Below are 83,580 nucleotides of genomic sequence, written 5' to 3'. Positions count from 1 at the left end.
GGTCATTGACCACTATCCCGGCATTCACCGGGTCGGCAAAATGATCCTTCGGACCTTCACCTTCCATTCATGGAAGGCATCCGATCACCTGCTCACCGCCATCGAGCTCCTGCAGACGCTTTACGCCTCTGGCCAGCGCAAGCTCCCGGCTGGCGTCCCGACCGCTTTCATGACACCTGCTTGGCGAAAGCTCATTGGGAAAGGCGCCTCTGTCGACCGGCGGGCCTGGGAGATCGGCGTCATCGTCGCCCTTCGAGATCGGCTGCGGGCAGGAGATATCTGGGTGGAGGGAAGCCGGTCCTACCGGGCGTTCGACGACTTCCTCCTGCCTTCAGCGGCATTCGCCATCCGTCGTCAGAGTAGTGAACTCGGTCTTGCTGTTCCTGACAGCTTCCAGGCTTGGCGTGAGGAGCGCTGTGCCACACTGGATCGGCGGCTTCGCGAGGTTGGAGTGCAGGCTGAAGCCGGCGAGCTTTCCGAGGCAGTTATCTCATCGGCAGGGCTTTCGATCAGCCCGATCCGCCAGAACGATACCGGCATTGATGATATCGCCCGGCGGCTATACAGCATGCTTCCCCGTCTGCGGATCACCGATCTTCTCGCCGAGGTCCACAGCTGGACGAACTTTGCGGATCGATTCAGCCATCTCCGATCCGGGGCACCTCCAGAGAACCCAGTCGCTCTCAAAACGGCCATTCTGGCGGACGCAACCAATCTGGGGCTGGCACGAATGGCGCGGAGCTCTGGCCTCTTCAGCCATTCTCACCTGCTCTGGACGGCGGAGTGGCACATTCGCGATGAGACTTATCAGGCTGGGCTGGCTGCCCTGGTCGATGCCATCCATGCTCAGCCCTTCACCGTCGTCTGGGGTGATGGCGCCACTTCATCCTCGGATGGTCAGTTCTTCCGAGCGGGTGGGCATGGGCAAGGCCGCGCCGATCACAACGCCCGCTACGGCTCAGAGCCAGGAGCGAAGTTCTACACGTTCATCTCCGATCGGTTTGCACCATTCCACACTCAGGTGATTGCCGCCAACGCCAGCGAAGCGCTCCATGTTCTGGATGGCTTGCTGCACCACGAAAGCACGCTCGCGATCCGGGAGCATTATACCGACACTGGAGGTGTCACCGAGCACGTGTTCGGCCTGTGCCATCTCCTCGGCTTCCGGTTTGCCCCACGGATTCGGGATCTTGCCGATCGCCGCCTTTATGTCACCGGCGACCGGGCTGATTACGGCAGCCTCGGCGTGATGATTGGAGGTTCAATCAACCTCCACTGCATCAAGGAGAACTGGGACGAAGTCCTGCGGATGGCAGGTTCAATCCGGGCTGGCACGGTTGCACCCTCGGTGCTGATGCGTCGGCTCTCGGCTTATCCGCGCCAGAATGCTCTCGCCAAGGCTCTTCGAGAAATCGGTCGTTTGGAACGCACGCTGTTCACGCTCGACTGGATCTCGGACCCGGCTCTGCGCCGGCGCACCAATGCTGGGCTCAACAAGGGCGAGGCTCGCAATGCTCTGGCCCGAGCCCTATTCTTCCACCGCCATGGCGAACTCCGGGACCGGACCTTTGAGAACCAGCGCTACCGCGCCTCCGGCCTCAACCTGACGATCGCCGCCATCATCCTCTGGAACACGGTCTATCTCAGCCGAGCCGTTGAGGAGCTCCGCTCCGGTGGCGGGCACCTGCCGGATGAGCTCCTGGCCCATATCGCACCGCTGGGCTGGGAGCACATCAGCTTCAATGGGGATTATGTTTGGCCGACCAAGCCCCTCATCGGGCACTTCCGTCCCCTCCGAAGTCCACGCTCGCCCTTCCTCGAAGCGGCTTAGCGTAGGATTCCGGGAAGATTCTGCGATGACCCCGGCCAGCGATCGCAGCCAAGCTCCCGCGTTGAATGGTGACTTGCCGTAGGCCTCCCCGGTGCAGTAACTGACCTCCCATGTGAGGGCTCCGCGGTGGACTGGGACAAGATCAGGCTGTTCTACGAGGTGACGGAGGCTGGCAACTTCACTCGGGCCGGCGACAAGCTGGGCGTCAATCAGTCATCCATCAGCCGCCAGATCAGTGCGCTTGAGCAGGACCTCAAGGTTCCGCTGTTTCACCGCCATGCCCGTGGTCTCATTCTGACGGAGCATGGTGAGGTGCTCTTCAAGGCGGCCCAGGACATGCGCCTGCGCCTCGAGCGAACGCGCCAGCGGCTCACCGAGACCAGTGAGCGGCCTGCCGGAGAGCTTAAGGTCACCGCTACCGTGGGGATTGGTGGCATCTGGCTGGCCCAGCGCGTCACGGAGTTTCTCGATCTCTATCCCGAGATCCGCATCCAGCTGATCCTCACCCAGGACGAGTTGGACCTGTCGATGCGGGAGGCTGACATTGCCATTCGGCTGCGGCGGCCGGCTCAGCCGGAAATGATCCAGCGGCGCCTGTTCACCATTCACTACCATGCTTATGCCGCCCATAGTTACATTGAGAAGTTCGGCGACCCTCAGGCGGTGGCGGATCTCGACGGCCACCGCCTCATCAGTCTGGGCGGCGAGCAGCCGCCGTTCGTTCTTGAACTTCATCAGCTGGCGACCTGGGGACGCCCTGCGAAGGATCCGCGCCTGAGCCGATTGATTGTGAATGACAGTCTTGCACTACGGCGGGCGATCGAGACGGGCGCCGGGGTTGGGATGGCGCCGGACTATGCGATGAGCAACAACCGGCATGTGAAACAGGTGCTGTGCGATATCGAGATGCCGACCCTCGACTCCTATCTGGTATTTCCCGAGGAGGTGCGCTCTGTTGCCCGGCTTCAGGTGTTCCGGGACTTTCTGGTGACCAAAGCGCAAAGCTGGGCCTATTAGGGTCCAAGGCACCTGGGCCCTGCTCGTGTCACAGCAATGTATGGGCTGGTCACAGCGCCTATTCGGTGCGGCGCAGCGGCTTGATCTCGGGATCGCCCAGCCAGGCGCACGCCTCTTCAAGTGTCCTGAACGTGTGCTCGACCTGAGTAAATGGCAGCGGCCACTGCCTTGGGCTAGGATCGTTCAGAAGTTCTGCAGTCCACGTGACCTGATCGGTGCGCGCGCCACTCCGCACGATGCTCCCAATGATCTCACCGTCCAGCAGAAGATCGTAGCTGCCGGGAGCCAGTTGGATAAGACGATAGGGCATCTGCTTGCAGTCTCGTTGTCGGGGCTGAACCCGGGCCGGTTATCGTGGTGAGTAGGCACCTTATGGGGCAAAGCACAGATGGACAGTGATCGCAACAGCCCCTGAAAGAACTCAGCTGTGAGCACACCCGGCCAGCTGCCTTGATCACATCTGCTGAGCGGATACAGTACCACTGATGCGAGAGGCTGCACTGCCTGATGTGAAGGTGGCCAAGAGATTAGGTGGGCGCCCTCATGATCCTGCACAACAGAGGGAAGAGTTTCGTGGCGACAGGGACGGTGAAGTGGTTCAACGAGCAGAAGGGTTATGGCTTCATTCAGCCGGACAGCGGCGGCAAGGACGTGTTCGTGCACATTAGTGCGGTCGAGCGTGCTGGCCTGCGTGGCCTGGCGGAAGGCCAGAAGATCACCTATGAGGTCGAGGCCGACCGCCGCTCCGGCAAAGAGTCAGCCGTCAATCTGAAGACAGCCTGATCAGAGCCGCAGACGCTCAATCAGGCTGCTCCGCAGAGGCTGGCTGGCCCGTAGCGGAGTTGAGCGCTCGTCGGGCCGGTCAGCGTCGGCGAGGGCTCAAGGACCGGGCGAGATCGCGGACGACGCTGTCCTCGATGTTGAGATCATCCTGATCGTGCTCATCTTCAGCCTCAGCCGACACAGAGGGTGCAACCGGCTGGGGAGCAGGCGCTTGCGGCTGGTGGGATCCCACGCGGCCGTCCAGGGTATCGAGCAGGCTGTGGAGCGCCGCGTCTGTAATCTCCACCTCAGGTGCTGCGGGCAGCCCGGCCAGAGCCATGGCGCGGCTTTGATAGGCAGAATCTTCCGTGACCTCCGGACCAAACCAGGCCAGCGGCTGAAACTTGCGGGCCTGCTGGCTCTGCTCGAACGTGAGCGTGATCAGATCCAGCGGTCCGGGTGTAAGGAAGCGGCAGATCATGATCGTTTGGGTGCCGATGGCCAGGTTGACACTCAGGTATTCCACCTGTCCGGCCGTCAGCTCCAGCAGAGCCTCGGCCTGAGAGCGGGGAATATCCGCGGCCTCCTCAACAGGGCCACTTGGGTGATTGGAGACCAGGATGAGCTGACCCGTCTCGCCCTCCACCTGCACATGAGTGCTCCGGCCTGGCCGCTCCGGGAAGTAGCCCTGCCGGATGTGTTGGCCTCCCCTCTCCTTCTCAATCAGGCGCGCCAGGGAGGAGGCAAGCAGAAAGACGCGGGCGGTGCTCATCATATATCAGCCTTCCACAAAGGGTGCCGCTGGTCACCCAGCTGCTGTCAGGTTACGGTGTGACGATGGGCAGGAAAAGCGCGTTCGTCACCGTCTTCGGCAGGCGAAGAGGTAACAGAGTGCTCCGGTCCGGATCCATGACAGCTGCCAGACGAGGTGGTGACAGCCACCGGTAGGTTGTCGTACCTGGCTGTGCGATCATTGCACATAAGCTGGTGCCCACATGACGCACCTCTGCTGCGCCTTAATGAGAGGAGGCTGACATGCCCCTCAAAGACCTGCTGCTCGTGATCGGCAAAGAGACGGGAGCTGGCGGGCTCTATGCTCTGGAGCTTGCCCGGCGCAGTGGCGCGGCACTGACGGTTACGTCGTCCGGGGCAGTTCCCAGCCTGCCTGCGTCCTATGGGCTGGACGGGAGGCCGAGGGGCCTCCGTCCTTTCGTCACTCAGCTATCGCGCCTGTGATCATACCCAGAGAATCCGTCGCCGCACCGATCCGCCAGTCTCATGTCTTCTTCAGGCGGACCTCTGCGGCGTAGATCTCTTCGTCCCGGCGTGGTTTCCAGTCGATCCGGTTGGCAACGCCGTAGAAATCCGGCTGGGAATAGAGCAGAAGCCACGGAGGATCCTTATAGAAGATCTCGAGCATCTCGTTGACGAGCGTCTGCTGCTCTCTGGAATTGCGTGCCGACGAGAGACGATGCCACCGCTTCTCCCACTCAGGGTTCATCCACTCGGCATAGTTTGCGCCAGCCGTTCTCGACGAGAATAGGCTCATGTCGTAGATCTGGCTCCACGTGGCCCCGCCCGACCCGAGCATGAAGAGCGGGCCGGCATCATGGGTACGCGTCAGGGGTTGGAAGCCGGACACAAAGTCAAGAAGCTCCACTTTCGTCTCAACTCCGATATCCGTAAGGTACTGGCCAACAGCCATTGCAACATTGCCATCGGATAGGTAGCGACCGTTCGGGGCTTGGAACGTGAGCCTGAAGCGGACGCCATCTGGTCCCCTTCGATAACCAGCCTCGTCCAGCAGCGCCTCCGCCTTCTCGGGATCATAGGGATACGGCTTCAGGTCCGGATGGCCGACATTGGCCGGTCCGGTTGCACGCTGGCACTCCGCCCCGAGCAACGTTCTGCAGATCGACGGTACGTCGACTGCATATTGGAGGGCTCGACGCACCTCCGGCTTCTGGATCGCGGAACCGCCCGGAGATTGTTTCGCGAAGGACTCCTTCTGATTGAAGCCGATGTAGATCCGGCGGGTTCCAATGACCGCCTTCACCTCAGCCCGCCCGCTTGCGTTGATCGCTTGCTGCTGGTCGGGAAGGAAGTTAGCCACGATGTCTACATTCCCGGCGATCAACTCGGCCGCACGCGTGCTTGCGGCCGGGATGACTCGCCACACGAGCGTCTTGAAGGAGCTGTCCCGAAGCGTAAATTCCGGACGCTTCTCCAGGACAACCCGATCGTCCTTAATCCATCGGACGAGGCGGTAGGGTCCCGAAGAGACAGGCCGTCGCGCAGCATCGCTCGGGCTCATCTTCTCATACGAGTCCTTGCAATGGATGAAGACACGGCTGATGAGACCCGGAGCGATAGGCTGAAAGCTCTTCGTCTTGATGACGGCCACGTCTGACGAAGCCGCATAGGCCCCGTCGAAGCCGAGCGAGTTGAAGACGAAGCCGGGCGTATTCCCGTTGAACTTGAGCTGCGGATCAGCAGCTCGGTTGAAAGTATATGCCACGTCTTCCGCGGTCAGAGGTTCTCCGTCTTCGCAGACAAGTCCACTGCGAATCTTGAAGGAGATCTCCGTTCCGGCCTCGTTGTAGCTGTAGCTCTCGGCAATGAACGGGACGATGTCGCCGGAATCCTCCGTTCGCAGGAGAGTACCCCACAGATGCATCGCGATGTTCGTTCCGTTGGTCGACCTGATCTCCGCCGGCTCGAGAGTCTCAAGGTCGACGCTCTGGGCAATGACGAGAGTGTCCGCGGAGGGTGCCTGTGCGTGCACCGAGCCAACGAAAGACAGGAGGATTCCTAGCCCGATAAGACCTGTTCGCATGCTGCTTTCCCACTAGAATTGACTTCAACCTGAGATCTCGGTTCCGCCTTTAATGGCGCGGCCGTTTTACGGTTCCGTCTCCAATGAATTGCTTGGTTTCGGGGATGTTTTATGATCGCGGCTTTCCTCCTTGAATGCGGGGCCGGGCTCCATCACCGCCTCAGACAGGCGGCGAAATGTCCGGGCCTCTTCTCCTCCAGCACTGGAACGGTCTCGGCGCATGCCTTCGTGGCCAGCGGGCAACGTGTGCGGAACACGCAGCCAGAGGGAGGATTAATTGGGCTCGGAATGTCGCCCTCCAGCACCTTCCGTTCGTAGGTCGCTTCCGGATCCGGGATCGGGATGGCGGACAGAAGGGCCTCTGTATAGGGGTGGATCGGGTTTCGGTAGAGCGACTCGCTGGGTGCGTTCTCGACAATCCGGCCAAGGTACATGACGATGACGCGGTCACTGATGAACTCCACGACTGAGAGGTCGTGCGCAATGAAGAGAATGGTGAGGCCGAACTGCTCCTTCAGGTCCTGAAGCAGATTGATGACCTGGGCCTGAATCGATACATCGAGCGCCGAGACGGGCTCGTCTGCAAGGATGAAGCGCGGATTGACCGCAAGGGCCCGGGCGATGCCGATGCGCTGACGCTGCCCGCCCGAGAATTCGTGCGGATAACGGTCGAGGTGGTGGCGCGACAATCCAACCGCCGCCAGGAGTTCCACGATACGATCGCGCCGCTCGGTCGGATCCCACAGGCCGTGGATACGATAAGCCTGCATGATCGTATCTTCGACGGTCAGCCTCGGATTGAGGCTCGCATAGGGATCCTGGAAGACGATTTGCATCTCCTTCCTGTAATCGCGCATCCGCTTCGCGGAAACTTTCGCAATGTCGACCCCATCGAACATGATCTCGCCGGATGTCGGCTCGGTCAGGCGAAGCAGCGCCCGTCCCGTCGTCGTTTTCCCAGAGCCCGACTCGCCGACGAGCCCGACGACCTCGCCAGCCTTGACGGTAAATGAGACGTCCTCGACCGCCTTCACGTTCGCGACGACGCGCGGAATGAGCCCCCCCATGATCGGGAAGTATTTGCGAAGGTTACGGACGTCGAGCAGTGCTGAGGACGGCGCAGCGACATTGTGCTCGGCATCGGTCAGGAGACTTGTCATGTGATCAACTCCTGCTTGAGTGAGAGGTCGGGCCAGCGCAGGCAGCGCACCATATGGCGGTTGCCGGAATCCTCAAGCGGCGGCAGCGTCTCACGGCATGTCTCGCGGACGTGCTTGCATCGGTTGCTGAAGGTGCAACCGGGCGGCAGGTGCAGCGGGTTCGGGACGTTCCCGGGTATCGCCGCAAGACGCGTCCGACGCGGCCCATCGCGATTGACGCGCGGGATCGACCCCATGAGCCCAGCCGTGTAAGGCATTTTGGGGTCGGCGAAGATCGCTTTGACGTGTCCTTCCTCGACGGCCCGGCCGCCATACATCACGACGACGCGGTCAGCCATCTCGGCCACGACACCGAGGTCGTGAGTGATGAAGAGGATTGCCATGCCGAGCTCGCGCTGGAGCCGCCTCATGAGTTCGAGTATCTGCGCCTGGATCGTCACGTCGAGCGCCGTGGTCGGCTCATCCGCGATAAGAAGCTCTGGGTTGCAGGAAAGGGCCATGGCGATCATGACGCGCTGGCGCATGCCGCCCGACATCTGGTGCGGAAAGTTGTCGATGCGCTTGCCCGGCTCCGGAATGCCGACAAGTTCCAGCATGTCAATCGCCCTGCGGCGCGCTTGGTGAGCCGAGAGGCGCTGGTGGAGCCTGATCACCTCCACGATCTGGTGTCCGACGGTCTTCACCGGATTGAGGCTCGTCATCGGCTCCTGAAAGATCATAGCGATCTCGTTGCCGCGGATGCGCCTCATCTCCGATTTCGATTTCTGGAGGAGGTCCTGCCCCTTGAAGAGGATCCGCCCCCCGGCGAAGCGGCCGGGCGGCTGAGGGATCAGTCGCATGACCGACAAGCTCGTCACCGATTTACCGGAGCCGGACTCCCCAACGACCGCCAAGGTTTCCCCCTTGTCGATGTGGAAGCTAACGCCGTCGACTGCCTTCACCGTTCCGGCGTCGCTGTCGAAATAGGTCTTGAGGTCACGGACCTCGAGGAGGTGCGACGTCCCGGATGATGACGGGAGCGGCGGAGTCGCCGTGAAGCTCACGGGCGAATTGGGCGTCATGCGGCCTCCTTCAAGCTGGTGGAGAGCCCGAGTTCTCGGCCGAGCTCGTTGAGATCCTCGAACACCTCACGGTCCAGGGGTACGCCGGTTGCGAGCTTCTCGCGGGCGCGCCTATCCTCGATCTCGCCTGGCACCAGAACCTCGGAGTAGCCGGGGCGCAGCCGGCTCGCCTTGATCATGTCGATGAAGCGGCCCATGCGCGACCGGTACTCGGCGACAGGCAGGAACCATGCGATGTCGAAGGCGAGGAAGAGGTGAGAGACGTCCTGCCGGGCGAGATCGGAATAGGGCTGCGTTCCGAATGCGCCTCCCGAAAGCACTCCCGTCATCGCGTCGGTCATGAAGGACAGGCCGTAACCCTTGTACTGACCGATGCCGAGAAGCGCGCCCGTCATCGCAGCCGCAGGGTCGTCAGTCTCTTCGCCCTCCGGCGTGAGCGCCCAGTCCAGGGGCATCTTGCGCCCTTCCCGTGCGTACCACCTCATCATACCCTTGCCGGCTGTGGTCAAGGCTATGTCGAGCGACACCGGAAAACCGCGATCCGTGGGAGCAGCAATAGACCAGGGATTCGTGCCGACCACCGCTGTCGCCCCGCCCCATGGCGCCATCTCGGGACCAGCATTCGTCATTGCGAGGCCGATGCAATCGGCCTCCACCGCCTCGGCCGTGTGGACGGCCGACGAGCCGTAATGCGTGCCGCCGCGCACCAGCACCGATCCGATGCCGCACTCCTTGGCTTTCGCGACAGCCAAGCGCATGGCCCTAACGCCGGTGACGCTGCCCAGTCCATTGCAGGCATCCACAAGCGCAAGGGCGGGGCTTTCCTTCACGATTGTGAAAGGACCTGCCGGATCGATCAGCCGTTGCGCGATGCGGTCGCGGTAGGCGCGCAAGCGGCGAACTCCCTGTCCCTGTCCAGGATGGAAGCGCAACTCGCTATACATCAGGGCATGGGCCGAGATCGCCGCCTGCTCGCTATCGAGCCCCATTGTCTGGAAGGCATCAAGCGCGAACCGCCTGAGCCGCTCCGGGTCGACACAGATCATCGTGACCGTCACCGCTCAAGCCTCCAAGTCTAGCAGCGTTGCAATGTTCACGTCTCTCTGAACCACAGGCTCGATGAGGCCTTTCGAGTCCGTCATCAGCAGTGTCATGCCCGGGCCGTAGCCGGCGCGTGGGCCATCGGTCTGGCCGATGACCGCAACTCCGATTGCGCCCCTGAGATATCCGTGCTGGTACCGGCTGTCATAATCCTCAAGGGCCACGATATCGCCCAACTTGAGCCGGTCGAGACCCGCCGCCCTGATCGCATCTCGGTCGGTCGTCTGGATATGGAGACTTCCGCCCTCGCTCGTGAGTCCCGCGCCCGCTCCAAGCAGGTGGGCCGGGATCGTCGCCACAACCGGCACCCGCAGCTTGCCGCCGGCATTCGTCGGCGCGAGTGCCCTGAACAGGCGCGGCGAGAGGCTCTTCAATCGCATCGACGGGAAGCCTGCCACCTCCATTCCGACTCCAGTGGCACGGATAACGATCTTGTCGCCGACCGCGAGGCTTCGCCTCACATCTTTGGCGAAATGGACGATGACGTTCTCCGAGAAGCGACCTGACTTGCCCGTCACGACCCCCCGCGCCCCTCTGCCTTCTCCGCTCATCACCATGGCGTCGTTGCCAACGCAAGCGAAGACGTTGAGGCCGCGGTTGCCGAGGTCGGAGCCGTGGTGAATGCTCACGCCCGGGTGCACACAGTCCGCCATCCAACCGAAGGCGCTGTCGCCGACGGAGATGTTGTAGACGATCCCGCCGAACGTCGGCAGCAGGAACGGCGTCCCGTCGGCTGCGAGGCGATAGGGCTCCGCTGGCAGGCCCGGAAAGCTCGGGTGGACGATGGAACCGGACACGGAGACGACGACGAGACGATCCTCGTTGGTTTGAACAGACATGGGATCCCTTCGGACTTTCAGTTCGTAGTCAGGCCGAGATAGCGGCCGAGATTGGCGGTTTCGTCGATTACCCATTGGATGTTCGGTGTCGCACAGGTCATCAGGGTCAGAATTCCCGGTCCATGCCCTGTCATGACGGAATCGCCATGGATGCAAAGACCTATGCTCACGGCATCTTTCCGATAGCTCCGGCCGAAATGGTGATCCACGTGATTGATGACGACGAGGTCTCCAAGCTTCATTCTGTCGATTCCCAGGTCGGCCATCAGCGCCCTATCACCTGACATCAGGTCCTGGTCCACATATTCACTGTTGAGCTCCGCCCCCGATCCCATAATCCGGGCCGGCAATTCCATGGCGACCGGGACCCGGATCGTTCTCTCATTGACGGCCTCGATGCGCATCGCTTCCAGAAGGTGAGGACTCATCTTCTTCAATTCGATATGAGGATAATCGAGGAGCGCGAGCCCCCGACCCAAGGCCTCGATCTGGATCGTATCCCCGACGGCCAGCGCCTCGTAGGTTTCGTCACTGAAATCGATGAGCATGCGCGCATGCTCGCCGGTGACGATGCCCTTCTGCCCCTTGGCGAGCCCGCTCGTGACCGTCGCCTTGTTTCCGATGCATGTAAGATAATGTAGTGCGAAATCCTGTTTCTCGTCGCCATTAGCGATCGAGACGCCCGGCTCCACGTGATCGGCGGCCCACCCGAAGGCGGGATCACCGGTGCGGACATTGTAGACAATGCCGGCCATACCGGACAGGACGACGGCGAGACCGTCATTGTCTGGAATGTAGCCGGGCGCCCGAAGGGTTGGCTGGCTGACCGACCCGGCGACGGCCATGGCAACCAGTTGGTCTGCGTTCGTACGCAACACGTGAGCCCCCTATCCCTTTGTTGAAAAAAACCTTTTACGGCCGCCCGGCTGAAGCTCGGCTGCAGTCAAGATCGCGACTTGACAGCACCTTGCCGAGCGACTGTATTGTATAATAATCATACAGACCACAGGTTAGGCAAGTCGACAGTTCAATCTGTTTCTCCAGGTCTGGGCAGGCCGCCGTTCAGCGCGGTGCCTCCGGACAGATACACACGACAGTCATGCGCGTCCGGTCCGGAGGCGCATGGAGCAGAAACCACCTAGCAGTGGAATAAGAACGAGTATGACCAGAGCGACGAAGGCCATGATCAGAACTCTTCAGAGGGAAAAGAGAGCTATGAAGACCACTAAACTGACTCTGCTCGCCGGGGTAGTTATTGCCGCCGCGCCCGCGCTTGCGGCCGATCCCACGGTCCTGACGCTGTCCCAGGGCGTCGACGCGAGTACGCTCGATCCTGCCCAGGTGAGCTCGCGCAACGAATCGAATATGCTCGATAACTTGTTCGGAACGCTCTACAAAATCGGCGGGGATGGCCAGATCACTCCTTACTTCGCCAAGTCGTACAAGGTCTCCGATGACGGTACGAAGTGGGTGTTCACGCTCAACGAGGGTCTGAAGTGTCAGGACGGTGAAGCGCTGACCGCAGAGGATGTTGCCTATTCCTTCAACCGCGCCGCCGATCCGGCGTTGAAATTCACCGGAAACACGCCAGGCTTCGTTTACAGTTCGATCCAGTTCAAGAAAGCAACTGCCCTCAGCGACCTCGATGTCGAAATCGAGATTGGGCGCTACAATCCCATCGCACTCGGCATGATTTCCGAGGTCTATGTCCATTGCAAGGACTCTTACGCCAAGATGAGTCCGAACGATGCCGCGCGCAAACCCGTCGGCTCAGGTCCCTACAAGTTCGTCGAGTGGATCAAGGACGACCGAATCACATTCGAGAAAAACCCTGACTTCAAGCTCGCCCCTGCGAAGTTCGCGAAAGTCATATGGCGCGTCATTCCCGAGGGTTCGACCCGGGTTGCAGAACTGCTCGCCGGCAATGTCGACATCATCACCAACGTCTCGCCCGACCAGAAGGAAACGGTAGACAGAAGCGATGCTGCGAAAGTGGTCCCGATTGCGGGAACCCGGCGAATCTATGTTGGGTTCAATCAGAAGGAAAAGTTCCGGAACACCAAGGGCGGGCAAGCCATCGCCAAGCCGGAAGTGCGCCGTGCCCTGCAGTATGCCGTCGACGTTCCTACGATCTGCGCGACCCTGCTGAGCTTCGAGTGCGAACGCGCCACGAGTCCGGTCAACCCTCCGAACAACAACACTGCGCTCAAGCCCTTCCCCTACGATCCGAAGATGGCCGAGAAGCTTCTTGACGAGGCCGGATATCTGAAGGACGCGAGTGGAACGCGCTTCGAGCTGACGCTCCAGAGTCCAAATGGGCGCTACTTCGGCGATGCGAATGTGGCTCTCGCGATCGGGCAGTACTTCTCCGACATCGGCGTTAAGACGAACGTCACCCCGCATGAGTGGGCCGCGGTGTATGTGCCGCTCATTCGCGCCCATGATGCTGGACCGCTCTTCTTCCTCGGTACTGGGGGCGACACATGGAACGCGGCCTACGATCTGGCGGACTTCTCGGCTCCGACCGCAGGGACGAACTACACCGAGTGGAACGATCCTGTATTCTTCGGAATGTGGAATGAGCTCTATGCCACCCGGGATCCTGCCAAGCAGAAGGAGATCACCGACAAGATGAGCGCCCGCTTCGCCGAACAGTCGCCCTGGCTGATGCTGTACTTCCAGCCAAACTTCTACGGCATCAGCAAGCGCACGAAGTGGGAGCCACGCCGTGACGAGCGTATCGACCTCGCTGACGTCTCGCTCAACTAGAGCCGCGACGGCGCAATCCTCGTGGAACACGACATCCGGCCTGCTTGTCGGCGGGCCGGATGTCGGCAGAACAGCCCGGCCGGGCGAACGTCTTGGCCGGGCCGGTGAACCTTAACCCATTGCCGGATCAGAACCTCCCGTGTGGACATTCATTGCCCGTCGCCTGCTCCAAAGCCTCGTCGTCGTTTTCGGGGTGACGCTCATCAGCTTCGTTGCCCTTCACATGGGCGGCGACCCCACGTACCTCTATGTCAGCGAGCGCGCGAGCCAGGAGGAGATCCAGGAAACACGGGCCAAGCTCGGTTTCGACAAGCCCCTGCATATCCAGTACGCGACCTATATCGAGCGGCTCGCCCAAGGTGATTTCGGAACTTCCCTGACGTATCGGACGCCGGCGATTGATGTTGTCCTCGAGCGGTTCCCGGCGACGATCGAGCTCACGCTGTTTGCCATGAGCATCGCCATTTTCGCGGCAATTCCGATCGGGGTGATTTCGGCTCTCTATCGTGGGACTGCAATCGACGGAACCGCAATGACCATGGCGATGATCGGGCAGTCCCTCCCGAGCTTCTGGCTCGGAATCATGCTCATCCTCTATGTGGGCCTTGGTCTGCGGTGGCTTCCGATCTCAGGGCATTCGCCGCTGCTCGACCCCCTGATCCGAGGCGAGTTCGCCACGGCTTTTGCGAATTTTCCGTCCGCCGTCGAGCATCTGATCCTCCCGGGCGTCACGATTGCGTTCTTCTCTCTCGCCCGGAATGCGCGTCTTGTCCGCTCATCCATGCTCGAGGTGCTGAACCAGGACTACGTGCGCACTGCACGAGCCAAGGGACTGAGCGAATATACGGTAGTTGTGGCACATGCGCTCCGCAATGCTTGGCTGCCCGTGGTGACCATGTTCGGCCTGGAGTTCGGATTTCTCCTGTCCGGCGTCGTTGTCGTCGAGACGATCTTCGCTTGGCCCGGCGTCGGCCGTCTTGTCTTCAACGCCATCAACCAGCGCGACATTCCGCTCGTCCAGGCGGCGGTCGTGGTCTTCGCACTCCTCTTCGTCCTTCTGAATCTCGTAACGGACATTCTCTACGCCAAGCTCGATCCCCGAATCCGTCTGGGCTGAGGTACGATCATGTCGGAAACACAAGTCCAAAGCCCACCCCACATCGCCGCCGCCGCTCTGGCGCCCGCCGAAGTGCCGCGATCCCGGCGCCGAGAAGGGCTGCGCCGGGCGGTCAAAAGCCTCCTGAGGGCCCGTTGGCCTGTCCTTGCGCTCGTCGTGCTCGCCTGCGTGACCTTCGCGGCGGTCCTCGGGCCGTCCGTGTCACCCATGGATCCCAACCGTCAGAACATCATCCAGCGGCTGCAGGAACCCATGAAGGTCGACCGGCAGGGACGCACGCCCCACCTCCTCGGGACGGACGCCCTCGGCCGGGACGTTTTCTCCCGTCTCATCTATGGTGCGCGCGTCTCGCTCCTCGTCGGATTCATCGCGGTTTGCATTGGCGGAACGCTCGGCACCATGCTTGGCCTGATCGCAGGTTATTTCGGCGGCCGCATCGACGACTTCATCATGAGGCTTGCAGACATCCAGCTTGCCTTCCCGTTCATCCTTCTCGCGATCATGTTCCTCGTTGTCCTCGGGCCCGGCCTTACGAACTTAGTCCTTGTCCTTGGCATCGGTCAGTGGGTGACCTACGCCCGGATCGCGAGAGCCCAGACGATCGGCCAGCGCGAGAAGGAATATGTCGAGGCCGCCTTCGCCCTCGGCGCCACGAAGGGCAGCATCATGTTCCGCACGATCCTGCCGAACATCCTCGCGCCGCTCACTGTCATCGCTTCATTCAACGTCGCCAGTGTGATCCTATCGGAGGCATCCCTGTCGTTTCTTGGTCTTGGCGTTCCTCCGACGACGCCCACCTGGGGCGGCATGCTCAACGAGAGCCGGGACCAGCTGATCGCTGGCCGCTGGTGGCTGGCCGTGTTTCCGGGCGTGGCGATCGCCCTGACGGTCCTGTCCTTCAATATTCTCGGCGACTGGCTGAGAGACTTCCTCGATCCCCGTTTGAAATCGATCGGCTAAACGTGCCGACCGTATCCGTTTCCAGGAGACCAGAATGAGAGTTGCAGTCATCGGAGCGAGTTTCGCCAAGGCGGCCTATCTCCCGGCGCTCGCCCACACGCCCGGCGCGGAGATCGTAGCGCTTGCGAGCGCCCGGCTTGCGAGCGCCCGGACCACGGCCGAGGCCTTTAATGTGCCCCATGCCTATGACGACTGGAAGGCGATGCTTCAGGAGCACCAGGTCGACCTCGTCTGCATCGCGACCCCTACCGTCACGCATGCTCCGATGGCGCTGGCCGCTCTTGAGGCAGGAGCCAACGTTCTGTGCGAGAAGCCGACGGCCATGAATGCGGGCGAGGCGAAGACCATGCTCGACCGCGCCGTCGCGCTCGAGCGCGTCCACATGATTGATCACGAGCTCCGCTTCAATCCGAACCGCCGCAAGATTAAATCGCTGATCGAGAGTGGCTATATCGGCCGAGTCAGGCACGCCCATATCACCAATATCGGGCCGTCCTGGGCGACGCCGGATACCCGCCCGAAAGGCGACTGGTGGTCGATGAAGGATCAGGGGGGCGGCCGCCTTGGCGCGAATGGTTCGCATCAGACCGACCTTCTGCGCTGGTGGTTCGGGGAGCCGCGGTCGGTCGTCGGCCAAGCCCTCACGATGGTTCCCGAGCGGGTCGACAAGGCAACCGGGGAGCCTTGGATCGCAACGGCGGACGATACGACCCATTTTACCGTCGAGATGGAGTCGGGCGCCGTCGTGAGCGTCTTTCTGAGCGGCGTCGCCCGGCATGCAATGGACAATGTCACCCAGATCTATGGCAGCGAGGGCACGATCCTGCTCAACAACTCCGACGAAAAGCTCATGGTCGCCCGAGCCGGGGAACCCTTCCAGGACATGACCGAGACGGATCCTAACGCGGCGCTCCCGGGTTTGAACAAGGGCATCTGGAACGTGTCCGTCGTGGGTGTCATGCGGGAACTGGCCGCTGCCATCGCCGAGGGGCGCCAGCCACGGGAGGGCGCGACCTTCTACGACGGGTGGCGCAATCAGCTCGTCCTCGACGCCGTTCTCGAGTCGCATCGCGACCGTCGCTGGATCGACATTTCCGCATGAGCCCGAAGCCGCTGAACCTCCAACGGGTGATGATAACCGGGGCGGCGAACGGTCTCGGCGAGGCCATCGCGCGTCATCTCCATGACCGTGGGGCGCGGCTCGTTCTGCTGGACCGTGACGCCGACGGCCTAGCGCGTCTTGCGGACCGCCTCGGGCCAAACGTCCAGACAGTCCCCGCGGACCTCGCGGACGCCTCGGCCACGATCAAGGCTGTTCGAGCGTCGAGCGTGGAAGCCGACCCGGTTGACACGCTCATTCACAACGCAGCGGTCCTTGTCCCGACGCCGTTCGGCGCCATGACGTTCGAGCTCTGGAACCAGACGGTGAACGTGGGGTTGCAGGCCGCCTTTCTGCTCACCAGAGCGGTCTGGCCCGGCATGCAGAAGGCCGGGGGCGCGATCGTCCTGGTCTCGTCCCGCTCCGGCATCGAGGGCTTTCACGACGAGACGGCCTATTGCGCGGCCAAGCACGGCCTCGAGGGTTTCATGAAGTGCCTCGCCCTGGAGGGAGCCCCATTCGGCATCCAGGTGAATACGGTGACGCCCGGAATGTTCATGCGCACGCCCATGTCGGAGCGCAACTACACGGAGGATCTCAAGACCAAGTGGGTGGATCCGATGGAGCTCGCACCTACCTTCGCGGCGCTCGCCGAGCGCCGAAATCACGAACATTGCGGGCAGCGGCTCAATGCCTGGGAAATGAGCCGGGCGCTGAAGGAACAGGGATGATGAGCGACACGCTTCAGGACATTTACGACTATATCGACCGGAATGCCGACGAGGCCATCGCCGATCTCCAGGAACTGGTCAGGCAGCCCAGCATCTCGGCCCAGAATGTCGGGCTGCGCGACTGCGCGGAACTCGTCCAGCGGCAGATGCTCCGTGACGGCCTCGATGCCCAACTGCACGAGCTCGACGGAGGACCGCCCGTCATCTTCGGTCACATGACGACCGACACCTCGGCCAAGACCATGCTGTGCTACTCGCATTACGACGTCCAGCCGCCGGAGCCCATCGAGGCCTGGAGCCATGGGGGTCCATGGTCGGGCGCCGTCGTCGACAACGTTCTCTACGGACGAGGCGCGACGGACAACAAGAGCGGCGTGCTTGCCTTCAACAAGGCTGCCAAAGCCTTCCTAATCGTCCGCGGCCGGCTTCCGGTGAACCTCAAGTTCATTATCGAAGGCGAGGAAGAGATCGGCAGCATCCACCTCGGTCCCTGGGTCGAGTGCAACAAGGCGCTCCTGGAAGCCGACGGCATGCATTGTCTGGACGGGTCCGTCGATACGGCGACACTCCTGCCGGACGTCGATCTCGGGCTGAAATCGGTTCTCTTCGTCGAGCTCGTCGCCCGGGGCGCCAAATCAGATGTGCATTCCCTGAACTTCCCGCTCCTACCCAGCCCTGCCTGGGACCTCGTGAGGGCTCTCGGAACGATCATGGACGATCAGCGCAGGATCCTCATCGAGGACTGGTATGAAGGCCTCTACGAACTCGAGGACGAGGACGAGGAGCAGCTCCGGGCCAAAGCCGCCCGCGTCGATCTCGACGCCTTGCGGCGGGAATGGGGGATCGACCGCTTCGCCCTTGGGCGTGACGGCATCGACGCCATTCGGGCACGGACCTATGAGCCGACAGCCAATATCCAGGGCCTCGTGGCAGGCTATACGGGGCCCGGCATGAAGACCATTGTGCCCAATGAGGCGCGGGCGAAGCTGGATTTCCGGCTCATTCCGAACATAGACCCGGCGAAGGCCGTGGAGCGCCTCAGACGGCATCTGTCGAAGCACGGCTTCGGGCATATCGAGGTGATCGCGCGGGAGAGCGCCGAACCGCCCTACAAGATCTCCGTGAAGGAGGACATGTCCCAGGCTGTCATCGCCGCCGCCCATCGCGTCTGGGGCGAAGCTCCGATCGTCAACGGGGTCTCTGCCGAAGGAACAATCCTCCGGCACGTCTGGATCCCTTGTGTCCTGACAGGCTTCGCCAATCCGGGCGCAAACCTGCACGCTCCCGACGAGAACATTCGGATCGACAACTACATCAGGGGGATCAAGTATGCGGCCGCCATCATGGAAGAGTTTGGCCGGCGTTGAAAATCCGGGCCGAAGGACGAATTCCGGCCCCACGCCGGTCCCAATGCGGCGTCGAGGGGCAGGACGCCCACCCGGGTCTTGCCGAACCGTCCAGATTTTCCGGTCGAAGAGCGAGGCTTCTCAGGGAGCCTAACTCAGTGTATTACAATCTGAACTATATGTAACACGATAACGATCCGGCACTCGGCAGTTGGCGCAAGATGTCTCGACGCCTGACCCGCTGCCGGATCAATCGATTTTAACGGGACATCAGCCGTGGCACACAAGGACCCTATTCTTCCGACGGGCGACGCCTTTCCGCAGCCGAAGCGGCTTCTTTTGACCGACTCGATTGCCGATTCCATTGCAGAGGCCATTTCGACACGGCATCTCCTCCCCGGCGACCGAGTAGTCGAGACCACTCTTGCTGAGCGGCTCGGCGTGAGCCGCGTTCCCATCCGGGAGGCGCTTCGGGTCCTTCACGCACAGGGAATCCTCACCGGCGGGAGCCACAAGGGCTATCGCGTGGCCGATTTCGGACCTGAGACAACACAGCAGGTGTTCGAGGTTCGCCTAGCGCTGGAGACGTTTCTTCTGCGCGACGCGATCAGGAACTGGCGCGACGGTCTGGAGGACATCAATGCCCTTGAGGTTGCCATTGAGATGATGAAGCGGGCCGCCAAGATCGGCGACGTGAGAGCTTCGCTGGTGGCCGACCTGGAGTTTCACCGGACGATCTCCATCGCGTCGCGCAACCCGATCACGTCTGCGCTGTGGGAAGCGATCGCTCGCCACGTGCTCATCATTTTCAACTTCGAGCGCTATCGCGACAAGAACCTCATGGCAGTCGCGGAGCAGCATCGGGATTTCATGAAGTTCCTTCAGCGTCAGATCAAGACCCCAGGTCCGGAGAACGTGCTTCACAATGCTCTTGAGAATCATATGCTGCTCATCGAGCGCAGCCGCCGTCGCAGCAACGCCTGACCTCAGGCTGGACATCCGAGGCACTGAACGGCACCTGTTCCTGAGATGTATATTTTTATGATTGTAATACAATCGTGCCTGATCTATAACGGGCCGTAGCGGGCTTGCGGCAACGGCGGCAAGCTGCGGACAATCTTCGATATGCCATGCTTGATCAACCCATTCAAACAGAACGCCTAGCCGACGTGACCTCTCGCGCGCAGCCGGTTATCCATTCCCATGTTGGAGCCAGCGCAGACGAATTCGCTCCCTTCGGTCTCATCCTGGCCGGGCCGAGTCTCGCCGGCCATCGGGCCGATTTTTCTGCTGTTCTTCTGACGGCGGATTCCAGCTTCCGGCCGCGGCTCCATGTCAACTGCGTCGAGGCATCGACGCTTCCTCTGAAGGTCTCCTTCGTGGAGCGTCATCCCAACTGCTGGCAGACCTTCGTGCCGCTCGACGTGTCGCGCTTCGTCGTGTGCGTCATGGGATCGAAGCCCGACGGAACGCCCGATCTGGAAGCGGTCCACGTCTGGATCCTGGATGGCAATGTGGGAGTCGCGATTTCTCCAGGCGTCTGGCACATTGGCGCGACGGTGCTCGACCGAAAAGGAAACTTCGTCGTGGTTTGGCCGCGGGCCGACAATGAAGGAGACACGGAATTCTTCACCTTCGACGAAGCGGTTCAGGTTGCCTAGCACATCGTCGAACGAGTGCAGGATACGAACGCTGCAGTTCCAGGCAGCGAGAACAAACGGACCGCAACAGTGCTCCGACCCGGTCAGGGAAGGCGACGCCACAGACGGAAGGACCAGATGGGCAACATCGACAACGTGCTCGCTCACATCGACAGGAACCTAGATCAATCAGTTCACGATCTTCAGACGCTTCTCCGCCAGCCGTCCATATCGGCCCAGAGCGTCGGACTTGAGCCCTGCGCCGAACTCCTGCGCAACCAGATGATCGAAGCTGGCATCGCGAATGCGCAGATCCTCCCGACCGACGGCGGCCCGCCCGTCGTCATCGGCCATCTCCACAATCCGGCGGCCGACCGGACGCTTCTGTGCTACGGCCACTACGACGTGCAACCTCCGGAACCACTTGAGCTCTGGCATTCCGATCCCTTCGGGGCCGAGATCCGCGACGGGGTGATCTATGCCCGCGGGGCCACCGACAACAAGGGCGGGGTCATTGCTTTCATCAAGGCGGCTGAAGCCTTCCTCAAGGTCTGTGGCGCCCCGCCGGTCAACCTCGTCTTCCTGTTCGAGGGTGAAGAGGAGATCGGTAGTCCCCATCTCGAGGATTTCGTCGAGAAGCACAAAGATCTCCTTCAGTGCGACGCCTCCATCGGCCTCGACGGTGGCGTGAACCGCACGAGCCTGAAGCCGGAGATCCACCTCGGAATCAAAGCGATCCTCTATGTCGAGTTGCGGATCCGCGGCCTCAAGAGCGACATTTGGTCGGGCCGGGCGCAGACGGTGAAAAGCCCTGTCTGGCGTCTTGTTCATGCCCTGGCGTCGATCTTCGATCCGGATACGGGCCGCGTTCTCATCGACGGATGGTATGACGACTGGCTCCCACCCGATTCCGACGACGAACGCTTCCTGCGGGAGGAACTGGCCTTCTTCGACCGCGCGGAATACGTGCGGCAACTCGGCGCCACCCATCTGAGTACGAACGACGACCTGGACCTGCTCCGGCGAACTCATTTCGGGGCAAGTGCCAATATCTGCGGCCTCCTTGCCGGGTATACCGGCGAGGGCGGAAAGACAATCGTGCCCGCCGAGGCCATGGCGAAGCTCGATTTCCGGTGTCCTCCGAAGCTGGAGCCGGAGCGGCAGCTCGAGAAGCTGAATGCGCATCTCCTCAAGCACGGCTACGACGACATCGAGGTGGTGGTCCATACGGCCCGGAAGAATCCCTATAAGACGGCGGCCCGGGAGGCGATTAGCCAAGCGACGATCACTGCCGCCGAGAAGGTTTTCGGAACACAGCCTCTCGTTCAGGGCGTCTCGATCCAGGGCATCATTATGCTCTCGATCCCGCACCCGGCGGTCCTGTCCGGTTTCGGAGCCCCCGACAACAACCTTCACGCGCCCAATGAAAACATGCCGGTCAACCGCTTCCACCAGGGAATCGCCTACGCCGCGCGGATCATGGACGAATATGCACAGCAACCGACGAAATAACAGGAACGTGAGATGGTGATGTCCCTTTCCTCCCGGACCGCTGAACTGATCGGCCGTGATGTACCGCCAAGTGCGGCTGCAGGCGCGCACCGGATGGTGCAGGCGGCGATCGATGCGGTGAACGACGCATTGGACCGCGGTGAAACCCATTATACCGACCGGCCTGGTATCCTCCCGTTGCGGCAGAAAGTGTCGGCCCTCCTCAACGAACGGTTCCGGCTCGCGAGCAGACCGTCAGACCTGACGATCACCTGCGGTCTCACCGAGGCTCGGTTCGTCTGCCTGCAGCAGCTCGTGGAGCCCGGCGGCACGGTTCATGCGCTCGCACATCCGGAAGCGGTGGCAGGCGCAGCGACGATCCGCGGTGCGGTCCTGTCGCAGGCCGCGGCCGAGGCCGACCTGGTGTTCGTTCCCGCCTCTGCGGGCGAGGAGGCGATTCGGGCCTGCCTTTCCTTGATCAAACCCCAATGCATGGTCGTATACGAAGTCGATTCGGAGCAGGAGACGTTCCACCCTGCGGCACTGCCCGGATTGGCCGAACAGGTGGTCACGATCGGCGACCTCGGTCTCGACAAAGGGCTTGCCACGGCGCGCCTTGGCTATCTGGCGGCTCCGCACCAAAGCGCGCCCGGGCTTCGTGACTTCAAACAGGCCCTGACGATCTGCAGCACCAACCTGTCCCAATGGGCGGCGCTCAACGCCGTGGAGGCCCTATGATGACATTCGCCGACATCAAGAAGCTCGATGGCGCTAAGCTCCGCTACGCCCTGATGGATCTGGCCAAGGAGATTCCGGACGCGATCGCCCTGGGCCGCGGTGATCCGGACCTCCCGACGCCCGAATTCATCGTGGAGGCCGCGAGGTCGGCTGCACGAGAGCCCATGACGGTCGCGCCCGTCGCCGGCATGGGCGAACTCCGCGAGGCGATTGCCCGCAACGCCGTGCGCGATCATGGCGTCGAGGTCACGGCAGACAACGTCCTCGTCACGACCGGCGGACAGGAGGGCCTCTTCCTCGTGATGAGCGCGCTCCTGAACCCAGGCGACGAGATTTTGGTGCCTGATCCCCGCTACTCCTCGTACGACCAAGCCATCGCCCACACGGGCGCGTCGTTCATCAGCGTTCCGACCTACGCAGAGGACGGCTTCGACGTTCGTCCCGAAGAGATTGAGAAGCGGATCACGCCGCGGACGAAAGCTCTTCTGCTGGTAACGCCGTCGAATCCGACCGGCGGCATCGTTCGTCCGGAGACCGGCGAAAAGATCGCCGCGCTCGCAAGGAAGCACAACTTCGTCGTCGTCTCGGACGAGATCTACGGAAAATTCGTCTGGGAGCCTTACAGCCATTTCAGCATGGCGTCCCTGCCGGGCATGGCCGAGCGCGTCATCACCTTGTCGGGATTCTCCAAAGCTTACGCAATGACCGGCTGGCGCGTCGGCTATGTCATCGCGCCGGAGCACGCAATCAGGGCCATGGCGGCCATCAAGAGCCATACCACCGGTCCGGTCGCGACCCTGAGTCAGGTCGCCGCTCTGGCGGCTGCGCGCAGCGACGACAGCTGCGTGCGCGAATTCCGAGCCACCTACGATGAACGTCGCCGCATCCTCGGGGACGGCTTGAAGGCGATGGGTCTGGAATTCGGCGAACCCCGCGGCGGTTTTTTCTTCTGGGCGGATGCGTCGAGCACGGGAATGCGGGCTCTTGAACTTTCCTATCTGCTCTTGAAGGAGGCGCATGTCCTGATCTTCCCTGGAACGGCATTCGGCGAAACGTGGAGCAATCACCTGCGCATCACGACGCTTCAGCCCACCGAGGTCCTGGTCGAGGCGGCTGCTCGCATGACCTCGGCCATCGCGACTCTGCGCCGGTCCGGCGCGGCATGACCGGCGCGGCGTGAGGAGTCATCCGTTGGGAACCCCATCTCCCCTCGACGAGTCGTTCTACCGCGGCGTCGTCTCACGCTTGAAGGACAGCCTTCAGGCTAAGGATGTCGATGCGCTCCTCATCCTTGACCCGCATAACGTGATTTACGCCTGCGGGTTCTTCCACAGCATCAACGAGCGGCCCATCGGGCTGCTCATCCCTGCCGAGGGGTCCCCCAGGATCTTCGCTCCGCTCTTGGAAAAAGAAAATGCTGAGGCCAACTGGATCGGCGACGTCGAGACATACGAGGAGTTCCCCGGCGAGGAGCACTCGGTGGCCTGGATGATCCGGAAGAGCGGGTTTACGCGCATCGCCGTTGATGCGCTCAGCGCCGATCTTTACGAGCGCCTTCAAGCGGTCACGACCCGGCTGGTCCTGACCGATATCGTCGAGCGCCTGCGCTACCTCAAGACAGACGCGGAGCTCACTCTTGTGCGGACCGCCGCCCGGTTTGCCGACATGGTGCTCGACACCATCCTTATCGAGGCGGCGGCCATCATCCGGCGCGGTGGGACGGAGCTCGACATCTTGAATGCAGGCCTCGCCTACGCGCGAACGGCCATGAAACGCGAGTTGCCCGAGTCCTTTGAGGCAACGAACTGCGGCATCGTCGGAACGGTTCACACAGGACCCCGAGCCGCTCTGCCGCACGGGAAGACCCTTCCGCGTCGACCGCAGGCCCGGGAGACGCTGATCGCCGGAATCGGCGCCAGCGTAGGTGGATACCATGCGGAGAGTGGCGCGACCTTCATGATCGGATCGCCTGACCCGGATCAGCTCGCCTGCCTGCGTGCTACCGATGCGGCGGATCGCGAAGCCCGTGCAGCCCTGCGGGTCGGCTCCTCCTGCACGTCTGTCAACGCCGTCGCGCTGAGCGCCATCAAGGAGGCGGGCTACGGCGAGTACATCCGTCACCGCATTGGCCATGGAATGGGCGTCCAGGGGCATGAGGCCCCGTGGCTCGCCCCAGGCGACGACACATCCGTGGCAGCCGGTATGGTCTTCTCGAGCGAACCGGGTATCTATCGCCCCGGCCGCGACGGCTACCGGACCATCAACACGATGATCGTCACCGGTGCCGAGCCTGAGATTCCGAGCCGTTTTCAAGCCGGGACTCCGATCGAGCAGCGCATCATTTCCATTTGAGCATTGATCCTCATGACACCGTCTTCCTACGACATGATCCTCAGAGGGGGTGACGTTCTCCTCCCGGGCGGCATCTCATCCTGCGACATCGCGATCAGCGGCGGGCGCATCGCCGGAATCCTTGAGCGCAATGCCGAGGTTTCAGCCGGAACGGTCCACGACATCCGTGGACAAACCGTCCTTCCCGGTATCGTCGATGTGCACTTCCATGTGCGGGCGCCCTCATACCCGGAGCGCGGGACGGTCGGCTCCGAGACCCGGGCTGCGGCCGCGGGCGGGGTGACGACGATCCTCGAGATGCCGATCTCAAAGCCATGCTGCAACAGCGTGGCGGTCTTCGACGCCCGCCGTGACCATTTCGAAGGCGAAGCGCAGGTGAATTTCGGCCTCTATGCAGCGCCCGGGATCGCCTCCGTGGACGACTTGCAGGCGATGGCACGCAGAGGCGCCGTCGCGTTCAAGGTCTTCACCACGGCGGCGCCCCCCAGGCGGGACGACGAATTTGCCGGGCTCGCGCTGCCAGAGGAAGTCGACCAGTATGAAACGCTCAGGCGCGTCGCCGCGACCGGAATGCTGCTGGTGGTCCATGCGGAAAGCGAACCGCTCATGCATCATTACATGGGCGCGCAGCAGGCCTCCGGCAGGACGGACGCGATCGCGCACGAGGCGTCTCGCCCCGACATCGTCGAAGCTGTTGCCGTCGCAAAGATTCTGACCATGGCCCGCAAGACCGGCGTGCGCATCCACGTGGCCCATGTGACAAGCCGCGCCGCCCTGGACGTCATCCGGGCGTTCAAGGCCATTGGCACGGACGTTAGCGCTGAGACCTGCCCGCACTATCTCATCTTCACGAACGACGATGTCGCCCGCGTAGGACCCGATGCGAAGATCAATCCGCCGATCCGGTCGGCCGACGACCGGGCGGCCCTGTGGGAGGGAGTCGCGGACGGTACGATCTCGATCGTCACCACCGACCACGCGCCGTTCTCACGCAGGGAGAAGGAGGCCGCCAAGGGCAACATGCTCACCGCGCCGCCGGGCTCCCCCGGCGTGGAGTTTCTGCTCCCGGCCATGCTCGATGCCGCGAGCAGAGGCGTACTGCCGCTCGAGAAAGCGATCGGGCTGATCGCAGCAAACGGCGCAAAACGGTTCGGCCTCTATCCTCGCAAAGGTGAGATTGCAATCGGGGCGGACGCAGATCTCGCCATCGTGGACCTTTCGGCTCAAACCGTTGTCGTCCCGGCTGCGCTACAGACCGCAGCCCGGGATTGTTCCGGTCTCTATGCCGGCCGGCGCTTCGCCGGTGCCGTGACGACGACCGTCGTCGGGGGCCGTGTGGTATATACGGGCGGCCAGGTCATCGAGGGCGCAAATGCCGGACGCTTTGTTCCAGGGCAGCGGTGGGAGCAGTCGTGAGCGGAGCGAGGCCTGAGATGCGACTCCTGCTCGTCGGACTGGGGAACCGCGGAACCATGTGGGCCGACGTCGTGGCGATGGTCGGCGGGGCAGGTCTTTCGGGCGCCATGGATGTTGATCCGGCGCGGCTGGCCGCCTTTCACGAGAGGTATCCCGCAGTCCCGCTCCATGACGATCTCGACCGTGCCATCGCAGCAGGCGGCCACGACGCGGTGCTGCTGGTAACGCCGCCGGGCGGCCATCTCGACCAGCTCCGGCGCATCTTCGCTGCCGGCCTTCCAGTCATCGCGGAAAAGCCGCTTACTGTCGACCTTGCCGACGCAAAGGCGGCCGTCGCATTGAGCGAGCAGGCACGACTTTCCTTGAGCGTCTGCTTGAACTTCCGCTACCTGCCCGTCAGCCAGCGGATGCGTGAGATCATCTTGTCGGGGGAGCTGGGCGCGGTCGGGATGGGACAGTTCGTCTACCAGCGCAGCCGGGACGGGATGCGGCCCGGCCTCAATCGCTATCCCCTGACCATGCGCCACCCGATGATGCTGGAGCAGAGCATCCATCACTTCGACCTCATCCGCCATTGCTACGGGCGGGAAGTAGAGGCGATCTCCTGCCGCACCTGGAACCCTTCCTGGAGCATGTATGCGCATGACAGCAGCGTGCAGTGCCTTTTGACGCTCGAAGGCGGGATTGAGGTCAGCTACATTGGAACCTGGACCTCAGGTTGGAACGAACCGATGTTCCTGTGGCGCACGGACTGCGCGGGCGGAGTCGTTCTCCAGCGCGAGGTTTTTTCCGACCTCGCGGTGGCACGCCGGACGGATCCTGCTCCAATCCCGGTCGCCCTACCCGACGTTCGCGCCTATTACGACGATACGGCGGAACTCCTGCGCGCCTTCATCGCATCGCGGCAGACAGGCGCTCCGCCTCCTTGCAGCGGGAGAGACCATCTCAAGACCCTCGCCCTGTGCTTCGCCGCGATCGAGAGCAGCCAGAACGGCACTGTCGTCGACATGGGCGACTTCTACGCCAGAAACGGCCTCACCACCTTCGCCTGATCCTCACGACCCACGCACGGAAAAATTCCATGGCTCCTCCAAAGATCGCGTTCGATGCCTACCATGATTACGAAACGCTAACCTTCCATCTCAAGACATTGGCCGAGGCTTACCCCAAGCTCGCGACGTTGACGTCGCTCGGCAAGACCTTTCAGGGGCGCGACATCTGGGCGATGACTATCACCAATCCTCAGACGGGATCGGCCTCGGAAAAGCCCGGCTATTACATCGACGCGCAAATCCATGCCGAGGAACATGCGACCAGCGCCGTTGCCCTGTACGTGATCTGGCACCTCCTCACGCAGTACGGCTCGGACGAGGAGGTGACCCGCCTATTGGACCAGCAGGTCTTCTACGTGCTGCCGCGGATCAATCCGGATGGGGCGGAACTCTCATTGAGGCCTCCGTACTACCATTGGTGCGGCAACGGGCGCTTCATGCCTGGTCTTGATCGGATCGAGGGACTGAAACCGCAGGATATCGACGGTGACGGCTTCATCACGCTCATGCGCGTACCGGATCCGAAGGGCGAGTGGAAAAAGAGCGAGAACGATCCGCGCCTCATGGTTCAGCGGGAGCCGGGCGAGGAAGGCGGAGAGTATTTCCGCCTCTATCCTGAGGGCCTGATCGAAAACTACGACGGGGTGCACGTCAAAATCGAGCGGCCGTTCGACGGCAATCTCAATCGGAACTTCCCGGTCAATTGGTCGCCGCGCGAATATGGTGCGGGCGAGAGCGCCCTCTCCGAGCCGGAATCGCGCGCGATGGCGCGGTTCATCCTCGATCATCCCAACATTGCCGGGCTGACTGCCTATCATACCCATGGTGGCATCATCCTGCGGCCAAGCATGACGAAGCCCGACAGCGCCATGAGCCCTCGCGACCTTGCACTCTACAAGGACTTGGGTGCCGTCGGCGAGCGGTTGACCGGCTATCCGACAATCAGCACCTATGAGGAGTTCACGCCCGACAAGTCCAAGCCGCGCTACGGCAGCCTCAAGGACTGGACCTATGAGGAACTCGGCATCGTCAGCTTCTCCACCGAGCTGTGGGATCTCGAAACCGAGGCGGGCGTCGAGAAGGTTGCCTACTACAACCTCCGTCCTCGAACGGAGAAGATTCAGGCCCAGGTCTTCGAATGGGTCCTCAAGAATGTCGGAGAGCAGGGATATCGGGACTGGCGTCCGTTCGAGCACCCTCAACTCGGTTCGATTGAAACCGGCGGCATGGTCTATATCTGGACCTACCGGAACCCGCCTCCCAACATGCTCGAGGATATCTGCCGGCGCAATGCTGCCTTCAATCTGCGCCACGCGGCCGCCGCACCACGCATTCTCTTGGACCAGGTCATCAGCGAAAAGCTCGCAGATAATCTGTACAGGGTGCGCGCGGTCGTCAGCAACCACGGCTATCTCCCGACAAATCTGACGGACGTTGCCATCGAGAACGGTGTCGCCAAGCCCGTCGAGCTGTCTATCACGGGCGACTCTGTCGATATCCTGATCAACCCCGCGAGAGTGGAGATCGGGCACTTGGCAGGACGGAACGAGAGAAAGTACACGTGGTCGCCCTGGGGCCAGCAATGGTCCCCTGTCTCGAAGCCGTATGAGTGGCTTGTCAGGACGTCCGGCGGGACCTCGGAAGTCGTCGTAACGGCGAAATCCGAGAAGGCAGGAACCCACCGCGTCCGTCTCCGGTTCTAGCCCATACCGATCCAAGAGCGGGCCGGCGTCAGCAGGAACAGGCCGGCCCACGGAGGTCTTCCCCAGTCCCGCTGATCGACGGGCCGCACGGGGGCCCTACTGGCTGAGCCTGGTCTGCTCGATGGTTCTCCTGATCCGGGGGGCATCAGGCCCCTCGTGGAGCGCGAGCACCCGCTCGCTGGCGACGACGTCCGCCCGCGTCAAGCGGTGGTTCTGCCGGATGTGGTCGAGCCATGTCGGGCTTTGGTAGCGTTCGATCCAAATCTTCGCATCGGACAGGTCCCGCAGGAGCGTCCAGCGCCGGGCCCCGTCGCGGCGGCGGATCCGACGAACCTCGCTCATGGCAGCCAGGAAGTCGGCCTCATCCGCCTCACGGATCAAGTATTCAACCGTCACGATGATCGGCCCGGAATGAGGCCGGATGCTCAGCGAGATGTCCGGCTCTTCGCGACGATCCGCCGGGTCGAGATCAAGGGACAAGGAATCGGGGAGTCCAAAGCGTATTCCAAGTGCGGCTCCCAGAACCAGGCAAGCCGCAGACGCCATGAGAGCGCTGGTGACACTGAGATGTTCGGCGACGTTGCCCCAGATCCAGCTGCCGAGCGCCATCCCGCCGAACGTGGCCATCTGATACACCGCGAGGGCCCGCCCGACGACCCAGCGTGGCGTCGAAAGCTGAACGGTCGCATTGAGGCTCGACAGCACTAGAACGAAGCTTGCTCCGCCCACCAAGGCTCCGGACGCCGTCAGGGCCACGGCTGAACTCAGGCCGGCGATCGCCGTCGCGTAGGCGAATCCCAGGAAGGCAAGGCGAACGGTACCTTCAAGGGAAAGAGACCTGCGCAGTCGCGTGATGACGAAGGCGCCGCAGATGGCGCCGATGCCGAAGGAGCCGAGCAGCAAACCGAATGTCAGCGGGCCCCCACCAACGCTGTCCCGTGCAATGAGCGGCAGGAGGCTCTGAAAGGAGCTCGCAGCGACACCGAAAGCTGCGCCGCGCAACAGAACTGCGAGGATCCCCGGGGACTGGGACACGAAGCAGATTCCGGCAATGATCGCGCTTCTTAGGTTCTCAGGCGGCAACGGGTGGCGCCGCTCAGGCGGCCGCCACAACGACAGGACTACAATAAGCGGGATATAGCTCAAGGCGTTCGTCACGAAGCCCGCGAAGGGTCCGGCCGCGGCTAGGATCATTCCGCCGATGGCCGGACCGACGGTCCGGGCGATATTGAACCCCACCGCATTGATGGCTATGGCGGAGGGAATCTCCCGGCGCGGTACGATCTCGCCGACGAGCGATTGCCAAGCCGGACCGCTGATCGCAGCGCCCGAGCTGATCAGGAATGTGAAGGCGAGCAGGAGCCACGGGGTCACGAAACCCAGATAGATGCAGACAGCGAGCCCGCTCGCCGCCGCACAGTTGAAAATCTGCGAGACGAGCATCAGCCTGCGCCGGTCGAAATTGTCTGCAACGGCGCCCGCGACCAAGGCGAAGAGCATGATCGGCAACGTGATCGAGGCTTGGACCAGAGCGACCACGTCCGCGGATGCTCCAATGGATGCCATCATCCAGGAGATCCCGACCGATTGGATCATCCACCCGAGATTCGACAGGAGCATCGCTGTCCAGAGTGCACAGAAGATGCGGTACCGGAAGGGCGAGAGCGCACCGGGCCGCCCGCCGCGCGAGCTTTCGGATACAGCCGCCGCAGTCGCGCCGCGCCTGGACGACGGATCAGTGGGGGCGGTCAGGGGCTCACCGGCGGTGCTGGGGACCACCCCATCGACGTCGCGGGTTTCCCCGCGCCGGTCGTCGGCGGGTCTGGCCGGTTCGGCTCCTGTGCGCACCTTACGCCGCTCACGCTGCGCCGCGAAGGCCGTTGGCCCCCGCACCGGCCTCCAGGGCGATCCAGTGGCCGGGCTCGATCTCGACCATGCGGTGAATGGCGGGCTCCTGCCCCACCGGGCGAACGGGACTCGGGATCTCGCCCTCGATGCGCATCCGGGTCCGCTCCTGCTGCGGATCGGCAATCGGCACCGCCGAGAGCAGCTTGCGGGTATAGGAATGCTGCGGGTTCTCGAAAACCGCACGGCGCGTGCCGAGCTCCACGATCTGGCCAAGATACATCACCGCCACGCGGTGGCTGATCTTCTCCACCACGGCCATGTCGTGGGTGATGAACAGATAGGACAGCCGTCGCTTCTCCTGCAGCTCCATAAGCAGGTTGACGATCTGCGCCTGGATCGACACGTCGAGCGCGGAGACGGATTCGTCGGCGATGATCAGCTTGGGATTGCTGGCCAGCGCACGCGCGATGCACACGCGCTGGCGCTGGCCGCCGGAGAACTCGTGCGGGTAGCGCCGCGCATGCTGCGGCGGCAACCCAACCTGCTCCAGAAGCTCGTGCACGCGCCGCTCGACGGCCTTGCGGTCCCTGATCAGGCCGTGGACGATGATGGGTTCGGCGATGCTGTAGCCCACCGTGTGGCGCGGATCGAGGGAGGCGAAGGGATCCTGGAAGATGTACTGGATCTCCTGCCGCAGACGGCGTCGCTCGTTCTGACTCATGGCCGCCATGTCACGCCCGTCGAAGCGGACCGTGCCGCCGGTGGGCTCGACGAGCTGCTGCAGCGTGCGACCGATCGTGGACTTGCCGCTGCCGGATTCGCCCACCAGCGCCAGCGTCTCGCCGGGATAGAGATCGAAGCTCACCTCTTCCACCGCATGGACCCGGTGCGTCACGCGGCCGAAAAATGTTTTTCCCACATCGAAGCGCGTGGTGAGCTTCTCCACCTGGAGAAGCGGCTTGGTGTAGTCGGCCGTGTCCTGCTCGTGCGTGCCGCCGACCGGCTTGGCAACGCCGCCGTCCATCACCATGACGGGGGTGCGCTTCGGCAGCGGCTGGCCCGTGAAGGCACCTAAGCGCGGTACGGCGGAGAGAAGCGCGCGGGTGTAAGGGTGCTGCGGCGAGGCGAAGATGTCGCGCACCGGCGCCTGCTCCACCTTCTCGCCTTTCCACATCACCACGACATCGTCGGCCATCTCGGCCACCACGCCCATGTCATGCGTGATGAAGATGACGGCAGTGCCCATCTCCTGTTGCAGGTCGCGGATGATGTTGAGGATCTGCGCCTGGATCGTCACATCGAGTGCTGTCGTGGGCTCGTCGGCGATGAGCAGCTTGGGATTGCAGGCGAGCGCCATGGCGATCATCACCCGCTGGCGCATGCCGCCCGAGAGCTGGTGCGGGTAGCGATCGAGGAGCCTGTCCGCGTCCGGCAGGCGCACCTTCTGCAAAAGGTCTTTCGCCCGCAACCGCGCCTCGCGCCCGTTCAGGCCCTGGTGCAGGATCAGCGTTTCCGCGATCTGGTTGCCGATGGTGAAGACCGGATTGAGCGAGGTCATCGGCTCCTGGAAGATCATCGCGATGTCATTGCCGCGGATCGCGCGCAGGCTAGCGTCGGAGGCTTTCACCAAGTCGAGGGCTGCTCCCGTCGAGGGACGGAGCAGCACCTCGCCGCCCACGATGCGCCCGCCGGAGTAATCGGTCAGGCGCATGATGGCGAGGGAGGTGACGGACTTGCCCGAGCCCGACTCGCCCACGATCGCCAGCGTCCGGCCGGCCTCCACCTCGAAGCTGACCTCCTTGACCGCCTGAAACGCCTCGGCTCCCGCCCCAAACGAAACGGATAGAGACCGCACCGACAAGAGTGGCTCCCGCGCCGATGCGGACGCTCCAGAAAGAGCGTTGTCCGTCCCTCCGACGGCATCCCTCCACTTCAAGTCCCCCATGATGTCCTCTTTCTCAGGCGATCGCCCGCGCGACGGGGCCCGCCCCTCGCCGCAGCCGCCAGCCGTCCGGTTCAACTGGGTACGCGGGCTCACCCGCATTGTTCGAGATGACCAAGTTCGCTGCCCTGAGGCCGGCGTCCCTTGGCCGGAGCGCGGCTCGTCCCAGGGTGGAACGATCACTCGATCGCCTAGCGGACGGAGGCCGTGAGTGCATCGATGCGTTCGTCCCGGCGCGGCTCCCAGGCAATGCGGTTGCTCACGCCGTAGAAGTCGGGCTGGAAGTACATCATGATCCAAGGCGGATCGCGATAGAAGATCTCCAGCATCTCGTTGACGACCGTCCGCTCCTGGTCCGGATCTCGGATGCCAGCCAGGCTGTCCCAGCGCCTCTGCCATTCCGGGTTGTGCCACATGCCATTGTTCACGGGCGCCTCCCGGGACGGAAAGAGCGCCATATCGTAAACGGCGCTCCAGGTGACGCCGCCTTGACCGATGAAGTAGAGCGGACCCGCGCGGTGCTCCCGTGCGGCGGGCGAGAAGGTCGAAATGAAGTCCTGGATCTCGACCTTCGTCCGGACGCCGATATCGTCAAGGTATTGGCCCACCGCCTGCTGCACGGCCACATCATTGAGGTAGCGGCCGCGCGGCCCCTGAAGAGTCAGTTCGAAGCGCACGCCGTCCGGCCCTTTCGGGTACCCGACCTCGTCGAGCATTTTCTCGGCTCGTGCAGGATCGAAGGGATACGGTTTGAGCGCCGGGTTGGCCAGGTTTGCCGGTCCCGTCGTGCGCTGGCACTCGAAGGCGAGAAGCTGTCGGCAGATGGTCGGCACATCCACCGCCATGTTCAGGGCCTGTCGCACCTCAGGCTTCTGGATCGCCGCGCCGCCTTTCGTGGCTTTGAAGGGCTCGTTGAAGTTGAAGCCAACGAAGATCCGGCGCGTACCGCTGACGGTCTTCACGACCGCTCGGCCGCTCTGCGCGACCGATGCCTGCTGGTCCGGGAGGATGTTGGTGACGAGGTCGGCGTTCCCGGCGATCAGCTCCGCCAGGCGGGTGCTCGCCTCCGGAACGACCCGCCAGTTGAGGGTCTTGAACGGCACCTCCCGCAGCTTGAAGCTGTCGTTCCGTTCCAAGGTGACGCGATCGTCCTTCTTCCACTCCTTGAGACGGTACGGTCCCGATGCAAAGGGCTTCGTCGCCGCCTCCGCGTAGCTCATGCCCTCATAGGCCTTCCGGCAGACGATATAGGCCTGGGCGAGCATGCCCGGCACGATCGACTGGTATTTCTTGACCACCACGGTCGCCGTGTAGTCTCCGTCGGCGCGGGCATCGACAAATCCAATGGTCGGGTAGACGAAGCTCGCGATGTTGCCGTTGAGCTTCTTGTCCGCCGCGCGCTTGAGCGAGAATGCGACGTCCTCCGCCGTAATCGGTGTTCCGTCCTCGCACGTGTGACCCGGCTTGATCTGGAAGGTCAGCTCTGTCCCGGCCTCGTTCCACCGATAGCTCTCCGCCAGGTAGGGCTGAACCTCGCCACTCGCCGTGACCTGCAGCAGCGTGACCCAGAGATGGTTCGCCACGTTGATCGAACCGGATGCGTTGAGAGCGTGGGGCTCAAGCGACTCCACGTCGACGCTCTGCGCAATCGTCAGGGTGTTCCTGCTATCCTGCGCGAAGGCTGGTGAATGGCCGGCACTGAGCGCGCCTGCCATCGCCATTGTGATAAAAAATTTCATGGGTGGTGTTTCCCTCTCGTGACTGTGCCGCAGCCTTGCTTCGTTCCCGCCATCGTCCTCCCTGGCATGACCTCCGGCGGTGGGGCCGAGCACCCGGAGGGTCAAGTGCCAAGGCAGAAACCACTGCTGGCTGCAGGACGAGCCGGCAGAAAGAGGAAATTAGAAGCGCTGCCCGATCCGTTCGCCTCACGCGGCGTGCTCGATGTCAAAGTGTATAACAATTATATAATACCGCAATCCCTCAGCCAAGCTGATGCTTGCGGATTCGTCACGCGGCCACGGGACGAGGAAGGAGGCTGTCGAGTTCCTCGCTGCGCCAGCATGCTGCCAGCGAGCCGCCATGTGCGCCTGGCGCAAGCGGCGGTTCCTCCCTCGAGCAGCGTTCGAGCGCGATCGGGCAGCGGGTTACGAAACGGCAACCCTTCGGCGGGTTAAGCGGACTCGGCAACTCGCCGTTCAGCACGATCCGGCGTCGCGCCCTCTCCAGCTTCGGGTTGGGAATCGGAACGGCGCTGAGCAGGGAACGGGTATAGGGATGCCTGGGATTGCCGTAGACATCGCGGCGCTCTCCGATCTCGGCGATGCGCCCAAGATACATAACGGCAACCCGGTCGGAGATGTGCTGAATCACGCTGAGGCCATGCGCGATGAACAGATACGTCAATCCGAGCTTCTCCTGCAGGTCCTGCAGGAGATTCACGACCTGCGCCTGGATCGAGACATCGAGGGCGGAGACAGGCTCGTCGCAGACGATCAGTTCAGGCTCGCATGCGAGGGCCCGTGCGATCCCGATCCGCTGCCGCTGGCCGCCGGAGAATTCGTGCGGATATCGCGAGGCGTAGGACGGTGCGAGCCCGACAAGCACGAGCAGTTCGTGGACCCTCTCGCGGATCGCAGCCTCGCCCTGCCGCAGCCCGTGGAGACGGATCGGCTCGGCAATGGCGCGGCCGACGCTCATGCGAGGGTTCAGGCTCGCATAGGGATCCTGAAAAATCAGCTGAACCCGTCTGCGTGCGCGCCGGGCGTCCGGTTCGGCCGCGGACGAGAGGTCCTTGCCGTCGAACGTAATGCTTCCCTCCGTGATCCGGTTGAGTTGCAGGATCGCGCGGCCGATCGTGGTCTTTCCGCATCCGCTTTCGCCGACGAGGCCGAGGGTCTCGCCACGACGGATATCGAAGCTCACACCATCGACCGCCTGGACCACGCCTTCGGGCTTGCCGAAGAGCATCCGGCTGCGCATGGGGAAATGGATCTTCAGGTCTCGGATCGACACGAGCGGTGGGCGGGAGACGATCGGATTCACTGAGCGGCCTCCTCTTGGGTGTGCAGCAGTTCCGGAACTCTTTCGGCAAAGTGACAGGCTGCCCGCTGCCCTTCAGCACCCGCCGCTTCCAGCTGTGGGGCCTCGCGCGTGCAGACGGGTTCAACGAGGTCGCAGCGCGGAGCGAAGCGGCAGAACCGCGCCTCACCCCGCGGCGCAACCGGAAGGCCGCGGATCGGCCGGAGCCGCCGCTCCTCGGGCCGGTCGAGCCTTGGCGTGGATCTGAGAAGACCGACCGTATAAGGCATGCGCGGATCCTCGAAGACCGGATCCGTAGGACCCTCCTCGACGATGCGCCCGCCGTACATGACGGCGATGCGGTCCGCCATCCCGGCGACGATGCCGAGATCATGCGTGATGAGAATGAGAGCCATACCGATTTCTTTCTGAAGGCTCTTCAGGATGTCGAGAATCTGGGCCTGAATGGTGACGTCGAGGGCCGTGGTCGGCTCGTCCGCGATGAGCAGCTTGGGACGGCATGCCACCGCGATCGCAATCATGACGCGCTGCCGCATGCCGCCTGAGAAGTGATGCGGGTAATCACCAAGGCGGCGCTCCGGCGACGGAATTCCGACGAGCGCCAGCAGTTCAACCGCACGGGTACGAGCCTGACCAGGGGTGAGCCCCCCCTGCACCTCCAGGATTTCCGTGAGTTGCCGCCCAATCGTGAGCACCGGATTGAGCGATGTCATCGGATCCTGGAAGATCATCGAGATCTCACGCCCGCGGACGGAGCGGATCTCCTTCTCGTCCATGGCCAGGAGGTCTCTGCCGTCAAAGAGGATCGAGCCGCCTATCACGCGCCCGGGCTTCGAGATCAGCCGCAGCAAGGACAGCCCAGTCACGGATTTGCCCGAACCGGACTCCCCGACGATACCTAGCGTCTCTCCGCGCTCCAACGCGAAAGAAACATCGTCGACCGCGCGCACGCCATTCTCAGCACTGCCGAACTGCACCTTGAGGTCCGAAACCGAGAGGATTGGCGTCATGCGCTCGCTTTCCCTTGTCGGATCATGTTTGCGATTCCGTCTTCGATGGAACGAGGCCGGAACCCGGTCTCCGTCGCCAAGCGGTCGATGGAAAAGACAGGCCGCGCATCACGCTCGGCAACCTGGATATCGGCAGCCTCATCGTCGGACGCCCAGGCGATGGGCCGCCCGGCGGCCTGGAAGGCCTGAATGATCTTGCGCCAGCCGGTCGGCTCCCCGCCGCCGATATGGTAGAGACTCCATTGCAGGGGCCTGTCTTCCAACAGAGCGCTGACCGCCCATGCGACGTCGTCCGCATGGACCCAGTCGCGAACAACGTCGGCCGCCGAGACGGCGATCGGTTGCTGCGCTGCGGCGAGACGGTGCACAAGGCTGGTCCGGTGGCGCGCTGCTGTGGCGCGCTCCATCTCGCCATAGACAGATGCCAACCGGACGCTGGCCGTCGAAACGCCGCGCAGCTCCCCGAGCCTTGCGGTGATGCCCTCGCTGGCGAGCTTCGATAGGCCGTAGAGATTGTCCGGTCGCGGGGGTTCATTCTCGTCGACGAGCCCAGTGAAGCTCTGGCCTTGTCCGTAGACCGCGCCGCTCGATACGGTCACGACCCGCCGGAGTCCGGATAGGCGCGTGGCCGCGTCAACGACCGCGAAGGTTCCGCCGATATTGACGTCGACGATGCGATCCGGTGCCTCTCTCTCTTGCTCCAAGGTCGGCGTGAGCGCTGCCGCATGGACCACATGGGTCGGATGAACGTCGTCCATGATGGACTGCACCACGCGGCGGTCGGCTACGTCGAGAATCGCGGTCGTGATCCGGCTGCCGGCGCTCGTCCAGTAGGCGGCGATCGCCGGCGGAGGCGACATGCGGTCGGACGCGATGATCCTGGCTTGAGGGAATGTTTCGGTGAGCCCGCGCACGAGATGTGTTCCGACGAACCCAAAGGCACCAGTCACGAGAATTCTCACGACATCCTCCTGATCCCATGCCGCCGGGTGAACTCCCGGACATCGACCCGCTGCCCGGTTTCGGAGGACTCGATGGCCGCGAGGCAAAGGGCGAGCGATTGAAGATGGTCGCGCCCGGTGCAGGGTAGCGGCCCCTCCCCCCGCAGGCCTTCTACGAATGCGTCCAGCAACATTCGCGTGTCGTCGACGAAGGGGGTGCACGGCGGCAGCCTCACGGGCGTGAGTGCGTCGTCCTCGGTCCTAGCCGTGGCGAGATCGGAGAAGAGTTCCTGCTGGACGATGACGCCTCGCTCGCAATCGGTGCGCCACTGGAACTTCAGCTCGTTCCAGCCCCCGGTCCATGTTCCGAGATAGTTCACCTCCAGCCCGCCCTCCAGCGTCAGCAGGCATGACACGTTGGCATCGTGGGCGTAGACGCTCCAGGACGGATTCCAGGTCCTGCAGGAGACCGCCTCCACCTCCCGTCCGTAGCAGTAGCGAATGAGGTCGAGATGGTGGATGCTCTGCTCCAGCATCATCGGGTAGCGCATGGTCAGCGGGTACTTGTTCATTCCCGGCCGCCACCAGTCCCGGTTGCGGTGGTAGTTGAACGTCCCAAAGCCAGGCGCTCCGAACTCCTGATCGGCCACGAGGCGCCGGATCTCTTGGCTTACGGGAAGGAACCGGAAATTCAGACACACGCTCAACCGACAGCCTGTCGCCTCGGCCAGGTCCACGATCCGCCGCGCTTCGTCCATGTCAAGGGCCAGGGGCTTTTCGGCCAGAACCGGCAGCCCCGCCGCGAAGGCGCAACGGGCCTGATCCAGATGGCCGTTGGGCGGCGTGACCAGGAGGACGGCGTCAGCCTCCACAGCCTTGAGCGCGGAGCCGAGATCGGAGAAGGAGGGGATGTCGCCAAACGCCTGCGTGAAGGCCGAGACCCGGGCTGGGTCCGGATCGACGATGCCGGCAAAGGCCACGCGAGGATGATGCGCGATGATGCGCCCCCACATGGTTCCACGGTTCCCGAGCCCGACCTGGAGGATGCGCAGGGTCATGGCTCAGCCCCTGAAGAGGCGCCTACGGGCCTCCATGATCCTGCCGAGCGCCTCCTCGATCCGCGCCTTGGGCTGCAGGAGACTCATGCGCACATACCGGTCGTCCGGGTCGGCAAAGAGCATGCCGGGCGAAACGAGAACCCGCGCCTCCCGGAGAAGATCATTGCAGAACTGGGTGGCGGGAACGCCGCTCGCCTCGATGTTCACGTAGACGTAGAAGGCGCCCGCCGGCCTGCCGTATGTAAAGCCGAGCTCGTCGAGCCCCTTCAGGAGCACGTCGCGCCGCGATTCATAGATGTCCAGCATATCCTTGACTACGCTTTGCGGGCCGGTCGCGGCAGCGAGCGCCGCCCATTGCGATGGTGTGGCGGCGTTGATGCTCAGGGTATGGCGGGGTTCCACCATCCGCTGGATGAAGGGCTGCGGCGCTGCGAGATAGCCGATGCGCCATCCGGTCATCGCGTGCGACTTCGAGAACCCATTCATCGTGATGGTACGCTCGCGCATACCCGGAAGGGTTCCGATGGACAGATGCTCAGCGTCGTCGAACAGTAGTTTCGCGTAAATCTCGTCCGAAACCACGATGATGTCGTGCCGCTTGGCGATCTCGGCAATCTCGCGGATCGCGTTGGGCGGCGTCACCGCCCCGGTCGGATTGTTGGGCGTGATGAGCACGAGCATCTTCGTCCGCGGCGTGATCCGGGCCTCGATCTCGGACGGCAGGAGCGCGAACTCGTCCTTCTGATAGGTCGGTACCGAGACGACCTTGCCGCCGCAGAGCTCGACCGCCGTGTCGTAGGATGTGAAGCGGGGCGATGGCAGCAGGACCTCGTCGCCGGGATCGACCAGGGCCAGCATGAGCAGCATCACGCCTTCCTGCGTGCCCGCGGTGACGATGGTTTCCTCGGCGCTGTAGTGGAGTCCGTACTCCTGGCGGAGCAGGTCGGCGATGGCTTGGCGCAGCTTCGGCATACCGGCCGGATGGGTGTAGCGGGTCTCCCCGCGGGCGATGGCATCCCGGGCCGCCTCGACCACGTGCGGTGGCGTCGGCAGATCCGGATCGCCGAGGCCCATCGCGATCACATCCTCGAGCTTGGCGGCCTGTTCGATCAGCTTGGTGCGATAGAGCGTATCCGTTGCCGGCACACGTTCGGCGAGCGACCGCATCAATCTAGGCGTTCTGGCGTCCATGATCATACCATTCTCTTACCTTCGAGGAAGGTCATTCGAACCGACTCGATGGCGTCGAGATCCTCGAGGGGGTTACCGGCCACAACGATGACATCGGCCAGCTTGCCGGCTTCCAGCGTACCGATTTTCTTGTCGAGCTTGCTCACCCGAGCCGCCACGATGGTGGCGCTGCGGATCGCGTCATAGGCATCCTTCTTGACGCCGATTTCGACCATGAAGGCGAGCTCAGGCGCTATCACGTTGTGTGCCACCGCCGGGCTGCCGCAATCGGTGCCGAAGGCAATCACGACGCCGGCCTCGGCGGCGTCGACCAGGCCCTGGTAGCGGCTCCGGTCGGAGACCTGGCGCTTGCGCTCCTCGATCTTCCAATCGGGGATGTTGTATTTACGGGCGATCTCAGGCTGGCTCTGGACCACCACAGGCGCGAAGGTGGTGACGATCGGCACCCTCCTTTCGACCAGGAGTGCAATCGTCTCGGCACTCATGCTGCCGCCATGTTCGATCACGTCCACACCGAACTCGACACAGCGCCGGATGCAGGCGTCGAAGGTGGCATGAGCCGTCACGGTCAGACCGTTGCGGTGCGTCTCGTCGACGACCGCTGCAAGCTCCTCGTCCGTGAACTCGAGAGTATCATGACATGCCATGATCTTGATGAGATCGGCACCGCCGCGCACCTGTTCGCGAACAGCCCGACGCATCTCGTCGGCGCCGCTCGCCTCGCGGCAGCACCAGTACGTGTGACCGCCGGTCTGGATGATGGCCTCGCCGCACACCAGGAGGCGCGGTCCGGGGAAGATGCCCTGTGCCACAGCCTGCTTGGCGAACAGGTTCGTCTTGTTCATCCCGAGGTCGCGAAAGGTGGTCACGCCCGCGCGCAGGTTGATCAGCATATTGCCGGCGCATTTATAGGCGCTGATCTCGGGCGCGTCGTTCATGGCCTGCGCCGCGAGATCGTGGATCCCGTCCCACGCCAGGTGTCCATGGCTCTGGATCAGTCCTGGGAGGATCGTTCCGTCCGTATCGAGCGCATCCGAGGCGCGACTGCCGAACCCCGAAGCAGGCCCGACCGCCTTGATCGTCGAGCCCTCGATCTCGACGATTCCGTCCTCGATGACCTCGTCGCCGACGCAGGTGAGGACCCGACCGCGAAGAAGGTGGTGGCCCGGCTCATGGTCGAATATGGGCCGGATGATCTTTTGGAAACGCCAGGGAGCCTGTTCGGGCATCGTTCGCTCGTCTGATGGATGGAAGAAAGATTATTGGGCGGCCACGGCCGCGCGCGGCTGCTTGAGACCAAGCTCCTCCAGCGCGCGGGCTCCGCCATCGAGGTTGGACAGATTCATGCCGGCATAGTTGGGCGAGTAGACGATCCCCTCGCCGCCGGCGCGGTAGGTTGCGAGGACGCTGCGGTAGACCGTGTCCGGCGTGCAGACCGCCTGGTCCTCCCGGACCCGCGGCGCGTCCACGCCGATCCCCATATAGACGGCGGCCTTGCCTTTGCAGCCGCGCACCGCGTCGGCGCACTGGCCATAGACGTAGGTGTCGGGGTCCATGCCGGTCTGGATGACCTGGTCGATCGGCGCCTCGTCGAGCCCGAGGATGCGGTACATGGCCGGGACAAATTCCTGCTTCGTGTAGTCGCGCAGGATGGTGCTGGCGAAGAATCCCATTTCCTTGTCGAACACCTCGCCAGCCTGGTGCTGATACGTGATCGGCTTCACCCAGTCGGCATAGTCGGTCTGCTCCTCCCAAGACCACTGTGCCTTGCGGATGGGGTTGAAGTGATTGCGGTTCCACACGTTCAGTCCGAACGTGACCGACGGATTGCACCACTTGACGATGCCATAGAGTTCCCTGTCGAGATCCTTCGACCGCTCGAGCCACATACGCTCCCAGAGCAGCACCTCTGGATTGGCCAGAAGAACGCGCAGGAGCTCCATGAAGGTGCCGTCGACGAAGCTCTCGCCGCTTTTGGCGCGACGGAAGAAGTCCCAGACCTTCGTGAAGGCGATCTTTACCCGTTCGGCATCAATACCGCGCTCCGCAGCCTCGCGGCGGCAATGAGGGCAAAAACATCCGGGTGCCTGCCCTTGCATCATCCGGTCAAGGGGCGAATTACGCTCGTTGCACCACATGATGCCTTCGATATCGTAGTTGCGCACATGCTCCTCGACGATCCCGTGCCACCAGCGCCGGTAGTCTGGGTTTGACGTGCAGGGCTCACCCGCATATCGGCCGAGAAGGTCAATCTCAAGGCATTGCGGCATGTTCGGGATCTTCACGGCGGCCGCCGATCCGTGACCGGCATACTTGAAGAGTGGCTCCATGAATTCGGGGATGATCTTCATCCCGCGGGCCTTCGCCTTCGGAATTACGAGGTCCAGGATATCCCGCCCGCCCATCTCCGGATCACGTGAGGCGAAATCGCGGATGAAGGTGTGAGAGTAGTATTCCGGCCGGACCTTGATGTAGGACCCGCCTTCCATCGAGTAGGGCGCCTGCACGCCGTGGTCGGGCCACCCTTCCAGAGCGTGGCTGATCCGGCGTCCGACCTTCAGGCCGAGCCAGGAGATCGTCCCGATCAAGAGGGCATTGATGCCGACCCGCTCCTGCAGCGTGTCGAGGACATGATCCACTCCCTCGTCGATGAAACTGATCGGGCTAATCTGGATACCAATGAAGGGGTCTTTCTTGGCTGACGTCACGATCATTTCTCCATCCGCATGCGCGGGTCGAGCGCGGACCTGAGTCCGTCGCCCACGAGGTTGCAGGCCACCACCACGCTTAGGATGGCGAGCCCGGGAAAGGTTGAGATCCACCACGCGCGGTTGAGCACCTCGCGGCCTTCGGCCGACATCAGGCCCCATTCAGGCGTCGGCGGCTGAGCGCCAAGCCCCAGGAAGCTCAGCCCCGACCCGATCAGGATCGCGTTGCCGACTTGAAGGGTGCTCAGCACGAGAACCGGCGCATAGGCGTTTACGAGAACGTGGAAGATCATGATGCGCCAAGTCGGATTGCCGACGACACGGGCCGCCTCTACATAGGGCAGCTCTTTGATGGTCAGGACCGAGCTTCTCACGAGGCGCGCGTAGAGCGGCATCGTCGCGATTCCTACGGAAATCATCACGTTGCGGATGCTCGGCCCGAGCGCCGCGATGACGACGAGCGCCAACAGAATGCTAGGCAGCGCAAGAAGCGCATCGATGACGCGCGACAGGAGCGTATCGATCTTGCCGCCCGCATAGCCGGCGATGAGACCAATGACGATGCCTGGAACGCCGCCCAGAACGACGCTGATCAGGCCGAGCTGCAGCGAGATCTGCGACCCGACCAGGATCCGGCTGAACACGTCCCGCCCGAGAAGGTCGGTCCCGAGCCAGAAATCCGCCGAGGGTGGGCGCCGGGGGCGAGACAGCATCTCCATCGGATCATATGGCGCAATGCTTGGCCCCAGAATGGCAACGATGCCCCACAAGAGGAGAAGGATCGCGCCGAGGACGGCCCCCTTGTTGCGCATGTAGAGCTTCAGCCATTGCAGGCGGGCGGGCCGCAGGGCTGTCTCTTCGTAGGTGATCGGCGCCGTGGCGGCGGGGGCGATGCTTCCCATCCGCATGCTCAGCCTCCGTAACGGATGCGCGGATCAAGCCACGCATAGGCGAGATCCACGAACAGGTTGACGAGCAGGTAGACTGTGGCCAGGAAGACGATGCAGCCCTGGACCAGGGGGTAATCCTTCTGCAGGATCGCCGCGACGACCAGGCGCCCGATGCCGGGACGGCTGAAAACCGTCTCGATCACCACCGCGCCCGCCAGCATAGCGCCGAACTGCAGGCCGAGCATTGTGATGACGGGGATCAGTGCATTCTTCAGACCGTGCCGCCACAGGATGGTGCGCTGGTTGAGGCCTTTGGCGCGCGCCGCGCGGATGTAATCTTCGGACAACACCTCCACCATGCTGGACCGGATCAGGCGGCTAATGACGCCGGCCGACACGAGGCCGAGGGTCAGAGCCGGAAGGATCAGCGAGCGCCATCCGTCGGCACCCGCAGGCGGAAACCATCCGAGATTGAAGGAGAAGAGCAGGATCAGGACGAGGCCGACCCAGTAGACAGGCATCGACGCTCCCACATAGGCGAACCCCATGGCGAGCGTATCGGCCCAGGAGTTCTGCCGGACTGCGGCCAGCATCCCAAGCGGCAGACCGATCACCAGAGAAAGGGCGAGGCCGGCGACTGCCAGCGCGATTGTCGAGCCGAACCGGTCCAGGATCAGGTCGGTGACAGGAGCACGGAAGCGGATCGACTCCCCGAGATCGCCCGTGACAGCGCCGGCAACAAAGCGCAGATACTGAACCGCGAGAGGATCGTTGAGCCCCATCTGCTCCTTGAGCTCCGCTAGGCGCTCGGGCGTGATTGCCCCGCCCTCGGCCCCGGCCAGCATCAGCTCCGCCGGATCGCCCGGGAGAAGATGCATGATCGCGAAGACGACGAGCGAGATGATGAGCAGCACTGGCAGGAGCTGCATGATGCGGCTGAGGAGATATCGGCTCATGGCACTCACATGATGCTGGGGCCGGAGTGCTCCGGCCCCAGCGCCGAGGGTTATTGCGAAACCGTGGTGTTGTTAACGAAGAACCAGTTGCCTTCCGAGCCCATCTGGAAGCCCTTCACTCGATCGGTGGGATATGCGACGAAGACCGGGTCGCTCAGCGTCGGCAGCATGAGCGCATTTTCCATGATAATCTTCTGAGCCTCCTTGGCCGCATCGCAGCGGGCTGCGATATCCGGCAGGGACCGCAGCTTCGTGACGGTTTCATCGAGGCGGGCATCTTTGAACCCCGTCCAGGCCCAGCCGCCGGGTTGATCCCATTTCGAGTTCCAGATCTGGTCGAGGATCGCCGGGTCAGGGGAGCGCTGGCGCTCGTACATAAGTTCGAAGTCGCGGTTGCGAACGCGCTCGATCTGGACCGGTCCGGGGACGACCTCGACGACGAGGTCAATGCCGGCCTTTCTCATCTGCTGCTGCAGGACCTCGCCGATCTCCTTGTGATGAAGGACATTATAGCGAATGCGCAGGGGCGTTCCGTCCGATACGCCGTTGACACCCGACGCTTCGCGGATGGCCTTGCCGGACGGCAGCTTCCATCCGGCCGCGTCCAAGAGCTCGCCCGCCTTCTTCAGGTCGGTCTTGTATATCCCGCTCGCCCCGCTCCAGAAGCACGGGTGATTGTTGTTGAGCGGCCCCTCCGATTTGGCGTAGTAGCCGTCGAAGAGGATGTCGTTGACCGCGTTTTGATCGGCCGAGTACAGGATCGCCTGGCGCACGCGTATATCGCTGAGGGGCGGCTTGCGGGTGTTCATCACCATGGACAGGCCGGTCCCGGACTGGTCCTTCGACAGGAAGGTGTAGGTCTTGTCGCCCTTGTAGTCGTCAATCACGCTGGCCGGCAGGGCGAAGGCAATGTCGGCATCACCGGTCTTAACGATGTTTCCTAGGACTGAGGCCTCACCGATGAAGCGGATCGTCAACGTGTCGAGGGCAACAGGCCCCTTCTTCGCCTGGATCGGGTTCCAACCGCCATAGCCGTCCCAGCGCGAGAACACGAGCCGGTCGTTCTGCTTCCATTCGCTGAGCTTGAAGGGACCGGTCCCGACGAGATTGCGTTGGAACTCCGCGATGCTATACTTCTGAGCTGCTGTCGGGGACCAGAGCGGCGTGCGGCGGAGTGCGTCGAGCAGCGTCACCCACGGCGTGTCATACGTGATCCGGACCGTCAGTGGATCTAGAACTTCGACCTTCGAGAACGGCCCGATATCGCTTTTGAGCTGGGCCGACGCCGTCTTCGGATCGGCAATCCGCTCGAGGTTGAACTTCACGGCGTCAGCGCCGAATTTTGTCCCGTCCTGGAACGTGACCCCTTCCCGGAGCTTGAAGGTCCAAACCTTGCCGTCAGGCGAAGCCTCCCAGCTTGTCGCGAGCGCCGGCACGTATTTTCCATCCGGATTGAGGACGATGAGCGGATCGGACACGAAGGAGTTGAACAGCCACGTGGATTGGTAGGGATCGACATGGCCGTCCAACGAAGCGGGCTCCTGGTTGGCCGGAAACGCGATACGCAGGTTGCCGCCTGCCGCGATGGCGCCGGCTGGAAGGGCGCTCGATGCCGCGAGAAAGGTCAGTAGGCTTAAGGTTTCGAGTTTGCCGCGCCAGTGTCGCATGGCTCATTCCTCATTGCTGATCGTCTGGTCGATCGATGTCCGCGCAAAGCCCAGGCGGAACGTTCCCATTGCGTCGGTGTGCCGACTTTCTAATTGTCTAACAACATACATCGCATGCTGGCTCTGTCAACGCCGGCTTGCGATGGACTAACATGCGCCCCGCCACCATAGGTTTCCCATGAGAATGGGTGAGCGGTCTCCGCCTCTCCGCTCTACCGGTTCGGCGGAAAAGTCTCGATCCAGTGGCGGGCGATGTCCGCACGGCGGCAGATCCAGGCATCCTCCGTTGCCTGGACGTAATCCATGAACCGCGCAAGACCGCCGATACGGGCCGGATGCCCGAGAAGGCGGGGATGAATGCCGACTGACATCATCTTGGGAGAGGTTCGCCCTTCGGCTCGCAGGACATCAAAGGCATCTCGCAGGATCGTGAAGAAGTCCTGGCTAGTGAGACCGCCCGACAGGATCTTCACGTCGTTGGTGACAAGGGAGTACGGCACGACCAAATGAGCGTGGCCGCCCACGTTGACCCAGAATGGAAGATCGTCCGCATAGGAGTCGCTGTCATAGAGGAAGCCACCCTCCTCGATCAGGATTCGGCGGGTCCACTCGCTTGGAGCGTAACGGCAGTACCAACCGAGGGGACGTTCGCCGGTGGTACGGACGAGCGAAGTCACGGCTTCCCTGATCATGCCGCGTTCGGTCTGCTCGTCGAGGAGATAATGCTCGATCCAGCGCAGGCCATGGCAGCATACATCCCACCCATTGTCCCGCACGAGCTGAGTGACAAGGGGATTGCGTTCGAATGCAACAGCGCACCCGAAGGCCGTCGCCGGCAGTCCGCGCTCTGTGAACTGGCGGGCCACCCGCCATATCCCTGCGCGGCTGCCATACTCGTACATGCTCTCGGCCGACAGGTCGCGGTTTCCAACGGGAACCCGCGCGGCTGAAACCTCCGTCAATGCCCCTTCCGAGCGGCCGTCCCCATCGCCAATGGAGTATTCCGATCCTTCCTCGTAATTGATGACGAAATTCACGGCCACGCGGGCCCCGCCCGGCCATGCAGCATCCGGTGGTGTGGGACCATAGCCGACGAAGTCGCGCTGCAGATTTTCTATCATGTCGCCTCCCTTGGGAGAGGGCGGCGTTACCGCCGCCATCACTATCAGACGCGCGGCCCCTCGACCTTGTTGAAGAAGCAGCACCAATCGCCCGTGGTGACGTTCGGAAGCGCACGGAGACCGAAGATCATGCCGTCCGCGGGCGCATGAAGCGTCGTAAGTTCGTCGCCGAACAGATTGACGATCGTGCCAATCTTGTCGCCCTTCTTCATGGGAGTGAGAAACTTGATGTCCGGTTCGGGCAGGAAGAGCCCGGATTCTGGTGCCAGAAGCGCTTCCTGCACACCCTTGGTGCGATTTTCATCGTACTTCGCCTCGCCCGGAATCATCCGATAGTGGCGCATCACGTTAAGGATGGCGTCCGCTAGAACCCGGCCCACCTTGGCGAAAAGATCAGGCGACGTGTGCGATCGGCCGCCATACTCGACGGTGATCCCGACCTTGCCAGCTTCAGCCATCGCGGCCATTGGACTGCCCTTCGGATTGAAGGACGACATCATGCAGCCCCATCCGGGCCCCATCGCGGTTCCGAGTTCGACCGATTCCGGACGTTCGTCCGTGAACATGGCCGGTGCCAGGAACGAGTGGGCTCCGCCGGAGTGAATGGAGATCTCCATGTCGGCGACCCTCGTCATCCACTCGAAATGCGCATAGGCCACGCGCTCCGACAGATAGCCGTTCGGCCGTCCCGGATAGATCCGGTTCATATCGTAGCTGAAGGTGTCAAGCGGGTTGCCGCGCGAAGCCGCCTCATAGGCGGGGACGTTGACCACAGGAATGAGCACGAGCGTCCCCGACAACTCTTCCGGCCTGACCTCGCGCATGAGGTGCTGACAGCAGAGGGGGCCCTCCGGCTCATCGCCGTGAATTGCACCGTTCACCCACAGGACAGGTCCGGGCCGCGTGCCATTGATGACCACGACCGGGATTTCGAGGGCTCCCCCGCCGGCGAGCGTGGTGACCGGAATGGACCCGCGGACCGTCCGGCCGGGTTCCGCCCTGGCGCTACCCACTTCGACGGTTTTCAGGTCATGCGTCGTATTCATGTTAAATTCCCTTTACAGCATTGTACTTCGCGAGTTCTTCAGGCGTGTAGACCTGCATGAACTCGATCTCGATTCCACCGGCGTCGTTGTCGAGAAAGGCCACATAGCCTTCCGGATGGGGATGGCTCCCAAACACTTTGCAGGCTTTGCACTCGCGCAGGTTCGCTCCGTTCTTCTGCGCGTGGTCGAGCGCTTTTTCAATGTCGTCCACCTCGTAGCAGATGTGGTGGAGGCCCTCGCCGCCCCTCTCCCTGATCCAGCTTGCGAAGCGGCCGTCCGGATCCATCGATTGACAGAGCTGGTACTCGACTCCGCCGAGATTGAAGAGCGCCACGCGGTTGCGTGATTTCTCGTAGTCGATGACTGGTGCGTCAGCCGGGACGCACAAGAACTTGGAATAAGCCTCAAGTGCCTTCCTGGCGTCGTTGACGGCGAATGCCATGTGCTTGAGGCCGAGGATATTAGGGTTGTCCGACTTTACAGGTGCGTTCACGATGGTCCTCCGGTTGGTTGGGTTAGGTTGGGGTTGTCGGGTTGGCTCATTTGTTGCGCGCGCGAGGATCGAGCAGATGGCTCAGACGGTCGCCTATCAGGTTGACAGACATGACGGTCAGGAAGAGTGCGAGGCCTGGAAAGAACATCATCCAGGGCGCGTAGCGCATGTAGTCGCGGCCGTCGTTGAGCATGGCGCCCCATTCGGGAGCCGGCGGCTGTGCGCCCAGTCCGAGAAAGCTGAGCGTCGCCGTTGAAAGGATCGCGTCGCCGAGATTGAGAGTCCCGAGAACGATGAGGGTCGGCATCACGTTCGGCACAAGATGGCGGACCATAATGTGGCGCCCGTTAGCGCCGATCGCGCGCGCGGCATCGATGTAAAGCTGCTCCTTGACCACGAGCACGGCGCCGCGAACGACACGCGCAAACCGTGGAATCTGCGCAATGGCGACGGCGATTACCACGTTGACGAGCCCTACACCCAGGACAGCCACGACGAGGATCGCCATCACGACTGACGGAAAGCCGAGGAGGACATCGATGGCGCGTGATCCAATCGCGTCCACACGTCCGCCGCGATAGCCCAAAAAGATTCCGATGGTGCTCCCGACGACGAGCGCCAGCAGGACGGTTGCCATTCCGACTGCTAAGGAGTAGCGCCCGCCCCAGACAATCCGGGAGAAGATGTCACGGCCGTGCAGATCCACCCCGAGCCAGTGAATCGAATCGGGCGCAGAAAGGCGCGCGCCGACATCAGTCTCTGTGGGATCGAAGGGTGCAATGAAGGGAGCCAGGATCGTGCAGACCACGAGGACGAGGAGAATGGCCACGCCCGCGGAGGCGCCCGTATGACGGGCGAAACGCCGTATGAAGCGCAGCGCGCGCTGAGACCGCGTCAGGTCGCTCGTCACGAGGGGGGCTGCCACCGGGAACGGCAATGTCATCATGCCCTCCCGACCTGGACACGCGGGTCGATCAAGCCATAGAGAAGATCCACCAAAAGATTGACGAGAACATAGGCGGCGGTCGTGTAGACGACGAGCGCCTGCACGAGGGGGAGATCCTTGTTCAGGACGGCCTCAACCAGCATGGTGCCGAGGCCCGGCCGCGCAAACACGTTTTCCGTCACCACGGCTCCCCCGACAAGGACCGCGATCTGGATCCCGAGCAAGGTGACGGGCGGGATCATCGCGTTGCGTAGAGCATGCTTGAATGCGATCTTCGCCCAACCGAGTCCCTTCGCCCGAGCCGTGCGGATATAGTCTTGCCCCATGGCGTCGATGATCGACGACCGGACCAGTCGCGCGAAGCCGCCGGCGATGAAAAGCCCGACCGTGATCGACGGAAGGACGAGCGCAGCGAGTCCGCTGCCGACGATCGGAACCCAGGCCAGGGTCATGCCGAAGACGTAGATCAGCATCATGCCGATCCAGAAGCTCGGCAGCGATACTCCTGCCAAGGCGACGAGCATGCACAGGGTGTCGATCCAGGTATTGGGCTTCAGGCCGGCCACCATGCCGAGGAGGAGACCGGCCCCGAGGCCGACGACGAGTCCTCCCGCCGCGAGTTCGAGGGTCGATCCGGCCTGTTCGGAGATCATGCGGGTCACCGGTTGCCGAGACCGGTAGGACTCGCCGAGGTCCCCCCGCACAGCCCTCCCGAGAAAGGTGACGTACCGTTCCAGGAAGGGACGGTCGAGCCCGAGCCGGCGGCGCTCGTTCTCGCGCACCTCCTGCGAGGCGGGGACACCTGCGAGCATCAGGTTCACCGGATCGCCGGGGATGAGCTGCATTACCCCGAACACGATGGTCCAGGTGACGAACAGGATGGGAATGACGCCGAGAACCCGGCGGAGGGCATATCGCATTGGATCCAGACTTTTGTGGGGCCGGCCCGCGGGACCATCCGGGGCCGGCGCGGTCGGGTCAGTTCGCCGGGCGGACGTCGTAGAGTCGGACCTGCCAGTTACCCGGCGCGAAGCGTGCACCCACGACCTTCTTGCTTGAGGCGATTGTCTGGATCTGATCGTGGATCGGCATGAAGACCGCCGCATCCATGATCATCTTCTGCGCGTCCGCATAAAGCTTCGTGCGCTCCTCCAGGGAGGCCGCCGTGCTGGCGGCGGCCAGGACCTTGTCGAGTTCCGGGCTTTTCCAGCGCATCCAGTTGAATTTGAACTTGCCGGGTTCCGGGATATTGCCCGAGTCGAAGGGAATCCGCAGCACGGAGGGATCATTGTAAACCCAGCGGATGCCCCCGACGTCGTATTGGTTGTTGATGATGAGTTCGTCCTGCTTCGCCTTGGTGACGTTCTCGACCTTGAGGTCGATGCCCACCCGCTTCAGGTCGGCCTGAAGCGCGACCGAGGTCTCCGGCTCAAGCAGGGTCGGATAATAGATTTGAAGCGGTTGCCCGTCCTTCTCTCGGATGCCGCCTGATCCCATCTTCCAGCCGGCCTCCTCCAAGAGCTTGCCGGCTGTTTCGCGGCTGAACTTGTAGTACTCCTCGACGCCCTTCCAATAGGCTGGCGTGGAGGGCGCGATCGGCCCCCAGGCCGCCTTCGCGTATCCGAAGAACAGGTTCTGCGACAGGCGGGACCGGTCGACCGCATACATGAAGGCCTGCCGTACCTTAATGTCCTGCAAGGGACCGCGAGACACGTTGAACATCAGCGAGAAGGGTACGCCTGAGGCCACGCCCGTCATGGTGTCGTACTTGCTGGAATCGCCGAGGCGTCGCATGTCAAGCGGCGGCGTGAGATCGGTATAATGGACCTCGCCCGACTCAAGCGCAGCCACGCGGGTTGCCGCATTCGGGATGAAGCGATGAATGATCCGCGCGACTTTGCTCGGTCCCTGGGTCGAGTAGAAGGGCGCGCCCCACTTGTAGTCCGGGTTGCGTTCGAGCACGATCTGCTTGTTCTTTTCCCAGCTCACGAACTTGAAGGGGCCGGTTCCCACGGGCGCTTGCGCGAATCCGGTCCCGCCGAGCTTCTTCACGGCCGTCGGACTGACGATGGACAGCTCGTTTTCGCTGAAACTGTCAATGGCGGTCGGGAAGGGTCGCTTGTATCGAATGCGGATCTCGTAAGGCCCGAGGATATCGGAACCCTCATAGGGTCCGATCATGTCGATGGCGCCTTGCGATCCCGTCGCAGGATCCACGATGGTATCGAAGGTGAACTTCACCGCCTCCGCATCGAACTTCGTGCCGTCATGGAAGGTAACGTCGTCGCGGAGCTGCAGGACGACGGACTTGTTGTCCGGCGCCATGGTCCAGGATTTTGCGAGCCCTGGATACTTCTTGTTGTCCGCATCGGCGCTGACCAACTGGTCGAAGACCTGGGCGATAACCTGCTCTTCGTGGCGCGATTGGGTCACCCTCGGGTCGAATGTGACGTCGGACGTGCTGTCGTCCGCAAACACAATCGCGAGATCTCCGGCCTGGGCGAGCGCCATGACCGGGGTGAGGCTTAAGGCCAGCGCCGTAGTCCACATCAGCTTACGCATTCTATTCCCCATTATTCCCTCTGGTGGTTCGGATCGCGAACGCCCGCTCTTGATGTCAGGTCGTCCCTCAGGCAGCCGGTGCACGCACCTCCCGCCCTCCTTTGAAGACCCGCAGATTCTCCCTTCTTCGCAGGACGCTGATGTCGACGAGCGGATCGCCGGACACGAGGACAATGTCTGCGAGCTTGCCTGCAATCAGACGGCCCGCGTCGATCTCCAGGATATCGGCACCCGTGGCAGTCGCCGCGCAGATCGCCTCGAGCGGCGAATAGCCGCCTTCGACCAGAAGCTCGATCTCGCCAGCATTTGTGGTGCCATGTTCGAGCATGAAGCCTGCGTCCGAGCCGGCGGCCACCTTCACGCCCGCGCGGCGGGCGCGGTCGAGACGCTCCCACATGGCCTTCTCGGAAAGCTCTGCCCAGCGCTTTGAGCCTCGAGGCGTCTCGGGGTCCGCGGCCGCGGCCGCAGAGGAGGTCTTGTTCACCAGAAGGGTCGGCACGAGATAGGTGCCCCGCTTCACCATCAGCTCGAGAGTGGCGTCGTCGATCCAGTGGGCGTGCTCCACCGTATCGCAACCTGCCTCGATGGCGGCGCGGAGGGGCGGCCCGCCGGAGGTGTGGGCGCCCACATGGACGCCCTGCTCGTGGGCCTCCTCGCAGGCGGCTCTGATCTCATCGATATTCATTTCGAAGCGATACGGCTTCGTATCGGGATCCTTGCGGAACGAGACGCAGGGATTGAGTTTGATGAAGTCCGCCCCGCGCTTGAGCTGAGCGCGAACGCCGGCCCGGAATGCTATCGGGCCGTCGCACGGATAGGTCATGTCGAGGAAGGACGCGTGGTCGCCCCAACCGGGCTGGTCCATGTGGCCGCCCGTGACGGTAAGGCCCATGCCGCACGCCTTGATGCGCGGTCCCTCCACATAGCCCCTGTTCACCGCATCGCGGAGGTCGATAATCGTCCCTCCCGGCGCATGCATGTCCCGCACGGATGTGAAGCCGTGCAGCAGCGTATTGCGGGCATTTTCAGCGGCCCGCAGGGCGACGAGCGGATAGGACATTTCGACGAGCTCGGCCCGGAAGGCGCGCTTGTCGGGACTGCCGCTGTAGGAGAGATGCACATGGACGTCCACAAGTCCCGGGATTGCAGTCGCCGCGGGGGCCTCGATCACCCGCGCTCCGTCCGGCATCCCGATATCGGCTGAACGTCCGGCGGCCACGATGCGCTCACCCTCGATGAGGATCGCTGCATCCCGAATAGGCCCCGACCCTGTCCCGTCCACCATTTGGCCTACTCTGAGAAGAGTTCTCATGCTGCGATGCCTTTCTGGCGGAGCTCTACGACAAGATCCCAGGCCCGCACGTGGCGATCGTTGAGCCCGCTCGCGTCCTGACATGCCAGGTGGACGAAGGCCGGCGCGAGCTCGCGAGGGTCCTTCCAGATCTTTCGCTTCTCCGCGTCGTATGTGGTTTCGCTCATGGCGGTATGGACCGGGTGCCCCGGCGTGATCGTGTTGACCGACACGTTGTAGGGGGCGAACTCCACCGCGAGCGCGCGGGAGAAGCCTTCGATGCCGAATTTCGAGGCGCAATAGGCGCTCTCGTCATTGCCGCCCCTCACGCCGGCATTGCTGGATACATTGATGATCGCACCGGCTCGGCGAGCCTTCATGCCGGGTGCCACGGCGCGCACGCACAGGAAGGGTCCGCGGAGGTTGACGGCCTGCAGCCGGTCCCAATCCTCGACACTCGTCTCCTCGACGGGTTTGAAGAAGATGATGCCGGCATTGTTGACGAGAATGTCGATCTGCCCGGCATTGCGCTGGATGCGCGCGAAGGTGGCAGCAACCTCGTTCGCGTCCGCCAGGTCCATCCGCATCGCCTCGACACCGGGCAGGGTCGCGACTTCGTCGCCAAGCCGGTCCAGTGCGTAGACACGGGCCCCATGCGCCGCGAACTCGGTCGCAACGGCTCGGCCGATCCCACGGGCAGCCCCCGTCACGACCGCAACCTTCCCGGCGAGGCGATCCTTCATGTTGCAACCCTCCCGCCATCCACCAGCAGACCGATGCCGGTGATGAAGGACGATTGCGACGAGGCCAGGAACAGGACCGCGTCGGCAATCTCGTCGCCGGTTCCCATCCGCCCAAGGGGAGTGATCTCCCGCCAGCGCTGCTCGACCCCGGCTGGATCGGCCGCCAGGTCCCGGTTTCGGCGGTTCATGTCCGTATCGATGACACCCGGGTTGATGGCATTCACGCGGACGTTCCGACGGGAATACTCGACCGCGAGGACGCGAGTCATCGACATGATGGCGCCTTTGGAGGCTGCATAGGAAATGTTGCCGCCAACATTCGCGAAGGCACTCACGGACGAATTGTTGACGATGGTTCCGCCCCCTGCCCGCAGCAGCGCAGGGATGGCGTGCTTGCACCCGAAGAAGACGCCCTTCAGGTTGATGGCGATCACGCGATCGAACAACTCCTCCGTCACCTCCGTGGAAGGGGTAACGGGCTGCTCGATTCCAGCGTTGTTGAAGATCGTGTCGAGGCGGCCGAACGTGTCCTCGGCAGCCGCGACGAGCGCCTTGACGTCCGCTTCCCTTGAGACGTCGCAATGCCGGTAAACGATACGGCCGGGAAGTTCGGACGCTTCCTGCACCAGCGTCGCGCCTCTCTCGTCTGAAACGTCACCGACGACGACCGATGCTCCCTCACGTGCAAAGGCGAGCGCCGTGGACCGGCCCATGCCGTTCGCTCCTCCTGTCACGATGGCGACTTTGTTCTCGAACCGCAACGTGCCCCACTCCTCAAGTCTGGAAGACAGTATCACTGTCTACTTGTATTACAAGAAGATTCTTGTAGCATCTGTGCGGGCAAGGGTGCTACTTGCCGGAGGGCGCCGATGGACTTACTGGAGGAAGGTCGCAGCGATGCTGTCCGCGGTCCGCAGCGCGAGCGCCTGGGCCGTCGCAGTGGGATTGATGGCCGCCGACGTCACGAAAACGCTCGCATCGGTAATGTAGAGATTCGGCACGCCATGGCAGCGCCCGAACGGGTCCACCACCGAGCGCGCCGGATCTTGGCCCATCCGGGCCGTGCCCATCAGGTGGAATCCCGCCTCCGCCCGCAGCGGGGTCCGATCGATTGCCGTTGCTCCCGCCTCGCGCAGGACCTCCTCGGCGCGATCCATGCCGAAATCGAGGATGCGGCGGGAATTGTCGGACAGCGTATAGATCATTTTCGGAGCAGGTGTGCCGTCGCGGTCGACGAGGGTTTCGGACAGGGTAATGCGGTTCCTGTCCTCGGCGAGATCCTCTGCGCAGACCGTCAATCCGCAGATGCGGTCGAAGCGCTCCTCAAAGGCGGCATGGTGCGCCTCGCCCCAAGGCAGCATGGAGCCGGCCCCTGCGCCGCAGGCCAGGGCGACCGGCGCCGGACCGCCGGTCAGCTGCAGTTTGAGGCCGCGCACGAAATCGCGTTCGGGCCGGGTCGCATAGAATTCGAAGGACACGATGCCCGCTTTCTCGCCGGCTGCCCACGCGCCCATGGCCTCGGGAAACAGCCCGTCCACCCGCGCATAGGGATGCAGCATCAGGTTCCGGCCGACGAGTCCGGAATCGTTCCCCAATCCGTCCGGGAACCGTTCAGAGCGCGACAGAAGCAGAAGATGCGGCGTTCCCATGCCGTTGGCGGCCAGAACGAAGATCCGTCCTTCGACCCGCAAGGGACCCTCGTCCGTCATGCAGAGCGCCGCCGTCACACGTCCATCCGCATCGTGCTCCAGGCGCATCACGCGGGTGCGGGTGAGGAGTCGCACGCCGTTTGCGATCGCGTCATGCATGTAAGCCTGGTCTGCGCCCGATCTGATTCGGCTGGGGCAGCCGAGATCGCAGGGGCCCGCATGGGTGCAGTGGACGGTTGCCGGATCGTCCGCTTCGCGGCCGACCACGAGATCGACAGGCCACCAGTGCCAGCCCAACCGGTCGAAAGCTTTCCCGAAGCGGCGGCCGTGTGCGCCGATGGTCGGGAGCGTCAGGCCGTGCTCGCCCCGCGGCGGCGCGGACGGATCGCCCGGGACGAAGGCCGTCCCGAGGCGCTTCTCGTTCTCCTCGTAGTAAGGCGCCAAGTCGTCGTAGCTGATCGGCCAATCGCTCCCGATGCCGTCGAGCGTCGCAATCCGAAAATCCTCCGGGCGGAAACGCGGCACGTGAGCGGACCAGTAGATCGAGCCGCCGCCGACCGCATTGCCGATCATCGGCTTGATCGGACTATCCACGTCGTCGACGGGTGCGTCGTCGCGTCCACGGCGTATGTTCGGATTGGCGTGAAGTGGCCCGGCACGACGCAATTCATAGTCGGGCTGGTCCCGCCTGACCTCATCATAGGCAAACCAGTCTCCGCGTTCGATGCTGACGACTTTGAGCCCAGCCTGAGCGAGGCGCCAAGCGGCGGCCGCACCGGAAGGACCAGCTCCAACAACGACGACCTCGGTCGAAATCGTTTCCATCGCGCGTCCTCGTGAACAGATTATGGAAGAGGAAAATGCAGGAATGCAAGATGCGAGCATGACAGAAATGGGGAGTGGTATCATCTGCGCTTTCATGGATGCCTTGATTATGGGCGACGTGCACTGGCCATGTGCATCCGCTGCCGTTCAGGACGTCTCCCGCTTCCTGGTGCTTCTCTCGAACGATGACCGCCGGTGGGTCGCCTTGCAGGCTGCCTTGCTCTGCGAGGCTGCACCGTCCATGCGGCAGATCCAGCTTAGAACACTCGAACGGAACGAACCGACCGTGTTCCGACGGGTGCTCGCGGCCTTGTACGGTGCCTATTACACGGCGCCCGATGTGATCGCGCGGGTCCATGAGCTCGCAGCCGCGAGCCCTACGGAGGCCTCGCCGGTTTTCGACCGCACGTTGCTTAACACCGTCATTCAAAAGCAGCCAGGACAGAGGAGATTGTAAATGACTGCGCAGACCACCATCCGTCTCGACAGCCCGCCCGACGTGGCTCGCGCCACAACCTATGAGCACGCCGCTCGCGCCGGCGACTTTGTCTTCGTGGCCGGTCAGGTCGCTCGCGACGAGAACAATCAATGGGTGGGCGTTGGCGACGCCGGCCAGCAGGCTGCGCAGGTCTACCGCAACATCGGACGGATCCTTGCGCATTTCGGTGCAAACCCTGCTGATGTCGTGAAGATCAATACGATCATGACCGACCGGAACGACCGCGACGCCGTGACGGCCGAACGCCTCAAGTTCTTTGGAGATCATCGGCCCCCGCATACGGGCATCATCGTCAATGGCCTCGGTTCGCCGGAAGTGAAGGTCGAGGTCGAGGTCATAGCCTATTGCCCGCAGGTCCGCTGATGTCTGTCCCCTTTTACGACCATGCCAAACTGTACATGGCGCGCAAGGACGCGATTGACGCTGCGATCCAGCGTGTTCTCGCGAGCGGCCGCCTCGATTGGGGCGATGAGGTTCCGGCCTTCGAGGGGGAATTCGCCGCATGGATCGGCGCGACCCACGCCGTGACGGTCGGGTCGGGCACTGCTGCCTTGAAGGTTGCGCTCCTCGCCCTTGGAATCGGGCGTGGCGACGAGGTGATCACCGTGCCGAATACCGATGTGGCGAGTTCCTCCGCCATCCGGTTCACCGGGGCGGATGTTGTTTGGGTCGATGTCCACCCCCTCACCCGCACCATGGATCCTGACAGCTTCGCGGCGGCCATCACGCCGCGCACGCGGGCCGTGATGCCTGTGGATCTGTTCGGCCATCCGGCAGACCTCGACAGAATCTTGGCCATCGCGCACCGGCACGGGATCGCGGTCGTCGAGGATGCGTGCATTGCCCTGGGAGCAACCTTGGACGAACGGAAAATCGGCGCCCTATCGGATGTCACGTGCTTCAGCTTTGCGCCGACGAAACACCTTGGCGCCTATGGAAGCGGCGGCGCCTGCCTGACCGAGGACGCGGAGCTGGCAGAGCGGATGAGCAAGATCTCCGGTTACGGACAGCAACGCTCCCGCCACCGCATGGGCGGCCCGGGATTCCTGCCGCAAGGCCTGCATCATGAAACGGACGGTCTCAATGAGAGGCTCGACGAGCTTCAAGCCGCCGTCCTGCGCGTGAAGCTGAAGGATCTCGATGCGAATCTCACGGCGCGGCGCGCGCAGGCGGCGCGGTACGAGGCTCGCCTGCGAGGCAGCAGGATCAATCCGCCCAAGGTCGCTGAAGGCGTCGGGCACGCCTGGCGGAACTACGTCATCGAGGCCGATGATCGCGATGCGGTGCGCCGATCACTGGCGGCATCGGGCATCACCACAAGCCTCTCCTACGCTCCGCCGATGCATCTCCAGCCGGTCTATGCCGACCTGAACCTAGGGCGTGGATCATTCCCCGTCTCAGAGCGCATCTGCGACCGTCTGATCGGCCTTCCCATCGGACCGCATCTCGATCTTGAGCAGATCGACGCTGTGGCCGATGCCCTGCTCCGCCCTCACGACGGCTGAGGGCAGGGCCGGCGCACGCGACGCCTCATTCCCTGAGGGCGAGGGCTTCAGCAACCTTGCCGGCGCCGTAATCCCGTTCGGCCGCCGCTCGGCTCACCTTCCCCTGGCGCAGATCGGCCGCGAGGCTCTCCACACTGCGCTCCCGCGGGTCACCGTTGCCTCCTCCGCCGAGGGTCTCCACGCGGATGGTCTCGCCCGCCTCGAGCACGAGGCCCGAGGCCTTCGAATGAAGCACCTCCTCGCGGTCCGTTCCTGGATTCCGCAGGATTCGCGTGACGCTCGACGGCAGGCCGCCGTGCACCCCGGGGGCCGGGATGATATGTGCGTCCGAACGTGCGGAGAAGATCGTGTTGCTTTCCCGGATCCGGATCTGCCGCGCCATCCCCATTCCGCCGCGGTAGTGGCCGGCTCCCCCGGAGTCCGGAACGAGGCAGTATTCCTCAAGGAGAAGCGGATATTCGAGCTCCAACGCCTCCGCCGGCAGATTCGTCGAGTTGACCGTGTGGACATGGACGGCATCCATGCCGTCGCGATCGGCGAAAGCGCCCGCACCGCCGCCCATGCTCTCAGGGTACACGTAGGTGGTCTTGCGCCGGGGATGCCACCCGGAAACCGAGATGGCGGACGTGGAATCGTTGCAGGACGCCATGCTCTGCTCAGGCGGGAGCGCTTGGTAGAGGGCGCCGAAGACGGCTCCGCACAGGCGGTTCGACGTCACAGCGCGGGCTGCCACCGCATGGGGTGGCCGGGGGTTGACGATGGATCCCTCTGGCGCCCTGATCCGGATGGGGTCGATGCTGCCCTGGTTCGGCATCAGGCCAGGATCAAGAACCGCGCGCACGCAGTAATAGACGGAGGCCTTCAGCGCACTGTCGGGAAGATTGATCGCCCCCCTCGCCTCCGGGCCGGAGCCGTCAAAGTCGAGTTCGAGGGTGTCGCCCGAGATTCGGGCCGTGCAGACGATAGGGACCGGCTCCCCCGGGAAACCGTCGTCGTCCATGGCCCGTGCGAAGCGGTACTCGCCATCCGGGAGGGCGGCGATACGGTTGCGCAGGCGTCTGCGCGTATAGGTGAGAATGTCCTCGATGGCTTGCGCCACCGCCGTCCAGCCCATGCGGTCGACAAGTTGCAGCAGCATGGCGCCGCCGCGCAGGTTCGTCCCCACCTGGGTGCGAAGATCGAGAAGCCGCTCCTCGGGATCGCGGGTGTTGCAGACGATGAGTTCCAGAAGATCCTCGTCGATCTCGCCGGCACGGGCGATGCGGATGACGGGGATCCGGATCCCCTCCTCGAAGATCGACCGCGAGACGCCCGACGTCGAGCCCGGCGTCCTCCCGCCCACGTCGGCATGATGGGCGATGTTTCCGCAGAAGAAGCGGACCACACCCTCGTGATGAACCGGTGTGATGATCGAGATGTCGGGCAGGTGGCTCCCGCCGGCCAGATAAGGATCGTTGGCGATGAAGGCGTCACCCGGCTTCATGGCGTCAAGGGGACAGCGGGCCAGGATGGTCTCAACCGCGCCGATCATCGCCCCGAGATGGATTGGGATGTGGTCGGCCTGAGCGATGAGTCGCCCGCGCGCATCGAAGAGGGCGGTCGAGCAGTCCCGACGCTCCTTGATGTTCGACGAGAAGGACGAGCGGATGAGGATCGATCCCATGTCCTCCGCGATGGCAAGCAGACGGTTGGAAAACACGTCCATCTGCACCGGGTCGGCAATCCGTTCTTCGCTCATGTCGGGATCCTCAACAACAGATTGCCCCAGGAATCAATGATGCCGCTCTGACCCGGCAGGATCACCGTCGTCGAACTCATCTCGTTGACGATCGCGGGGCCTTCGAACGCTACGTTCACCGGCAGCTTTTCCCGCTGATAAACGGTCGCCTCCACCCACCCGCGGCGGCGATCCACATAGATCCGGCGCCAGCCCGTGACGGCGTCCCGGAGCGAGACGCCCCCCTCGACGGGAACCTGCGGCGCCTTCTCCACCGCGCCCAGCGCCTGCACCCGGGCGGACACGAACTCGACGGGACGGTGTTCGATGGCGTAGCCGTATTCCTTGACGTGGGCTGCGTGAAAGCGGGCAATGACCTGCGGCAGATCCTCGGGTCCGAGGCCTTCGCATTCCACCTTCACCTCGAAGTTCTGCCCCTGGTACCGCGCATCAATGATGCGGCGGAAGCGGCGCTGGCCGGGCGGGACGGCCTCGCGGTCGAGCCAGGCCCGGGCATCCTCCTCCATCGCAGCAAACAGGCGGAGAACCGCGCGCCAAGCCTCGTCGGAGGCCTGCGCATAGTAGCTCCGCACATAGTCCGAGGTCAGGTCCGTAAGCAGCATGCCACGGGCACACAGGGTGCCGGGCTCGCGTGGCACGAGCACTTGCGGAATGCCGCATTCGACAGCCACATCGGCCGCGTGGAGCGGCCCGGCGCCGCCGAACGCACATAAGGCGAACTGGCCGATGTCGTAACCTTTCTCGACGGAGACGGATCGAATCGCCCGGCTCATATGCGCGTTGGCAATCTGGAGGATTCCATGGGCCGCCTCTTCAAGGGTGAGCCCGAGCGGCCTGGCGATCCGGTCTGCGATGGCGCGGCGCGATGCCTCGACATCCACCTGCATCCGGCCGCCGAGCATCATGGCGGGATCGAGGCGTCCGAGGCAGAGATTGGCATCCGTGATGGTCGGTTCCATGCCGCCCTTGCCATAGGCCACCGGCCCGGGAGAGGCCCCCGCCGAGCGGGGACCGACCTTTAGGGCTCCGGCATCGTCGATGGATGCGATCGAGCCGCCGCCCGCGCCGATGACGTGGATATCGAGCATCGGCGTCTTGACGGGATAGCCCGCCACGAGCCGTGCGCTCGTGAAAAGCGGAGCGCTGCCGGCGATAAGCGACACATCCGTTGACGTGCCGCCGACGTCGAAGGTGATGAGGTTCGGGAAGCCCGCCACACGGCCGATCTCGGCCGCACCGACGACTCCGGCGGCAGGCCCCGAGACGCAGGTGCGAACCGGGCTGTCCTTTACCGTGTCGACCGACATCAGCCCGCCGTTGGAGTGGATCGTGTAGGGATCGGCCGGAATCCCGATATCCCTGACGCGGGATTGGAAGCGTTCGAGATAGCGGCCCATTTTCGGGCCGACGAAGGCATTGACAACGGCCGTCGACATCCGCTCGAACTCGCGGAACTCTGGCAGGATGTCGGACGAAGCGGTAACGTAAGCGTCCGGCAGGATCGCACGCACGGCTGCGACAGCGCGTTGCTCATGCTCAGGTCGACGGTAGCTGTGAAGAAAGCAGATCGCGACGCTCTCCACCTCCTGAGCCGCAAGCGCCGCAACCGCATCGCGAAGCGATTCCTCATCGAGCGGCAGGAGCGTCTCCCCATCCGGGCCGATGCGCTCGGCGACCTCCACGCGCCGGTTGCGCGGAATGAGCGGCGGCGGCTTTTCTACGCGGTAGTCGTAGATCGAGGGGCGTGCCTGTCGCCCGAGTTCCAGCACGTCACGGAAGCCCTTGGTCGTCAGAAGACCCGTGCGCGCCCCGCGCCGCTCAATCACGATATTCGTCGCGACCGTGGTGCCGTGCCCAAGATAGGCTACCCTCCTCGCGTCTATCCCGAATTCGGCAAAGGCCAGCCTCAAGCCTTGCTCAATCGCTTCGGAAGGATCATGAGGCGTCGACCCTACCTTAAAAAACCGGATCTCACCGTTCGACGGGTCGAGTAAGGTGAAGTCGGTGAATGTGCCACCGACGTCTACTCCGATACGGTATCCCAAAGTCCCACCCTCTCATCTTCAAGACCGTATTACAATCATACAAACTTGTGCCCGTAAAGCCGCTTTCTTGTGTTCAGCTTGCTTGGATTGATCATGCTGAGGTCAATGGATCGCGCCTTTCAGGTGACGTCCACACCTTTGCTGTGCTCCTTGAATGCCCCTGCGCTCATACTGGCAAACACGCCTTGCATGCTCGCTGGTCGGCCAAACTTGCCATTGCATAATATCTATTCCTTGTGGCATCGTTCCTGATCGAAAGTGCTTGAGCTATCGGGGCGGACTTCGCCATGACTCAGTATTATCAGAGTACGCTCTCCACCTTGGCTGAGTGGCTCGTCACATATTTCGCCGATGATTACACTTTGGTAGGCGAATCGAGCTCCAATGAAATGGACGCCTGTGAGAAAGCAGCTGAACTTGAGACAAAAGCAGATAGTCAGCTGCTTTGTGCTCATATCCCAAATGCCTTCGAAGCTTGAACCGAGTATTCATCAGCATTCGGCAGCAACACCACCAGACTCAATCCGACCTCATTATTCATCTCCGGCCCCATTTCTCGAATAGGGGCTTTGTTGCACGGATCGGATTGTGCACGCATTGAACGCGGCCCTTAGGTCGAATACAGGCGATGCGGACGCATTTCGGGCATCCAAGCTCAAGCATCCGGTTCAAGGCATGAACGGCGATGACGACCTCGGTCGTACGGCATTGATCCGTCCGGGAGCGCAAGGCGTCCCCGGTCGCTCGTTTATTAAGACGGCTTGGGTGATCTTGAACTGTGCCAGAGCCTGGCTGGGCTATCCGCCCCTATCCATGATCGCCGGTATTTCAACTGCACCCAAGCCGTCTCAGTAAGTCGGCTGATGGCAGTCCCCACCAGGGCTCGTCGCGTGTACCCGGACCGCTTCTTCCAGCCCATGCGTCCATGCTCGGCAATGCTTTGGAGATGCCGGTCGCGCTGGGTCAGTGCGCACTCTGCCATCTCGCTTGGTCCCGCTGTTGATCGGGGTGGAACGATCACGTGAGCAGCTGGATGACGTTGGGCAACGGTGCCGTAGAGACCCGCCTGATCGTAGGCTCCATCCCCGACTAACGAAGCAAGTGGGCCTAGGATCTGCTCGAGCAAGGGACTGACCTGCGAGCTATCAACGGCATCGCTGCTAGTCAGCTCTGATGCTATGATCTGTCCCGTGTCAGCATCGACACCCATATGCAGCTTGCGCCAAGATCAGCACCTTCGGGTGCCGTGTTTCTCGACCAACCACTCACCAGATTCGCAAAGCCGCAGGCCCGTGCTGTCGACCAGAAGGTGAATAGGTCCTGTCGAACTCGGACGTGGCTTTGGAACCTCCAAGCTTGCGGCGCGGTGGCTCAGGGTCTAGTGATCCGGCACCGCCAGATCCAGCCCCAGGAGCTGAAGGATCGAGCCAATCAGGTCTTCCGTCTGGCGCAGCGCCAACCGGAACACCGCCCTGAGCGTCAGGGCTGTCATGATGGCCAGGGCCGAGTAGTGCGGCTGACCACCGCGTGTGGTGCGGGGCTGCGCTCGCCAAACGGCTATCGCCTCTTCTGTGAACCAGACTGTGAGGCTTCCGCGCTGGCGCAGGGCCGTATCGTACTCCGCCCAATTTGTGACCCGGTGCCGCTGCTTGCGGATGTGGTGCCGGCGAGCGATATTGGCCTTGCACGGCACGGCAGATATCCGACAGGAAGGGCGCAGGCCCGTATGTCACCCAGTGCCTGTTACCAACTCGCCTATCGGTGCAACAAAGCCACCAATCGCCATTGATGGAATGGTTATTGAGCCTAGAGATCTGATCCTCGGCGACGGCGGCGACGATGGCCTGCTCTGCGTTCCATATGACGCCACCGCCACGATATATGTCGATGTGAAGGCAAAGCAGGCGGCCGAGGAGAAGACCATGGCTGCGACTTAGGAAGGCCACGCTTCCAAGGCGTGGGTCGGCGAAACCTTGAAACGATTGGGACGTGAAGGGGTCTAGGATCCGGCTGTCTGAACGGCCGGCTGAAGCGCCAGCCGGCCGTTCTTTTCATAATCATGATCTAACTTTTTCCAAGTTCAACATTCGCAAAGCTATGCCTCGGCCTGTGTAGCGATTCCCTCAAAGCTTTGCGCGGGCATCGCGACGCGCTACGCGGGCCAAGAGATAGTCGATTTCGTCTTTTGCGGCTGCTGTCAGCCCACTCGCTGGCTTACGCTGAGCGTCACTTGCGATTGCGCCCCGCTTGTGCAGGATGTATTTGCGAACCGCGAGGCCGACGCCCTGCTGCTGTTCGTAACGGATTAGCGGCAGATGAGCGTCGAAGAGATCGTGCGCCTCGTCACGCTGGCCTTCCTTTTGCAGCCTGACGACGTCAACCAGCATATCAGGGAAGGCATAGCCGGTCATCGCGCCATCCGCGCCTCGCTCCATTTCGAAATCGAGGAAGAGGCCGCCGTTGCCGCAGAGAATGGAGATCGGCTTCATCTCGCCGGCGGTCTGGAAAGCACGCAGGCGCGAGATCTTCTCCAGGCCAGGCCAATCCTCGTGCTTTAGCATCACGCAGGAGGGATGATCCATCACGATGCGCCGGATGACGCTCGGTGTCATTACCACAGTGAGCGTCAGCGGATAGTCCTGGATGACGAACGGAATGTCGTCGCCGATGGCTTCAACGGCCTGCGCATAGTAGCCTATGATCTGATCGTCGGTGCGCAGAGAAGGCGGTGGCGCGATCATGACTCCCGCCGCGCCAAGATCCATGACATTACGTGCCAGGGATCGCATGGCGGCAAAGCCCGGAGCCGACACCCCGACAATGACGGGAACACCGGCGCGCTTCACCACCTGCCGGGTGATCGCGAGCGACTCTTCCGGCTCCAGTTTCGGCGCCTCGCCCATGATGCCGAGGATGGTCAGCCCAGTCACGCCGCAGCCGACATAGAAATCGGTGAGCCGATCGACAGACTCGGTATCGAGCCGGCCATCGGGATGGAATGGAGTGGCGGCAATGGCATAAACACCTGCCGCAGTACGATCGAGTTTCATCAACGTTGTCCCCTCTTCGCGGCCTCGTAGCGGGCCTTGGTTGCGGCGTTCGTCGGGTAGAGGCCGGGCAGCGGCACATCACGCCCGACCTCCTCCATGATCCAGGCCTCCATGCGCTCCTGCTCCGGCGCCTCCGCCAACACCTCGCTTACGAGAGCCGCCGGAATGAGCACCGCGCCATCGTCATCGACGACAATCACATCGTCCGGAAACACGGCGACGCCGCCGCAGGCAATCGGCTCCTGCCAGCCGACAAAGGTCATCCCGGCCACCGAGGGCGAGGCCGCGACGCCGTTGCACCAGACCGGTAGACTAGTGGAGAGAGCACCGGCGACATCACGCGCGACCCCGTCGGTGATCAGGGCGGCGACGCCGCGCTTGGCCATGCGAGCGCAGAGAATGTCGCCGACGATGCCGGCATCGGTCACACCCATGGCGTCGACGACGGTGATGGCTCCTTCCGGCATGGCCTCGATGGCTGCTCGGGTGGAGATCGGCGACGCCCAGCTCGCCGGAGTGGCGAGGTCTTCGCGGGCGGGAACAAAGCGTAGCGTGAAGGCAGGGCCGACAATCCGCGGCTGATCGGGCTTCAATGGCTTCATGCCACGCAACCAGACGTTCCGCAGACCTTTTTTGAGCAGGATCGTGGTCAATGTCGCGGTCGAGACCTGCCGCAGGATCTCAATGACGTTCTGATCGAGAGCCAACTCGAGATCTCCTAAATGCTTTGGATGAGGCCGCCGTCGACGCGGATGACCGAGCCGGTGACGTAGGAGGCCCGCTCACTGGCCAGAAAAGCCACGACGTCCCCGTATTCCTGCGGATCGCCATAGCGCCCAATCGGGATCGAGGCGGTGCTCTCCGCCGCCACATCGGCCACCGGTCGGTTCTCGCGCTTGGCCTTCTGCTCATCGAGGAAGGTGATGCGTTGCGTGGCGATCCGTCCCGGGAGGACGATGTTGGACGTGATGCCATCGCGGCCCACTTCCCGGGCCAGCGTCTTCGACCAGCCGACCAGCGAAAGCCGCAGCGTATTGGAGATGCCGAGATTGGGAATGGGAGCCACCACACCGGATGACGTGGAGGTGATGATCCGGCCCCACTTCCGTTCGCGCATGCCCGGCAGGACCCGGTCCGTGATTGCAATGACGGAAAGAACCATCGACTGGAACTGTGCCAGCCATTGGCCGGGGTCCTGACCGGCGACAGGCGTCGGCGGCGGGCCGCCCGTATTGTTCACCAGAACGTCGACGGCGCCGAAATCGCGCTCGATACTTCCGATGTTGCCGTCGATCACCGACAGATCCGCGAGGTCCCAGACCAGTTCCAGCGCCTGTCCTCCAGCGCTCTTGATCGCGTCGACCGTCGCTCCCGCAGCATCGCCATTCAGGTCGGCGACGACGACCTTTGCGCCCTCCCCCGCCAAGGTACGGGCGATCGCACCCCCGAGTCCGCCGCCAGCGCCGAAGACCAATGCGGTTCTATCTCTAAGCCCAAGATCCAAGATGCTTCTCCCAACGTAAATCGCGGGAAAGATGCAAGACTTGAACAAAAAAGAAAATCTGGACTCTACTATCTTCAGAATATACTTTTCCTATCGATGGATACGCGCTTTCTGGAAAGTTTTCTCACTGTTGTGGAGTCCGGATCGATGGCCGAGGCGGCGCGTCGGCTGGGACTGACGCCGGCCGCCGTCGCACAGCGCATTCGCGCCCTCGAAGAAGAGGTTGGGACATCGCTGCTGTCGCGGGCGGGGCGTACGGTCCGCCCTACGGAAGCGGGAAACGCCATCCTTGCACGGGGTCGGCACATTCTGCGCGAGGTTCGTGAATTGCGGGCTTTGGCAGGCGGAGAGATGGTCGCCGGCGAGATCCGCCTCGGTGCCATCTCGACGGCGCTGACCGGGCTGCTGCCTGCGATCTTGGCCCGGCTTGTCGCCGATGCTCCGATGCTGGACCTCTATGTGGTGCCTGGGACATCAGTCGAGTTGTATCGCCGAGTGATGGAGGGCGAGATCGATGCAGCCATCGTGGTCAAGCCCCAGTTCACCCTTCCCAAGGCGCTCGACTGGCACTTGCTGAGGACTGAGCCGCTGATCGTACTGGGTCCAGAAGGGACTGCCGCCCGCGCCCCGCATGACCTCCTGCGCAGCGAACCCTTTATTCGCTATGACCGAAATCATTGGGGCGGACGCCTTGCGGATCTCTATCTCAGGCAAGCCGGAATCCGACCGCGCGAGCGGCTGGAACTCGACGCGTTGGAAGCTATAGCCGTGATGGTCAGCAAGGGGCTCGGCGTATCTCTGCTTCCGGACTGGGCTCCTCCTTGGCCGGCGGGGGTCTCAATCGCAAAAATTGCTCTTCCGTCGAATGCGCCGGAGAGGCATATTGGCCTCGTCTGGTCCCGCACGTCGTCTCGAATAAGGCTGATCCGAGCGTTGCTGACCGTCACGACACAACTTTAGGCGTACCCATCTTCTGCCGCGATGCGGCGGCATTCTCAACGACACCACCAGACCAAGCCTGCGAGCAACCCGCTTTGGTGCATCGGTTATTTTTGGTGGTTCCGTCGCAAACCTTTTGTTTCATAGTTTCAGCTACGGTGGCTGCCGTCACAGCAGTGGAGACAGGGATGTTCAAGGGCAGGCATTTTGATCGATCGGTAATCCTGCTCTGCATCCGTTGGTATCTGGCTTACAACCTCAGCCTCCGAAATTTGGAGGAGATGATGGCCGAGCGCGGCATCTGCGTCGATCACGCAACCATTCACCGATGGGTTGTCCGGTACTCGCCCGAACTTCTGAATCGCTTCAACTCACGCAAGAGAGTTGTCACCAGCAAGTGGCACATCGACGAGACATACATCAAGGTCCGCGGGCGATGGATGTATCTTTATCGAGCGATCGACAGCAATGGCGATACGGTCGAATTCTGGTTCAGCGAACGGCGTGATCTCACCGCTGCCAAGCAGTTCCTGCGCAAGGCGCTCAAGCGCCATGGCCGGCCCGAGCGGATCGTGATTGACGGCAGCCCGACGAACCGCGAGGCGATCCTGTCCTGCGATACCGCAGACCGGCTCGAGAACAGATCGCGGCGTGACCTGAAACCCATTCGCATCCGGCAAAGTGCCTATCTGAACAATCGCATCGAGCAGGATCACCGCGCTGTCAAAAGGCGGGTGCGTCCGATGCTTGACTTCAAGTCCGCTGACAGTGCCCGGGTGATCCTGGGTGGAATCGAGATGGTTCACATGATGCGCAAGCAACAGGCGAAATACGCCTGCAATCGGCAGCCGTCGCTCGCCGGGCAGTTCGAACTGCTCGCTGCCTAACCGCGCTACCGAGCGTCTGCCCTTCTCTCGTCCGTTCTCCGAATTTGCGACGAAACCCTGTGCTCCACATCAACATGCGAAATCGTCCCTTCGAACGAGGTGAAGTCTTAACAGGTTGAATATGAACAGCCAATGATGGGCTCATGTCATAACTAAGGAAGGCTTGGACCGCCCAGCGCGGGACCATCCTTACATGACCCGATCGATCTTCACCTTTGACCAATAGATAGTGGATCGCTGGCGTTAGGCCTCGGCCCGGATTTCATGATCTACCATGATCTCCTCGAAGGGCTCAGGCCTGTGGATCGCGTAGCCCTGGGCGAAAGTGATCCCCATGGACGAGACCAGATCGAAGGTCGCCTGATCCTCGACGAACTCAGCGACCGTCTGCGCGCCCAATTCTTTGGCAATCTGGTGAATGGATTTGACGATGTAGAGATCCACCGCGTTCGTCGTCATGTTGTGAACGAAGCTGCCGTCGATTTTGACAATATCGACCGGGAATTGGCGCAGGTAGTTGAACGAACTCAGGCCCGCGCCGAAATCGTCCAGCGCAATCTGGCACCCCATTTCCCGCAGCCTACCGACTGTTGCGGCTGCCACAGCCATATTGCTGACCAAGGCCGTTTCGGTGATCTCGAAGACCAAGATTTCTGAGGCAACACCGGTATCCTCAAGAACCTCGATCACGTGAGCTACGAACGAAGCATCGCCGATCGAGGCTGCCGACAGGTTGAGATGGATCCGGGTGTGCCGATCAAGGCCCCCTGCCCGTCCAATCATGGTCAGTGCTTCTTGGACGACCCAGCGGTCGATGGCTCCAATGAGATCATACCGTTCCGCTGCTGGGATGAACACGGATGGCGGGATGATCGTCCCGTCCTTGTCGACCATCCGCACCAGGATCTCATACCGCTCCTGGATCGTGCCCACGCACGCGACGATCCTTTGAGCAAACAACCGGAGCCTACCCTCTTCTATGGTCAGTTTGATCCCGGCAGCGACAGCGATCTCACGGTGGCGATCAACCGCTTCGCTCTGCTCGGGTCGGTAGATGCTGACCCGGTTCCGCCCGGCCATTTTGGCCGTCAGGCAGGCGACATCCGCCTGAGCGAGGACAGCGCTTGGGGAACTGATGCTCGGCGTGATCTCGGTCACCCCGATGCTGGCCCCGACACTATAGCTGCGATCCTCCCACGGGAACTGGATCGCACTGGCCGCAGTATTGAGGTCCTCAAGGATCACTGTCGCATCATCAAGGGAACATCCGTGCAGGATGATGCCAAATTCATCCCCGCCGAGCCGGCCGATGACATCGCCTTCGCGGAGGAAATTAGGCAAGGCTCCCGCCACGCCTCGCAACAAGGCGTCGCCGGCGACATGACCGGCGGAATCGTTGATGATTTTCAGCCGGTCAAGATCGACAAAGGCCAGGACATGCCTGATGCCCGTGTCACGGCTTTCCGCCAGGGCCTCTTCAAGCTTCTGCTCGAAGGCTGATCGGTTTAGGAGGCCCGTAAGGTCGTCATGGGTCGCGTTGTATCTGAGTCGCTCCTCAGCTTCGCGTCGGGCCGTGATATCCTGGAATTGCACGATCAGATAAGTGGGCCGCCCCGCCTCGTCACGAACCAGGGAGGACGACCGAAGGACCCACACCTCGGTGCCATCCTTGCGAACAAAGCGCCGTTCCGTCGCTGCAAAGTCTGTCTCACCCCTTAAGAGAGCGCCATCATCTGGAGGCGCATCGTCCGGATGGGTCAGGTCTGCGGCGGTCCGCGATAGCATCTCCTCTTCCGTAAATCCGAACAGCCGACAGAAGGCCGGATTGACCTTGAACACGGTCTCATCGAGGCGCAGCAACGCCGTTCCGATGCCGGCGCCCTTCATGGCTCCGCGAAAGAGCGCTTCGTTGTGCAATGCCTCCCGGTGCGCCGCTTTCCTCCGGCGAAACTCCCGGCGCAGGCTGAGAGCCAGGGCAATCATGGCCCCGGTCAGGACAAGCACGATGGCGCCAATCGTCAGGGCTCGGTTCCACCAGGCGGCATAGACATCTTGCAGCGAGCGTCCCACGCTGATCGTCAAGGGGAAATCCCCGATCTGGGTGAACGTATAGAGTCGCGGGACCCCATCGATTGGCGAGGAGCTGGCCTCATATGATCCTGAACGCTGCTGCGGATAGTAGCGATAAATCTCCGCCCCGCTGACGTCCGTGCCGAGATGCTTCTCGTCGAATGGCTCGCGCACGAGCAGCTTCCTGTCCGCTCGCATGAGCGACATGGAGCCATTCCGTCCCAGGTCCATCCTGCGGAACAGATCGGTGAAGTAGTCCAAGCCCAGGCCGACATACGCGATCCCGGCGAACCGCCCATCCGGGTGAGAAAGCCGCCGACTGAACACGAGGCCCCATCCAAGACCGACCGGGCTCTTGATCGGCAGCGAAACATAAAGCCCTACATCCGGACGATCGCGGTGGACGCTAAAATACTGTAGCTTTGCGACGTTGATGATGTTCGGGTCCGTGAAACGGGAGTGATACCGAAGCCTCCCGTTCTCATCGACAACGGCGATGGCTGCAAAGTACTGCGCGGTCGCAACCTGATCGAACAGCAGCTGGCGCTGAAGGTCAGAGCCCAGTTCGGTGAAGCCCGGCTGATTGACCCGGTCGATAACCTTCTGGATCGTCAGATCGATGATCTCGATATTGCGGGAGATGTCTCGGCTCACCGACGCAACAAGATTGCTCGCGGCTGACCTCGCCTGATCAGATGCTTTCCCCCGTTCATCGTAGACGAGGGCCGCGCAAAACAAGTTGAAGACCGCAGCCAGAACCAGAACGTTCAGGACCGGGTGGCGAGCAAGCAGGTTCTTACACCAGGAAATGGAGATCACGAGGCAATATCTTAGAGAGGAGCATCGGGCGGGACTTCAACGACATGTGTGCATCACAGGCCACAATCCGGCCCTGATCGAAATAAGCCAGATAAGCCTCTGGAAATCCATTCGACAAAGGAAATGGGGTAAATGATCGCGCCCGGATCGGAAGCGGTGAGAGCCTTGGCGCACGTCGTGTTGTAAAACATTTGATCCATTGAGAAGAACACCCGGTCCTCTAACCTCTTTCCTCCCAGATACGCGCAAGCGGCAGCGATAGCCGCAGCCAAGGGAGAGGAACGAGTATGAACGCCTTCGAACGCCCGCTTCTGGCCACCGCGGTGCTTTGGGTCGGCATCATTCCGGCTCACGCACAGAATGCCTCCAGCTTCACCGCGACACCGTCCGATGCCCCCTTTCGCTCGACGCCGGTGTCCCCGCAGATGGCCTGCACGGCCATCGTGCGACTGGTGCTCCCGGAGGTGATCTACCTCAAAGCGAGACACGCGGAAGCGACTGACCAGCACCCTGCCCACTGCCAAGTCACGGGGGTGATCCAGCCGGAGATCCAGTTCGAGATCACCTTGCCGGATGCCTGGAACCGGCGTCTCTACATGTTCGGCAATGGCGGCTATGCGGGTGAGAACCTGGCAGAAGCCAGCCGGCAGGACACCCGCAACTCCGCTCTGCGACAGGGCTTTGCCGTGGTCCAGCAGAACAGCGGCCACGATGCGCGGGCTCAGCCGCTCGGCAGCTTCGCCGAGAACAACCTCGGCAAGCTCGTGGACTATGCTTCGCGCGGGGTCCACGTCACCGTCACCAGGGCCAAGGACCTGATCCAGGCCTACTATGATCGTCCCCCCTCCTACTCCTACTGGGATGGCTGCTCCACGGGTGGGCGTCAGGGTCTCATGTCGGCTCAGCGCTACCCGGGCGACTTCGACGGCATCCTCGCCGGTGCCCCGGTGCTCGATTTCACCGGAACCCAGCTCTGGGATGTGTGGAACGCACAGGCCTTGGCAAAGGCGCCTATCTCAATCCGGCAACTTCCTGTGATCGCCAAGGCCGTGCTGGACAAGTGCGATGCAGTCGATGGGGCCAAGGACGGTCTGTTGGCCGACCCGCGCCAATGCTCCTTCAATCCGGCCCAGGACCTGCCGAAATGCACCGAAGACCAGACTGGTGATCAGTGCTTCACCCAAGCCCAGGTTGAGACGCTTCAGGCCATCTATGGTGGCGTGAAGAGCAAGGGTGAGGTCATCTTCCCCGGCCAGCTTCCGGGTGCGGAGCCTGCGGATGCCAGCGGCGCGAGTGGCTGGAAAGAGTGGATCGTCACCATCCAAACTGATCGCGGGCGCGAGTTCTTCGCCGAAGCGGTTCAGCAGCGGTTGATGGACTGGGCGATCAAGTTTCGGCCGATCCCGCCCCGCTCGCCCCATCTGAACGGCAAAGTCGAGCGGACGCACCGCGCGGATCGGGAAGAATTCTGGGACACGGTTGATCCCAAGGATCCGGAGATCGAAGTGAAATTGGCCGAATGGCAGCATCACTGGAACTGGCATCGGCCGCACACCGCACTGGGCGGTCAGTCTCCGATCGACCGAGTCTGCGAACTCCTCGACAAGACTCCGCTCGGCGAAGCTGTTGAGGCGGCCTACGACGGCAGCCGCGAGCGCATCAGGATTGCCGATTATCGGCTGGATACTGCCCTGGCTCAGCTGAAATGATGTCCCCAGACCCTACAGGTCACCTGTGTTCCCTTGCTCCGGATCAGGCCCTTGGCCCGAAGCTCCTGGAGCACCCTGTTGACATGAATGTTGCTGGCGCCAATCGCATCCGCCAGTTCGCCTTGGGTGAACGGCAGATCGAAGGTGTCACCTTCAGCAAGCCCCACTGCCTTCAGCCTCACCCGAAACTCGCACAGAAGGTGAGCCATCCGCCTGAAGGCTTCGCGCCGACCAACATTCAGCACCCACTCCCGAAAGATGGAGGCATCCACCAAGGTCTCGCGCCAGAGGGCGGCGGTGATCCGGGAATAGCGCGCGCAGACGCGGCGCAGGTCCTCATGCTGGATGAACCCGACCGTGCAGGGCGTGACTGTGGCGAGGCTGTTGTCGAGCACCTTCAGGTGCAGACTTTGTAGGTCAGGCATGTCCTCGGGCACGTGGAAGGCTACGATCTGACGCTTGCCCTCTGTAGTCAGCTTGTAGACACAGGTGTAACCCTCCACCAGCAGGCAGCACTGCGATGGACGGTCGCCGACGCGCACGATGTCCTGGTCGGCCTTGAGGACCTGAAGCTGCACCGGCAAGCCCTGGAGCGCTTGCTTCTCATCATCGGAAAGGCGGAAGATGCTCTCCAGCTTGCGGATCATCAGGGTATGAGGAAAGTGGGGACCTGCTGTCATTCCGAGGCTTCCTGCGTCCAGCGCAGGAGTCTACTTCCTGCCAACCTGTCGCGCCAGTGTGCCACAGGCGACCCAGGACGGACTGTCGTTCCGGATCAGCCTTCGTGCCGTGGCCCCCGCGATGAGCCTGCTTGAGGCACCCGCCGTTCCTTCCCACGGTTGTTGAGAGCAGTCCGGACCCGGTCGGCCAGATCGGACCGCCGATATGGCTTGCCGATCACATCGGCTCCGGCCGAGGCCTTTCCCTCGGTCAGCAGGTCATTGTTGTAGCCCGTGGTCAGGAGAACTCCGATGCCGGGCGAGCGCTCGCGGATGGCGTCCGCCAAGGCCAATCCATTCATGCTGCCCGGCATGACCAGATCGGTGAACAGCAGGTCGATCCCGCCTTCGGCCCTGTCGAACACGGCGAGCGCCTCATCGGCGTCACGGGCGGTCAGGACGGTGTACCCGAGGGCCGTCAGGTGCTCGCAGGCGAGGTCGAGAACGTCGTTGCTGTCCTCGACCACGAGGATCGTCTCCGCCTGCCCCCTTGGTTCCGCCTGCGCCAGGTTCTGGACCGGCTGACGCGGGACTTGCGCCTGTGTCTCGGCTGCGGGGAAGAGCATGCGCAGTGTTGTGCCCTTGCCGCGCTCACTCTCGATCTCCAGACGACCGAGGGATTGCTGCACGAAACCATGCACCATGGCCAAGCCGAGCCCGGTGCCCTTGCCCTGGCTCTTGGTGGTGAAGAAGGGCTCGGTTGCCCGCTCCAGTACATGCGGCGGCATGCCCTCGCCCTGATCGCTGATGGTGAGCGCAACGTAATCGCCGGGGGGCAGGTGGTGGGCCGGAGCATCACCGTTCAGGTGAACTTTGGACGTGCCGATGGTGACGGTGCCACCCTTCGGCATGGCGTCACGGGCGTTGATCAGCACGTTGAGCACCGCCATCTCCAGATGTACTGGATCAACGAGGGCCGGAGGAACCCGGGAGCGCAGGTTGAGCTCGATCTCGATCTGCGGGCCGACCGAGTTCTCCAGCATATCGCCGAACTCGGTGATCAGGGTGTTGAGGTTCGTCGGCTTTGCCTCAAGGCGCGTCTTGCGGGCAAACGCCAGAAGCTGCTTCGTCAGCTTCGATCCGCGCTCGGCCGCCCGACTGGCATTCTCCAGCGGGCGGCGCAGGGACTCGTCCTGAGTGCGTGACAGCGCCAGCTCCAGGTTGCCCGAGACCACTTGCAGAAGATTGTTGAAGTCATGGGCCAGACCCGCGGTGAGCTGGCCGATGCTCTCCATCTTCTGCGCCTGGCGGAAGGCCTGCTCGGAGGTGCGCCGCCGGGTCACGTCGAGCTGGGAGGCAAAGAAGTAGAGGAGCTTGTCGTCCTTGTCGAAGACGGGCGCGATGAAGCAGGCGTTCCAGAACGGGGTTCCGTCGCGCTTGTAGTTCAGGAGCTCGACTGAGACAGCGTGGTTCTCAGCGATGGCTTCCCGAAGCTCGGCAACGGACTCGCGGTCCGTGTGGGCGCCCTGAAGGAAGCGGCAGTTGCGTCCGAGCACCTCCTCCTCGGTGTAACCGGTGAGATCCTGGAAGGCGCGGTTGGCAAAGACGATGGGGTTGTCCGGCTGGTTCGGATCCGTGAGGATGATCGGCATGCGGGTCATCTCGATGGCAGCGAAGAAGACGTTCCCCCGCTCGCCAAGACCCGGTTTACTGATCGTGGCCTTTTGCCAGTGGTGGATGCCCGGACCGCCAGTCGGATTGTACGACACGTTCTCGTGCTCGCCCGCGGCGGGCGTGCCAATGCTCTGACCATCGCCCTGGATGTCCAATCCGGAGCTCTGACGACCTTGTTGTTCGCTGTACTTATCGTGAGTCATGACAAACCTTGCGAGCCCGGTTCAATCCAGGGCTCGTCTGATGATTGCAAACGGATCGGAAGGGCAAGCAGCTCCGACTTGGTGGAGCACTGGAACACGGTCGTCACTGTGAGGAATGCCGGCCTCCCGTCAGACGTCTCAGGATCCGCGACAGTTCCTCGGCCGCATAGGGCTTGTGCAACAGCTCGAAGCCATGCAGGCCCTTCTCCGCCAGCACATGGCTGTAGCCTGAGGTCAGGACAACCGGCAGGCCGGGCTGGCGCCGCCGGATCTCCTCGCCGAGCTCGATCCCGCTCATCCCGGGCATGACCACGTCGGAAAAGACAACATCGAAACTATCCGCCTTTTGCAGCAGCGCGAGCGCCTCGTCAGCGTTGGCGGCCCAGGTTGTCTCGTACCCAAGATCCTGGAGGACCTGGGTTGAGAAGCGGCCCACCTCGACGTTATCCTCCACCACAAGCACCCGGCGGCCGCGCCCCTCCTCGGGAGCGGAGCCTGTTGGCCTCTTGCGTTCCTCCCCGGCGGCGACTGTCTCATCAATGCGGGGCAGGTACAGGGTAAACGTGGTGCCGCGGCCGACTTCGCTCTCCACCGCAACGTCACCGCCGGACTGCTTGGCGAAGCCGTAGACCTGGGACAGCCCCAGACCGGTTCCCTTGCCCACCTCCTTGGTGGTGTAGAACGGCTCGAAGATCCGGATGAGCTGGTCCGATGCAATACCAACGCCGGTGTCCGTCAGCGAGACGGCCACGAACGGACCTATCCCGCCCCGGTGCCCACGGATCGCCGGCATCCCGGAGACCTCCTCGACCCGCACGATCAGCCGACCCGCGCCCTCCATGGCGTCGCGCGCGTTGACCACCATATTGACGAGCGCGGTCTCGAACTGGCTCACGTCGGCTTCGATCCGGCAAGGCTCGCTGGGCATCTCCATGACAATGCGAATGCGCGATCCCACGACCGTGCGCAGCATATCGGTGATGGCGCGGATGCGCTCGGCCGCGTCGAACACCTCAGGCTTCAGGGCCTGCCGGCGGGCGAAGGCCAGAAGCTGTCCCGTTAGCCGGGCGGCACGGTTCACGGTGTCAGAAATGGCATCGATGTAGCGCCGCCGCCGCTCGTCCGGCAGCCCCGGCTTGCGCAGCAGGTCCGTGGACGACTTGATAATGGTGAGCAGGTTGTTGAAGTCGTGCGCGACGCCGCCGGTGAGCTGGCCCACCGCCTCCAGCTTCTGCGACTGACGCAGGGCATCCTGGGCCTGACCCAGGGCTGCGGCAGCTTCTCTTTCAGCCGTGATATGCCGGCCATAGGCATAGACGAGGTCGCCTTCGACCGAGGTGTGCCAGGAGATCCAGCGCGGGGTGCCGTCCTTGTGGCGGTAGCGGTTCTCGAAGTTGGTCAGGTCATGCGCGGCCGCCGCTTCGTCGAGCCCGTCCTGCGTCAGGGTGGCGTCTTCCGGCCAGATGAACTCCAGGAAGCTATGACCGACCACCTCCTCCGGCTCGTGCCCGAGAATGGTCGTCCAGGCCGGATTGACGGCCCGGAAGATGCCGTCGGCGCCCACGATCACCAGGAGGTCGCGCGAGTTGCGCCACACCCGATCATACTCTTCAGTGCGCTCCGCGACTTGCTGCTCCAGCGAGGCCGCCAGCGCCTGCAAGTCCCGCTCGGCTTCCAGCCGCGCCACCGCCGTCCGGGTGCGCTCGGCCACCTCACGCACGAGAGCGAGTTCATCCTCTCGCCAGTCCCGCGCCGTGGCATGGTTGAGGAACAGCAGGGCAACGAAGTTGCCCCGTTCCGTCAACGGCATGTTGATGAAGGCTTGCGCGCTGATGGCCTTGAGCATGCCGGCCGTGGCGGCGGTGCGCGGATCCTGGTCCGCATCGGCGATCACGGCGGTCTCGCCGCGCTTGAGATCCTCGATGTACGAGCCATAGTCACGGAAATGCAGCACGCCCGCGATGCTCTTGATCCCGGGAGCATTCCAGTCACGGGCGATGGTGATGGTCTCCGAGGCTTTGTCGACCGTGCCATAACCGGCCCGGCTCACCTCCAGGGTGCGTCCGAGGATCTCAGCCGCAGCAAACGACAGTTCGTCCGGATCGCCGATGTCGCGGATGCGGTCACCGAGTTCGAGAAGGGCCCGGCGGTGGGTTTCAGCCCGGATCCGATCCGTGACGTCATACCCCTCGATGAAGATGCCTGTCACGGCACCGGTCGCGTCGGTCAGCGGCTGGTAGACGAAGTCGACATACCGCTCGTCGATGGAGCCGCCAGGTGCGGTTTGGGCGGCGTACTTCGCACCGATCAGGTTGAGAGCCTTACCGCTGCGGTAGACCTCGTCCAGCAGACCAAGGTAGCCCTGCTCGACGGCATCCGGCAGGGCCTCTGCGACCGTCTTGCCGATGATGGCGCGATGCCCGACCAGCCGCATGTAGGCGGGGTTGGCGAGCCCGAACCGGTGCTCGGGTCCCTCGAGCATCGCCACGAAGCCGGGCGCCTGCTCGAACATCCGGGTCAGGCGCTCGCGTTCGGCCAGGGTGCGGCGGTGAGCCAGAACCTTTTCGGTTGTTTCCTGAGCGACGCAGAAGATGCCCGTGATCCGGTCGTCGTCGCCCCGCAGCGGCGTGTAGGAGTAGCTGAACCAGCTCAGGTCCCGGTCGCGGCCGGCGAGCGCGAACGGCATGTCCTCGAACCATTGTGCCTCACCGGCGAGCACGGCCGCGTTGAGCGGACCCAAGGTCTCCCAGATCTCCGCCCACAACGCCGCCGCAGGCTGACCCAGCCCGGCCGGATGCTTGGTGCCGAGGATCGGAATGTAGCCGTCGTTGTAGAGCGAGATCTGCTCGAGGCCCCAGGCGATGTAGGCCGGCTGGCGCGCTTGGAGCATCAGACTGACTGCCGTCTTCAGCGCCTGCGGCCAGCGTGTGGGAGGCCCAAGTGGCGAGGCCGACCAGTCATGGGCCCGGATCAGCGCTCCCATCGTGCCGCCACCGGCCAGAAAGCCGGGAGGGGATAGGGTATCAGGCTTGGGGTTCATCATCCACCCGCCGGATCCAAGGGCAGAGCGGCGCCCTTGCGCCGGTTGCGCTGCTCCTGCCGCTGGAGCAGGCGCAGACTGGCCCGGACCACCTCACTGGCATTCTGGTACTGGCCGGAGGCGACCTGAGCGCGGATGAACGCGTTCAGCTCCGCCGTGAGGGAGACGTTGCGGGTCTGGTCTGTGGCCATGAACGGATGTCCGGTGAGTGAGGGCATCTAGTTGGCAAGAATTGACAATCAAGAGAGGCGCGGCGCGGCAAAAAAGGGTCGGAACAGCTTTCGAAGAATTCATCACGCTTCGAAGGGAAGGTGCTGGCGCTAATGGCCACAGCGCGAAAAGTCTATTCCATTCTGAAGCCAAGCCAGCGCCGGTTTGCTGGAATGCACCGGCACGCCGCGACGAAAGCGATGCAGTCAGTCATTAGGTGCGTCACAGTCGTCAATACTCCGGCACGAGCCGCTCCTCGATCAGCGGAATATCCATGTGGCACGACAACCCCTCACGGTTATAGGCGATGCTGATCGTTGCATGGCATTGATGGGTCAGCACCCGATGCAGCAACGTCGACCCAAAGCCCTTCCGCCGTGGCTGTTCGACCGGAGGTCCGCCGCGTTCCACCCAGTCGATGGCAAGACGACGCCCTGCTTCCAGATCCCGGACCTTCCAGGCGACAGAGATCTGTCCGCCTGGAGCCGAGAGCGCCCCATGCTTGGCCGCGTTCGTGGTCAGCTCGTGAACGGCCATCCCGATGGGCACGGCCAAGTCGGCGGATAACTCGACGGGCGGTCCATCAAGGGTGATCCGCCGCGCCCCGCCATCGTCGTAATGAGCAAGTTCGTTCCTGAACATCTCGATCAAGGGCGCAGTCTGCCAGTAATCCTCAGTCAGGAGGTTATGGGTGTTGGACAGCGAGACTATCCGATCCGCGAACGAGTGGTAGAATTCGTCCACAGAGTGCGTAGAGCGGGCTGTTGCCCCGAGGAGCCCCTGGACCGTCGCAAGGGTGTTCTTGACCCGGTGATGCAATTCGCGGATCAGCAGCGCTTGGCGCTCATGCGTCTGTTGCCGCTCCTTGAGGTGCGCCTCGACCTCCCTCTGCCGCTGCCGCGCCCGAAAGGCGGACCTCACAGCATTCACCAACACGGCCGGATGGAACGGTCGTTCCAGCACGGTAACGTTCCCGAGCAAGTCCGTCAGGTGCCCGACTGGCTCACCGCCGCGATGGGTGAGCAGGATGAACGGCAAGTCCGACCAGGGCGGTTGCCGCTCGAGCCACTCCGCCAGCTCGCGGCGGTCGGCACTGAGAAGGGCCTCCTCGGTGATGACCGCGCAGGCCGACGCGTCCAAGCCTGCAACAAGCGCCTCGAGGTTCGGGCAGGTCGTGGCGATGATCCCGACCTCGCCGAGGATCGCCGATGCGACCGCGCCATCTCGCCCGTGCGGGGCAAGGATCAGTACGGACACGTCATCGGCCTCCACCATCGTCAGTCTCACGCTCCTCAAGAAGCGAGGCGCGCTGGCCCTCGAACGTTGGCACGCCCGTCAACACACCCCGGAACTGCTCCAGCGGCGGACCAACGCGCAAACCCTGGCTGTCGATCCGGAACTCCCTGATCGTGTCCTCGTGCGCGCCCGTGCGCCGTTTCACCACCGACAGCGCCCGCCGGATGCGGCCGTTCGCCTCGAAAAAGCGCAGAAGCACGACGGCGTCGCTGAGATAGGTCAGGTCGATCGGCGAGACCATCTGGCCAACCATGCCGTGCTGGGCCAGGATCAGGATCGTCACCACCCCCTGCTGATTGAGGTAGGTGAGAAGCTCGTGCATCTGGAGGACGATGAAGGGCTGCTCCGGCATGGCGTTCAGGTAGCCGGTCAGGCTGTCGATCACGACAACCTTCGCGCCTCCTCGCTCGACGGCATCCCGCACCCGACCGGTGAACTCGCCGGGCGAGACGTTGGCCGGATCGATCTGCTCGATGCGAAGCCGCCCAGCCTCAACGTGAGGCGCCAGATCGAAGCCGACCCCCTTGGCTCTTTGCAGAAGAATACCGATGGTCTCGTCGAAGCTGATCATCAGGGCAGGCTCGCCCCGCTCCAGGGCAGCGCAGAGGTAGCCCAACGCCAAAGTGGACTTGCCCGCCCCTGATGGGCCTATGACCAGGGTGCTCGTGCCACGGCTCAGGCCACCACCAAGAATGGTGTCGAGTTCAGCGATGTCGCTGGGGATCGCATCGAAGGCAAAATCCCTGTGGTGATCAGCCGCCGTAAGGCGGGGAAAGATCCGCAGGCCGCCGCGCTCGATGGTGAGATCGTGGTAGCCACCCCGGAAGGCAGTGCCGCGCATCTTTGTCACCGTGATCCGGCGCCGTTCCGACCCGTACGCCGGCACGATCTGGTCGAGGCGGATCACCGCATGGCTGATGGAATGCAGGTTGAGGTCATCCTGGTCGGACGTGAGATCGTCGAGCATGAGAACGGTCGCATCGTTGAGCAGGAAATAGCTCTTCAGCGCCAGGACCTGCCGCCGGTAGCGCAGCGAGCCCTGGGACAGAAGCCGGATCTCCGAGAGCGAGTCGAATACGACCCGTTTTGGCTTCACCCGTTCGATCTCCGCCAGCGCCATCTGCACCGTCTCGCCGAGTTCCAGATCGGAGGAGTAGACGAGGCTCTGGTGTTGCTTCGGATCGAGGCTCAGTTCCGGCGGGACAAGCTCGAAGATCTCGATGCCCTCAAGGGACCACCCATGGCGCGAGGCGACGGACAGAAGCTCTCGTTTGCTCTCGGAGAGGGTAATGTAGAGGCAGGTCTCACCCGCCTCGACCCCGGCGAGCAGAAACTGCATTCCCAGCGTCGTCTTGCCAGAGCCGGGCCGCCCCTCAATGAGATGAGCGCGATTGGCGGCGTAGCCGCCGGCCAGAATGTCATCGAGCCCTGGAACCCCTGTTGGGATGGGTGCAGCATCGGAAAGCGACGGAAGCGTCATGGACAGTCTCAACAGATAAGCGGTTTCGGTTGGGTCAGTGATCGCCCCCCATGCTGCGCATCAGGTCCGGGTCCGTTTCACAGTCTGGTATGGTCGTCATTCAGGGGGCGCTTGCGCGTCCTTTTAGACAGGAGCTTTCGACCTGTCTGTCCACATGTGCACACATGGCCAAGGTTATGTTCAAAATTGAACGTAAGTTGCCGTGGCGCGTTGGACTTGCCGACGCACTGGAGAAAAGACGCCTAATGCACCCTCCAATGATCACCTCTCGTCTCAGGGTACGGATTGCCGGCAACAACCTGCTGAGCGCTCTCAAGCCGGAAGACCTCGCCATCTTGGCGCCGTCACTCCAGGAATGGGAGGGCGAAGCCGGGGGCAAGCTGTACCAACCAGGGGACGAGGTCAGGTTCGTATACTTCCCTTGCGGACCAAGTTTAGTTTCGTTCGTGGTGGAGCTTGAGGATGGCCTGACCGTCGAAACGGCGCTGATTGGACGCGAGGGGGCGGTCGGTGGGATCGTGAGCCAAGGACGCCTGCCTGCCTTTGCCCGCTCTGAGATCCAGTTCCCGGGCCCATTCCTGCGCCTGTCCACGGCTGACCTGGAGGAGTTCGAAACCCGATCCGCGAGCCTGCGCCATCTGTTTGCCCGTTATGCGGACTGCATGCTGGCGCAGGTGTTCCAGTCGGTGGCATGCAACGCGGTCCATACAATTGAGCAGCGCACTGTGAAATGGCTGCTGGCTGCCATTGATCGAACCGGGGATCACGACATTCCCCTGACGCAGGAGCAGTTGGCGAGCATGATGGGGGTTGGCCGAAGCTACGTGAGCCGGGTCATTCAGTCCCTGAAGCACCGGCACCTGCTGGAGACCCGCAGGGGTGGCGTTCGGGTCCGCGATCTGGACGCTCTGGATGCTTTGTCGTGCGGCTGCAACAACGCCCTGCGCCGCCACTTCGATCAGGTGCTGGCGGGGGTCTATCCGACTGTTGAGGAGAGTTCATCTCAAAAGGAAGAGGCAGGCAGTAGGCGCCCTGGGTCCCGGATGAAGGCCTAACGATCCCATGAGATGCTGCGGAGCGGTTGTGGCAGAACTGACATTCCTGCCAATGAACTGCACTGAGCGCCTTCATTGCGATATTTGGACGGTTATCGGCGGATGCCAGGCACACGCGGCTTGAGCGATGCACCTTGTCGCTCGTGCGTTCTGGAACACTGAAGTGTCCGGGTTGGGTCATCCTCTGCCGATCCCCTGACCTCCAGGAACGTCCGGTGTTCCTCGCGAGAGCAGACTTTGGGTCTACTTCC

71 protein-coding genes and 1 pseudogene are annotated in these 83,580 nt (G+C 62.8%); 28 read left to right on the top strand and 44 right to left on the bottom strand.

The genetic code is table 11. The features are described from left to right. Together ILT44_RS17100 and ILT44_RS17095 are read left to right on the top strand one after the other, a co-directional pair. Positions 1–1,831: Tn3 family transposase (locus tag ILT44_RS17100; RefSeq protein ID WP_204240814.1), on the top strand; the 1,831-nt coding region annotated here is incomplete at its 5' end. Positions 1,832–1,957: 126 nt separating this feature from the next. Further along, positions 1,958–2,848, top strand: coding sequence for a LysR family transcriptional regulator (locus ILT44_RS17095; protein WP_204240813.1), 891 nt, complete (start codon positions 1,958–1,960; stop codon positions 2,846–2,848). A gap of 58 nt (positions 2,849–2,906) precedes the next feature. Here ILT44_RS17095 and ILT44_RS17090 read toward each other — a convergent pair whose 3' ends face one another. Next, positions 2,907–3,158 (bottom strand): hypothetical protein, encoded by a 252-nt coding sequence (locus tag ILT44_RS17090; RefSeq protein ID WP_204240812.1) that lies wholly within the window; start codon positions 3,156–3,158, stop codon positions 2,907–2,909. 263 nt (positions 3,159–3,421) lie between these two features. On the opposite strand from ILT44_RS17090, the gene ILT44_RS17085 reads away from it, so the two are divergent. After that, on the top strand, positions 3,422–3,631 hold the full coding sequence (locus ILT44_RS17085; RefSeq protein WP_307826535.1) for a cold-shock protein: 210 nt from the start codon (positions 3,422–3,424) through the stop codon (positions 3,629–3,631). A gap of 79 nt (positions 3,632–3,710) precedes the next feature. Here the strand turns inward: ILT44_RS17085 and ILT44_RS17080 are convergent, their stop codons facing one another. Beyond that, on the bottom strand, positions 3,711–4,385 hold the full coding sequence (locus tag ILT44_RS17080; protein WP_204240810.1) for a CYTH domain-containing protein: 675 nt from the start codon (positions 4,383–4,385) through the stop codon (positions 3,711–3,713). Positions 4,386–4,645: 260 nt separating this feature from the next. On the opposite strand from ILT44_RS17080, the gene ILT44_RS17075 reads away from it, so the two are divergent. Then, complete coding sequence (locus ILT44_RS17075; RefSeq protein WP_204240809.1) at positions 4,646–4,846, top strand: hypothetical protein; 201 nt, start codon at positions 4,646–4,648, stop codon at positions 4,844–4,846. 40 nt (positions 4,847–4,886) lie between these two features. On the opposite strand, the gene ILT44_RS17070 is transcribed toward ILT44_RS17075, so the two are convergent. The 6 genes from ILT44_RS17070 to ILT44_RS17045 all read right to left on the bottom strand — a co-directional run bounded on the left by ILT44_RS17070 (position 4,887) and on the right by ILT44_RS17045 (position 11,485). After that, complete coding sequence (locus ILT44_RS17070) at positions 4,887–6,446, bottom strand: ABC transporter substrate-binding protein (RefSeq protein ID WP_204240808.1); 1,560 nt, start codon at positions 6,444–6,446, stop codon at positions 4,887–4,889. Between the two features lie 152 nt (positions 6,447–6,598). Continuing rightward, positions 6,599–7,606, bottom strand: coding sequence for an ABC transporter ATP-binding protein (locus tag ILT44_RS17065; protein ID WP_204240807.1), 1,008 nt, complete (start codon positions 7,604–7,606; stop codon positions 6,599–6,601). Beyond that, on the bottom strand, positions 7,603–8,667 hold the full coding sequence (locus ILT44_RS17060) for an ABC transporter ATP-binding protein (RefSeq protein ID WP_204240806.1): 1,065 nt from the start codon (positions 8,665–8,667) through the stop codon (positions 7,603–7,605). The genes ILT44_RS17065 and ILT44_RS17060 overlap by 4 nt, the downstream gene beginning before the upstream one ends. Then, positions 8,664–9,725: an Ldh family oxidoreductase gene (locus tag ILT44_RS17055; protein ID WP_204240805.1), complete on the bottom strand. Its 1,062-nt coding sequence runs from the start codon at positions 9,723–9,725 to the stop codon at positions 8,664–8,666. Before ILT44_RS17055 ends, ILT44_RS17060 begins: the two co-directional genes overlap by 4 nt. Before the next feature lie 3 nt (positions 9,726–9,728). Beyond that, positions 9,729–10,607: a DUF4438 family protein gene (locus ILT44_RS17050; RefSeq protein WP_204240804.1), complete on the bottom strand. Its 879-nt coding sequence runs from the start codon at positions 10,605–10,607 to the stop codon at positions 9,729–9,731. A 17-nt stretch (positions 10,608–10,624) separates the two neighbouring features. Continuing rightward, positions 10,625–11,485 (bottom strand): DUF4438 domain-containing protein, encoded by an 861-nt coding sequence (locus ILT44_RS17045; RefSeq protein ID WP_204240803.1) that lies wholly within the window; start codon positions 11,483–11,485, stop codon positions 10,625–10,627. 337 nt (positions 11,486–11,822) lie between these two features. On the opposite strand from ILT44_RS17045, the gene ILT44_RS17040 reads away from it, so the two are divergent. The 15 genes from ILT44_RS17040 (at position 11,823) to ILT44_RS16970 (ending at position 29,021) form a co-directional block, all read left to right on the top strand. Then, entirely contained in the window at positions 11,823–13,376 is a 1,554-nt protein-coding gene (locus tag ILT44_RS17040) for an ABC transporter substrate-binding protein (RefSeq protein WP_204240802.1), read from the top strand. A 139-nt stretch (positions 13,377–13,515) separates the two neighbouring features. After that, positions 13,516–14,493, top strand: a complete 978-nt coding sequence (locus ILT44_RS17035; RefSeq protein WP_204240801.1) for an ABC transporter permease — start codon at positions 13,516–13,518, stop codon at positions 14,491–14,493. A gap of 9 nt (positions 14,494–14,502) precedes the next feature. Next, positions 14,503–15,453 carry an ABC transporter permease gene (locus ILT44_RS17030; protein WP_204240800.1) on the top strand — a complete coding sequence of 317 codons (951 nt, stop codon included), beginning with the start codon at positions 14,503–14,505 and terminating at the stop codon, positions 15,451–15,453. Between the two features lie 34 nt (positions 15,454–15,487). Next, positions 15,488–16,555: a Gfo/Idh/MocA family protein gene (locus ILT44_RS17025; RefSeq protein ID WP_204240799.1), complete on the top strand. Its 1,068-nt coding sequence runs from the start codon at positions 15,488–15,490 to the stop codon at positions 16,553–16,555. After that, a complete protein-coding gene (locus ILT44_RS17020) occupies positions 16,552–17,283 on the top strand; it encodes an SDR family NAD(P)-dependent oxidoreductase (protein ID WP_204240798.1) in 732 nt (243 codons plus the stop codon). Before ILT44_RS17025 ends, ILT44_RS17020 begins: the two co-directional genes overlap by 4 nt. Further along, positions 17,283–18,650, top strand: a complete 1,368-nt coding sequence (locus tag ILT44_RS17015; RefSeq protein ID WP_204240797.1) for a M20/M25/M40 family metallo-hydrolase — start codon at positions 17,283–17,285, stop codon at positions 18,648–18,650. The genes ILT44_RS17020 and ILT44_RS17015 overlap by 1 nt, the downstream gene beginning before the upstream one ends. A 255-nt stretch (positions 18,651–18,905) precedes the next feature. Beyond that, positions 18,906–19,613 (top strand): GntR family transcriptional regulator, encoded by a 708-nt coding sequence (locus tag ILT44_RS17010; protein WP_204240796.1) that lies wholly within the window; start codon positions 18,906–18,908, stop codon positions 19,611–19,613. Between the two features lie 146 nt (positions 19,614–19,759). Then, positions 19,760–20,290 carry an ureidoglycolate lyase gene (locus ILT44_RS17005; RefSeq protein ID WP_204240795.1) on the top strand — a complete coding sequence of 177 codons (531 nt, stop codon included), beginning with the start codon at positions 19,760–19,762 and terminating at the stop codon, positions 20,288–20,290. Positions 20,291–20,407: 117 nt separating this feature from the next. Beyond that, positions 20,408–21,781, top strand: coding sequence for a M20/M25/M40 family metallo-hydrolase (locus tag ILT44_RS17000; RefSeq protein ID WP_204240794.1), 1,374 nt, complete (start codon positions 20,408–20,410; stop codon positions 21,779–21,781). An 18-nt stretch (positions 21,782–21,799) separates the two neighbouring features. Further along, positions 21,800–22,498 (top strand): pyridoxal phosphate-dependent aminotransferase family protein, encoded by a 699-nt coding sequence (locus tag ILT44_RS16995; RefSeq protein WP_204240793.1) that lies wholly within the window; start codon positions 21,800–21,802, stop codon positions 22,496–22,498. Beyond that, entirely contained in the window at positions 22,498–23,664 is a 1,167-nt protein-coding gene (locus ILT44_RS16990; protein ID WP_204240792.1) for a pyridoxal phosphate-dependent aminotransferase, read from the top strand. Before ILT44_RS16995 ends, ILT44_RS16990 begins: the two co-directional genes overlap by 1 nt. A gap of 25 nt (positions 23,665–23,689) precedes the next feature. Then, positions 23,690–24,850: a M24 family metallopeptidase gene (locus ILT44_RS16985; protein WP_204240791.1), complete on the top strand. Its 1,161-nt coding sequence runs from the start codon at positions 23,690–23,692 to the stop codon at positions 24,848–24,850. A gap of 12 nt (positions 24,851–24,862) precedes the next feature. Next, positions 24,863–26,266, top strand: a complete 1,404-nt coding sequence (locus ILT44_RS16980) for a dihydroorotase (RefSeq protein ID WP_204240790.1) — start codon at positions 24,863–24,865, stop codon at positions 26,264–26,266. Positions 26,267–26,283: 17 nt separating this feature from the next. After that, positions 26,284–27,318 carry a Gfo/Idh/MocA family protein gene (locus ILT44_RS16975; RefSeq protein ID WP_204240789.1) on the top strand — a complete coding sequence of 345 codons (1,035 nt, stop codon included), beginning with the start codon at positions 26,284–26,286 and terminating at the stop codon, positions 27,316–27,318. Positions 27,319–27,347: 29 nt separating this feature from the next. Next, positions 27,348–29,021 carry a M14 family metallopeptidase gene (locus ILT44_RS16970; protein ID WP_204240788.1) on the top strand — a complete coding sequence of 558 codons (1,674 nt, stop codon included), beginning with the start codon at positions 27,348–27,350 and terminating at the stop codon, positions 29,019–29,021. 96 nt (positions 29,022–29,117) lie between these two features. Here the strand turns inward: ILT44_RS16970 and ILT44_RS16965 are convergent, their stop codons facing one another. The 23 genes from ILT44_RS16965 to ILT44_RS16855 form a co-directional block, all read right to left on the bottom strand. Then, a complete protein-coding gene (locus ILT44_RS16965) occupies positions 29,118–30,914 on the bottom strand; it encodes an MFS transporter (RefSeq protein ID WP_204240787.1) in 1,797 nt (598 codons plus the stop codon). After that, positions 30,880–32,814: an ABC transporter ATP-binding protein gene (locus tag ILT44_RS16960; RefSeq protein WP_239468311.1), complete on the bottom strand. Its 1,935-nt coding sequence runs from the start codon at positions 32,812–32,814 to the stop codon at positions 30,880–30,882. Before ILT44_RS16960 ends, ILT44_RS16965 begins: the two co-directional genes overlap by 35 nt. Positions 32,815–33,002: 188 nt before the next feature. Further along, the gene (locus tag ILT44_RS16955) at positions 33,003–34,550 is read right to left on the bottom strand and encodes an ABC transporter substrate-binding protein (protein ID WP_204240785.1); all 1,548 of its coding nucleotides are present in this window, start codon (positions 34,548–34,550) and stop codon (positions 33,003–33,005) included. Between the two features lie 268 nt (positions 34,551–34,818). Then, the gene (locus tag ILT44_RS16950) at positions 34,819–35,790 is read right to left on the bottom strand and encodes an ABC transporter ATP-binding protein (protein WP_204240817.1); all 972 of its coding nucleotides are present in this window, start codon (positions 35,788–35,790) and stop codon (positions 34,819–34,821) included. 59 nt (positions 35,791–35,849) lie between these two features. Continuing rightward, a complete protein-coding gene (locus ILT44_RS16945) occupies positions 35,850–36,860 on the bottom strand; it encodes an ABC transporter ATP-binding protein (RefSeq protein ID WP_204240784.1) in 1,011 nt (336 codons plus the stop codon). Further along, positions 36,857–37,822, bottom strand: coding sequence for an NAD-dependent epimerase/dehydratase family protein (locus ILT44_RS16940; RefSeq protein WP_204240783.1), 966 nt, complete (start codon positions 37,820–37,822; stop codon positions 36,857–36,859). The genes ILT44_RS16945 and ILT44_RS16940 overlap by 4 nt, the downstream gene beginning before the upstream one ends. After that, a complete protein-coding gene (locus ILT44_RS16935; protein ID WP_204240782.1) occupies positions 37,819–38,859 on the bottom strand; it encodes a Gfo/Idh/MocA family protein in 1,041 nt (346 codons plus the stop codon). Before ILT44_RS16935 ends, ILT44_RS16940 begins: the two co-directional genes overlap by 4 nt. 3 nt (positions 38,860–38,862) lie before the next feature. Beyond that, a complete protein-coding gene (locus tag ILT44_RS16930) occupies positions 38,863–40,050 on the bottom strand; it encodes a pyridoxal phosphate-dependent aminotransferase (RefSeq protein ID WP_204240781.1) in 1,188 nt (395 codons plus the stop codon). Positions 40,051–40,052: 2 nt separating this feature from the next. Continuing rightward, a complete protein-coding gene (locus ILT44_RS16925) occupies positions 40,053–41,279 on the bottom strand; it encodes an amidohydrolase family protein (RefSeq protein WP_204240780.1) in 1,227 nt (408 codons plus the stop codon). Between the two features lie 30 nt (positions 41,280–41,309). Next, complete coding sequence (locus ILT44_RS16920; protein ID WP_204240779.1) at positions 41,310–42,758, bottom strand: hypothetical protein; 1,449 nt, start codon at positions 42,756–42,758, stop codon at positions 41,310–41,312. Between the two features lie 2 nt (positions 42,759–42,760). Then, on the bottom strand, positions 42,761–43,666 hold the full coding sequence (locus ILT44_RS16915; protein WP_204240778.1) for an ABC transporter permease: 906 nt from the start codon (positions 43,664–43,666) through the stop codon (positions 42,761–42,763). Between the two features lie 2 nt (positions 43,667–43,668). Next, positions 43,669–44,604 (bottom strand): nickel ABC transporter permease, encoded by a 936-nt coding sequence (nikB, locus tag ILT44_RS16910; protein ID WP_204240777.1) that lies wholly within the window; start codon positions 44,602–44,604, stop codon positions 43,669–43,671. Positions 44,605–44,654: 50 nt separating this feature from the next. Then, complete coding sequence (locus ILT44_RS16905) at positions 44,655–46,271, bottom strand: ABC transporter substrate-binding protein (protein WP_204240776.1); 1,617 nt, start codon at positions 46,269–46,271, stop codon at positions 44,655–44,657. 212 nt (positions 46,272–46,483) lie between these two features. Beyond that, positions 46,484–47,392 carry an allantoinase PuuE gene (locus tag ILT44_RS16900; RefSeq protein ID WP_204240775.1) on the bottom strand — a complete coding sequence of 303 codons (909 nt, stop codon included), beginning with the start codon at positions 47,390–47,392 and terminating at the stop codon, positions 46,484–46,486. Positions 47,393–47,436: 44 nt separating this feature from the next. Beyond that, entirely contained in the window at positions 47,437–48,438 is a 1,002-nt protein-coding gene (locus ILT44_RS16895) for a succinylglutamate desuccinylase/aspartoacylase family protein (protein WP_204240774.1), read from the bottom strand. 1 nt (position 48,439) lies between these two features. Then, the gene (locus tag ILT44_RS16890; RefSeq protein ID WP_204240773.1) at positions 48,440–48,931 is read right to left on the bottom strand and encodes a VOC family protein; all 492 of its coding nucleotides are present in this window, start codon (positions 48,929–48,931) and stop codon (positions 48,440–48,442) included. 46 nt (positions 48,932–48,977) lie between these two features. Next, positions 48,978–49,874, bottom strand: coding sequence for an ABC transporter permease (locus ILT44_RS16885; RefSeq protein ID WP_204240772.1), 897 nt, complete (start codon positions 49,872–49,874; stop codon positions 48,978–48,980). Further along, positions 49,874–50,797 carry an ABC transporter permease gene (locus tag ILT44_RS16880; RefSeq protein WP_204240771.1) on the bottom strand — a complete coding sequence of 308 codons (924 nt, stop codon included), beginning with the start codon at positions 50,795–50,797 and terminating at the stop codon, positions 49,874–49,876. The genes ILT44_RS16885 and ILT44_RS16880 overlap by 1 nt, the downstream gene beginning before the upstream one ends. Before the next feature lie 58 nt (positions 50,798–50,855). After that, positions 50,856–52,439, bottom strand: a complete 1,584-nt coding sequence (locus tag ILT44_RS16875; protein ID WP_204240770.1) for an ABC transporter substrate-binding protein — start codon at positions 52,437–52,439, stop codon at positions 50,856–50,858. A 67-nt stretch (positions 52,440–52,506) separates the two neighbouring features. Continuing rightward, positions 52,507–53,751, bottom strand: a complete 1,245-nt coding sequence (locus ILT44_RS16870; protein WP_204240769.1) for an amidohydrolase family protein — start codon at positions 53,749–53,751, stop codon at positions 52,507–52,509. Next, complete coding sequence (locus tag ILT44_RS16865; protein WP_204240768.1) at positions 53,748–54,473, bottom strand: SDR family NAD(P)-dependent oxidoreductase; 726 nt, start codon at positions 54,471–54,473, stop codon at positions 53,748–53,750. Before ILT44_RS16865 ends, ILT44_RS16870 begins: the two co-directional genes overlap by 4 nt. Further along, positions 54,470–55,234 carry an SDR family NAD(P)-dependent oxidoreductase gene (locus tag ILT44_RS16860; protein ID WP_204240767.1) on the bottom strand — a complete coding sequence of 255 codons (765 nt, stop codon included), beginning with the start codon at positions 55,232–55,234 and terminating at the stop codon, positions 54,470–54,472. The genes ILT44_RS16865 and ILT44_RS16860 overlap by 4 nt, the downstream gene beginning before the upstream one ends. A 114-nt stretch (positions 55,235–55,348) precedes the next feature. Then, on the bottom strand, positions 55,349–56,947 hold the full coding sequence (locus ILT44_RS16855; protein WP_204240766.1) for a GMC family oxidoreductase: 1,599 nt from the start codon (positions 56,945–56,947) through the stop codon (positions 55,349–55,351). 43 nt (positions 56,948–56,990) lie between these two features. Between ILT44_RS16855 and ILT44_RS16850 the strand changes: the two genes are divergently transcribed. The 3 genes from ILT44_RS16850 to ILT44_RS16840 are packed head-to-tail and all read left to right on the top strand — an operon-like array spanning position 56,991 to position 58,951. After that, positions 56,991–57,404, top strand: a complete 414-nt coding sequence (locus ILT44_RS16850) for a hypothetical protein (protein WP_204240765.1) — start codon at positions 56,991–56,993, stop codon at positions 57,402–57,404. Then, on the top strand, positions 57,405–57,809 hold the full coding sequence (locus tag ILT44_RS16845) for a RidA family protein (RefSeq protein WP_204240764.1): 405 nt from the start codon (positions 57,405–57,407) through the stop codon (positions 57,807–57,809). Next, on the top strand, positions 57,809–58,951 hold the full coding sequence (locus ILT44_RS16840) for a DegT/DnrJ/EryC1/StrS family aminotransferase (RefSeq protein WP_204240763.1): 1,143 nt from the start codon (positions 57,809–57,811) through the stop codon (positions 58,949–58,951). Before ILT44_RS16845 ends, ILT44_RS16840 begins: the two co-directional genes overlap by 1 nt. 25 nt (positions 58,952–58,976) lie before the next feature. Here ILT44_RS16840 and ILT44_RS16835 read toward each other — a convergent pair whose 3' ends face one another. Together ILT44_RS16835 and ILT44_RS16830 are read right to left on the bottom strand one after the other, a co-directional pair. Then, on the bottom strand, positions 58,977–60,689 hold the full coding sequence (locus ILT44_RS16835) for a hydantoinase B/oxoprolinase family protein (protein ID WP_204240762.1): 1,713 nt from the start codon (positions 60,687–60,689) through the stop codon (positions 58,977–58,979). After that, positions 60,686–62,734: a hydantoinase/oxoprolinase family protein gene (locus ILT44_RS16830; protein WP_204240761.1), complete on the bottom strand. Its 2,049-nt coding sequence runs from the start codon at positions 62,732–62,734 to the stop codon at positions 60,686–60,688. The genes ILT44_RS16835 and ILT44_RS16830 overlap by 4 nt, the downstream gene beginning before the upstream one ends. Before the next feature lie 287 nt (positions 62,735–63,021). Between ILT44_RS16830 and ILT44_RS16825 the strand changes: the two genes are divergently transcribed. Continuing rightward, positions 63,022–63,213, top strand: coding sequence for a hypothetical protein (locus ILT44_RS16825; RefSeq protein ID WP_204240760.1), 192 nt, complete (start codon positions 63,022–63,024; stop codon positions 63,211–63,213). Positions 63,214–63,271: 58 nt separating this feature from the next. Here the strand turns inward: ILT44_RS16825 and ILT44_RS31915 are convergent. Then, a pseudogene (locus ILT44_RS31915) lies at positions 63,272–64,427 on the bottom strand (IS5 family transposase). 100 nt (positions 64,428–64,527) lie between these two features. Here ILT44_RS31915 and ILT44_RS16810 point away from each other — a divergent pair. Next, on the top strand, positions 64,528–64,671 hold the full coding sequence (locus ILT44_RS16810) for a hypothetical protein (protein ID WP_204240757.1): 144 nt from the start codon (positions 64,528–64,530) through the stop codon (positions 64,669–64,671). A gap of 186 nt (positions 64,672–64,857) precedes the next feature. Here ILT44_RS16810 and ILT44_RS16805 read toward each other — a convergent pair whose 3' ends face one another. The 3 genes from ILT44_RS16805 to ILT44_RS16795 are packed head-to-tail and all read right to left on the bottom strand — an operon-like array spanning position 64,858 to position 67,288. Beyond that, positions 64,858–65,784, bottom strand: coding sequence for a dihydrodipicolinate synthase family protein (locus tag ILT44_RS16805; RefSeq protein WP_204240756.1), 927 nt, complete (start codon positions 65,782–65,784; stop codon positions 64,858–64,860). Continuing rightward, positions 65,784–66,491 carry a ribonuclease activity regulator RraA gene (locus tag ILT44_RS16800; RefSeq protein ID WP_204240755.1) on the bottom strand — a complete coding sequence of 236 codons (708 nt, stop codon included), beginning with the start codon at positions 66,489–66,491 and terminating at the stop codon, positions 65,784–65,786. Before ILT44_RS16800 ends, ILT44_RS16805 begins: the two co-directional genes overlap by 1 nt. An 11-nt stretch (positions 66,492–66,502) precedes the next feature. Next, positions 66,503–67,288: an SDR family oxidoreductase gene (locus ILT44_RS16795; RefSeq protein ID WP_204240754.1), complete on the bottom strand. Its 786-nt coding sequence runs from the start codon at positions 67,286–67,288 to the stop codon at positions 66,503–66,505. A 96-nt stretch (positions 67,289–67,384) separates the two neighbouring features. Between ILT44_RS16795 and ILT44_RS16790 the strand changes: the two genes are divergently transcribed. Together ILT44_RS16790 and ILT44_RS16785 are read left to right on the top strand one after the other, a co-directional pair. Then, positions 67,385–68,248 carry a LysR family transcriptional regulator gene (locus ILT44_RS16790; protein ID WP_239468309.1) on the top strand — a complete coding sequence of 288 codons (864 nt, stop codon included), beginning with the start codon at positions 67,385–67,387 and terminating at the stop codon, positions 68,246–68,248. 167 nt (positions 68,249–68,415) lie between these two features. Beyond that, a complete protein-coding gene (locus ILT44_RS16785) occupies positions 68,416–69,114 on the top strand; it encodes an IS6 family transposase (RefSeq protein ID WP_204240816.1) in 699 nt (232 codons plus the stop codon). A gap of 243 nt (positions 69,115–69,357) precedes the next feature. Here the strand turns inward: ILT44_RS16785 and ILT44_RS30955 are convergent, their stop codons facing one another. Then, a complete protein-coding gene (locus ILT44_RS30955) occupies positions 69,358–72,003 on the bottom strand; it encodes an EAL domain-containing protein (protein WP_204240752.1) in 2,646 nt (881 codons plus the stop codon). Positions 72,004–72,290: 287 nt separating this feature from the next. Here ILT44_RS30955 and ILT44_RS30950 point away from each other — a divergent pair, with 287 nt between their 5' ends. After that, the gene (locus ILT44_RS30950) at positions 72,291–73,712 is read left to right on the top strand and encodes a DUF6351 family protein (RefSeq protein ID WP_307826533.1); all 1,422 of its coding nucleotides are present in this window, start codon (positions 72,291–72,293) and stop codon (positions 73,710–73,712) included. On the opposite strand, the gene ILT44_RS16770 is transcribed toward ILT44_RS30950, so the two are convergent. The 6 genes from ILT44_RS16770 to ILT44_RS16745 form a co-directional block, all read right to left on the bottom strand. Beyond that, complete coding sequence (locus tag ILT44_RS16770) at positions 73,700–74,392, bottom strand: Crp/Fnr family transcriptional regulator (protein ID WP_204240751.1); 693 nt, start codon at positions 74,390–74,392, stop codon at positions 73,700–73,702. The genes ILT44_RS30950 and ILT44_RS16770 overlap by 13 nt on opposite strands. A 95-nt stretch (positions 74,393–74,487) precedes the next feature. Beyond that, positions 74,488–76,248: a histidine kinase famiy protein gene (locus tag ILT44_RS16765; RefSeq protein ID WP_204240750.1), complete on the bottom strand. Its 1,761-nt coding sequence runs from the start codon at positions 76,246–76,248 to the stop codon at positions 74,488–74,490. Between the two features lie 103 nt (positions 76,249–76,351). Next, a complete protein-coding gene (locus ILT44_RS16760; RefSeq protein ID WP_204240749.1) occupies positions 76,352–79,291 on the bottom strand; it encodes a GAF domain-containing hybrid sensor histidine kinase/response regulator in 2,940 nt (979 codons plus the stop codon). Beyond that, positions 79,288–79,479 (bottom strand): type II toxin-antitoxin system ParD family antitoxin, encoded by a 192-nt coding sequence (locus ILT44_RS16755; protein WP_204240748.1) that lies wholly within the window; start codon positions 79,477–79,479, stop codon positions 79,288–79,290. The genes ILT44_RS16760 and ILT44_RS16755 overlap by 4 nt, the downstream gene beginning before the upstream one ends. A 250-nt stretch (positions 79,480–79,729) precedes the next feature. Continuing rightward, positions 79,730–80,773, bottom strand: a complete 1,044-nt coding sequence (locus ILT44_RS16750; protein ID WP_204240747.1) for a sensor histidine kinase — start codon at positions 80,771–80,773, stop codon at positions 79,730–79,732. After that, positions 80,757–82,274 (bottom strand): ATPase domain-containing protein, encoded by a 1,518-nt coding sequence (locus ILT44_RS16745; protein WP_204240746.1) that lies wholly within the window; start codon positions 82,272–82,274, stop codon positions 80,757–80,759. The genes ILT44_RS16750 and ILT44_RS16745 overlap by 17 nt, the downstream gene beginning before the upstream one ends. A 257-nt stretch (positions 82,275–82,531) precedes the next feature. On the opposite strand from ILT44_RS16745, the gene ILT44_RS16740 reads away from it, so the two are divergent. Next, positions 82,532–83,329: a Crp/Fnr family transcriptional regulator gene (locus tag ILT44_RS16740; protein ID WP_204240745.1), complete on the top strand. Its 798-nt coding sequence runs from the start codon at positions 82,532–82,534 to the stop codon at positions 83,327–83,329. Positions 83,330–83,580: the final 251 nt, after the last annotated feature.

It is taken from the genome of Microvirga arvi (genome assembly GCF_016892765.1).
Taxonomy (GTDB): Bacteria; Pseudomonadota; Alphaproteobacteria; order Rhizobiales; family Beijerinckiaceae; genus Microvirga; species Microvirga arvi.
This window is presented reverse-complemented; position numbering and strand designations above follow the sequence as displayed.

Coding starts and splice junctions, on each gene's coding strand:
- ILT44_RS17090 (WP_204240812.1), bottom strand. CDS start 3,158: ATGCCCTATCGTCTTATCCAACTGGCTCCCGGCAGCTACGATCTTCTG.
- ILT44_RS17080 (WP_204240810.1), bottom strand. CDS start 4,385: ATGATGAGCACCGCCCGCGTCTTTCTGCTTGCCTCCTCCCTGGCGCGC.
- ILT44_RS17075 (WP_204240809.1), top strand. CDS start 4,646: ATGCCCCTCAAAGACCTGCTGCTCGTGATCGGCAAAGAGACGGGAGCT.
- ILT44_RS17070 (WP_204240808.1), bottom strand. CDS start 6,446: ATGCGAACAGGTCTTATCGGGCTAGGAATCCTCCTGTCTTTCGTTGGC.
- ILT44_RS17065 (WP_204240807.1), bottom strand. CDS start 7,606: ATGACAAGTCTCCTGACCGATGCCGAGCACAATGTCGCTGCGCCGTCC.
- ILT44_RS17060 (WP_204240806.1), bottom strand. CDS start 8,667: ATGACGCCCAATTCGCCCGTGAGCTTCACGGCGACTCCGCCGCTCCCG.
- ILT44_RS17050 (WP_204240804.1), bottom strand. CDS start 10,607: ATGTCTGTTCAAACCAACGAGGATCGTCTCGTCGTCGTCTCCGTGTCC.
- ILT44_RS17040 (WP_204240802.1), top strand. CDS start 11,823: ATGAAGACCACTAAACTGACTCTGCTCGCCGGGGTAGTTATTGCCGCC.
- ILT44_RS17030 (WP_204240800.1), top strand. CDS start 14,503: ATGTCGGAAACACAAGTCCAAAGCCCACCCCACATCGCCGCCGCCGCT.
- ILT44_RS17025 (WP_204240799.1), top strand. CDS start 15,488: ATGAGAGTTGCAGTCATCGGAGCGAGTTTCGCCAAGGCGGCCTATCTC.
- ILT44_RS17020 (WP_204240798.1), top strand. CDS start 16,552: ATGAGCCCGAAGCCGCTGAACCTCCAACGGGTGATGATAACCGGGGCG.
- ILT44_RS17015 (WP_204240797.1), top strand. CDS start 17,283: ATGAGCGACACGCTTCAGGACATTTACGACTATATCGACCGGAATGCC.
- ILT44_RS17005 (WP_204240795.1), top strand. CDS start 19,760: ATGCTTGATCAACCCATTCAAACAGAACGCCTAGCCGACGTGACCTCT.
- ILT44_RS17000 (WP_204240794.1), top strand. CDS start 20,408: ATGGGCAACATCGACAACGTGCTCGCTCACATCGACAGGAACCTAGAT.
- ILT44_RS16995 (WP_204240793.1), top strand. CDS start 21,800: ATGTCCCTTTCCTCCCGGACCGCTGAACTGATCGGCCGTGATGTACCG.
- ILT44_RS16990 (WP_204240792.1), top strand. CDS start 22,498: ATGACATTCGCCGACATCAAGAAGCTCGATGGCGCTAAGCTCCGCTAC.
- ILT44_RS16980 (WP_204240790.1), top strand. CDS start 24,863: ATGACACCGTCTTCCTACGACATGATCCTCAGAGGGGGTGACGTTCTC.
- ILT44_RS16975 (WP_204240789.1), top strand. CDS start 26,284: ATGCGACTCCTGCTCGTCGGACTGGGGAACCGCGGAACCATGTGGGCC.
- ILT44_RS16970 (WP_204240788.1), top strand. CDS start 27,348: ATGGCTCCTCCAAAGATCGCGTTCGATGCCTACCATGATTACGAAACG.
- ILT44_RS16960 (WP_239468311.1), bottom strand. CDS start 32,814: ATGGGGGACTTGAAGTGGAGGGATGCCGTCGGAGGGACGGACAACGCT.
- ILT44_RS16955 (WP_204240785.1), bottom strand. CDS start 34,550: ATGAAATTTTTTATCACAATGGCGATGGCAGGCGCGCTCAGTGCCGGC.
- ILT44_RS16950 (WP_204240817.1), bottom strand. CDS start 35,790: ATGCGCAGCCGGATGCTCTTCGGCAAGCCCGAAGGCGTGGTCCAGGCG.
- ILT44_RS16945 (WP_204240784.1), bottom strand. CDS start 36,860: ATGACGCCAATCCTCTCGGTTTCGGACCTCAAGGTGCAGTTCGGCAGT.
- ILT44_RS16935 (WP_204240782.1), bottom strand. CDS start 38,859: ATGACCCTGCGCATCCTCCAGGTCGGGCTCGGGAACCGTGGAACCATG.
- ILT44_RS16930 (WP_204240781.1), bottom strand. CDS start 40,050: ATGGACGCCAGAACGCCTAGATTGATGCGGTCGCTCGCCGAACGTGTG.
- ILT44_RS16925 (WP_204240780.1), bottom strand. CDS start 41,279: ATGCCCGAACAGGCTCCCTGGCGTTTCCAAAAGATCATCCGGCCCATA.
- ILT44_RS16915 (WP_204240778.1), bottom strand. CDS start 43,666: ATGCGGATGGGAAGCATCGCCCCCGCCGCCACGGCGCCGATCACCTAC.
- nikB (WP_204240777.1), bottom strand. CDS start 44,604: ATGAGCCGATATCTCCTCAGCCGCATCATGCAGCTCCTGCCAGTGCTG.
- ILT44_RS16905 (WP_204240776.1), bottom strand. CDS start 46,271: ATGCGACACTGGCGCGGCAAACTCGAAACCTTAAGCCTACTGACCTTT.
- ILT44_RS16900 (WP_204240775.1), bottom strand. CDS start 47,392: ATGATAGAAAATCTGCAGCGCGACTTCGTCGGCTATGGTCCCACACCA.
- ILT44_RS16895 (WP_204240774.1), bottom strand. CDS start 48,438: ATGAATACGACGCATGACCTGAAAACCGTCGAAGTGGGTAGCGCCAGG.
- ILT44_RS16885 (WP_204240772.1), bottom strand. CDS start 49,874: ATGACATTGCCGTTCCCGGTGGCAGCCCCCCTCGTGACGAGCGACCTG.
- ILT44_RS16880 (WP_204240771.1), bottom strand. CDS start 50,797: ATGCGATATGCCCTCCGCCGGGTTCTCGGCGTCATTCCCATCCTGTTC.
- ILT44_RS16875 (WP_204240770.1), bottom strand. CDS start 52,439: ATGCGTAAGCTGATGTGGACTACGGCGCTGGCCTTAAGCCTCACCCCG.
- ILT44_RS16870 (WP_204240769.1), bottom strand. CDS start 53,751: ATGAGAACTCTTCTCAGAGTAGGCCAAATGGTGGACGGGACAGGGTCG.
- ILT44_RS16865 (WP_204240768.1), bottom strand. CDS start 54,473: ATGAAGGATCGCCTCGCCGGGAAGGTTGCGGTCGTGACGGGGGCTGCC.
- ILT44_RS16855 (WP_204240766.1), bottom strand. CDS start 56,947: ATGGAAACGATTTCGACCGAGGTCGTCGTTGTTGGAGCTGGTCCTTCC.
- ILT44_RS16850 (WP_204240765.1), top strand. CDS start 56,991: ATGCAAGATGCGAGCATGACAGAAATGGGGAGTGGTATCATCTGCGCT.
- ILT44_RS16845 (WP_204240764.1), top strand. CDS start 57,405: ATGACTGCGCAGACCACCATCCGTCTCGACAGCCCGCCCGACGTGGCT.
- ILT44_RS16840 (WP_204240763.1), top strand. CDS start 57,809: ATGTCTGTCCCCTTTTACGACCATGCCAAACTGTACATGGCGCGCAAG.
- ILT44_RS16835 (WP_204240762.1), bottom strand. CDS start 60,689: ATGAGCGAAGAACGGATTGCCGACCCGGTGCAGATGGACGTGTTTTCC.
- ILT44_RS16825 (WP_204240760.1), top strand. CDS start 63,022: ATGACTCAGTATTATCAGAGTACGCTCTCCACCTTGGCTGAGTGGCTC.
- ILT44_RS16810 (WP_204240757.1), top strand. CDS start 64,528: ATGGTTATTGAGCCTAGAGATCTGATCCTCGGCGACGGCGGCGACGAT.
- ILT44_RS16805 (WP_204240756.1), bottom strand. CDS start 65,784: ATGAAACTCGATCGTACTGCGGCAGGTGTTTATGCCATTGCCGCCACT.
- ILT44_RS16790 (WP_239468309.1), top strand. CDS start 67,385: ATGGATACGCGCTTTCTGGAAAGTTTTCTCACTGTTGTGGAGTCCGGA.
- ILT44_RS16785 (WP_204240816.1), top strand. CDS start 68,416: ATGTTCAAGGGCAGGCATTTTGATCGATCGGTAATCCTGCTCTGCATC.
- ILT44_RS30950 (WP_307826533.1), top strand. CDS start 72,291: ATGAACGCCTTCGAACGCCCGCTTCTGGCCACCGCGGTGCTTTGGGTC.
- ILT44_RS16770 (WP_204240751.1), bottom strand. CDS start 74,392: ATGACAGCAGGTCCCCACTTTCCTCATACCCTGATGATCCGCAAGCTG.
- ILT44_RS16765 (WP_204240750.1), bottom strand. CDS start 76,248: ATGACTCACGATAAGTACAGCGAACAACAAGGTCGTCAGAGCTCCGGA.
- ILT44_RS16760 (WP_204240749.1), bottom strand. CDS start 79,291: ATGATGAACCCCAAGCCTGATACCCTATCCCCTCCCGGCTTTCTGGCC.
- ILT44_RS16755 (WP_204240748.1), bottom strand. CDS start 79,479: ATGGCCACAGACCAGACCCGCAACGTCTCCCTCACGGCGGAGCTGAAC.
- ILT44_RS16750 (WP_204240747.1), bottom strand. CDS start 80,773: ATGGTGGAGGCCGATGACGTGTCCGTACTGATCCTTGCCCCGCACGGG.
- ILT44_RS16745 (WP_204240746.1), bottom strand. CDS start 82,274: ATGACGCTTCCGTCGCTTTCCGATGCTGCACCCATCCCAACAGGGGTT.
- ILT44_RS16740 (WP_204240745.1), top strand. CDS start 82,532: ATGATCACCTCTCGTCTCAGGGTACGGATTGCCGGCAACAACCTGCTG.